The following is a 111,332-nucleotide window of genomic DNA, read 5'->3' on the forward strand; positions in this document are numbered from 1 at the left end:
AGCCTCGGGCCTGCGGCCACGTGGTCGAACCTGAACCCCCGGCCCCGGCGGGACGACGTCCCCCGCCACCTCGCTGACGATCAGCGCCCTCGTACGGCTGGTCGCGCCGTGGCTGCGGACCGTCGACGGCCGCTCGCCCGATGGCACCGGCGCCGTCGGACCGCCGCGCGTGCCTCGACGCGGGTCCCGTCGTGCTCCCGGCCGCTGTCGGGCCTTCCATGGTGGGAAGGGGACCGCCGACGTACCGTGAGGAACAGAGGCGAGCGCGGTGGAGAGGAGCGAGATGGGCGGGTCCACCACCGGTGACGCGGGCTCGACGATCCCGCTCACGGCTGTCGCGACGGTTCTGCTGGACGCCCATGGCACGGTCGTGCGCTGGTCGGCCGCCGCCGCCGCGCTGCTCGGCCGGACCGCCGACGAGGTCTGCGGCAGGCGGTTCCGTGTGCTCCAGGACGCCCCCGGCGAGGACGAGCTCCCGGCGACGGGCACCTGCCGGCTGCGGCACCGGACCGGCGGCCGGGTCGACGTCACCCTGCGGACGGTGCCGCAGGAGCCCTCCACCGACGTCCTCGTGCTGCTCGCCCCGCTGAGTGCGACGGCGGACGGGGACGCGCACGTCCCGCACACCTTCCCGGCCGTCACCAGCGCCCAGCGCCGCGCCCGCCGCGAGCGGGACCTGCTGCACGCGGCGGCCACCCGGATCGGCGGCTCCCTGGACGCGGCGCGCACCTCCCAGGACCTCGTCAACGTGCTCGTCCCGGCCCTGGGCGACCTCGCCAGCGTCGACCTCGGCGACGGCGTCCTGGAGGGCATCGAACCGCCGATGATCGCCGGCGCCGGGGAACTGCATCTGCGCCGTACCGCGGCGGCCGCGGCGGGCGGGATCTGGCCCGCCCACCTCACCCAGCCGGGGCAGCTCATCCCCCCGGCGCTCTCCACGAGCGAACCGCGCGACGTCGAGAACGGCCGGGCCGTCGTGTTCTCGGCGAAGAAGGTGGCCGCCCTGTTCGACACACCCGAACAGCACCGGCTCGCCATCCCCGAACGCGGCCACTCCGCCCTCTGGGTGCCGCTCCTCGCCCGCGGCCTGATCCTCGGCACCGTCTCCGTCTGGCGCACCGACCAGCTCGACGCCTTCGACGACAGGGACGCCGACCTGCTGACGGAGATCGCCACCCGGGCCGCGCTCAGCATCGACAACGGCCGCCGCTACACCCGTGAACACCGTTCGGTGCTCGCCCTCCAGCAGAGGCTGCTGCCCGAGCCGACCACCGACGCGCCCGCGGCCGAGACGCACGGCCTGTACCTGCCCACCCGCAGCGGGGCCGGGATCAGCGGCGACTGGTACGACGTCATCCCGCTGCCCTCGCTGCGTGTCGCCCTGGTCGTCGGGGACGTCGCGGGCCACGGCCTGTACGCCACCGCCACCATGGGCCGGCTGCGCACCGCCGTACGCACCCTCGCCGACCTCGAACTCGACCCCACCGAGCTGCTCACCCACCTGGACGACCTGGTGCAGCAGTTCGGCAAGGAGGCCGACCCGGCGGGCCCGTTCGTCGCCACCTGCCTGTACGCCGTCTACGACCCGGTCACCCGGCGCTGCTCGCTGGCCAGCGCCGGGCACCCGCCGCCGGTCGTGACCCGGCCCGACGGCAGCACCGAGCCGATCGAGGTGACGCCCGGACCGCCCCTCGGCGTGGGCGGCATGCCCTTCGAGACGACGGCCGTCGACCTCGCGCCCGACAGCGTCCTCGCCCTCTACACCGACGGCCTGATCGAACGTCATGACAGCGACGGCGAGGGCGGGTTGCGCTGGTTGATGGACACCCTCGCCGGTTCCTGCCGGCCCGGCCGTCCCCTGGACGACGCGGGCCAGGCGCTGCTCGCCGACCTGGACGGGGCGCCGCCCCGTGACGACATCGCCGTGCTGCTGGCCCGTACCCGCAGCGTCGCGGCGGAGCACATGGCGAGCTGGGAGTTCCCGGCCGAGCCGAGCGTGGTGTCCACCGCCCGCCGGGTCGCCGCCGAGCAGCTGGCCGCCTGGGGCCTGGAGGACATGACCTTCACCACGGAGCTGATCATCAGCGAGCTGGTCACCAACGCGGTCCGCTACGCGGGCGGCCCCGTGGGCCTGCGGCTCATCCGGGAGAACGCGCTGATCTGCGAGGTCACCGATCCGAGCAACACCCAGCCGAGGCTGCGCCGGGCCCGCTGGAGCGACGAGGGCGGCCGCGGCCTGTTCCTCATCGCCCAGCTCAGCCGCCGCTGGGGGAGCCGCTACGGCCGCCACGGCAAGACCATCTGGTCCGAACAGTCCCTGGCACCGGCGGAGTTCGACCTCATGACCCTGCTGTGAGGACCGGCCGGCGGGGGAGCGGGGCCCGGTAGGCGGCGGACGTCGGGCGAGACCCGTGCCCCCGCTCCCCGACCCGCGCACGGGCACCTCGCCGTCCGTGGCCCGTCCGCGTTGCCCCCCTGACACCTAGGTACCGAGGCCCTGATGTCCGGCGCTCAGTACCATTGCGTGGGGCAGGTAGTCCCGGTCCGTGAGATCAAGAGAGGATGGGCGGTCATGAGCAAGCCACCCGCACGGATCCGCCTGGCCGACGCCGCCCTGGCGCTCTTCGACGAGCGCGGCTACGAGCAGACCACCGTCGACGACATCGCCGAGCGCGCCGGAGTCGGACGTACGACCTTCTTCCGGCACTACGGGTCCAAGGAAGCGGTGATCTTCCCCGACCACGACCGGCTGCTCGACCTCATCCGCGACCGGCTGGCCACCTCCAGCCACAGCACCGCGCTGGTCGCCGTCTCCGACGCGGTCCGGCTGGTGCTGCTGCACTACATCGACGAGGGTGATCTCGCCCGCCGCCGCTACGCGCTGACCAGCAAGGTCGCCGTGCTGCGCGACCGGGAGATCGCCAGTGTGGCGCGCTACCAGCGGCTGTTCAGGGAGTTCATCGCCGAGTGGATGGGCGACCCGACCGCCCGTGCCTCGCTGCGCGCGGAGCTGATGGCCGCCTCCGTCGTCGCGGCGCACAACCATGTGCTGCGGCGGTGGCTGCGCGGTGAGTCCGCCGACCCGGTCACCGAGCTCGACGAGGCGATGCGCGAGGTGCTCGACCTGTTCCCGGCGCCCTCGACGGGCGTGGGCGCCCTCGACGGCGGCACCACCGTGATCGCGTTCCGCTCCGGGCAGCACCTGGAGGCGCTGCTGCCGTCGTTGAGACGTGTCATGGAGAGCCCGCCCGGCCGCTGACCCCGCCACGGCGCGGGAACAGCGGAATCACAGACTCACAGACTCGACGAGTGGTCCGGGACGTAGGTCTGGAGATCGCGCGGCGGGCGCTCGTACCCGGTGGACGGCGGCCGCTTCGGCAGCTCCAGCACGGGCGGCGGGACGTCCTCGTACGGCACCGAGTCCAGCAGATGGGCGATCATGTTGAGGCGGGCCCGCCGCTTGTCGTCGCTCTCCACCAGGTACCAGGGGGCCTCGCTGATGTCGGTGTGGACCATCATCTCGTCCTTGGCGCGGGAGTAGGCCTCCCAGCGGGTGATCGACTCCAGGTCCATGGGGGAGAGCTTCCAGCGGCGCAGCGGATCCTCCAGCCGGCGCCGGAAACGGTCCTGCTGCTCCGCGTCGCTGACCGAGAACCAGTACTTGCGCAGCAGGATGCCGTCCTCCACGAGCATCCGCTCGAAGATCGGGCACTGGCGCAGGAAGCGCTGGTGCTCCTCCTTGGTGCAGAAGCCCATCACATGCTCGACACCGGCCCGGTTGTACCAGGACCGGTCGAACAGCACGATCTCGCCCGCGGCCGGGAGATGCTCGACGTAACGCTGGAAGTACCACTGGCCGCGCTGCCGTTCGGTCGGCTTGGGCAGGGCGGCGATCCGGGCGACGCGCGGGTTGAGATGCTCGGTGACCCGCTTGATGGTGCCGCCCTTGCCGGCCGCGTCCCGGCCCTCGAAGACCACGACCAGCCGCGCCCCCTCGGTCCGCACCCACTCCTGGAGTTTCACCAACTCGGTCTGCAGGCGCAGCAGTTCGTCGTCGTACGTCTTACGGCTCACCTTCGCCGTCCCGTTCGCCGTCTTCTTGTCGCCCATGTGCCGCTCCACTGCCGGTCGTTCCCCTGGCCGCCACCGTACGTCACGCCGAACTGGGATGCCGTACGGCGCTGTCGGGCCGGGTGAGGTGCGAGGTGAACCAGTCGCGGGCCAGGGAGGACACCGCGGCGAGGGTGCCGGACTCGGTGAACAGGTGGGTCGCGCCGGGGACCACGGCGAGCCGGTGCTCGCAGTGCAGCCGGTCAGCGGCGAGCCGGTTGAGGCTGAGCACCTCGGTGTCCAGGCTCCCGACCACCAGCAGCGTCGGCGCCCGGACCCGCGCCAGGACGGCGGTGGAGGCGAGGTCGGGCCGGCCGCCGCGGGAGACGATCGCCAGGATGCCGTCGTCGTCGGCCGCGGCCTCCAGGCACGCCGCCGCTCCGGTGCTGGCGCCGAAATAGGACACGGGCAGCCCGGTCTCCTGGCGCAGCCAGTCCGCGGCGGCCCGCAGCCGGCGGGCCAGCAGCACGGTGTCGAAGACATTGCCCCGGTCGTTCTCCTCGCCCTCGGTGAGCAGGTCCAGCAGCAGGGTGCCGAGGCCCGCGCGGTTGAGCTCGGCCGCGACGTACTGGTTGCGCGGGCTGTGCCTGCTGCTGCCGCTGCCGTGCGCGAACGCCACCACGGCCGGGGCGCCGCTCGGCAGCGCGAACCGCGCGGCGAGCCGCACCCTGTCGGCGGGCACCTCCACCTCGGGGTCGGGCGGCAGGTCACCGGCGTCCGGCGCTGGCCGGATGGCGCGGGCGAGCAGCGCGCCGACCTCGGCGTCGTCGGTCTGCTCGAAGTCGCGGTACCAGGCGCCGACCGAGCCGAACCCGCTCGGCGTCTCCAGGCACACCACCTCGTCGGCGACCTCGCTCAGCCGTGCCGGGATGCGGTCGGGGGCCACCGGGACGGCCAGCACGATCCGGGCCGCGCCCTGCCCGCGCACCACCTGGCAGGCGGCCGTCGCGGTGGCCCCGGTGGCCAGGCCGTCGTCCACGACCACGACCGTGCGGCCGTCGAGCGGGGCGGGCGGGCGTCCGGCGCGGTAGGCCGAGACCCGCCGGACGAGTTCGGCGCGTTCGCGCTGTTCGACCTCGGCCTGTTCCTGCGGGGTCACCCCGGTGGCGGCCACGACGTCGTCGTTGAGTACGTGGACGCCGCCCTCGCCGATCGCGCCGAAGGCGAGCTCCGGCTGCCAGGGCACCCCGAGCTTGCGGACGACGAGGACGTCGAGCGGGGCGTGCAGACAGCGGGCCACCTGGTAGGCGACCGGGATGCCCCCGCGGGGCAGGCCGAGCACGACCACGTCCGTGCCGCGCAGGCCCTCCAGGGCGTCCGCGAGCCGAAGTCCGGCGTCGACCCGGTTCTCGAAGCGCATGCGGCCCCCATCCTCGTCGTGTCGTCAGCCCGTCATGTCCTCTGGGTCGTGTCGTCAGCCCGTCATGTGGCCGCCCCAGCGCGGGCCGACCAGTTCCCACTCGCGGTCCCAGCGGTCCATGCGCCGCTTGTCCATCCGCCACCGCGTGAGGGCGGCGCCGGCGAGCGCCGTGCCGGCGAAGGCGACGGCCGCGGCCGTGCCGAGCAGTCCGGCCTCGACCGAGGCCTCGGCCCCGGTGGGCGGCGCGGCGGCGAGCGTGCCCTGCGCGTCCTGCCACACCACGACCTTCGAGCCGGTCGGGTGCCCGGCGTCCACGAGGGCGATCCCGGTACGTGCGGTGCCGTCCGGGGCGGTCCACCTGACCTTCACCCTGACCTGGTCGGAGACGGCGCCCGCGCGCGGGGTGTCGGACGGCGCGCCGCCGGTCACGACGGCCTGGACGGCGGTGCGCTCGGCGCGTTGCCGGGCGAACGCGGCGTCCGCGGCGTGGGCCGTGACGACCCCGGCGACGATCCCGCCGACGAGGGCGACCAGCCACACGGCGAGCAGGATCCAGGCCTCGACTACGTCGTCGTGCCGCCGCAGCGGGTTGTTCCGCCACCGCCACAGCCACTGAGCTGACTTCCTGCTGTCGCGCATCGGTTCGCACCTCCCTAACAGGGTCACACCGCGGGAGCGGCGGGGCCACCTCTGGGTGACGGAGCTGTCGCGGGTACCCAGCCCGGGCCGGGGCGGGGTACCCGCCCGTCACGTGCTGATCGGTCCGGAGAGCTCGACGATGTCGTCCGCGGCCACGTCGTGCAGCCGGATGGCGAGGTCCTCCAGGGCCCGGCTCGCGGCGAGTTCGTCGCCGATCTCGGGGACGGGCCGGTCGAGCGGACTGCGCCGGGCCGTGCCCCGGCCGGTGACGGTGTCGGTCTCGTCGGTGCCGCCCATGTCGCCGGTGGTCAGGACGGCTCGCGCCCGTGTGTCGTCGCCGTCCTCGGTGATGTAGATCTGCACATTCCACTGCTTGTCCGGCATCGCGATCACTCCCGTGCACTCCCGTGCGGAATACGCCCCTGCGTACAGACTGCGCCCCGTTCGCGGCCCCGAGCCACCCGAACGGAGGACTTGCGGACCCGGCGCCCTCGATGCCTAGACTATTCGTACAGAGGTTGGACTGTCCGTCCAGATGGTGGGAGAGGTCGCGACGTGACGGAGGCAGTGGGAAGGGGAGTGGGCGCATGACGGCCGAAGAGGACGTGGGACGCGAGGAGAGGCTGCGGGGCGGCAGGGGCCAGGACCGCGATGAGAATCCGCGGGGCGAAGAGGTCCTGGACCGCTACGGGGATCCGCGGGGCGGGAAGGATCTGGGGTGCGACGAGGATCCGCAGGGCGCGGAGGATCTGGAGCGCGAGCGGGACGCGATCATCGCCGCGTTCACCCCGGCCGTGGCGGGGATCGCCGCGACCTTCGGCCCCGTCTGCGAAGCGGTGCTGCACGACTACCGGCGGCCTGAGGAGTCCGTGGTCGCCGTGGCCGGCTCGGTGACCGGGCGCGCGGTCGGCGGCGCGATGAGCGAGATCGGCCTGCGCGCCCTGGCCCGCGGCGACGAGGCGGCCGACGAGCTCAACTACCTCACACGCACCCGCGACGGACAGCTGGTGAAGTCGTCCACCGTGCTGCTGCGCGACTCCACCGGCGCGGTCTTCGGCGCCCTCTGTCTCAACCTGGACACCGGCGCGGTCTCCCAGGCCCACGCCCTGCTCGGCGCGCTCGCCGGCCTCGGCGGCACCCCGTCGGCGGGCCTGCCCGTCACCACGTTCGGCAACGACATCGACTCGGTGGTAGACGCCATGGTCGACACCCGCCAGCTCCACCGGCACCAGAACTGGGCCGGGCTGGACCGCGCCGGACGCCTCGAGCTGTTCCGCGGCCTGGACGAGCAGGGCGTCTTCGCCGTCCGCCGGTCCGTCGAGCAGGTCGCCGCCCGCCTCGGCATCTCCCGTGCCTCCGCCTACCACTACCTGGCCCAGGCCAGAGCCTCGGACCCGGACGGCACCGGACCCGGCCCGACCCCGAAGGGAGCCCACCCGTGACGGCCACCACCCCCGTCGTGACGCTCGAGGACGTCCGTGCCGCCGCCGCCCGCATCGAGGGCGTCGCCCACCGCACGCCCGTGCTGCGCTCACGCACCCTCGACGCCCTGGTGGGCGGCGAGGTCTTCCTGAAGTGCGAGAACTTCCAGCGGGTGGGCGCGTTCAAGTTCCGCGGCGCCTACCACGCGGCCTCCCGGCTCACCCCCCAGCAGCTCGCCCGGGGCATCGCCGCCTACTCCTCCGGCAACCACGCCCAGGCCGTGGCGCTCGCCGCCCGCGAGCTGGGCACCACCGCGGTGATCGTCATGCCCGAGGACGCACCCCGCTCCAAGCGGGCGGCGACCGAGGGCTACGGCGCCGAGATCGTCACCTACGACCGCTACACCGGCGACCGGGTCGCCCTCGCCGAGGCGCTCGCGGCGGAGCGCGGCCTGACCCTGATCCCGCCCTACGAGCACCCGGACATCATCGCCGGACAGGGCACGGCGGCACTGGAACTGCTGTCCGAGACAGGTGAGCTGGACACCCTGGTGGTACCGGTCGGCGGCGGCGGGCTGATCGCCGGCAGCGCCACCGCGGCCAAGGGGCTGCACCCCGGCATCCGGGTGGTCGGCGTGGAGCCGGAGGAAGGCGACGACACCAAGCGGTCCCTGGCGGCGGGTCATCGCGTCAGCATCCCGGTGCCGCACACCATCGCCGACGGACAGGCCCTGCACACCCCCGGAGAGCTGACCTTCTCCGTCAACCGGCGGCTGGTCGACGACATCGCGCTGGTCGGCGACGACGAGATCAGGGCGGCGATGCGGTTCGCCTTCGAGCGGCTGAAGATCGTGCTGGAGCCGAGCGGCGCGACCCCGCTGGCCGCCCTGCTGGCCGGTCGCACCGCCGGACCGTCCGGCCGCACCGGCGTCATCCTCTCCGGGGGCAACATCGACGCCGACCGCTTCGCCGAGCTGTGTGCCGGGAGGTCCGGCGGGGAGTGAGCCACTCCGGGACGGGAGGTCCGGCGGGGAGTGAGCCACTCCGGGACGGGAGATCCGGCGGGGAGTGAGCCATTCCGGGACGGGAGATCCGGCGGGGAGTGAGCCACTCCGGGACGGGAGATCCGGCGGGGAGCGAGCCACCCCGGGACGGGAGATCCGGCCGGGGGTGAGTCACCCGATTGGCGGCCCCCGCCTCGACGGGCGGACGATGAGAGGGAGGGGCCCGGCCCGTACCGGAGTCCGCTCCCGGCCCGGGAGCGGCAGGCGGGGCCGGACCCGGCCGTCCGGGACGGCCGGAAAGGAGGAGCGTCATGCTGGAAGTGAAGGCGCTCGACAAACCGGACGAGCAGCGTGAGTTCCCCCGTGGCCACCTCGAAGCGGTCCACCTCCCCGGGTGCGACTTCTCCGTGGCCACCTTCGAGCCGGGCTGGCGCTGGTCCGAGTCCGTCGGACCGATCGCGGGCACCGAGACCTGCCAGATGAACCACAACGGCTATGTCGTCCAGGGCCGCATCCACATCCTCATGGACGACGGCAGCGAGACCGAGGCCGGTCCGGGCGATGTGTTCGTGTGCTCGCCGGGGCACGACGCCTGGGTCGTCGGCGACGAGGCGTGTGTCGCCTTCGACTTCGAGGGCCAGACGGCCAAGGAGTTCGCCAAGGGGCAGGGGAGCTGACGGCACAGGAGAGCCGGAGGCGCCGGGGTGCCCGGAAGCCGGAGCGGCACGGCACCCGGGGCACAGCCTGACCCCGCGCGTGCCGTCGGCCCGCCCCGACGCACCTCACCTTGCACCGTGGAAACCGATCGGTTTACTCTGACGGCGTCGGTAAACCGATCGGTTTCCGTCGTGTCCGTGCCCTCGCGCGCCCTCGGGCCCGCTCCCACCCCGGAGAGACTCATGACGACGATCGCAGGCGCCACCGCCGTGGTCACCGGCGGCAGTCGCGGCATCGGCCGCGCCATGGTGGCCGCCCTGTACGAGCGCGGCGCGAGGAAGGTGTACGCCACCGCCCGCGACCCGCGCACCGTCACCCATCCCGACGCCGTGCCACTGGCCCTGGAGGTGAGCGACCCCGCGTCCGTGGCGGCCGCGGCCGCACAGGCCCAGGACGTCACGATCCTGATCAACAACGCGGGCGCGGCGGTGAACGCCTCCTACCTGGACGGTGCCGTGGACGACGTGCGCCGCGAGTTCGAGACCAACTTCTTCGGTCCGCTGCTGGTCACCCGGGCCTTCGTGCCCGTCATCGAGCGCAACGGCGGCGGCCATCTGCTCAACGTCCACTCCGTGCTGTCCTGGCTGGCTCTCGGCGGCTCCTACAGCGCGTCCAAGGCCGCTCTGTGGTCGCAGACCAACTCCCTGCGCCTGGATCTCAAGCCGCGCGGCATCGAGGTCACCGGCCTGCACGTCGGGTACGTCGACACCGACATGGCGGCCGGCGTCGACGCGCCCAAGTCCACCCCCGGGAGCGTGGCCGCCCAGGCGCTGGACGGCATAGCGGCGAACGCCCCCGAGGTACTGGCCGACGAGCTGACCCGGCAGGTCAAGGCGGGACTCTCGGCCGACCTCACCGCGCTGTACCCGCAGCTCGCCGCCTGACCGGCCCCCGGCCGCGGGCCCGCTGCTCGGCCGGGCGGCGGCGTGTCCACGGTCTCGCGCCCCGGCCTCAGATCGGCAGCAGCCTGCCGACGATCTCGCCCAACTGCCGGGCGTTGCGGCACTCGTGCATCTCCACCAGCTCCGCGTACTCGGGCGCGGCCGAGTCGCCCGTGCCCCACTGCCGGCGCGGCTCGGGATTGAGCCAGTACACCCGCCGGGCCTGCCGCGCGATGCGCCGTACGGCGGGCAGGTTGGGGTCGCTCAGATTCGTCCGGGCGTCGCCGAGCACGAACACGGTGGTGCGCGGGCCGACCGCGTCGCCGTAACGCTCGGCGAACTCGCCCAGCGCCACGCCGTAGTCGCTGCTGCCGTGCCAGCCGGTGAGCCTGGCCTCGGCGCCGATGCGGGCCCCGAGGCCCTCGGGGTCGGCGTGGCCGTGCACCAGCATCCCGGTCACCTCGTCGACCTGGTTGACGAAGGCGAACACCCGCACCTTGCTGAACTGGTCGTGCAGCGCCTGCACCAGCAGCATCGTGAAGTCGGAGAAGCCGGACACCGAGCCCGACACGTCGCACAGCAGCACCAGTTCGGGCCGGGCGGGGCGGCGCCGGCGCAGCACGGGACGCATCGGCACCCCGCCCGTCGACAGCGAGCCGCGCAGCGTACGCCGCAGGTCGATGGTGCCGCGCGCGGCCCGGCGGCGGCGCGCGGCCAGCCGGGTCGCGAGCTTGCGCGCCAACGGGTGCACCGTGCGCCGCAGTTCGGCGAGCCGGTCCTTGCCCGCGTACAGGAAGTCGACCCGGTCGGCGGTCGTGGCGACCGCCCGCCGGGCGATCTCCTCGCGGCCGCGGCGCTCGGCGACCCGGCGCCGTGCCTCGTCGGACACCTGCCGCCGGAAGGACTCGATGCGCCGCCGGATCTCGTCCTCCAGCAGCCGGCCGGCGAACCCGCTCTGCCCGCCGCGGGCCCGGACGTCGTCGCGGACGCGGGCCAGCAGGGTCTGCGGGCGGATGCGTTCCAGTGCCTGGTAGGAGGACCAGCCGTCCGAGCCGGAGGTGCCGCCGTAACCGCCGAACCCGTCGACCGCCTCCACCGCGAGCCGGGCCAGCGCCGCCCGGTCGTCGTCGGCCAGCGCCGCCGCCAGCCGCTCGCGGAGCTCTTCGCGGCCCGCCGAGCGCTCCTGGGGACCGCCGACCGCGCGCGGGAAGTACAGGTCGAAGACGGGGTCGAACACCTGCCGCTGGGCATGGGTGTGCAGCAGGGTCGCGGCGAGGCCCTCGCGCAGCAGCTCGCGGTCGGCGAAGCCGAGTTCGGCCGCCGCCCGTGCCGCGTCCAGGGTCTCGCCGGTGCCGATGCGCACCCCGTGCGTCCGCAGCGCGTCCACCAGGCCGGTCAGCCGGGCGGTGACGTCCGACGCGGCCGTCACACGGCGTCCAGGTCGAGCTTGGCGGCCGCCTTCAGCACGTCGTCCTGGTGCTTGAGGACCACGCCCAGGGTGTCCCTTACGACGGTCTCGTCCAGGGTGCCGGCACCCAGCGCGAGCAGGGTGCGCGCCCAGTCGATGGTCTCGGCGACCGACGGCACCTTCCTGAGGTCCATGGCCCGCAGCGCGCCCGCCACCCGCACCACGGACGCGGCCAGCGCCTCGTCCAGCTCGGGCACCTTCAGCCGTACGATCCGCCGCTCCAGCTCCTCCTCGGGGAAGCCGATGTGCAGGAACAGACAGCGGCGGCGCAGGGCCTCGGACAGCTCGCGGCTGGCGTTGGAGGTGAGCACGACGAACGGGCGGCGGGTCGCGGTGACCGTGCCCAGCTCGGGAACGGTCACCTGGAAGTCGCTGAGCACCTCGAGGAGCAGGCCCTCCACCTCGACGTCGGCCTTGTCGGTCTCGTCGATCAGCAGGACCTTGCGGTCGTCGCCGCGGATCGCGGTCAGCAGGGGCCGGGGGAGCAGGAACTCCTCGCTGAAGATGTCCGTGCGGGTCTCGTCCCAGGACTCGTCGCGGCCGGCGCTGATCCGCAGCAGCTGCTTGGCGTGGTTCCACTCGTACAGCGCGCGGGACTCGTCCACGCCCTCGTAGCACTGGAGCCGGACCAGCCTGGCGTCCGCGACCGCCGCCACGGCCTTGGCGAGCTCGGTCTTGCCGGTGCCCGCCGGACCCTCGACCAGCAGCGGCTTGCCGAGCCGGTCGGCGAGGAACACGGACGTGGCCACGGAGGGGGAGGCGAGGTACCCCACCTCGGCGAGGCGGGCGGAGACGTCGTCGACGGAAGTGAACAACCGGGCCTCCGGCGGTCATGGGCGTACAGGGTTCTGACCCTCCTATCTAAGCGCTTGTTCAGTGCTTGTGTCACCCACTTGCCCGGCGGCCCGCCGTGGCAGGGATGTGCGGGCGCGGGGGAGTCCGGCCGTGTCGGAGGTCGCGGGGGGCCGGTGTCCGGCTCCGCGACGGGCGCGGGCGGCCTGTGCGAAGGGCGTGGGACGGCCTGTGCAAAAGGTGTGTGCGGCGTCCGTACACCGATCGGTTTCCGTCTCGTTCCGCCGCGCGGTAGCCTCGCCGTATGACCACGGACAAGGCCGCCGCGACCACGGACAAGGCCTCCCCCCGGGACCGGCTGCTGGACGCCGCGGGCGCGCTCTTCTACCGGGAGGGCGTCTCCGTCGGCGTGGAGGCGCTGTGCCGGGAGGCCGGCGTCTCCAAGCGGTCGATGTACCAGCTGTTCGGCGGCAAGGACGAGGTCCTCGCCGCCAGTCTGGAGCGGCGCCTGCCCGGCTACGAGCAGCGGCTGCGGCCCCCCGTGGAGGAGGCCGGCACACCGCGCGAGCGCATCCTGTACGTCTTCGGGCAGCTGGCGGAGGCTTCCGCCGAGCCCGACTACCACGGCTGCCCCTACCTCGCCGCCCTGGTGGAGCTGAAGGACCCCGGCCATCCGGCCGGCCGGGTCGCCCGCTCGGCGAAGGAGCGGCTGCTCGCAGCGTTCCGCGCCGAGGCCGAGCGCGGTGGTGCCCGCGACGCCGGGCTGCTCGCCCGTCAACTGGTCCTGGTCTTCGACGGCGCGAGTGCCCGCGCCGGGGCCGGCGTGGAGAACCTCCAGGACGGCCTGGCCGCCGTGACGGCCGCGGCCCTGCTGGACGCGGCCGGGGTCGGCTGACGACCGCCACCCGGATCGGGCCGCCCGCGGCCCCTCCGTAAGGTCCCCTAGTCGCCCGCCCCGTCGCGGTCCAGGGCCGTGCACACGCACACCCGGTTGCCGTCCGGGTCGGCCAGGACCGTGTACGAGGGGGCGTTGGAGGCGTCCACGACCGTGCCGCCCGCCGCGACGGCCGCCTCGACGCGGGCGTCGGCCACCTCGGGGGCGAGCCACACGTCGAGGTGCCAGCGCTGCCGGGGCGGCTCGTGCGGGTCCGTGGACTGGAACCACATCGGGGGCACCCGGTCGGTGGGGTCGAGGACCTCGTCGCCCCGCGCGTTGCCGCTGTCCCCGGTGAGCAGTGCCGACCAGAACGGCGACAGCGCCGAGTGGTCGGCGGTGTCGAGCGCGAGCTCGACCTGGGTGACCTCGCCGGGTACGGCGGTGAGCCCGTGCTCCCGGGCCAGGTCGCTGATCGCCCCGGCCAGCTCCAGATCCGCCGCGGTGACACCGCGCCTGCCGGTGGCCCCGTCCGCCGTGCACAGCGTCACGTCGACGCCGCCGCGCCCCCAGCGGATGTCCGGCTCCAGCCCCGCGTCCCCCGCCGCCTTCGCCACGGCGGCCACGAACACGGCCCCCATCACACGGTCGACGGGCCGGAAGCGCGCGGCCAGCGGCTGGGCCAGCTTCCGCCAGTCACCGAGGCCGGTGCCGATCGCCTGGACGATGTCGCGATTGCCGAGAGTCTCCATGAGGTCATGCTCGCAGCGCGCACCGCCCACGGCCCGGCGCGACGCAGGAAACCCTCACCGGAACGCCGGGGCGTTGCGCCGCGCCCACTCCTCGTACGACCCCGCCGGCCGGCCGAGCACCCGCTCCACATCGGCGCCGACCCGCCGCTCCGCCGCGTTCGGCTCGCCCAGGATCGACAGCGTCGTCTCGGCGACGGGCTCCGGCATGAACCGCGTCAGCACGGCCAGCGCCTGCGCGCGCGACTGCTCCACGAACCGCACCGGCTCCCCGAGGGCGGAGCCGATCGCCGCGGCCTGCTGCCGGGGCGTGACCAGGGCCGGACCGGTCAACTCGTAGATCCGGCCGCCGTGTTCGCCCGCGCGGAGCGCCACCGCGGCCACGTCGGCGATGTCGTCCGGGTCGACCACGGGCAGCCCCGTGTCGCCGAAGGGCGCGGCGACCGTCCTCGCCGTGCGCACCGACTCCGCCCAGGCGTAGGAGTTGGACGCGAAGCCGCCCGGCCGCAGGATCGTCCACTCCAGCCCGGACGCCCGTACGGCCTCCTCGACGGCCCGCGCCACCCCGCCGTGCGAGACGGAGTCCGGCCGGGTCGCCACACCCTGCGAGGACAGCAGCACCACCCGCTTCACACCCCCGGCCGCGGCCGCCTCCAACAGCGCGGCCGTGGGCAGCAGACGGGCGCTCGGCCCGCCGCTCTGGAGGAACAGTGCGTCGGCGCCGTCGAACACCGGACGCAGCCCGGCGACGTCCGTCAGATCCGCCCGGCGCGCCAGGACACCGGCCGGGACATCGCCCTGCGCGACACCGCGCGAGGTGGCGGTCACCCGCTCCCCGGCCGCCGCCAGCGTCCGCACCAGCGCCCGTCCCACGTTCCCCGTCGCTCCCGTCACCACGATCATGTGCAACTCCCCTGTATCAAAAGGTGATTGAGGCGTCCCACCGGGTGCGAACCCGCCCCCCGCGCCGCCGGGACGACGCTAACAGCGCCGATATAGTAGGTACCTAGAGGAAAGTGACTACCTCGAAGGGATGCGCATGGCCGCCGACCCGATGCCGATCGCCCCCGCCGGCGCCGATCCACAGCTCGCCTGCCCGATCGGCCCGGTCGTGGACATCGTGTTCAGTCGCTGGACCACCCCGATCCTGTGGGTGCTGCACACCTACGGCGTCCAGCGCTTCGTCCAGATCGAGCGCCGGATCACCGGCATCACCCCGAAGGTGCTCACCCAGCGGCTGCGCCGGCTGGAGCGCGACGGACTCGTCGTGCGCACCTACCACCCGGAGGTCCCGCCCCGCGTCGAGTACGAGATCAGCGAACTCGGCCGCAGCCTCGGTCCGTTGTTCGCGCACCTCGCCGACTGGACCACGGAGAACCTGCCGGCGGTCGAGCGGGCCCGCGAGGCGTACGACCGCGCCGACTAGGCCCTGTCGTCGAACTCCCGCCTGCCCCGCGACGCCACGCACGCTCCCCACTTCGTGGGAGGCGCCCCCACTCGCCGCACCGGGCACCAGCCCGAGTACGTCCGGTACGAGGGCTTGCACCCGGCACTCCCCCAGAGCACGCACCTGACGCCGCGGGGCCGCCCTCCGGGCGACGGGAGTCCGACGACAGGATTTAGTGCGTGCGTCGAAAGTCCCGTCCGCCCCGCGGCGGGGCTTTCGAAACACGCCCTATTCCCCAGCCAGCACGACTTCCAGCGTGCGCGGGCCGTGTACGCCCTCCACCCGGTCCAGTTCGATGTCGCTCGTCGCGGACGACCCGGAGATCCAGGTCAACGGCCGCAGGGATCGAGCCGTTCGAGCGCCTGCGGCACGGACGCGACGACCTGCCCGGGGACCCGGACGACACAGATGTGGTGGTCGGGGGTCAGGGAGATCCGGCGCCGCCCCTGGTCGGGCGAGCCGTCGAGGACGATCGTGCCGGTCTCGGCGACCATGAAGTTGGCGCCGGAGATGCCCACCTTGGCCCGCAGCGTCGGACGGTTGCAGGTTAGTGGGCGGCGGACCCGGGCGGGCTCGCGCGGCGGGTGCCGCTTCCGCGAGCGCCCGCGCGGCCGACACCTCTTGCCGCTCCAGCCCGTCAACCCGCTGAGCGGCGGTTCAGTAGAGCCTCATGATCCCCGGGGTCGGCAAGCGCGTTCCCATGTGCTGAACTGGGACGCGACCCGGGGACCGCCCGGGGGCCCGACCCGCACTCCGACCGCACCGGGAGCACCGTTGACCGTCAGCTACCGCCAGCCCGGCGTCGTCCTCACCGACCGCCGCTTCACCGTGCCGCTCGACCACGCCGACCCGGCGGGGGAGACGATCGAGCTGTACGCCCGTGAGGTCGTGGCGAGCGACAAGGAGCGGCAGGACCTGCCGTGGCTGGTCTACCTCCAGGGCGGCCCCGGCTTCGGCGCGAACCGTTTCATCGGCCGCCCGGCCTGGCTCGGCCGCGCCCTGAAGGAGTACCGAGTCCTCCTGCTGGACCAGCGCGGCACCGGCCACTCCACGCCCGCGAGCCGTCAGACGCTGCCGCTGCGCGGCGGCCCCGCCGAGCAGGCCGACTACCTCACCCACTTCCGCGCCGACTCGATCGTGCGCGACTGCGAGGTCGTCCGGCCGCAGGTGACCGGCGGCGCCCGGTGGACCGTCCTCGGCCAGAGCTTCGGCGGCTTCTGCACGGTGAACTACCTGTCGACCGCCCCCGAGGGCCTGACCGCCGCCCTCGTCGCCGGCGGCCTGCCCTCCCTGCACGCCCACGCCGACGACGTCTACCGCGCCGCCTACCCGCGCATCGAACGCAAGGTCGCCGCGCACTACGCCCGCTACCCGCAGGACGCCGAGCGCGCCCGCCGTATCGCCGACCACCTCCTCCAGCACGAGGTGCGCCTGCCGAACGGCTATCTGCTCACCGTCGAGGCCTTCCAGTCCCTCGGCATCCTCCTCGGCGGCGGCGACGGCAGCCACCGGCTCCACTTCCTGCTGGAGCACGCCTTCGTGCCCACCCCGCAGGGCCCTGCCCTCTCCGACGCCTTCCAGGAGGAGGTCCAGGGCCTGCTGTCGTTCGCCGGCCACCCGCTGTACGCGCTCGTCCACGAGGCCATCTACGGCCAGGACGCCCGCCCCACCGCCTGGTCGGCCGAACGTGTGCGGGCCGAGTTCCCGCAGTTCGACGCCGCCAAGACACTGACCGGCGACGGCCCCCTGCTGTTCACCGGCGAGACCATCCACCCCTGGATGTTCGACTGCGACCCGGCCCTGCGCCCCCTGCGCGAGACGGCCGCGCTCCTCGCCGCGCGCACCGACTGGAAGCCGCTGTACGACCCGTCCCGGCTGGCCGCCAACGAGGTGTCCGTCGCCGCCGCGGTCTACCACGACGACATGTACGTCGACACGGCCCACTCCCTGGAGACGGCCCGCGCGATCCGCGGCCTGCGCACCTGGGTGACGGACGAGTTCGAGCACGACGGGGTCCGGGCGGGCGGCCCGCGCGTCCTGGACCGGCTGCTGGCGCTGGTACGGGACGAGGCGTGACCCCGGGCGCGTGTTCCACCCGCGCCGCGGCGCGGGACACGCCCCTTCCCCGCCCGTCCGGGGGAACCCCGCGGCACGCCGCCGCGAACCGGCCGACGGAACGCGGCAGTTCACCCGCCCGGCTACGCCGCCGGTCATGACAGAGATCGCCCAGCTCCGGCCCCTGCCCGAGGACCGGCAGCGCGCTCTGGCGGTGGTGGCCCACCCCGACGACCTCTAGTACGGCTGCTCGGCGGCCATGGCCCAGTGGACCGCCGCCGGTCGCGAGGTCGCCTATGTGCTCGCCACGCGCGGCGAGGCTGGCATCGACGGTCTGGACCCGGAGAAGTGCGCCCCGCTGCGCGAGCGGGAGCAGCGGGCCGGTGCGGAGGCGGTCGGTGTCCGGAGGGGGCGAGTTCCTGGCCCACAAGCACGGTGTGATCGAGTACGGCACGGCGCTGCGCCGGGACATCGCCGCCGCGATCCGCCGCCACCGGCCGGAACCGGTGATCACCCTCAACCACCGGGACACCTGGGGCGGCGTCGCCCGGAGCACGCCCGACCACGTGGCCGTGGGCCGGGCCGTGCTGGACGCCGCGGCCGACGCGGGCAACCGCTGGATCTTCCCCGAACTGGCCGCCGAGGGCCTGAAACCCTGGAACGGCGTCCGCTGGGGGCCGTCGCGGGCTCCAGCACGCCCCCCCCACGCGGTGGAGGCCACCACCCCCGAGGGCCTGGAGCACGCGACGCGCTCGCTGCCGGCCCGTCGCAGCTACATCGAGGCCCTGACGAGCGAGGCCCGGAGACCTTTGTGCGGGGCCTCCTCACCGGCAACGCCCGGGCCGCCGCCGAGCGGAACCGGGGCTGGCCGAGGGCGTCTCAGGCGGCCGCGGCCATCGCCCCGGGAGCGCGGTGCGGGTCCACCACGCGTCCGTCCGGCAGGAGTTCACCGGTGTCGTCGAAGACGATCGTCCCGTTGCACAGCAGGCTCCAGCCCTGCTCGGGACGGGCCGTGACGACGGCCGCGCCGTCATGACGAGGGCTGTCGGCGGTGGGGCACTGCGGCTGGTGGCTGCACATGACGTCTCTCCTCGACCCGTGGGCTTCCCGCGTCGGCTCGGCTGCCGGGGCCCGTCGGACGGGCCCTCCCCACAGTCCTAGCCGACGTTGTTTTCGTCCGGATGAGGAGACCCCCACAAGGCCGGGGACTCAGCGGTGAGTTCGCGCTCCGGCGGGCCTGCGTCCGGCCGCCGGGGCCCCGCGCCGCCGCAGTCGCATCCGCAGCCCCTCCGGCATCAGGGTGAGCCGCTCGGCCACCCGCAGCCGGTACTCCGGGTCGGACTCCAACTCGTAGCGGCGCAGCAGTAGTCCGAGCACCAGCGTGGCCTCGTGCAGCGCGAACTGCCGCCCGATGCAGGCCCGCGCGCCAGTGCCGAACGGTTTGAAGGCGTGCGGCGGCCGGGCCCGTACGGCGGCCGCGTCGAAGCGGTCCGGGTCGAAGCGCTCGGGCTCCGGACCCCACACCTCGGGGTCGCGGTGCAGCGAGGCGATCAGGACCAGCGCCCAGGCGCCCCGCCGCATCGGATGCGTCCCGGCGAGGACGGTGTCCTCCCGTGCCTCGCGGGCGAACGCGGGCGCCGTCGGCCACAGCCGCAGCGACTCGTCCAGCACCCGTCGCACATAACGGAGTTTGGCCACCTGCTCGTATCCCGGGGTGTCCGCGTCGCCCCACACCCGGTCGACCTCGGCACGGGCGCGGGCGGCGGCCTCGGGATGCAGGGCCAGATAGTGCAGGGCGAAGGAGAGCGCGCCGGAGGTGGTCTCGTGGCCCGCCACCAGGAAGGTGATCACCTGGCGGCGGACGTTCTCCGCGGACAGCTTCTCCCCGGTCTCGGGGTGGGCGGTGCGCAGCATCAGGTCCAGCAGATCGCCGCCGCCGGTCTCGCCCGAGGCGCGCCGCTCCGCGACGAGCCGGTCGACCGTGCGCTCCATGTAGGAGATGTCGGCCGTGTTCCGCCGCGAGGCCCGGCGCAGCAGCAGTGCCGAGGGGACGGTGTTGAGCCGCTGGGCGTAGCTGAGCGTGCCGACCATGGCGTTGACGAAGGGATGCGGGCGGTCGCGCTCGAAGGAGCCGAAGTCATGGCCGAAGCCGGTGCGGGCGATCGTCTCCAGTGTCAGCTTGGTCATGTCCCCGGGCACGTCCACGGACCGTCCCGCGCCGGCGGCGGTGTCCCAGTGGTCGGTCAGCCGCCGGGCCACGTCCAGCATCATCGGGTGGTAGCCCGCCATCGCCTCCCGGCTGAAGCCGGGTGCCAGCACGTCGTGCGCCAACTGCCAGTTGGGCTCGTGGTTGTACGCGGTGAACAGCCCGTCCCCGGCGACCGGCCGCAGATTGGCGATGCCGAGGCCCACGTGCTTGGCGAACCGTGACTCGTCCGCCAGGTCGGCGACCAGGTCCGCGCCCCACACGAACACGAACTCCCGGCCGAAGATCCGCCGCCGGAAGACCGGTCCCAGCTCACGGGCGTAGCGCAGCGAGTCCTGGACCGGGGTGTGCCGGCTGGCGCCGATCACATCGCCCAGCAGCGGCAGCCGGCGCGGCGGGTGCGGGATGCGGTGCAGCTGCGGCCAGCCGTGCTCGGCGCTGCGGAATCCGCTCGGCAGCCCGTCCGGTGTCGTCTCCGCCATGACGTGATCTCCCTTGACCCACCGGCGCGTTGGGCCAGTGTTGTACGTGGGTTCAACAACGGCCACAGTCTCGGTCCCTTGTTGAATCCGCGTCAAGTAGAGTGCGCGCATGGCCGCGAACCAGGGTGGGCGCACACGCCGCCGGCTCAGCACCGAGGAGCGCCGTGAGCAGCTGCTGTCGGTCGGTGCGAAGCTGTTCTCGGAGAGTCCGTTCGACGAGGTGTGGATCGAGCAGGTCGCCGAGATCGCCGGTGTCTCCCGGGGCTTGCTGTACCACTACTTCCCGACCAAACGGGACTTCTTCGCAGCCGTCGTGGAGCGCGAGAGCGAACGCATGCTCCGGATGACCGAGGCGGTGCCCGGTGTCCCCGTGCGCGGGCAGCTGAACGCGGGGCTGGACGTCCTGCTGGAGTACGTGGAGACCCATGCCCACGGCTTTCGCGCCTTCCATCGCGCGGAGGCGGCCGGCGACCAGGCCGTACGCCGTGTCCACCGCCGAGCCCTCGCCGCGCAGGAGAGGCAGATCCTCGCGGCCCTGGCCGCCGACCCCGAGTTCGGGCCCGGTTTCGCCGGCCGCCCCGACCTGCCGCTCGCGGTGCGCGGCTGGCTCGCCTTCCTCACGGCCGTCTGTCTGGAGTGGCTGCGCGGCTCGGAGCTGACCCGGGAACAGGTGCGCGACCTGTGCGCGCGGGCGCTGCTGGGTGTCGTGGGCGACTGAGCCGCGGCGGTGAGTTCGCCCGGACGGCGGTCCGCCGGGTGGCGCGGCCTGCCGCAGCTGCTGTCGGCGGCGGTTTCGCAGCGGGAGTGGGTGCGGGTGCGGGTTGTGGTGGGCTGGTCGCGCGGTTCCCCGCGCCCCCGGGAGGGGGCGGCGCCCACTGCCCCGTGTGATCCCTGCTTGGCGGCGGACGTGAACTCCGATAGGTTAGGTGAGCCTTACCTAATAAGGAGGATGTACGGATGGGTGACAGCCACACCTGGACGGCCGTGCCCGGCGCGGCGGAGCAGGCCCGGTCGGTGCTCGCCGCGGCCTGGTCCTGCGCGGTGACCGCGGACGGCGGCCGTGAGGAGCTCGTCGGCGCGCACACCGTCGGTGAGGACGGCCGGGTACACCTCCGGGTCCCCGAGGACAGCGCGCTGCTCAGGGCCGCGATCTTCGCCCCTCGAGGCGAGCCGTCCGCCGTGCTGGAGTTCGCCGACGTGGCCCCCGTCCCGCTGCGCAGCCGCATCCGGGCCCGGCTCTGGGTCGCCGGCTGGTTCTCCGCCGAGGGCGAGGGCCTCGCGCTGCGGCCCACTCGCGTGGTGCTGCGCCGCACGTCCGGGGCGGAACTGGTCGATCTCGACGAGTTCACCGCCGCCGCGCCCGACCCGCTGGCCGCCGCCGAGGCGCAGCTGCTCACCCACCTCGCCGACGCCCACCCCGACGCCGTCGAGCGGCTCACCCGGCTCGTGGAACCCGACAGCCTGCACGGCGCCGTCCGGGTCCGCCCCCTCGCCGTCGACCGGCACGGCCTCACCCTGCGCATCGAACGCGCCCGCGCCCACGGCGACGTACGCCTGCCCTTCCACGCTCCCGCCGACACCGTCGCCCAGCTCACCGAGCGGGTGCATGTGCTGCTCGGGCAGGCCGCTGCCGCCGCCTGCCCCCGCGCCCTACAGCGGCAGCGCGCAGACCGCGACCGGTGACGCGAACGGCCGCCCCGCGAGCCGCAGTCCGCCGCTCGACGCGTCCACCCGGAACACGCTCACCGTCGACGACCGCTGGTTCGCCGTGAACAGCAGCCGCCCGTCCGGCGACAGGGCGAGATGCCGCGGGAAGTCCCCGTCCACCGGCACCGTGTCCAGCAGCCTGAGCCGGGCCCCCGCCTCCTCCACGGCGTAGCGGGTCACGCTGTTGTGGCCGCGGTTGGCGAGATAGGCGAAGGCGCCGTCCGCCGTGACCGCGAACTGCGCCGGATAGCTCGTGCCCGCTCCCGTCCCCGTGGGCTGCGGATCGCCCACGGTCAGCCGCCCGTTCGCCCCGTCCCAGGCGCAGACGGCCACGGTGTTGTCGGTCTCGTTGGCCAGATAGGCGTACGCGCCGCCGGGATGGAACGTCAGATGACGCGGCCCGGCTCCGGCCCTGGTGCGCGCCCGGCCGGTCTCCTCCAGGGTGCCCCCGCGCGGATCGAGGCGGTAGCTGTAGACCGTGTCCGTGCCGAGGTCCACGGCCAGGACCGTCGACGGGTCGGGCCCGGTCACGAACTGGTGCGCGTGCGGGCCCTGCTGCCCGGGGCCGGGCGCGGGACGGGAGTGCGTGACGACGTCCGTACGCTCACCGATCGCACCCGAGGCCTCGATCGGATGCACGGCCACACTGCCCGACGCGTAGTTCGCGCTCAGCAGCCAGCGCCCGTCCGGATGCACCGACACCTGGCAGGGCCCCGCCCCACCCGTGCCGCGGCTGCCCAGCACCTTGCGGTCGGCGAGCCGTACGGCCGTCACGGCACCCTCCTCGCGCTCGCTGACCGCGTACAGCGTCCGCCCGTCCGGATGCACGGCGAGATACGACGGGTCGGCGACCTCCGCGAGCAGGCCGACCGGACCGACCCGGCCGGTCCTCGGGTCGTACGAGGCCAGGCCGACGCCCCGGCCGCCGCCCTCCGCAGAGGTGTACGTGCCGAGGTACAGCGGGCGGGGGCCGGACGCCCCGGACTCCCGCGACGACGGACGGGGCGAGGGCGTACGGCTCCCCGGCGAGTCGGCCGGGGGCGGGCTCGCGGACGGTGCGCTCCCCGGCGGCGACCCGGTTCCGCATGCGGTCAGCGGCAGGGCCGCCGCGGCGGCCGCCACGAAACGCCGCCTGCTCCAGCTCCCGGCCCTGCCGCTGCCCATGCCCGCACCTCGCCCGTCTCAGAAGGTGACAGCCACCTTGGCCTGCCGGGGGCCCCGGGGCAAAACCGGGTCCGTCACCAGTCGCCGTCCCGCACCGGCTGCCCGGGGGCGTCGCCCAATTGCTTCACCTGGTGCGGGGCGGGCGGCTGCCAGGGTTCGTGGTCCTCGCCCAGCCAGTCCCCGACCGGCTTGACGGCGGCGAGGGTGTCGGTGGGCGCCAGGTCGTCGGCCTCGTCGTCGTAGTAGTCGAACCAGGGCAGCCCCGCGCGCGTGTAGGCGGCCCGGTCCACGGGGGAGGGCGGCGGCTGCTCGCCGGTGATGCGGCGCCACTCCGGAGGCGTGACCAGATGCACGAAGACCCGGCCCGAGGCCTCGGCGTCCCAGTCCGTCGCCGGACGGTCGTCCCGGTAGACCTCCTGCCGCATCGACCCGCCCACGCCGAGGCCCATCGCCGTGCTCCGCGGCCGGGCCCCCGCGGGGGCGGGCGCCGCGCCCGGGGCGGGCGGCGGGGCGAAACCGGCGGCGCCGTACGCGGGCGGGGCGAGCGGAGGCCGCTGCGCGAGGAGCCGCTGCTGTTCCCGCCAGGCGGCCGCCGCCTCCTCGGTCAGCGGGAACGACCGCAGCTGCACCCCGCCCCACGACTCCTCGCCGGTGACCTGCCCCTCCACGGTCGCCCCCAGCCCCAGCGGTACGGCGACGAACTGGCGGACCGTGCCCTTGCCGGAGTTGATGCCGTCCAGCCAGGGCTGGCGCGGCAGCACGAGGTAGTTCTGCGGGTCCCGCCGCAGCCGGTCGCTCCACGGCTTGCCGGAGACCGCGCAGACCTTGCCCACCCCGACCTGGAGCGCGGCCGGCCCGGTGGTCCCGGCGAAGCTCAGCCACATCGCCTCGCGCAGATACACCGGCAGCATCACACCGCCGCGCGCGAGCCACTCGGCGGGCGCGGTGTCCGGGTAGTCGGTGACACGGCGCAGCGGGAACTCGCCGATCCCCGGGGGCAACGGATGCGTGCCCTTCTCGGGCAGCCGCAGGGTACGGAAGAACCGCACCGCCACTCCGCCCGGCAGTCGCAGCGTGTTCCCGTCGATCCGCACGCTCATGTACGCCCCCTCCTGTGCCGGAACCCCGGCTCGCGAGCCCGGTCCGCGGCCCGGACCGCCAGCCCGGTTCGTTGGCCCGGTCCGTCCGCGCGACGGCCGGGCACGTTCCTCAGGAAGAACGCCTGCCGCCCGTCGCCCGGTTCCGCCGCAGCCTGCCCAGCCACTTCCGCCGCAGCAGCCGCCTGCGCTCGCGCAGCGAGGCCAGCCAGGGCATCCGCTCCCGCTGCTCGGTCGCGCAGCGGTCGAGTTCCTCCAGCAGCCGGCGCGAACGGTGCTCGGTGTCCATCTCGTCGAGGATGCGGTTGACCTCGGTCAGCACGGCCCCGCGCAGCTGCCACTGCTCGGCGTCCTCGCGCACGTCCTCCAGCAGCAGCGCCGCCAGCTTGTCGCGGGTGGTGCCGGCCTGGCGCAGTTCGGCGGTGAGCCGGGCCTCGGCGGACTCGGCGCTCACGCTCACATGGGTGGTGACCAGCACCGCGAAGCTGACCACCGCGTCGGCGATCTCGGACAGCAGCTGCTCCAGGACGGCTCCGGTCTCCTCCCGGAACAGCGGCTCGGGCTCGCGCTCCTTGGCGAGGTCGGTGAGCGTGCGGGCCAGCACCCGCAGCACGACCGTGCAGATTTCCAGTGTGTCCAACCCGGTGCGCAGCACGATGCGGTACAGCAGTCCCTCGCGCACGCGCGGGTTCAGCCGCAGGCTGTCCTCGGCCTGCCGCAGGGCCGCGTCCACCCCGACGATGTCGTGGTCCAGCCGCCGCGCCTCGTGCAGCCGGGCCGCCGCGCGGGCGTGCGGGGTGCGGCCGGAGGCCTCCTCGCCGATGCGCAGCATCAGCTGCCGCACACGGCGGGCCAGGTCCTCGATGGACTCGCCCGCCTCGCCCACCCACACCGGTGGCGGCAGCAGCACGTTGACGGCCATCCCCACCACCGCGCCGATCAGGGTCTCCAGGACCCGCGCCCAGGCGGTGTCCCCGACCGCGGTGACGCCCAGCACCAGCATGGCGCTGATCGCCACCTCCGGGACGTACTCGTCGACCCGCACCAGATGGCCCACGGCCAGCGAGGCCACGATCAGCAGCGCCAGGCTCCACCAGGTCAGCCCCACCAGGAGGCTGAACGCGATGGCCACCAGCACGCCCGCGACCACGGAGTTCACCCGGCGGATGCCGTTGGTGAGGGTGGCGTAGAGGGTGACCTGGACGACCAGGAGCGCGGTGAGGGGCGCGGTGAGCGGGGGCGCGTCCTCGGGGCTCAGATGCAGGGCGATGACGTAGGCGATCGTGGCCGCGGCGGTCGACCGCACCGCCTGCACGACCAAGGGTTCATTGTGCCGCCTCGCCATGCGCACGAGGGGCTCGGGCAACTCACGTACCACGCGCATCCTTGTGGCTGTTCCCCGTCGGGCCGCCTCATGAACGCCCCTCAGGTGTACAGCTTGTCCAAGAAAGCGGAGAGATGTCCGGCGGTACGGGCGATCTGCTCCTCCACCGTCAGGCTCTCCTGGAAGCGGCCGCCGGGCTGGGACGCCTTCTTGCCCCGGACGTACAGCGAGCACGCGAGATCGGTGCACATGTACAGCCCGACCGAGTTGCCCTCGCGGCCCGCCGTGCCCGCCTTGCGCGCGGTCATCAGGGACACGCCGCCGCCCGGGTGGGTGGTCAGGCACAGCGAGCACATGCTGCGGTGCAGGAATCCGTGCCGGGAGGGCGGGTAGCGCAGCGCGACGCCGGCCGGTCGTCCCTCGCGCTCGGTCACCAGATAGCTCCGGTCCGGCGCCCCCGGGTCCCGCCAGCCGAGGAAGTCCAGGTCGTCCCAGGGGCGCTCGTCGAGGTCGCGCGGCACCGCGAGTCGCTTCGCCTCGCCCTTGGAGCAGTTGACGAACGAGTCGCGGATGTCGTGCTCGGTGAGTGCCCTCATGGTGGCCGCCTCCAGAAACCTAAAGCTTTTAGGAACACTCCTAGGGTAGGCAGCCGGAGTGGCCTGGTCCAACCGAATTCGCCGTGGTCCCCCCGGTCCGGGTCCGGGCCGTCCGTGCGAGCCCCGCCCGCCGGTGCGCGATACCCTCGCCCGGTTCGTGGCGCCCATGGGTGCGCGGACGGCGCGAGCCGGCGTCCCGGGGTTCGGAGCGCGCTTCGCTCAGTACGTGAATTAAGGGCCGGTGGATATCGCGTCCAGCCCGGTCACAGAGGTATGTTGCAGGTCGGGCAGGGGGCGAAGGGAGCCACATGGCGGGGCGGAACGGGCGTACGGTACGCGATCTGAGGCGGGCCAACCGCACGGCCGTACTGCAACGGCTCTACTTCGACGGACCGCTCAGCCGCTTCGAGCTCGGCCCGGCCACCGGACTGAGCTCCGGCTCGGTGAGCAACGTCGTCGCCGACCTGGTGGCCGACGGACTGGTCGAGGAGGCCGGCAGCGTCGACTCCGACGGCGGCCGCCCGCGAACCCTGCTGCGCGTGGCCCCCGGCAGCGGCCACATGATCGGCGTGGACGTCGGCGAGACCCGGGTGCGCGTCGAGCTGTTCGACCTCACCCTCACCGAACTGGCCCGCACCGAGCGCCCGCTGGTTCCCCAGCACTACGACGCCGCCGTGGTCGCCGGGCACATCCGCGACGGCATCGACGAGGTCCTCACCGCCGCCGGCATCGCCGCCGACAGGCTCCTCGGCGTCGGCATCGGCGTCCCCGGCATCGTCGAGCACACGTCCGCGCGGGGCGCCGTCGTGCACGGCCAGACCATCGGCTGGAACGCCGTCCCCCTGGAGGCGCTGCTGCGCGAGGGCCGGCGCCTGCCCGACCCCGTCCCGTTCTTCATCGACAACGGCGCCCGCACCCTCGGCCAGGCCGAGATGTGGTTCGGCGGCGGCCGCGGCGCCCGCAACGCCGTCGTGGTCCTCTTCGGCTCGGGCGTCGGTGCCTGCATCGTCACCCCCGAGGTGGAGCACGGCCGGGCCGTCGAATGGGGGCATCTGACGGTGCGGGTCCGCGGCCGCCGCTGCCGCTGCGGCGCGCTCGGCTGCCTGGAGGCCTACGCCGGCGCCGAGTCGCTCCTCGAACGCTGGCGCGAGGCGGGCGGGCAGCCGCCCGAGGGCACCGACGAGGAGACCGCCCTCACCGCCATGCTCGCCGTCGGCTACCCCGAGGCCGGCGCCGAGCCCGACCCGGTCGCCCTCGCCGTGCTGGAGGAGACCGCCGAGTACCTCGGCGCCGGACTGTCCGACCTGATCAACCTCTTCCAGCCCGAGCGCATCCTCATCGGCGGCTGGGCGGGCCTCCAGCTCGGCCCGCACATCCTGCCCGCGGTACGCCGGCACGCCGTCTCCTACGCCCTGCGCCACCCGGCCGAGAAGGTCACCGTCGACCTCGGCCGCCTCGGCCCGGACGCGGTCACCGTCGGCGCCGCGATCCTGCCCCTGGCCGACTTCTTCGCCCGTGGCGGCCGCCGCCAGGAGCCCACCCCCGAGGAGCCCGCACCGGCCTGGCGCGCGGCCCTGGAGGAGCGCGCCCTGCACTAGGGCCCTTCTGACGGATCTCCGCGGCGTCGCGACGCCCGGCACGCACTCTCCCCTGCCCCAAGGGCGCGGGAGCTGCCCCCAGCCGCACGGCGCGAAGGGACAGGTGGCGGCTTCGCCACATGACCCTCCGCACCGCACACCGATCGCCCGCACCGGACGCCGCTCCTTCTCCCACGGAGATCCAGCAGAAGGGCCCTTGAGCCGCCCCGGAGTTTCGCCCGGCGCGCGTCGCGGTACCCGCGAGAACGTGTCGGGGAACACACACTCCGGGCGCACTCCGGGCGAAAGGAGCAGGTCATGGACGATCACCGGGACCAGACGCCGGGCGGCGACGGCACGCCCACGCCCCGGGACATGCCGGACCAGGAGGCAGGGCACCGGGACCGCTGGGACGCTCCCGCCGATCCCGACGACCCGGGCGCCGACGAGGACGTGCCCGACACGGACGAGGCCGGCACGGGCCGCCGCGGCGGCGCGCACAGCGCGGGCACCCACCCGGACCAGCCGGTCCCCGACGAGCCGTCGGGGTAGCGGCCGCCGGTCCCGGGACCAGCGGCCCGGCCGGGCCCTCACCCCACCTTGCGCCCCCGCAACGGCTCCGTGTCCGCCCCCGCCCCCTGCCGCAGCCCCTCGAGGAACTCCTCGACCGCCTCGGTGGCCGAGCGACTCGGCTCCCAGCCCAGCTCGGTACGCGCGCGCGTGCAGTCCATCAGCGGCAGCCGCAGCACCGCGTCGAACAGATGCGGCGAGGCGGGCAGCAGCCGGATGCCCCAGGCCGCCGCCATCGCCGTGCGTACGGCCGTCGGCGACATCCGCACCGTGCGGGTGCCGGTCATCTCGCCCAGCAGTGCCGCGTCCACGGCCGGCTCCGCCGCCAGGTTGAACGCCCCGCGCACATCGAGGTGCACCGCCAGCCGGTAGGCCTCGGCCGCGTCGTCGGTGTGCAGCGCCTGGACCCGCAGCCCGGGGATGTCGGGCAGGAACGGCAGCAGACCCGGGCGGGCCAGCGGCCCCGGCAGCAGCCGCCCGCCGAAGATGCGCCGCTGCTCGCTCGCCGCCTCCCGCTTGAACAGGAAGGCCGGCCGCATCCGCACGACCCGCACCTCGGGACGCTCCCGCTCGAACGCGTCCAGCGCCCGCTCCAGATACGCCTTCTCCCGGCAGTACGCGGCGCCCGGCCACCCGTGCGTCGGCCACGACTCGTCGACCACGAGGTTCTCCGCCCCCGGCGAGTACGCGCCGACCGACGAGGCGTGCACCAGCACCGGCACCCGCGCCGCCGCCACCGCGTCGAACACCCGGATCGACCCCAGGACGTTGGTCCGCCAGGTGGCCGCCGGGTCGTGCGTCGGCTGGAACGCCCAGGCCAGATGGATCACCGCGGAGGCGCCCGCGAACTCCCCGGCCAGATCCGCCCCCTCGTCCGCGACGTCCACCGCCGACCACTCGGTCTTCGCGGGCGACCAGGCGGGACGCCGCCGGGCGAGCCCGCGGACCGACCCGACGCGCGGATCCTCCGAGAGCAGTCGCACCACGCTCGTACCGGCGTTTCCGGTCGCTCCGGTGACGACGATCCTGCCGCCCGCTGTGCCGCTCACTGTCGGCTCCTCTCGGCCGTTCACTCTGGACAGGCCGACCGAGTACCCGGCGGCGGCGCCGTGAACGCGCCAGTGGGTAGGGTGCGTGGCGTGGCACGGAACTTGGGAGCACGGGTGAGGACGTCGGTGGCCGCGCCGGCCCGGACGAGGCGCCCGGCGCGGGTGGTGACCCGATGACCGGCTTCGACGCGATCGACGCCCTGCTGGCCAACGCCCGCCAGGAGGTACCGCTGCCCCCGGCCGGTGAACGCCGTCCGCTGCGCGAGGGCCTGAACGTCTCCCGCGCCCAGCTGGCCGAGGCCCTCGGCGTCAGCCCGTCCACGGTCGCCGGCTGGGAGACGGGACGTGACCCGGGCGGGGAGGTGCGCGAGAAGTACGCGTACTTCCTGGAGGGGGCCCGTACGAAACTCGCGGAGCGGTCCCGCGCGGCCACGGCGGCGCCGACGGCCGAGGACACCGGCGAGTCCGACGCCGACGCCGACCCGTCCGAGGCCGGGCCGGCCGGGCGAGGCCGGGCGCCCGCGACGCCCCGGGACGCCGGGGGCCCGGACGACGGCGACGACGACGTGGAGGCTCTCTCCACCCCCCGCCCCTGTGTGCTGTGCGGCGCCCCCGCCCGCCACCAGGTCGCCGGGTTCCCGCAGCACCTCGACCCCGCCGACTGCGGTACGGCCCCGGCGCCGCCCCAGCCCGCCCAGGAGCAGGCACCCGCCGCACCGGCCGCCCCGAAGCCGGACCCCGTCGCCCCGCGGCACCCCCGGGCGTCCGGCCGGGCGCAGCCGAAGTCCGTCCGGCTCGTGCCGGTCGGCCGCCGGATGCGCACCGCGGCAAACGACGGGCCCGACCTCGTGGGCGAGGCCGTGACCGCGGCACTGGCCAAGCACGGCGGCGACCTGGAGGCGGCGACGGCGGCCCTGGTCAAGCGGGCCATCCCGGACGCGATGGCGCTGCTGGACGAGACCCGCAAGGGCGGCCGCTACGACGTGGTGGCCCACCCCTGGATCCCGGAGATCCTGCGCAAGCAGACCACGCGCGGCGCGGACCAGATCTGGGAGGCCCGCCCCAAGTGGGCCCGCCCGGCGCTCCCGCCCGGGGCGCACGAGGTGACGGCGCTCGACGTCAACGGCGCCTATCTGTCGGCGCTGAAGACACATCTGCCGATCGGCCAGCTGGAGCACTCCACCGGCTTCGAGCACGACCGCCGCCGGGCGGGCGTCCACCTGATCACGCCGCCCGCCTGGGACCACGGCGAGGATCTGCCGAACCCCATCGGCAACCGTGACGAGCCGGGCCCGCTGTGGGTCACCGAGCCCACCCTGAGGCTGTTGCTGCGGTTGTCCGGGCCGAAGTACGGGCTGTGCGACCCGCCGGAGATCCACGAGTCGTTCACCTCGGGCGCCACCGAGAACCTCCTGGAGAAGTTCCGGGTCGCCCTGAAGGACGCCCGTGACAGGGCCATCGCCGAGGGCGACGAGGTGACGCTGGAGTACGTCAAGGCGATGTACTCGAAGTTCGTCTCGACCATGGGCGAGTCCCACTACAACCGGGAGCTGTACCGCCCGGACTGGATGCACATCGTCCGTTCCCAGGCCTTCGCCAACCTCTGGATGAAGGCCTACAAGGCGCACGAGGAGGGCCTGCTCGTGGTCCGCGCGATGGGCACCGACGAGCTGCACCTGGTCGGCGACTGGCGGCGGGTCTTCCCGGAGGGCCGGGGGGTGTCCGAGGTGAAGATCAAGGACGTCTACACCGTCGGCGAGGACGTCGATCCCGCGGCGGCGGGCGATCCGGAGAGCTGACCGACGGCTCCGGCCGCCAGGGGCATGGAAGAGCGGATGGTAAAGAGCCCCGGCCGCGACGGGGGAATCACGGCCGGGGCGGCTCTGTCGTGGGCACGGACGGCGGTCGCCTCTCGGCGAGGGCTCCACAGGGCTTCAGCCGAACGATCTTCCCTGCGGGCTGTGAAGGTGAGGCCCGGGGACACTGTCCCGCCCGCACCCACGGTCAGTTCAACGGGCAACCACCCCGGAGTGTTCCGCCGAATGTCACCGTTTGGCGTGAGGTGCGTCACCTCGTGTCCATGTGAGAAGTCTATCCGCTGACCAGGTGGTGACCACCCGCTCGGCGGGAACCCCGCACTCCGCGGCCCGCGCGCAGCCGAAGATCTGCCAGTCCAGCTGGCCCGGCGCGTGCGCGTCGGTGTCGACCGAGAACAGCGTGCCCGCCGCCACGGCCCGGCGCAGCAGCCGGCGCGGCGGGTCCAGCCGCTCGGGCCTGCTGTTGATCTCCACGGCCGTGCCGGACTCGGCGCAGGCGGCGAACACCTCGTCCGCGTCGAAATGCGACTCCGGGCGGCCCCGCTCGGTGATCAGCCGCCCGGTGCAGTGCCCGAGGACGTCCGCGTGCGGATTCCGTACGGCCCGCACCATGCGGCGGGTCATCGCGCGGGCGTCCATGCGCAGCTTGGAGTGCACCGAGACGACGACCACGCCGAGCCGGGCCAGCAGCTCCGGGTCCTGGTCGAGGGAGCCGTCGTCGAGGATGTCGCACTCGATGCCGGTGAGCAGCCGGAAGGGCGCCCAGGTCTCGTTCAGCGCGGCCACCGTGTCCAGTTGCTCGCGCAGCCGCTCGGCGGACAGGCCGCGGGCCACCGCGAGCCGGGGCGAGTGGTCGGTGAGCACGGCCCACTCGTGGCCGAGCGCGGCCGCGGCCCGGCCCATCTCCTCGATCGGGCTGCCGCCGTCCGACCAGTCGGAGTGCAGATGGCAGTCCCCGCGCAGGAGGGCCCGCAGTTCCTCGCCGCCCTCGCCGGGTGCCGCGGGGGCGACCTCCGACTCCAGCTTCGTCAGGTACTCGGGCACCTGTCCGGCCAGTGCCTCCCGTACCACCTGGGCGGTCTTGGGGCCGATGCCCTTGAGCGACTCCAGGGTGCCCGCCTCGGTCCGCCGCCGGACCTCCGGCGGACCCAGCTCGCGCAGGGTCCGCGTGGCGGTGCGGAAGGCGCGGGCCCGGTAGGCGGGCGCGAGCGAGCGCTCCAGCAGCAGGGCGATCTGCTCCAGTGCCTGGACGGGTTCCATGTCCACCTCCCCCTCCAGGGTTGCCCGCCGCCCGGCACCCCGCACGATGGGCCGCCGGAACGCGGCGTCCGCGGCACCGGACCGCCGTCGACCCCGGCTCCGCCGGAGCGTGGCGTCCGCGGCACGGACCGCCGTTGATCCGGGCTCCGCCGACGCGCTGATCCCGGCTCCGTCGGAGCGTCGGTCCCGGCCCTCGCACACCCGATCCAGTCATACCCGCCGATTCCGCTCTACGCTCTATGGCATGACCGAAATCGCGAGCCCGCACATCTCCCGTCCGCGGATCATGGTGCTCGGCGTACAGCCGGGTACCCCTCCGTTCCGGATCGTGGAGATCGACGGAGAGGTCGTCGGTGAGGCGAAGGCCGTCACCGACGTGCTGCAGGCGGCCGCCGCCTTCGGCATCACGGTCCACGACCTGGACGACCCGGACGTGGTCCGCTGGGTGGGCGGCGACAAGTTCACCTGGAGGCTCCACTAGGGCGGGCGTCCCCGGACGCCTTGGCGGCGGAGCCCGGCCGCGGGTCCGGTGTCCGGTGCCGTCGCGCGTGCACGGCCCGGCCCAGCCGGCGCCCGAGCAGCACATGGCCGAGCAGCGCGCCCGCGGTGTTCAGCAGGACGTCGTCGATGTCGAAGACCCGCCCGGTGACCAGGGCGCCCTGCGTCAGCTCGACCAGCAGCATGACCGTCGCGGTGAGCAGGAGCACACGCAGCATCCGGTGCCGGCGGGGCTCGAGCACCGGCACGAGGATCCCGAACGGGACCCCGAGCAGCAGGTTCCCGCCGATCTGCCGGACCGCGTCCACCGGGTCCGGGCCGTCGAGGTAGGCACGCACTGAACTGCCCGGCCGGACGTTGGCGTGGGTCAGCGCCTCCGAGGCGGGTGAGGGGTCCAGCGTGAGCCGGGCCAGGACCACCGCGAAGGCCACCATGCAGGCGAAGGCGAGCAGCATGGCCAGCAGCCGGACCGGGAGCGGCAGGCCCGCACGGGCGGCGGGGCGGGGACGGGCCCGAGAGCGTGCGGGCGGCAGGACACGGACCATGGATTCCTCCACTCTCGACTGCGGTGCGGTGCGGGGCTGTTGTGCGCCGGGCCGTCCGGCGGGTCAGCTTCCGGCCTTCGATGTGCCGTACGTGACGCGGACCTCGGTGAAGCCGAGCGAGCGCAGCAGGCCCGAGAGCATGTCGGTGGTGTTCCGCTCGGCCCGCGTGGTCAGTTCGCTCTCCTTCGCCGCGTCCGCGATGTGCCGTACGGCGAGCTGCTGCACGGCCTGTTCGCCGTTGGGGTTGTCGGAGAACAGATCGCCCAGCCGGTCCAGCAGGCCCCGCTGCTTGGAGACCGCGTAGGAGCGGTCGGGGTCGAGCGCGGGCGTGCCGAGGGCGGCGTGGGGCAGCCGCAGGGTGGCCGAGGTGCGGTCCTCGTTCACCGTGATGTCGTCCTCGCCGACCATGCCGAGGTCGACGTACGCGTCGACGCTGCCCGCCCCCACGTACAGGGTGCGGGTGCCGCGGACCGCGTCGGGCAGGTACTTCGCGTCCTTCTCCAGGTCGACCACCACCTGGAAGGAGCCGGAGGCGGCGTCGTAACGGCTGATGTCCTTGATCGACTCCAGCAGGGCGGGACCGGAGCGGTCGCGGGTCTCGGTGCCGAAGACGTCCTTCAGGCCGGGCAGCGCGCTCAGGGCGAGCCCGGCGGCCAGCAGCATCAGTACCAGGAGCACGGCGGCGGCCGCCCAGACCCCGCCGGACAGGCGGCGGGGCAGGCGTGCGCGAGTCGTCGTCACGGGGTCCTCCTTCTTCCGGTGCAGTCCGTCTGCCCGTCAACGGGCTTTCCAGACCGACCAGTTGAAGCAGAAAGGAGGCGTGCTCCGTGCGCCCCCGCGGGCGCCGCCGGCACGGCCGCACCGGGGGCGGGGCCTCGGTCGGGGCCACGGGCTCAAGTGGCGTGCACGGCAAGGCTGTAGGAGGTCTCACACCGGTCGCGCGGTACGGCTCACCATGAACCCGTCGCGGTCTCGGGCTGTTCCAGGACCGTGTCCAGGGTCGCCTTCGGCGGCAGCAGCAGGCTCATCCCCGTGACCCGCAGGACGCGCAGGGTCAGCGGATGCGTGCAGACCAGATGCACCTGCCCGCCGCCCTCCAGTACGCGGGATCTCGCACGGGCGAGCAGCCGCAGCCCGGAGCAGTCGAAGAACTCCACCCGCCCGAGGTCGAGTACGACCCGTGCGCCGGGCCGCGCCGTGGCGGCGTCCAGATGCGGCAGGATCTCCGCCGCCGCGGCGATGTCGATCTCGCCGCGGAACTCCAGGACCGTGTGTCCGCGGTCCGACCGGAGGCGAAGATGCCGGGTGAGCGGCGGGGGATCGTGCTGCACGACGACTTCGCCTCCAACGCGGACCGGGCCCAATTCCGTTCTCTGTTCTGCAAGTTACCCTCGAACGCTCGATCTGCAGCATGTTCGGTTGACATATGTCGTCGAATCGCGACCGAGATCGTCCCCGACGTCCGTCCGTGGTGCGGCGTCCGTGCGGCCGTGACGGGAACGTGATCGAACGGTTCGGGCCGCTGCCACGTCGTAGGAGGGACACGACGGCGTCGGACAGAGGGGAGCGCCATGCGCCGGGGGATTCTGATGGCGGGTGCGGCACTCGCGGCCACGGTGACGGTGACGGGCTGCAACGATGCCGGGGGCGAGGACCTGGTGATCACCGGCACCGCACCGGCCACGCCCTACCGCGGCCCGCTGCACGTACCGGCGCAGGGCGTGGACGAGGACGAGCACGGACCCGAGGCGGCCCGGATCCGGTCGGGGGCGGCCGGGCGCGCCCTGGAGTGCACGGGGGAGATCTACTCCGGAGACGGCGGGGGTTCGTGGAGCGAGGGCGACGGCGGGGAGACACCGGAGCAGGGCCTGGAGACGTTCTTCGACATCGAACAGCCGGACCTTCCGCGCACCGGCTACCGCGTGGAGCGCGAGGAGCGGGACCGGGTGCTGTTCTCCCTGGACGTCGACGGCCGCACCAAGGTCGCCGTCGTGGTCGCCGAGGACCGCGCGGGCGCCCCCGGCTGGGGCCCCGAGGCCAGCGCGTCCTGCGACCCCTCGGAACTGCCCGACAGCTTCGTGGCCGACCAGCCCTACGACCTGTGGACCGACGCGACCGGCGACCGGCTGCCCTACACGCGCGTCCACAGCTACCGCGGCGCGGAGCACTGCGACTGGCAGGACGCCGACTTCATCGCCCTCGGCGACGCCTCCTACGGCCGCGACCCGGAGGGCGTGCTGCCCGAGGGCGCGCTGACCTCCGAGTACGACGGCGACGCCCGGCTGCCCGAGGGCGCCCGCGACACCGGGTACCGCCAGGGGGACCGCGCCCTGTGGCGCGCGCCGGACGACCCGTCCCGCGTCTACGTCCGTGACGGCGGCCGGGTCCAGGCCTGGCCGCGCGTCAAGGACGACTTCGGCTGCAAGTGACGGACCAGGCGGTCCCCGGCCCGTCCGGGCCTCAGGCCCGCCCCTCCTTGTCGGCGGCGGGCCAGGTGCCCGTAGAGCGTTCGATGGCCTTCGCGCCGCCGCGGTCCACGGCGCTGCGGACCGCGGCGAAGATGGCGCCCTGGAGCGCGGCCGCGAAGAGGATCTCGCCCCAGCCGCGGTCGCGGTCGAGCGCGTCGGGGGCGTCGTCCTCGTGCCGCAGCGCTCGCCAGGTCCGGCGGAAGGCCAGGCCGGACAGGGCACCGCCCGCCCAGCCGAGGGCGAAGCCGATCGGCTTGTACACGAGCGGCAGCTTCTGCTTCTTCTTCCTGGCCACGGAGGACTCCTTCGGAATGGTCGGGAAAGGGGATGGTGGGGCAGCCGGGCGGCCGGCGATCCGGCTCAGGGCCGGCCGGCGGCCGGCACCGCCTCCGCGGACGGGACCGGGCCGGGCGGTGTGCCGTCGCCGAAGGGGCGTCCTCCCAGGATCTCGCGGTGGTGCGGGGCCGACCAGCCGGAGCTGTCCGGGCCGAGGGGGACGACCTGGGTCGGGTTGATGCCGGTGTGGACCTGGTAGTAGTGGCGTTTGATGTGGTCGAAGTCGACGGTGTCGCCGAAACCGGGGGTCTGGAAGAGGTCGCGGGCGTACGCCCACAGCACCGGGTTCTCCGTCAGCTTCCAGCGGTTGCACTTGAAGTGGCCGTGGTAGGCGGCGTCGAACCGGACCAGGGTGGTGAACAGCCGGATGTCGGCCTCGGTGAGGGTGCCGCCCACGAGGTAGCGCTGCCCCTCCAGCCGTGCCGCGAGCAGTTCGAGGCGCCGGAAGACACCGGCGCACGCCGCCTCGTACTTCTCCTGCTCGGTGGCGAAACCGGCCTTGTACACACCGTTGTTGACGTCCTCGTAGACGCCCGCCATCACCTCGTCGATCTCCTCCCGTCGCCGCTCGGGATACAGGTCGGGGGCGCCGTCCCGGTGCAGGGCCGTCCACTCCGTGGCGAGGTCCAGGGTGATGCGCTGGAAGTCGTTGGTCACCAGCCGCCCGCTGGGCACGTCCACGATCGCCGGAACACTCACCCCGCCCGGGTGGCCGGGCTCCCGCCGGTCGTACGCCTCGCTCAGATAGCGGATGCCGAGCACCGGATCACGGCCGTCCGGGTCCAGGGTGAAACGCCAGCTGCGGTCGTCCTGGAGCGGATCGGCGACCGCCAGCGACAGCGCGTGCTCCAGGCCCAGCAGCCGCCGCGAGATCAGGGCGCGGCTCGCCCACGGGCACGCACGGCTCACCACCAGCCGGTACCGCCCGGCCTCCACCGGCCAGCCGTCCCGGCCGTCCGCCGTGATCCGGTCCGTGAAATGGCTCCTCGACCGCTGGAACGGCTTCCTGCCGTACCCGCTGTTGCCGCTGTCGTTCATGCCGGCCAACCTCCCCACCGCGCGGCTTCCACGTCCGGGTACCCCGATTCCGGCGACGGAACGGATCTTCCTCGAAGCGACCGAGGCGTGACCGGCCGGGGGCCGGCAGGCCCGGGAGGCACGGGGAAGCCCCGCCGCGACGGGGGAGCGCGGCGGGGCCTGAAGGTCGTCTGCCCGGGTCGCGCGTGTTCATGCGCCCGGGGTGCCGGATTTCCGCGAGGTCGGCGCGATCCCAGCGGTGATCCGGCGTGATCAGTGGTGTCCGGCGACCGGTTCCAGCACGAAGACGGGGATCTCGCGGTCCGTCTTCAGCTGGTAGGAGGCGTACGGCGGGAACGCCGCGACCGCGCGCTCCCACCACTCGGCCTTCTCCGAGCCGAACACCTCGCGGGCCTTCATGTCCTGCTGGACGGGACCGTCCCGGAGCACGACGCGGGGGTCGGCCTTGACGTTGAAGTACCAGACGGGGTGTTTGGGCGCGCCGCCGAGGGAGGCGACGGCGGCGTAACGGCCCTCGTGCTCGACCCGCATGAGCGGCGTCTTGCGGATCCTGCCGCTGCGGGCGCCGAGGCTGGTGAGGAGGACGACCGGGCGCCGGGTGCCCCGCAGGGTCGTGCCCTCGGTGCCGCCCGAACTCTCGTACAACTCCACCTGATCGCGGACCCACTTGGTCGGGCTGGGCTCGTACTCGCCCTCGAGAGGCATGGCAACTCCGTCCGGTCGTCGCGTGCGAGTGTCCTGCCGCGAGTGGCCTGCCGCGCCGCACTCGCACCGTGCTGCAACAGCGGCACGCGCCGGATTCATCCCGAGCGCCGTGCCGCGACAGCGGCCCGTGCGCGTTTCGTCCCGCCGAGCGCGCCCGTCCCGGCAGCCGGATCCGGCCACCGCCGTAGGCCCGCGGGGCGTGGCCGGGCGGCGTGAATGCCCCACGCCTGATCGCGCCCGAACGGCCCGTCGGGCACAGTCGTGATCACCGCGTGCGAGACCTGCCCAAGGAGAGCGAACGCCCATGAGCGCCACCCCCGGCCCGACGACCCGCTCCGTCGTCGAGGAACTGCTGCGCCGCATCGGCCAGGGCGACCCGGACCGTATCGCCGAGCTGTACGCCGACCGCGTGGACTGGCGCCTGAACTGGCCCGAGGACGAGCACGGCCGGGCCACGACGCCCTGGATCAGGCCCCGTTCGACGCGCACCGACGCGGGCGCACACTACCGGGAGCTGACCGAGCACCATGTCGCGGAGCGGGCGGCCACACGCGTCGAGCGCATCCTCGTGGACGGCGCCGACGCGGTGGTCGTGGGCGAGATCAGGCAGACCGCCAAGGCCACGGGACGTTCCTATCGCGCCAGATTCGCCCTGCACCTGACCGTCGAGAACGGCCTGGTCGTACGCCATCACGTCTACGAGGACTCCCTCGCCGTGCTGCGGGCCTTCGCCGTCACCGGCGCCGAGTAGACGGCGGGCTCATTCCGGCGCGAGCACCATCCGGACCGCCAGCGCCGTCATCACCGCGCTCGACACCAGTGCCGTGATCAGCCGCCCCCGGGGTCCGGTCAGGGCCCGGCCGAGCAGGGCGCCGCCGCCCGCGAGCAGGAGCTGCCAGCTCGCGGACGCGGCGAAGGCGGCGAGCACGAAGGCGGTGCGCTCCACGGTCCCCGTCCCCCCGGTGCCGCCCGCGCCCAGCACCAGGGCTGCGAAGTAGATCACCGTGGTGGGGTTGAGCAGGGTGACGCCCAGGAGTCCCAGGTACGCCCGCCCCGGGCTCGGCGGGGGTGGCTCGGAACGGGTCGCCGCGCGGTGGCCCCGGTGGCGGCGCAGGGCCGCGATCGCGCCCAGCGCGGCGAGGGCGAGCAGGACCAGGACCGAGAGCCAGCGCAGGGGTTCCAGGAACGGGCGCAGCAGGGCGGCCAGCGCGGAGCCGCCGAGTACGGCGGTGAACGCGTACAGGCCGTCGGCCGAGGCGACGCCGAGAGCGGCGGCGGCGCCGGTGCGCAGGGTGGTGCGGGCGGTGAGGGAGACGAGGTAGGTGCCCACCGCGCCGACCGGGATCGCGATGCCGTAGCCCGCGACGAGGCCGGCCACCAGCGCGGTGGTCATGAGCGGGGCGGGGTCGGTCCCTCCGGGTGGCCGCCCCGCTGTCGGGTCCGCGGGGTGTGGGCGGTGGCGTGCGGCGCGGGCGGCAGGTGGGGTGTGGTGGTCATGGCGGGATCCTGCGGTGCGGGGCGGGGTGGGAGCAAGGGGTTATCGCGGGTGCGGGTGCGGAATGCCGGTCCGATCGCGGCCGACCGTGCGTCGTGGCCGTTCGCGCCCGCGCGGCGGTGGCCGCACATCGAGCACAGCCCCGCGCGTCTACCCCCGCGCGTCTGAGGAACCTAGAGCGTTGCCCGTAGCAGGGCTCGCGCCGCTTCCCGGGCCTCGCGGGCCGGGGCCGGCCGGTGATGTCGGCGGTGACCATGGCGCCCTCCGCGGTCCGCGTCCCGCGGCCGAGCGCGGCGTGTCCTTCCCGCCCAAGTGACCCGTCCGGCCTGCCAGTAGGGTGCCCGGATGACCGAACAGGCCGCAGATCCCTTCCTGTACGTCGTCGTGTGCGCCGCCGGAGTCGCGTCCGGGGTAGGTGAACTCGTCGCCGCGGCACGGCACAGGGGCTGGGAGGTCGGTGTCCTCGCCACCCCCGTCGCCATGAACGGCTTCTTCGACACGGCCGCCCTGGAGAGGCTCACCGGCCGTCCCGTCCGCTCGGCCTGGCGGACACCCGGCGAGCCGCGCCCGTTCCCTGCGCCGGACGCGGTCGTCGTGGCACCGGCCACCTTCAACACCGTCAACAAGTGGGCGGCCGGCATATCCGACACCCTCGTCCTCGGCACCCTCAACGAGGCCTGCGGACTGGGCGTGCCGATCGCGGTCCTGCCGTGCGTGGCCGACGCACTGGCCGCGCATCCCGCGTACCGGGAGAGCCTGACGCGCCTGCGCGGCATGGGAGTCCGCTTCGGCGGGTCCCGGTCCGGGGAGTCCGCCGTCGGGCCCGGCTTCGGCTGGGAGCGGGCGCTGGACCTCCTCGACGCGGTGCCTTGACAGCCAGGGGGTCCTACGGCGTGATGCCCGGGACGGCGTCCTCGTCCAGCACGCCGAGTTCCGCCCAGATCGTCTTGCCGTCGGCCGTGTGCCGGCTGCCCCAGCGCTGGGTGAGCTGGGCGACGAGCAGCAGGCCCCGGCCGCCCTCGTCCCAGGTCTTGGCCCGTCGCAGATGCGGCGCGGTGTGGCTGGTGTCGGAGACCTCGCAGATGAGGGTGCCCGTGTCGTGGATCAGCCGCAGCCGGATCGGCCGGGCGCCGTAGCGGATGGCGTTGGTGACGAGTTCGCTGACCACCAGTTCTGCGGTGAACGACACCTCCTCCAGCCGCCAGGTCGCCAGCTGCTCGCCGACCTGCCTGCGGATCGGGGCGACCAGCGCGGGGTCGGCCGGGATGTCCCAGGTGGCGACGCGGCCCGCGGGCAGCCCCCGGGTGCCCGCCAGCAGCAGGGCGACGTCGTCGGCGATGCCGTCCGGCGGCAGCAGCGCGGCGAGGGCCCGGTCGCAGGTCGCGTCCAGGGACCCGGTGTGCCCGTCGAGCGCCTCGCGCAGCAGACGTCTGCCGACCTCGGCGTCCCGGTCGCGGGACCAGATCAGGCCGTTGGTGTAGAAGGCGAGCAGCGTGCCCTCGGGCAGATACAGCTCGGTGGACTCGAACGGCAGCCCGCCCACCCCGAGCGGCGGTCCCGCGGGCAGCTCCACCTCGTGCGCCGCGCCGCCGGGGTGGAGCATCACGGGCGCGGGATGCCCGGCCCGCGCCAGCGTGCACTTGCGCGACACCGGGTCGTACACCGCGTACACACAGGTGGCGCCCACCTCGCCGGGCCTGCCCGCCTCGCCGCCGCCGTCCTCCGAGAGCCGGACGACGAGATCGTCGAGATGGGTGAGCAGCTCGTCGGGGGCGAGGTCGATGTCGGCCAGCGTACGGACCGCGGTGCGCAGCCGCCCCATCGTGGCCGAGGCCTGCACCCCGTGCCCCACGACGTCGCCGACGACCATCGCCACCCGCATGCCCGACAGCGGGATGACGTCGAACCAGTCGCCGCCCACCCCGGCCCGCGCGGCCGGGAGATAGCGGGAGGCCGCGTCGACGGCGGCCGTGCGCGGCAGCCGGCGGGGGAGCAGGCTGCGCTGCAGCGCGAGGGCCGTCTCCCGCTCCCGCGAGAAGCGGCGGGCGTTGTCGATGCACACCGCCGCGCGTGCCGTGACCTCCTCGGCCAGCAGCACGTCGTCGGGGGTGAACGGGTCGGGCCGTCGGAAACGGGTGAGGACCGCGACGCCCAGCGTGGTGCCCCGGGCCTGGATGGGCACGGACATCGTGGAGTGGATGCCGTACTCCTGGACGCGTTCGCGGCGCGCCCGGGAGCGGGCCAGCCACTGGTCCAGGTTGCCGCCCGCCACCGAGGCGACGGTGGTGCGGCCCGCGACGAGCGAGTCGGCCTGCGGCGAGGAGGCCGGGTAGGTGTCGAACTCCCCGGGTTCGACGACGGCCTCGGGGCTGCCCGGGTTCACCGACTGATGGGCGATCCGGCGCAGCCCGACGGGCACGGTCACCCGGGTCGGCGGGTCGCCGCTCTGCTCGTCGGCGTCCAGCAGGTCGACACTGACGAAGTCGGCCAGCGCGGGTACGCACACATCGGCCAGTTCCTGGGCCGTGCGGGCCACGTCGAGGGTGCTGCCGATCCGCACGCTCGCCTCGTTGACCAGCTGGAGCCGCTCACGGGCGAGGTAGCTGTCGGTGAAGTCGTGGGCCGCCATGCACACCCCGCGCACCCGGCCCGTGCCGTCCATGACCGGGGTCATCCGGGCCAGCCAGGCGTGCGCCTCCTCCTCGCCGCCGGTGCGCAGATACGTCTGCACATCGCGGGGCAGGCCGCTGGAGAGCACCTCCAGCGCGTTCCTCTCCAGCTCCTCGCTCTGCGGTTTCCCGCCGATCTCGGACAGCCTGAGCCCCCGGATCTCCTCCTGGGGCAGACCGAGGGTGCGGGCCATGGCGTCGTTGACCGAGTGCAGCCGCAGATGCTCGTCGTAGACGGCCAGCGCGCACGGGGTCTGGGCCAGCACCGACACCTCCAGCGGGTCGCCGGGCGGTCCCGCGGTGGGGCGTTCCAGCGGGGAGACGACGAGCCAGTGCGCCGGCCCGCTCTTCGGATGCCACTGATGGTGCACGAGCAGCCACACCACGACCGTACGGCCGTCGCGGTGGCGCAGGGGGACGGAGCCGTACCAGCGGTCGCTGCGGATCTGGGGGGCCGCGTCGGCGACGAGGTCCCGGGCGGGCTTGCCCAGGATCTCGGCCTCGGTCCAGCCGAGCAGCCGTCGGGCTCCCTCGTTCCACGAGGCCAGCGTGCCGTCCTCGGCGATGACGACCCGGGCCGTCGCGGCCTCGTCGAACGGGTAGACCAGGCTCATCGTCGCGGCTCCATCGCGCCCACTCTTGGTCAACGGGTGCGTCTCCTCCGTTCCAGCCTAGTGGTTCCGGCCGTTCCGGCGAACGGGGGCAGGGCGCGGCCGGGCCGGGTGGAGGGCGCGTGCCGGGCCGGAGCGGTACGCGCGGCCGGCACGACTCGTAGCGTGCCTCAGCCGACCGGGCCCGCGCCAGGGCCGAGACCGAGTCCGGCCAGCGCGGACCGCCCCGCGGCCGGATGCGTGCCCCCGGCGAGCAGCAGGGTGCGGGCCGCCTGGTAGGGGCTGCCGGCCGCCTCCAGCGCGGCCCCGGCGGCGAGCAGCCGGGGCAGGTCGCCGGTCAGCAGCGCCTCGGCCCGGTCGACCTGGGCGGTGACGACCGGGTTGCCCGCGACCGTGCCGCGCGCCGCGTCGATCCGGGCCCGCGCCGCGGGGTGTCCGGCCAGTACGGCGGCCTCCGCGCGCACGGCCACATACCAGTGCAGCCACACCCAGGACACCCACTTCCACACCTCCTCCGGCTCCGGGGCGACCCGCTCCAGGGCGGCGTCCGTGTCGCCCTCGTGCAGCAGGACGACGGCGTCGAGGACCGCGCCGTAGCCGTGCCGGTGCTCGGGGGCGTTGCCCGCGCGGCCGACGACGGCGAGCCAGGAGGAACGGGCGTCGTGGTCGCCGCGCAGACCGTGCACCGCCGCGACGGCCGCGGCGGCGGGCCCGAGGGAGAAGGACCGCGGCCGGCCGCTGCGCTCCCAGGCGTCCAGGAACCGCGCCCCGCCGGTGAGCACCTCCTCGCCGTGTCCGGCGAACGCGTCCGCGACCAGCAGCCACGACGTGGCGTGATGCCCCACCTCGGCGAGCAGCGGATGCTCCGCGAGCCGCCGTCCCCAGCGCCGGGCCTCGGGCAGCCGGCCCGTGCCCACGGCGGTCCCGGCGGCCATGGCGAGGGCGTCCATCAGCTCGTGCGCGGCGGCCGGGCCCGGCGGGGCCGAGGCCAGCACGTCGAGGCGCTGCCGCGCGGCGGACGCGGCGCCGAACGGGTCGCCGTCCCAGCTCCGGGCGCCGGACAGCGCGTCCAGCGCGGCCGACTCGGCCACCGGGTCGCCCGTGCGGCGGGCGAGCCGGACCGCCAGCCCGGCCTGCTCGACCGTCTCGCTCACGGTGTTGTCGGTGTCGCCCTGGACCGAACCGAACGCGTCCGTCACCACCGCGGCCACGGCCAGCTCCACGGCCGCCTCCGCCTCCGGATCGGCGCCGGACAGCTCACGCGCCCGCGTCAGCAGGGCCGTCACCTCGTCCCGCGGCGGGACCCGGGCGAACGTGCTGGAGAAGCGGTACGCGACGGTGGCGGCCGCCGCCAGATCGCGGCCCGCCCCCGCGGTGTCCCCGGCCGCCCGGGCTGCCTCGGCGGCGGCGCGCAGCAGCCGCAGCATGTCGTCGCCGAGCCTGCGGCACCCGGCGACCGCGGCGGCCTGCCGCAGCGCCTCGGCCCGCTCCCGTGCGCCGCCCGCGGTCCCCGCCTCGTCGCCGGTCAGCCCGGCCGCCTGCTCGTACCGTTCCTGCGCCTCGCCGAGCAGGGTCCGGGTGAAGGCGAGCCCGGCCAGGGAGAGGGCGAGGCGACGGGCCCCGGCGCGGTGCTCCGGGCGCGTGGCGGCCCAGGCGAGCGCGGAGCGCAGATCGTCCGCCACGGCGTCGAAGCGGGCCCGCCAGTCCGGTCCCTCGTCCTCCCCGAGCGCGGTCGCGGCGGCCAGGCACCAGGCCGTGTGCCGGGACCGGACCCCGTCGCGCTCCCCGGCCTCGTCGAGCCGGTGCCCGCCGTACTGCCGGATGGTCTCCAGCGCCTGGTAGCGGGTGCCGTCCCCGGCCGGCGTCACCACGAGCAGGCTCTGCTCGGCGAGCCGGGCCAGTCCTTCGGCGACCCGGGCCCGCTCCAGCGGGGCGAAGCCGGCCACCTCCGCCGCCGCGTCCGCCGTGAACGGCACCACGAACACCGACACCCGGCGCAGCAGCGCCCGGTCCTCGGGCGCCAGCAGCTCGTGACTCCAGTCCAGCACCGCCCGCACCGACCGGTGCCGGTCGTCGGCCCGGGAACCGCCGGACAGGACGCGCAACTGGTCCGAGAGACCGGCCGTGAGCCCGTCGAGACCGAGCGAGGGCAGCCGGGCCGCCGCCAGCTCGATGGCCAGTGCCATGCCGCCGAGCCGGTCGCACAGGGCCACGACCCGCTCCTGTTGCGCCGGGTCGGGCGACAGACCGACCGCCGCCGCCCGCTCCAGGAACAGCGCGACCGCGTCCGACCCGCCGCCGTCCCGGGACAGCGGCGGCACCGGGAAGACCCGCTCGAACGGCACCGTCAGCCGGGCCCGCGAGGTCAGCAGCACCCGCAGCCGCGGACAGGCCGCCAGCAGCCGTTCCACGAAGGGCGCCACGCCCTCGCGCACCTGCTCGCAGTTGTCCAGCACGAGCAGTGCCCGCCGGTCCTCGAGCGCCGCCGCGGCCGCCTCGTCGATGCCGCGTCCGGGCTGCTCGCCCACGCCGAGGGCGGCTGCGACGGCCGCGCCCACCCGGGCGGGATCGGTCACCGGGACCAGGTCGACGAACCACACCCCGTCCGCGAACTCGCCGCCCAGGTCCGCCGCCACCGCCAGCGCCAGCCGTGTCTTGCCCACCCCGCCCGGACCCACGGCGGTCACCTGGCGGTGCGCCCTCAGCGCCGCGGCCAACTCCGCGCGCTCGCGCGTCCGTCCGACGAACGCGGTCAGCGGCGCGGGCAGGGCGGGCGCCGTGAGCGACCGCCGCTCACCCGCCCGACGGGACAGCGCCCTGCGGTCCGGCAGCTCCAACTTCCGCAGCAGCGAGGAGACATGGGACTCGACGGTACGCACGGAGATGAACAGCCGCGCGGCGATCTCGGCGTTGCTCAGATGTTCCCCGAGCAGCGTGAGGACTTCGGCTTCCCGGGCGGAGACGGCAGGCGTGGACATTCGATCATTATCCGTTGCGTCTTTCCGTGGTCGCCACGGAGGCGACAACGCCCCTTGCGAGGACAGGCTTTGAGCACGAGCCCGGCCCGAGGAGGACCCATGAGCGACACCGCACCCCGCCCCCGTGACCAGCGCCGCCGCGACACCGAGCACCGCCTCGCCCACGACGTCGACGTCTGGGTGGCGACCGCCTCCGCGGACGGAGTGCCGCACCTGGTCCCGCTGTCCTTCGACTGGGACGGCGAGGCGCTGCTGCTCGCCACCCCGGCCGACAGCCCCACCGGCACCAACCTGGCCACCGCAGGGATCGCCCGGCTGAGCCTGGGTCACACCCGCGACGTGTCCATGATCGAGGGAGAGGCCGAGGTGCTGCCCCTCGACGCCCTGCCGTCCGAGCGGGGCGACCGCTTCGCCGCCCGGACCGGCTTCGACCCCCGCACCCTGACCACGCCGTACCGCTGGTTCCGGGTCACCCCGCGCCGGGTGCAGGCCTGGCGGGAGGTCGAGGAGATGACCGGCCGTGAGCTGATGCGCGACGGCCGCTGGCTGGTCTGAGCGGCGGGAGGCCGGGGCGGCGAGGTTCCGGGACGGCGGGGCGCCGTCCGGGCGCCGGGGCGGCGGACGCGATGACGCGTCGTCCCCCGGCCCGGGCGGGGCAGTACCGACGCCTCGTCGTGTCCGCACGGTTGACGGGGTGTCATGCCAGCCACAAGCATGTGCCCGACCGTACTTTTGGGAGCGCTCCCATCGCTGCCGAGCCCCACCGCACCTCCTCGACGTGACTCAAGGAGCCGAGCCGTGATCCGACGCAGAACAGCCCTGTTGCCCCTCACCGCGCTGCTGGCCACCGCCCTCACCGCCCTGCCCGCGCCGTCCGCCGCGGCCGAGGAGGCCGAACAGCTCAGGAACGGCACCTTCGACACCGCGACCGAGCCCTGGTGGGCCTCGGCCGGCGTGGCTGCGGGACTGTCGGACGGACGCCTGTGCGCCGACGTGCCCGGCGGCACCGCCAACCCCTGGGACGCGGCCGTCGGCCAGAACGACGTGACCCTGGTGAAGGGCGAGACCTACCGGTTCTCCTTCAGCGCCACCGGCACCCCCGAGGGCCATGCCGTGCGCGCGATCGTGGGACGGTCGACCGCGCCGTACGACACCTGGTTCGAGGTGACGCCGCAGCTGAGCGTCTCCGGGAACTCCTACGCGTACACCTTCACCTCGCCCGTGGACACCCCGCAGGCGCAGGTCGCCTTCCAGGTCGGCGGCGGCGCGGAGCCCTGGCGGTTCTGCATGGACGACGTCTCGCTGCTGGGCGGCGTACCGCCGGAGGTGTACGAGCCGGACACCGGGCCGCGGGTGCGGGTGAACCAGGCCGGCTATCTGCCGGCCGGGCCCAAGAACGCCACGCTCGTCACCGGCGCGACCACGCGGCTGCCCTGGGAGCTCAAGGACGCCGCAGGAGCGGTCGTGGCGCGCGGCTGGACCGTGCCGCGCGGGACGGACGCCTCCTCCGGGCAGAACGTCCACTCGATCGACTTCGGCGCCTACCGCAGGGCGGGCAGCGACCTCACCCTCGTCGCCGACGGCGAGGCCAGCCGCCCCTTCGGCCTGGGCACGGCCGCCTACCGCCGGCTGCGGACGGACGCGCTGAAGTACTACTACACCCAGCGCAGCGGCATCGAGATCCGCGACGACCTGCGCCCCGGCTACGCCCGCCCGGCCGGACACGTCGGCATCGCACCGAACCAGGGCGACACCGCCGTGCCCTGCCAGCCCGGCGTGTGCGACTACACCCTCGACGTCACGGGCGGCTGGTACGACGCCGGCGACCACGGCAAGTACGTCGTCAACGGCGGCATCTCCACCTGGGAGCTGCTGAGCACCTACGAACGCGCCGGGCTGGCCCGCACCGGCGAGCGGGCACCCCTCGGCGACGGCTCGCTCACCGTCCCCGAGAGCGGCAACAAGGTTCCCGACATCCTCGACGAGGCGCGCTGGGAACTGGAGTTCCTGCTGAAGATGCAGGTGCCGGACGGGCAGCCGCTGGCCGGCATGGCCCACCACAAGATCCACGACGAGCAGTGGACGGGCCTGCCGCTGATGCCGCACGCCGACCCGCAGAAGCGCGAACTGCACCCGCCCTCCACCGCCGCGACCCTCAACCTCGCCGCGACCGCTGCCCAGGCGGCGCGCCTGTACAAGCCCTACGACGCGCGCTTCGCGGCCGAGGCCCTGTCGGCCGCGCGCAAGGCCTGGGCCGCCGCGCTCGCGCACCCCGACCGCTACGCCTCCGAGAGCGACGGCGTCGGCGGCGGCACCTACGCCGACCCGAACGTCACCGACGAGTTCTACTGGGCGGCGGCGGAGCTCTATCTCAGCACCGGCGAGAAGCAGTTCGCCGACCACGTCCTCGCCTCGCCCGTGCACACCGCCGACCTGTTCGGCCCGCTCGGCTTCGACTGGGCCCGCACCGGGGCGGCCGGCCGCCTGGACCTGGCGCTCGTGCCGAGCGGGCTGCCCGGCCGCGACAAGGTGCGCCAGTCGGTGGTGCGGGGCGCCGACCGCTATCTGGCCACCCTCCGGGCACATCCGTACGGCATGCCGTACGCCCCGGACGGCAACGCCTACGACTGGGGCTCCAACCACCAGGTCCTCAACAACGCGGTCGTACTGGCCACCGCGTACGACCTCACCGGCGCGGCCAGGTACCGTGACGGCGCGCTCCAGGCCATGGACTACGTCCTCGGCCGCAACGCGCTGAACCTGTCGTACGTGACCGGCTACGGCGAGGTCAGCTCCCACAACCAGCACGCCCGTTGGTACGCCCGGCAGCTCGACGCGAGCCAGCCGAGTCCGCCGCGCGGCACCCTCGCGGGCGGGCCCAACTCCAGCATCCAGGACCCGTTCGCGCAGAGCAGGCTCCAGGGCTGCGTCGGCCAGTTCTGCTACATCGACGACATCCAGTCGTGGTCGACGAACGAGCACACCGTCAACTGGAACGCGGCCCTGGCCCGGATGGCGTCCTTCGTCGCCGACCAGACCTGACCGGACAGCCCCTGCCGCACACCCCGCACGGTACCGTCTCGGAACGCTTCTGACCTGGTTCTATTTACGGTCGAGTACCCGAGCGGTACCGTGTCGTCATGCCAGCCCTCAATGTGGAGTTCAGCGAGCGCGAGCTGGAGGACCTGCGGCAGATCGCCAAGGAGCGCGGTACGTCGATGAAGGCCCTCGTCCGTGAGGCCGCCGCGGCCGACATCGCCCGGCACCGCGCGCTCAAGGAGGGGGCGGAGGCGTTCCGCCGCTTCTTCTCCTCCCACGCCGACGAGTTCGCCGCGGCCTTCCCCGAGGACGAGGTGCCCGCCGGGGGCGCGCGGCGGGGCGTCTGAGTCATGACGCCCGTCGTCCACATCGACGTGCCCTGGCTGCTCCAGCGCCACGAGGAAGTGCTGCCCGAGCAGCCCACGATCAACGACTTCTCCGCGCTGGTCGCCGCCGTCGCCCGGCACCGGGTGGACCCGCCCCGACTGGGCGTCGACTCCGACCCCGCCTGGCGCGCCGCCGCCCTGCTGCACACCATCGCCCTGCTCAAGCCGCTGCCGGCGGCCAACGCGCGCTTCGCCTGCGCGACCGCGGTCGCCTACATGTTCGTCAGCGGCGTCGGCATCGACCCGCCGTACGGGACGCTGGTCGACCTCGCCCGCGATCTGATCGACGGCAAGACGGACGTCTACGGCGCCGCCGACCGGCTGCGTTCGTGGCAGATATGAGGAGCCGGGCGCCTTCTGCGGCGGTGGACCGCCGGTCCCGTGGAGGCCACCGCTCCCGGCCGGTCGCTCGGGGCCGCAGGCCGAGGGCGGGAGAAACGGGGCCGGCGGCCGTTTCGCGCGGGAGAGCCGCCGTCCCGCGCGGGGCCTGCCGAGCAGGCCGGTACCCAGTCCACCCCCCGGCCCCGGGGGCCGGGAGCGTGCGCGGCCGGCCGGCGTGTGCGTGCCTTTCACACGGGGCGCTCGGAATGGCGAAAAGCAGTGCGATTCGGTGAGCGTATGCCGTACGTAAGTCCTGGGGAAAACGCGTCCTGACTTCCTTTCAGTGATACGGATGTTCCCCAAGTGCCTTGTTGGCCCTGAGTTCGCTGTGCAAGGGTGAAGCGCCCGGTGTCCGGGCTCTTTTTCAGTCGGCCGAACTCCTCGTGCGTCGCATACGCGTGGGAAGGAATCCGTTTCAGTGCCACCCACCCCCCACCCTCCCCGTCCGCCCTACCCGCCGCCCGGCGCGTTTCCCGGAGAATCCGACGAGTCGCTCGCCGGACGTCTGCGGGGCAGCCCGGACGACGACGTCTCCCGTTCCACCGCCCTGCTGATCGCGCGACACTGGCGACCCGCGTACGAGTACGCGGCCATCTGTCTCGCGGACTCGGGGCCGGCCGCCGCCATGGTCACCGGCGCGGCCGTCCATCAGCTCCTCGACCGTCTGACGCTCGGCGAACCCGGTGTCGTCCTGCGCCCCCGGCTGCTCGTCGCCGTACGGGACACCGTGCGGCTGTGGGCCACCGAGGAACGGATATCCGCCGTTCTGCCGGGGCTTCGCAAACCCGCCGGAGGCCGCGGCATGCGCACGGCCTCGCCGGGGCCGCCGGAAAACCGCCGGCTCACCGAACGCGCATTCTTGTCCCTGCCGCCGGTCGACCAGTGCCTGCTGTGGCACACCGAGGTCGAGGCGGAAGCCGTCGGCGTTCCCGCGGCGCTGCTCGGCATGGACGCCGAAGCCGCCGCGACCGCCGTCGAACAGGCGCGTGAAAAACTCCGGGAGGGATTGGTCCGTACCCATCGTGAACTCTCCCCGACAAACGAATGCCGTTTCCACAACCGTCTTCTGGACATCCCGATCCGGCGCGGCGGGTCGTTGCTCCCGGATGTGCGCAGGCATCTCGCGGAGTGCCGCTACTGCCGTGCGGCGGCGGAGCAGCTGAGCCATTTCGAGGGCGGCCTGGGCGTTCTGCTCGCCGAGGCCGTGCTCGGCTGGGGCGCCCACCGCTACGTCGAGTCCCGCCCGGGGCGCGGCCGTCAGGTGCCCCGGCGGCGCGACGCCACCCGGCACGGCGCCGGCCGGACCCGCTCCGGGGCCGCCCGGCACCGGGTGCTGTCCCGCGCGCAGGGCCCAGGCGGCCGCCGCGCGGCTCCCGGTGACGGGCGCTCACCGCGCGCCCTGCTCACCGGGGTCGGGCTCGCGTCCGCGGGCATCCTGGCGATCCTGCTCGGGGCCGGGCTGTGGGGGAGCGGCGGCGGCACCGAGCCGATGGCCTCCACCGGCGCGAGCGGCAGCGATCCGTCGGGCGACGGTTCCCCGGACCCGTCGGGCGCGCCCACCTCGCCCGACAGCGCGGGTCTCTCCGCGCCCGGCCGCTCCGGTCTGCTCAACGCGGGCGCGGGGCTCTGCCTCGACATCGAGGGAGAGGCGCGGGCGGGCGCCGGGGTCGGGCTGGCGGACTGCTCCACCGCCAGCACCCAGCTGTGGTCCTACGCCGCGGACGGGCTGCTGCGCAGTGTGGCGGAGCCGGGGCTGTGCCTGGACTCGCACATGGACGCGGGCGTGGCCATCCTCGCGGTCTGCGCCGACCGCGGCTCTCTGCGCGGGGACGACGTCCGTTACGAGCTCACCGACGCGGGTGAGTTCGTGCCGCTCTGGGACAAGCGGCTGGCGTTGGCCGCGACGACCGGTGACGCGGGTGCCGACATCGTCGTCAAGGTCCGTGACGGCTCGCCGGCCCAGCGGTGGCTTCCGGCTCCTCGTCAGGCTCCCGCCACGGCGTCGGTCCGCTCGGCGGGGATGGCGCGCTGACGCACGGTCCTGCGGGGCGCGGGGTTTGTGCGTGCCCGGCGTCGGGCCTGGTGTTCGTGGCCTGGTGCCGGGCCGGTGCGTGGCTGGTCGCGCAGTTCCCCGCGCCCCTTGGGGCGGTGGTGTTGACGGCGTCTTCGGGGTGCGGGGTTGCATGTTCTGCTCGCGGCGGGTCGTTGTGCGGGGTTTGGTGTTCGTGGCCTGGTGTTCGTGGCCTGGTGCCGGGTTCGTGGGTGGCTGGTCGCGCAGTTCCCCGCGCCCCTTGGGGCGGTGGTGTTGACGGCGTCTTCGGGGTCCGGTTCCCCAGGCCCCTGACCGTGGTGGCGGTGCTGGCGTCTTCTCGGTGAGGTTCCCCGCGCTCCTGGGGTGGCGTCTCAGGGGGTGTCCGGGCCTCGGTCGCGGACTTGCTGGACGTGTTCCAGGGAGTCGCGGAGTTCTGTGAGCCAGTCGTCGGTGTGGCGGCGGACCAGGCGTACGCACCAGGCGAGGGCGTCGCTGCGGCTGCGGGCCACGCCAGCGGCTACCAGCGTGTCGAGCACCTGACGTTCGCTCTGCCGCAGGCGTGTCATCACCGGTACGGCGAGGTGCGTGAACAGCACCCGCTCCTCCCCACACTCCACACCCCAGGCCACCTTCCGGCGGAACCGGTGCTCCGCCTCCCGGGCGACCGCCATCCGGTCCTCCCTGGTGCGCTCCCGGAACTCCTCGATACGGCCCTGGACGGCGGCCTCCCGCTCCGCGGGCGAGGCGTCCTCGCCCAGCCGGGGTTCCGGGACCCGCCCGATGACGGTGATCTCCTCGCGGTCGACCGATACCTCGGTCAGCTCCTCGAAGAGGCCGTCGGGCAGACGGCCGGCGAACCAGCCGCGCAGTTCCTCGTGCTGCTTCGTAATCATGTAATGACGATTACTCGCGACTTCCATGAACACAAGGGGTCCCGGAGGAGTCTTTCGGGGATGGATCCGGAATGTTTCCAGCCGATTACCTAGAGTGAAAAAGCCGGTCATTCGGCCACTCCAGATGATCATCGAGCGGACGAATCGGGGTTTGGAACGGTCGATTCCGTGACTTCGCGCCACTGTTTCAACACGCAAGGTTACCGAAACCCATGGGGTCGATGTGTCATCCGGCCGCGTCCCCGGCAGAGTGGCGACCGCCGGTTCGAGCCCGAACCCGGGACCCGTCCGGCATCTCCGAATCGAGCGGAAGGATGCACACAATGCGGAACACCGCGCGCTGGGCAGCAGTCCTCGGCCTCACCGCCGGCGCCCTCGCCGGACCCCTGACCGGGGCCGGCCAAGCCTCCCCCGGCAGCGCACCTGCGTCGCTGTACGCCCCGTCGGCCCTCGTGCTGACGGTGGGCCACGGCGAGACGGCGCTCGGCGTCACCCCGGAAAGGGCCGTCACGCTCACCTGCGCCCCGACGGCTTCCGGCACCCATCCGGCGGCCGCCCCGGCCTGCTCCGACCTGCGCGCGGCAGGTGGCGACCTCAGCGCGCTGCGGAGCATCGAGGGCGTGATGTGTACCCGGCAATGGGACCCGGTGGTGATCACCGTGGACGGCGTCTGGCAAGGAAAGCGCGTCTCCTACGAGCGCACCTTCGCCAACGACTGCGTGAAGGCCTCCTACGGCTCGGGAGTCTTCGCGTTCTAGACCGGGGACCGCACGGAACGCGTGACACGCGACCGGACCCGCGGATGGGGAGTGCGGGCACGGGAGCGGGATTCCTTGCGGTACCCGCACCGGGGACCGGCCGGGCGGAGTGGGGCCGCCCGGCCGGACCCCGGCTTTCGTCGTTCCACGACAGCCGCACCCCCCGCCCGGACGGGCGGGGGGTGTAGGCATGCCGCCTTCGCGGGAGGTATGGGGGCACAGCACGGCTCCTAAGGAGTGATCCAGCATGCCCGCCGATCTCACCGGAAGCTTCCTCGCCCTGGACGACGGCCGCCCGGCCGTCGTCCTCGGCCGCGTCTACGCCCGTCCCGCCGACCGCGTCTGGTCCCTGCTGACCGACCCCGGCGAGCTCGCCCGGTGGTTCCCCTCCCGGGCCGAGTTCGAGCTGCGGCCCGGCGGCACGGCCCGGTTCGTCGGCGACCCGGACCAGCCCGACTCCACCGGCCTCGTCCTGGCCGCCGACCCGCCCCGCCGGCTGGCCTTCGAATGGGGCGGCGACGAGATCCGCCTCGACCTCGAGGAACAGGACGACGGCCGCACCCGGCTCACCCTCACGGACGTACTCGCCGATCCGGAGGCAGCTGCGCGCAACGCGGCGGGCTGGGAGGTCTGCCTGACCGCGCTGGACGCCCTCGCCCGCGACGAGACCCCCGCCGGCCCGCCCGCCGGAACGGGCGCCGTGTGGCGCGAGGCCTACGACGGCTACATCGAGGCCGGGTTCCCCTCCGGCGCCCCCGTTCCCGGACTGGACTGACCCGTCCGGACCAGTGGCGGCGGCCCCGTCAGGCCAGCTGCCGCCGCACCAGCTCGTGCAGCCGCCCGCCCGGGTCCGCGAGCAGCAGCGCGGGCGGCCCCTGCTGGACGACCCTGCCGTTCTCCATCACGATCACCCGGTCCGCGTCCAGCACCGTCGACAGCCGGTGCGCGATCACCACACGGGTGGCGTCGAGCGCTTTGGTCGACTCCATCACCCGCCGCTGGGTCTCGTTGTCGAGCGCGCTGGTGGCCTCGTCGAAGAAGAGGATGCGCGGGCGGCGGATCAGCGCCTGGGCGATCATCAGCCGCTGGCGCTGGCCGCCCGACACCGAACCCCCCGCCGACACGATCGTGTGCAGGCCCATCGGCATCCTCCGGATGTCCTCCGCCAGACCCGCCAGCTCGGCCGCCGCCATCGCCTCCTCCGGCGTATACGGCTCGGTGCCGCAGATGACGTCCAGGACCGAGCCGGTGAACGGCTGCGCGTGCTGGAGCACCACCCCGCACTGGCGCCGCACCGCCGACGTGTCCAGCGCCGCCAGGTCCTGGCCGTCGTACAGCACACCGCCCGAGACCGGACGGTCGAAGCCGATCAGCAGCCGCAGCAGCGTCGACTTGCCGCAGCCGCTGGGGCCGACCACCGCCACGAACTCGCCCGGCCGCACCTCGAAGGACACGTCGTCCAGGACCAGCGGCCCGTCGTCGGAGTAGCGGAACGACAGCCGCCGTGCCTCCAGCGCCCCGGACAGCCGGCCCGGCCGGGTGCTCGCCGTCCGCACCTCGGGCGCGGCGGCCAGCACCGGCTCGATCTCCTCGAACAGCGGCAGCGCCGCCACCACCGACACGAACGCGCCCGTCAGCTGGGTCACCGAGGTCAGCAGCATGGTCACCGCGGTGTGGAACGCGAGGAAGTCGGCCGCCGGCATGGCCCCGCGCGCCGGCCCCGCCAGCAGCATGAACATCAGCAGCGAGCAGAGCGGCAGATACACCGCGCCCAGCACCGCCGAGAGGTTCCTGATCCGCCCCACCCGCTGCTGAAGCTCCCGCCCGCGCGCGAACTCGCCCGCCCAGGCGGCGTACGCGTAGTTCTCCGCGGCCGCCACCCGCAGCTTCGGCAGCCCGCGCAGGGTCTGGAAGGCCTGGTTGTTCAGCCGGTTGGTGAGCTTCACCAGCCGCCGCTGCCAGCGCACCTGCCACAGCCCGAGGCCGAGGAAGACGGCGGCCACCGACACCAGTATCCCGACCGCGGCCAGAGCCATCGGCACGCTGTAGTACAGCAGCAGCGCCAGGTTCATCGCGCCGACCGCGGCCGACTGCGCGACCGTCGGCCCGACGCCCGCCAGCAGCCGGCGGATCGCGCTCACACCCATCGCCGCACTGGCCAGCTCGCCGGTGGAGCGCCCCGCGAAGAACTCCGTCGGCAGCCGCAGCAGCCGGTCCCACACGGCGGGCTGGAGCGTGGCCTCGACCCGCCCCTCCAGCCGCAGGATCGTCAGGTTCTGCACCAGCGTGAACGCGGCCGCGACCACACTGCTCACCATCACCGCGAGGCACACCTGGCCGATCAGCCCGGCCTGCGCCCTCGGCACGTACTCGCCCAGCACCTTGCCCGTCGCCACCGGCACAAGGGCGCCGATCGCCACCGTCACCAGACCGGCCAGCACCAGCCCCGCCACATCGCCCCGCGTGCCGCGCAGGACGAACCGGGCCAGCCCGAGCGGGCCGAGCCGGCGCTCGGGCAGCGGACGGTAGAGCATCACCGCGCGCGGCTCGAACCCGGCCGCGTTGGCCTTCTCCACCGGAGTCTCGCGCCCGGTGGCCGGCTGCACCGCGACATAGCCGCCGCGCCGCCACAGCAACGCCACCGGCGCCCCCGACAGGGCACGCCGGCCCACCAGCGGGCCCACGTCGTCACGCCACCAGCGCCCTTGCAGCCGTACCGCCCGGACACGCACCCGCGAGGCCAGGGCGATGCGCTCGACCGGGTCCAGGCGCTCGCTCTCGGTGCCGCCGTGAGCGGGCTCCGCCAGCGCGATCCCGGCCGCGTCCGCGACCAGCTTGCAGGCGGCGTACGTCGCGTCGGCGTCGGCGGCCGTCCGGCGGTGCGCCGAGCCCTTGCCGATGGCCGCCAGCAGCGTGCGGTCGGCCTGCGCGCGCACCGCCTCACCGGCCCTGATCCCGGCGGCCGTCCGGGTCTCGTGCGTGTGCTCCAACTGCTCGATCCAGCGGTCCAGCGTGGTCAGCAGCCGGTACTGCTGCTCGACCATGCTCTGCCACAGCGCCGGATCCACCAGCAGATCCGCCGCCGCCTCCGCGCCGTACAGCGAGCCGTACCGCACACCGCCCGGCGGCACCGGCATCCAGAACACGTCGTCGTCGGTCGTGGCCGCCGCCGGATCCGCGGCCATGGGCGCCTGGAACAGCACGGACAGCCCCCGTCCCACGCCGAGCGCGAGCGCGTGCTCCAGCGGACTCGCCGCCGGCGGCACATACCGAGGGTTGCCCCACTCGTCGTACGTCCAGCCGTCGGTGGGGGCCGGCTCGTACAGCTCCCGCAGCGCGATCCGGTGCACCGCGCAGTCGCGCGACGGCCGTGCGACCAGGGTGTGCCGGGCGCCCGTCACGGGGCCGAGCAGCAGCGCGCCCGGCTCCAGCCGGCCCACATGGTGCCAGTGGCCCTGGTGCGCGGCGTCCACCGCGAACAGGTCCAGCGCGCCGGACGCGACCAGCCACAGCACCTGCGGGCCTTCCAGGTCCAGGGTGCCGTGGCCCGCGCGGTCGAGCCGGGTCCCCGTCCCGCCCAGCGCGGTCAGCACCAGATCGCCCTCGTGTACGGCCGTCATCTCACCGCTCCCCGACCAGCGCGGCGTACGCCCCGCCGCGCGACACCAGTTCCTCGTGCCGGCCGCGTTCGACGACCGCCCCGTGCTGGAGGACGACGATCTCGTCGCTGTCCCGCACGGTGCTCAGCCGGTGCGCGATCACCACGCACGCGCAGCCGCGCCGCCGCAGGTTGTCCATCACCACCTGCTCGGTCTCCGCGTCCAGCGCGCTGGTCACCTCGTCCAGCACGAGGATGCTCGGCCGACGCACCAACGCCCGCGCGATCTCCAGGCGTTGACGCTGGCCGCCGGAGAAGTTCCGGCCGTCCTGGCCGACCCGGCCGTGGATGCCCCCGGGCCGGCGCGCCACCACGTCGTACAGCGCCGCGTCCTTCAGCGCCTCCACCACCGCCTCGTCCGGGATCGACGGGTCCCACAGCGCCACGTTGTCCCGCACACTGCCCTCGAACAGGAACACCTCCTGGTCGACGAAGGACACCGAGGCCGCCAGCGCCCCGCGCGGAATGTCCTCCAGGCGCCGCCCGTCGATCCGGATCACGCCGTCCCACGGCGTGTACAGCCCCGCGATCAGCCGCGACACCGTCGACTTCCCGCTGCCCGAGCCGCCCACCAGCGCCACCTGCCGCCCCGGGCCCACCGTCAGGTCGAACCCGGTCAGCAGCGGCTTGTCCAGCGGGCTGTAGCCGAACGTGATGTTCTCCAGCTCCACATGCCCCTGGAGCCGCCGCGTCGACTCACCGCCGCCGCGCGTGTACAGCGGGTCGGCGCGGAAGTTCTCCACGTCCTTCAGCCGCGCCACGTCCGCCGCGAAGTCCTGGATGCGCCCGACCACGCCGTTGAGCCGGGACAGCGGAGCGGTGAAGCGGGTCACCAGTGCCTGGAACGCCACCACCAGCCCCACGGACATGTGCCCCTCCACGGCCCGCAGTCCGCCGATCCACAGGATCAGCGCGCTGTTGACCGTCGCCAGCGCCGGAGCCACCACACCCAGCCACGCCCCCGGCACCCCGAGCCGCTGCTGCTCCTCCAGCGTGGTGGCGTGCTGCCCCGCCCACTTGCGGAAGTAGCCGTCCTCCCCGCCGGTGGCCTTCATCGTCTCGATCAACTGGAGCCCGGTGTAAGCGGTGTTGGTCAGCCGTGCGCTGTCCGCCCGCAGCTTCGCGGTCCGCGTCGCGCGCAGCCGTACGGTGATCCGCAGCGCGAGGACGTTCAGCAGGGCCACACCGATGCCGACGAACGTCAGCTGGGGGTCGTAGGTGTAGAGGAGAAGCGCGTACAGCACCACGACCACCGCGTCCACACCGGCCGCCGCCAGGTCACGGGCCAGGGTCTCGGCGACCGCGTCGTTGGACTGCAGACGCTGCACCAGGTCGGCCGGGCTGCGCTGGGCGAAGAAGGTGACCGGCAGCCGCAGCAGATGCCGCAGGAAGCGGGCGCTGGACAGGGTCGAGGAGATGATGCGGCCGTGATGGAGGTTCGCCTGCTGGAGCCAGGTCAGCACGACCGTGAGCAGCACACAGGCGCCCATCGCGGCGAACAGCACGCCCAGCAGCGAGGTCTGACCACCAATCAGGAACGTGTCGATGTAGGTACGGCTGAGCGCGGGCACCGCCGCGCCGACCAGCACCAGCAGCAGGCTCGCCAGCACGGCGGCGGGCAGGGTGCCCGCGGTGCCGCGCAGCCGGGCGGGCATCGCGCCCCACACACCCGGCCGGCGCCCGCCGCGGGTGAAGTCCTCCCCGGGCTCCATCACCAGCACGACACCGGTGAAGCTGCCGTCGAACTCCTCGACCGGCACGAAACGGCGTCCCTTGCCGGGGTCGTTGACGAACACACCGCGGCGGCCGAAGCGGCGGCCCATGCCGTCGTAGACGACGTAGTGGTTGAACTCCCAGAACAGGATCGCCGGCCCCCGCACGCCCGCGAGCGCGGCCAGGTCCATCTGCATGCCCCTGGCGGTCAGGCCGTAACCACGGGCCGCCTTCAGCAGGTTGGAGGCGCGCGAGCCGTCGCGGGAGACACCGCAGGCGATGCGCAGCTCCTCCAGCGGGACGTGCCGGCCGTGATGGCCCAGGACCATCGCCAGGGCGGCGGCTCCGCACTCGACGGCCTCCATCTGGAGCACGGTCGGGGTGCGCACGGCCTTCACCCGGGTCCTGGGAACGGTGGTGGCGGCGCGGCGCCGGGTGGCGGTCACGGCAGCAGCCAGTCGACGGGGCGCTGATCGGCCAGGTGGATGGAGCCGTCCGCCAGGGTCATGGACACCAGGGGGTGCGGCGGGCCGTCGGAGGTGGACCAGCGGTAGCCGCTGCGGGTGTCCGGCGCCCGGTCCAGGCGCACCAGGACCGCCACCGGGCGTCCGTCGCGGGTGAGTTGCCCACCGAGCTGGGAGTCCCCGAGGAACGCGCCGATCTGCCGCGCCGACTGCGGGGTGGCGTCCACCGACTGCACATGGCCGCGCAGCACGCCGTAGCTCTGCGCCGGGACCGTCTGCACGGTCAGGTCCACGACGGCGTCCACGGGGATCGACGCGGCGTTCCTCGCGGGCACGTAGACCGTCGCGTACAGCGGTGCGCCGGCGTCCGTGACCTTCTCCACCGCGGCGAGGTCGGCGCCGGTCGCGACGATCTGTCCGACGGAGGCGGCGAGCGCGGTCACCCGGCCCGCGGAGACGGCCCGCACGACGCTCTCGCCCTCGGCGGTACGGACCCGCAGAACCGGTGCGTCGGCGGGAAGTTGCTCGCCCTGCTCGGCGAGGACCGCGGTGACCTGGCCGGCGACCGGGCTCTGGAGGACGTAGCTGCCCCGGCCGTGGGTGAGCACGGCGGGCGCGCTCACGGTGGTGGACACCGAGCCCGTCACCGTCCACACGGACGCGGCCGCCATCGCGACCAGTGTCACGGACAGCACGAGCCAGCCCTGCGGGCGGGCCAGCCGCACCGGAAGGTCCAGCTCCTCCGGTGACTGGAGCTTGGCGAGGGCCTGTTGGCGGAACTGCACGGATCTTCCTCACCCGGGGATGCGCGTCGGGACGGTCGTTCGGACAGCACGGAGTCCCGGGGCCGGTCGCCCGGCCCCGGGACTCGGGAGCACTGTCAGGTGTGCTCGGACGCGGTCAGAGACCGGCGACCAGGCCCGTGATCGGGGCGGTGTTCAGGCCGGTGGCACCCTCGACGGTGCCGACGGCGGTGTTGACCAGGCCGGAGACCGGGGCGATGCCGTCCACCAGGCCGGTGACGGTGCCGAGCGAGTTCACGTGCAGGCCGCCGGAGACGTTGTCGAGGTCGGCGTCGGCGATCTCGACGGTCTCGACCCGGGGGGTGGAGTTCATGATGGAACATCCCTTCATATGGATACGTCACAAGGGGGAGAGCGGCCCCCTCTGTGCAACAGACGAGCGGCCGCGGTGCGATGGATAAAAGCACGCTCCCGCCTCGCCGTTCCAATCACCCAACCCCCTCACCTGGGCAAATGAACCCGGGGAGCGCCTCATTGGTGCAGGCGCGCGCACGGCTTGGTGCCGAGTTCTTCACAATGCGCGCGGCATCGGGGAGCGGGGTCCGGAATCCGGGTCCGGTGAATTCCGGCACTCCCGCCGTAAAAGGCGAAACCGGCCCCCGGCGCTTGTGTGGATCCACTGTGCGCCGTGGGCCGGTTGGGCATTCGGTGTGCAGATTCCCTGAAGCCGGGATTCCGCCCGGTGTGGTGACTGTGCGTCTCGGCGTGTTCGCCGTGCGTGCCCTGGGTGCCGTGGGTCGGCCGGGCGGGGGGTGGAGCAGCGCCGCGGGTCAGCCCAGCAGGGCGTAGACCGTGCTCGCCTTCGCGGCCAGCTCTCCGCTCGCCGCGTCCGTCATCGCGATCTCGGCGAACGCCGTCCGGCGGCCCAGCTTGGTCAGCACCGCCTCGACCAGGACGTCCGATCCGGTCACCGCGCGCTGGAAGGACGTCGACTGCTGGACCGTCGTCATCGGCACGAACCCGCCGCGCGCCGCCGACACCGCGATCACCGTCGCCGTGTCCGCCGCCGCCATCAGCGCCTGCCCGGACAGCGCCCCGCCCTCCCGGGCCAGGGTCGAGGACCAGGGCAGCCGGAGCACGGCGCGCTGGTCGCCCAATGCCTCGACGGTGAGGCCGAGTTCCAGCACCCAGGAAGCGAAGTTGGCGGAGAGGATCTTGTCGGCATCGGCCGTGGTCATCGTCATAACGGGGATTGTGACCGGCCCCCGCCCGTCCGGCGAGAGGCATGGCCGGATCGGCGTGGCGGACCCCCTTGCCCCGAAACGGAATTGAACGGCCCACGCGCCTCCTGCGTACAAGTGACCATCCAGGCGCCCCAGACCCGGTCGCCGGCCGGCGACCCACCAGACCCCGTCCCCCAGGAGGTCGAGAAGTTTGAGTCACAAGCGAATGCCGAAGCGCAAGGCCGCGATCGCGGCGGGCAGCGTGGTGGCGCTCGGAGCGGCGGCACTGCTGCTGCCCCACGCCAACGCCTCCCAGGACGGCGCGGCAGACGCGGCGGCGCCCAGGACCCTGAAGGCGTCGGACGCCTCCTCGCTCTCGGAACAGCTCGCCGCCGCACTCGGCGACGCCTTCGCCGGTTCCTACTACGACGCCGACCGGCAGCAGCTCGTCGTCAACGTCGTCGGCGACAACAACCAGCTCATCGTGCAGGCCAAGCAGGCCGGTGCCGCCGTGCGCCAGGTCGACAACAGCACCGCCGAACTGGAGGCGGCCGCGGGGACCCTGAAGGCCGACGCGACCATCCCCGGCACCGCCTGGGCCGTCGACCCGCGCACCAACAAGATCCTCGTCACCGCCGACCGCACGGTCACCGGTGACAAGTGGGACACCCTGGAGTCGACCGTGGAGGGTCTCGGCTCCGGCATGGCGACCATCCGCAAGTCCAGCGGGACGTTCAAGCCGCTCGTCTCCGGCGGCGACGCCATCTTCGGCGGCGGCTCACGCTGTTCCCTCGGCTTCAACGTCACCGCGGGCGACGGCAGCCCGGCCTTCCTGACGGCCGGTCACTGCGGTGTCGCGGTCGAGCAGTGGTCCGACTCCCAGAACGGCGCCCCGATCGGCACCGTCGACCAGGCCGTGTTCCCCGGTGAGGGCGACTTCGCGCTCGTCAAGTACGACGACCCGGCGACCCAGGCGCCCAGCGACGTCAACATAGGCAACGGCCAGACCGTCGCCATCAACCAGGCCGCCGAGGCCGCGGTGGGCCAGCAGGTCTTCCGCATGGGCAGCACGACCGGCCTGAACGACGGCCAGGTCACCGGCCTCAACGCCACGGTGAACTACCCGGAGGGCACCGTCACCGGGCTCATCCAGACGAACGTCTGCGCCGAACCCGGTGACAGCGGCGGCGCCCTGTTCACCCAGGACGGCAACGCGATCGGCCTCACCTCGGGAGGCAGCGGCGACTGCACCTCCGGCGGCGAGACCTTCTTCCAGCCGGTCACCACGGCGCTGGAGGCGGTCGGCGCGACGCTCGGCGCGGGCGACGGCGCGGGCGCGGACGGCGAAGCCGGAGCCGGCGGCGAGGCGGGCGCCGGCGATGAGGCGGGCGCCGGCGGCGAGGCCGGAGCGGGCGCCGAAGCAGGTGCCGGCGGTGAGGCCGGTGTCGGCGAGGAAGCCGGTGCCGGCGAGGAAGCCGGTGGCGAGCAGGCCGGAGCGGGGGACGGCGCCGGTGACGCCATGAACCCCGGCGACGGTGCCGGTGCCGGCCAGGAGGAGGAGCCCGGCCTGGAGGGCGGTCACTGACCCCACGCTCCGAGCTCGTTCTCGGCACACCCGAGCCCCACCGGCCGTACCCACCAGCGGTCGGTGGCCGCGGCCCGGTCCTTCGGCGGGAGGACCGGGCCGCCTCGCGTTCCCACCGGTTCTCCCGCACTCGCACCGGGCCCTTCCCACCATCCCACCGGTCAGACCCTCGCCCCCGCCGGGCAGACCCCGGCTCCCGCCCGCCCTGCCCCCCTCTCCCGGCGATCGCCCTCACCGCTGCGCCCGCAGCAACAGCAGCGCCACGTCGTCCAACCGCTCCTCCGCCGCGGCCAGATGCCCGACCAGGACGTCCGCCAGCCGGTCCAACGGCCGCTCCCCGGCGCCCGCGAGACGCTCACCGAGCGCCGCCAGGGCGTCCTCGATGTCGACGCCCGGGGATTCGATGAGCCCGTCGGTGTACAGCACCAGGACGGAGCCGGGCGGCAGCGGGACCTCGGTCGTCGGATAGACCGCCGAGGCGTCGATGCCCAGCAACGGCCCGCCCGCCAGGTCCAGCACCCGCACCCGCCCGTCGGGCCGCAGCAGCAGCGGCGGCGGATGCCCGGCCCGCGCCATCACGGCCCGGCCGTGCGCCGGGTCCAGCCGCAGATACAGACAGCTCGCGAACAGATCCGAGCCGAGGTCGATCAGCAGCCGGTTGGTGCTGCCCATCACCTGCTCCGGGGCCTGGCCGACGGTCGTGTAGGCCCGTACGGCCGTGCGGAGCTGGCCCATCAGCCCGGCCGCCGTCACGTTGTGCCCCTGGACGTCCCCGATGACCGCGGCCGCACCCTCCGGCGTCGGGACCAGGTCGTAGAAGTCACCGCCGATGTCCATGCCCCGGGTGCCCGCCAGATACCGCGCCGCCGCCTTCACCCCGGGCAGCGGAGGCAGCGTGTGCGGCAGCAGCGCCGCCTGGAGCCCGTGCGCGAGCTGGTGCTTGGCGTCGTAGAGCAGTGCCCGCTCCAGGGCAAGCGCGATCAGACCGCTCAGGCTGGTGAGCACGGCGCGTTCCTCGGTGGGGAACATGTGCGCCTCGGTGTACGCGATCACACAGGTGCCCACCGGCCGCCCGGAGGCGATCAGCGGCAGATACGCCCAGGCGGCGAAGCCGTCCGGGGTGCTGTGCCGGGCCGGGTACAGCCGCTCCAGATGCTCGCGCGACTCGAAGAACGCCGGTACCCCGCTGCCGAGCGCGTGCACCCCCGGGGTCTGCGCGGTCAGCGGGGTGCCGTCGAAGCGTTCCACGATGTGCGGGTCCGGATAGCCGCGGTGCCCCAGCACACGCAGCCGGCCCGAGCGCGAGGCGAACACGACGACCGCGTGGCCGCCGACCGCCGGCACGATCTCGTCCGCGACCAGCTGCACCACGTCCTGCACCCCCACCGCCTCGGTCAGCGCGCCCGCCAGATTCAGCACCTGGGAGATGGTCACCAGCCGGGGCGGCGGGTCGGCTGCGTCCCCCGGGCGCGCCCCGGGCCGCCCCAGCCGCGCCACCGCCCGCGCGCGCGTGATCCGCACGCTGAGCCCGGTCGTGCTCGGATAGAGCCGGAACGACAGCCAGTCGCCGGGCGGGCGCAGCGCCACGAACGAGGTGACCTGCTGACTGAACAGCGCACCCCGGTAGCGGTCCTCGTACACCGGGTCGTTCAGCCAGGACACCGACGCCCACGGCTGGGTGCCCAGCAGCCGGTTGACCGGCACGCCGAGCAGCTCGGCCGCCGCCGCGTTGGCGAAGACCACCCGGCCGTGCAGATCGAGCGAGCACAGCCCGTACGGCAGCCGGGCCGCCATCCGCGCCGCCTCGACCGTCCCCAGGGTCGCCGAGACTCCGCCGACGGGCGGGGAACCGACCAGATCCGGCTCGGGGGCGAGCGGCACGCTGTGCTCGGCGGCGCGCTCCAGCCGCACCGCGAGCCGGTGGCAGGCGGCCGTCAGGTGGTCGCGCTCGTGGTCGGACATCTCCGGCGGATGCGAGCCCGGCCAGGTCACGAAGACCGCGCCGTAGACCGTGCCGTCGGTCGCCACCGGCAGCGCGGCGAGCGCGAACGGATACGGCAGGACGACGGCGATCCGCGGATACAGCCGGGCCATCTCCTCCTCGCCGCCGACCCACACCAGCCGCCGTTCGTTGACCGCGTCGGCCACGGGGATGTGCGCGCTCAGCCCGACGCGTTCCCAGGGCGCGGCGAACGACCGCGGCAGCCCGGCCATCACCGCCATCTCCAGCAGCGGCTGGTCGGGCGAGAGCAGATAGACCGCACCGGAGTGCGCGTGCACCTCGTCCATCATCGCCGCGAGCGACAGTGACAGCAGCGGCCGGCCGGCCGGCGCGTGGTGGGCCGCCGGTGCCTGCCCGTCGGACACGCCGACCACCTCCTCGCCCGGCCGTGCGCGGGTTCCCCGCGTGCACCGCGCGAGGGTCCCGGCCTTCAAATCTGCCCCCACCGGGCCCTCGGCGCACGGCGAGGCACCGGCGAGCCCGGTCCGGCCGGCCCCGCTCCGCCCGCCGCGCACGGGCACAGGGCCCGGTGGAAACCCGCGTCCCGCCGCCGTCTCCGGGCGGCCCGAGGAACGCGCCCTCCGCGCGGAACGTACGAGTCAGGATCTGTTCGGCGGTTTTCGAGCCGCTGCCCGCGGCGGGCTCCCCGGAACGCCCGCAGGGGCTGCGCGGGCGCGCCATCCGCGCTGTAATACGGACGTGGTCAGTGCGGGCACCGAGGGACGGGGAGGCGGGGCTCTGCGTGCCGATGTCGCGCTCAAGGCCCTGACCGTCGAGCCGGATTCACCCGAACGGCTCCGCCGTGTGCTCGAACAGGCGCTCGTCTTCACCACCGCCACGTTCGCCGCCGTCTACGCCACCTCCGCGGACCTGCTGCGGCTCGTCGACTCGGTCGGCGTCCCGCGCGCGCTCTACGGCCTGCGCGACAGCTATCCGCTGGCCGGCCACTCCCCGGCGGCGGACGCCCACCGCATCGCCCGACCGGTGTGGTGCGGCCCCGTGGGCCCCGACGGCGGCGGTACGGCCCTCAGCGCCCCCGAGGGCGGCTTCTGGATGGCCGCGCTGCCCACCGACCGGGACCGCGAGGGCGGCTGCCTGGTCGCGGTCACCGAGCGTCCCGGCGGCTTCGGAACCGAGGAGCGCACCTGCCTGGAGCTGATCGCCGACGCCGTGGCCTGCCCCGTCCCCGCCGAGGCCGTCGAGGCCGCGACCCCCGGTCCCGCCGGGTTCGTCCTCGCCGTGGACACCGGGCGGGTCGAGGTCGGCGACGAACTCCTCGACCTGTTCGGTCTCGGCCGCGAGCAGTTCGACGGCAACGTCGAGACACTGCTGCGCCTCACCGTCCCCGAGGACCTCCCGGCGCTGATGAGCGTCACCGAGGCGGACCACATCTCCACGGGCGAGCGCGAACTGGAGTTCCGGGTGCTCCAGCCCACCGGCTCGCCCCGCTGGCTGCGGCTGCGCGGCCGGCTGCAGCCCGGCGCGCAGGACCGCCCCGCCCGGCTCGTCGGCACCGTCGCCGACGCCTCCACCCTGCGGGCCGACGTCACCGACGTCGCCCGCGTCCAGCGGCTGGCCGCCGCCCTCGCCACCGCGGGCACCGTCCGTGACGTCGGCCAGGCCGTCGTCACCGCGCTGCGCGCACCCCTGCGCGCCGACCGCCTCGCCCTCGCCGAGCTGGAGGGCGACCGGCTCGTGGTCACCGTCCTCGACCCGCCCGACCCGGAGTCCTGGCCCGAGCTGTGGCGCCTGGAGTGGCGTACGGAGTGGCCCGACGCGCCCGTCCGGGCCATGCCCAGCCTCGCCGCCGCCCTCGACGAGGGCAGGGCCCGCATCTGGCCGGCCGGCACCGACCTGGAACCGGCCCTCGCCGAGGTCGGCCCCGGCGGCCTGGCCGTGCTCCCGCTGCCCGCGGGCAACCGCATGGCCGGCGCCTGCCTGATCGGCTGGGACACCCCCCACGAGTTCGGCCCCGACGAACGCGCCCTGCTCACCGCCTCGGCCGGTCTCGCCGGGCAGGCCCTGATGCGCGCCCGCGCCTTCGACGCGGAGCACGAACTCGTCGGCATGCTCCAGCGTCAGCTGCTGCCCCGCCGGCTGCCCAAACTGCCCGGCGCCGAGGCGGTCGCCCGCTATCTGCCCACCACCGCCGGACTGGAGGTCGGCGGCGACTGGTACGACGTGATCCCGCTGCCCGACAACCATGTCGCCCTCGTCATCGGCGACGTCCAGGGCCACAGCGCCGCCGCCGCCACCCTGATGGGCCAGATGCGCACCGCCCTGCGCGCCTACGCCGCCGAGGGGCACCCGCCCGACGTCGTCGTCTCGCACGCCAACCGGCTCCTCGTCGACCTGGAGACCGAGCTCTTCGTCACCTGCTGCTACGTCGACGTCGACATGGAGGAAGGCTCCGCCTGGAGCGTGCGCGCCGGACATCTGCCACCGGTGCTGCGTCACCCGGACGGCCGAACCGAGATCGCCGAGGCGGAGGGCGGCCTCCCGCTCGGCGTGGAACGCCAGGCCGACTTCCCCATGAGCCCGCTGCGCCTCCAGCCCGGCACCGTGCTCGCCCTCACCACCGACGGCCTGGTGGAGTCCGCCGACTCCGACATCGACACCGGCATGGCCCGGTTCGCCGCCGACCTCGGCGCGGGCGACCCCGCCCACCTCGGCCTGGTCGCCGACGCCCTGCTCGGCAGCGCCCAGCGCAGCGACGACGTGGCCCTGCTGCTGATGCGCTACGACGGCATGGCCGTCCGGCCGCGCCGCGAGAGCTGGACGGTGTGGCGGGTGCCCGAGGCGGTCCGGCACGCACGCCGCTTCACCCGGCGCACCCTGCGCGCCTGGGACGTCACCGAGGAGATCGACGCCGTCCTGCTGATCGTCTCCGAGCTGGTCACCAACGCACTCGTCCACACCGACGGCCGGGTCCGCCTCGACCTCACCCTCGTCAACAGCCGGCTGCGCATCGCCGTCAACGACTCCTCGCCGCGCACACCGGTGAAGCCGACCAGCATCGGCTGGGAGGCCACCGGCGGACGGGGACTGCTGCTGGTCGAGGCCTCCTCGGCGACTTGGGGGACCCTGCCGGTCAGCGGCGGGAAGCAGGTCTGGAGCGAGATCAACCTCCACCGGTGACCGGCACGCGTTGCCTTCGCACCGCGGGAGTGCCAGCTCGGCGGGGGTTTCCCGGACGTCCCGCGGGTGGGCGACAGGCAACCCGCCGACCTCGCCCGGCCGGCCTCGCCGCGCACCAGCGCTCCGCCGCCAACGGCACCGTGCACCTGTGGGACCCGCGCCGATCCCGCCTCGCGGCAACCCTCACCGGGTACGCCGGATCGGTCCGGGGCGTGGCCTTCGCGCCGGACGGCGGCACGCTCGCCGGCAGTGGCAGCGGCAGCGGTGGCACGGTCCGGCTATGGGACGTCACCGCCCGGCGGCCGTGGGCCACCCTCACCGGACACACGGGCACGGTGTGGGGCATCGAGTCCGTGCCCGGGGGCCGGACGCCGGCCAGCGTCGGCAACGACGGCACCGTACGGCTGGGGACCTCGAGCCGGCCGCCAGGCTCGCCCGGATCTGCCCGCTGCGCGGGACGCTCGGCGAGGACGCCCGCGGACCGCTCCTGCCGGAGGTCCCGGCCGACCCGCGCCACTCCTGCGTCCGGCCTCCTCACCCGTCACATCACTCTCCCGGGTGAGGGTTTCCCGGCCGCTCCCCGTTGCCTCTTTCGAGTGGGCCGCGTGCCGGGCGGGACGACACCGGGGAGGGGTCGGCAGGCCGGCCGCCGACCCGGGCCGACCGGCGTCCGGGTCCGCTGCCAGAGGCACGCCGAGCGCGTCACCTCCGACGGCTGCACCAACGACGTCCGGTCCTGCCTGCCCGACCACCGCGCCGGGATGACCAACACCTATCTGCTGGACGGTGTCCCCGCCTGTCCGTGACAGGTGGGGACACCGAGAGGCGAACAAACGGGTAGACGGGGGAGTACGGAGGAAGTACGGCAAGCGACCGCCGGTCCGCAAGATCCCCGCTATGGTGAAGCAGATGAAGGCACTCGTGCTGTCCGGAGGCGCCGGAACACGGTTGAGGCCGATCACCCACACCTCGGCCAAGCAACTCGTTCCGGTCGCGAACAAAGCCGTGCTGTTCTACGGCCTGGAGTCGATCGCCGCGGCGGGGATCACCGAAGTCGGAGTCGTCGTGGGCGACACCGCCGAGGAGATCCAGGAGGCGGTGGGCGACGGCTCGAAGTTCGGCCTCGACATCACCTACATCCCCCAGGAACGCCCCCTCGGGCTCGCCCACGCGGTGCTCATCGCCCGGGACTACCTCGGCGACGACGACTTCGTGATGTACCTCGGCGACAACTTCATCGTCGGCGGCATCACGGGCCTCGTCGAGGAGTTCCGGCGCAGCCGGCCCGACGCGCAGATCCTGCTCACCCACGTCCCCGACCCGCGCGCCTTCGGTGTGGCCGAGCTCGGCGCCGACGGGCAGGTCGTCGGCCTCGAGGAGAAGCCGGAGAACCCCAAGAGCGATCTCGCCCTGGTCGGCGTGTACCTGTTCACCCCGGCCATCCACGACGCCGTGCGCGCCATCGGCCCGTCCTGGCGCGGCGAGTTGGAGATCACCCACGCCATCCAGCACCTGCTCGACGACGGCGCCGACGTCCGCTCCACCGTGATCCACGGCTACTGGAAGGACACCGGCAACGTCGTCGACATGCTGGAGGTCAACCGCACTGTCCTGGAGGGCCTTGAGCGGCGGATCGACGGCGAGGTCGACGACACCTCCGAGACCGTCGGCCGGGTCGTGATCGAGAGGGGCGCCCGCGTGGTCGGCTCCCGCATCGTCGGCCCCGTCGTGATCGGCGCCGGCACGGTCGTCACCGCCTCCTACGTCGGCCCGTTCACCTCCGTCGCCGAGAACTGCCGCATCACGGACAGCGAGCTGGAGTTCTCGATCGTGCTGCGCGACTCCTCGATCGACGGCGTCGGCCGGATCGAGAACTCGCTGATCGGGCGCCATGTCGAGGTCACCCCGGCGCCCAGCGTGCCCAGCGCCCACCGGCTCGTCCTGGGCGACCACAGCAAGGTCCAGATCCATACCTGAGCAGGTGCGCGACCCCGTACCGAGCAAGGTGCCAGCTTGAGCAAGGTGCAGATCACTTAATGAACCTCCTCGTCACCGGCGCCGCCGGATTCATCGGCTCGACATACGTCCGCACCCTGCTGGCGGACGACGGCCCGGACGCCCCGCACATCACCGTGCTGGACAAACTCACCTACGCGGGCACCCTCACCAACCTGCCGGACGAACACCCCCGGCTGAGGTTCGTGCGCGGCGACATCTGCGACGCCGCGCTCGTCGACAAGCTGACCGGCGAGAGCGACCAGGTCGTGCACTTCGCGGCCGAGTCCCATGTGGACCGCTCCATCGAGGGCGCCGCCGAGTTCGTGCGCACCAATGTGCTGGGTACCCAGACCCTGCTGGACGCGGCCCTGCGGCACGGCGTCGGCCCGTTCGTGCACGTCTCCACCGACGAGGTGTACGGCTCGATCGACACCGGCTCCTGGCCCGAGACCCACCCGCTGAGCCCCAACTCCCCCTACTCCGCCTCCAAGGCCTCCTCCGACCTGCTCGCCCTGGCCTACCACCGCACCCACGGCCTCGACGTGCGCGTGACCCGCTGCTCCAACAACTACGGCCCGCACCAGTTCCCCGAGAAGGTCGTACCGCTGTTCGTCACCAACCTGCTCGACGGCCTGAAGGTGCCGCTGTACGGCGAGGGCCTCAACGTGCGCGACTGGCTGCACGTCGAGGACCACTGCCTCGGCGTGGACCTGGTGCGCACGGCGGGCCGGCCCGGCGAGGTCTACAACATCGGCGGCGGCACCGAGCTCACCAACAAGGAGCTCACCGGACTGCTCCTGGACGCCTGCGGGGCCGGCTGGGACATGGTCGAGCACGTGCCCGACCGCAAGGGCCACGACCTGCGCTACAGCGTCGACTGGACCAAGGCCCGCACCGAACTCGGCTACCGGCCCCGCCACGACTTCACGAGCGGCCTCGCCGCCACCGTCGACTGGTACCGCGACCACCGCGGCTGGTGGGAGCCGCTCAAGGAGCGCCGATGAACTGGCTGGTCACCGGCGCCGGCGGCATGCTCGGCCGGGACACCGTCGCCGCCCTCACCCGGCGCGGCGAGCAGGTCACCGGCCTCGACCGCACCGCCCTCGACATCACCCTCCCCGCGTCGGTCGAGGAGGCGTTCGCCGCGCACCGCCCCGACCTGGTGGTCAACTGCGCCGCCTACACCGCCGTCGACGACGCCGAGAGCCACGAGGCACAGGCCCTGCGCGTCAACGGCGACGGCCCCCGCAACCTGGCCCGCGCCTGCGCCGCCACCGGCGCCCGCCTGCTGCACGTCTCCACCGACTACGTCTTCTCCGGCGAGACCCGCACGGCGCCCTACCCGGAGGACCACGCGCCCGCCCCGCGCACCGCGTACGGCCGCAGCAAGCTCGCGGGCGAGCAGGCGGTCCTCGCCGAACTGCCCGAAGGCTCCGCCGTCGTGCGCACCGCCTGGCTCTACGGCGTCCACGGCCGCAGCTTCGTGCGCACGATGCTCGGCCTCGAGGCCTCCCGCGACACCGTCGACGTCGTCGACGACCAGCGCGGCCAGCCCACCTGGAGCGCCGACGTGGCCGAGTGCCTCGCCGCGCTCGGCCCCCTGATCGGCCCCGGCCTGCACGGCGTCTTCCACGCCACCTCGGCCGGCGAGGCCACCTGGTACGACCTGGCCCGCGCGGTCTTCGGCGGCGTCGGCGCCGACCCCGACCGGGTGCGCCCCACCAGCAGCGCGGCCTACCCCCGGCCCGCGCCCCGCCCCGCGTACAGCGTCCTCGCGCACGACCGATGGCAGGAGGCCGGCCTGCCCCCGCCGCGCGCCTGGCGCGACGCCCTGCACGAGGCACTACCCCTCATCCGCAAGGAGTCCCCTTCGTGAAACGCCATGAGTTCCTGCGCGACCTGCACAAGGTCACCGCGAACCGCAACTACCTGGAGATCGGCGTCAACGACGGCCGCAGTCTGAAGCTGTCGCGCGTGCCCAGCATCGCGATCGACCCCGCCTTCAAGGTCGTCACGGAAATCAAGTGCGACGTCCACCTGGTGAAGGCCACCAGCGACGACTTCTTCGCCCGTGAGAACCCCCTCGCGCACCTCAGGGGCGGCCGCCATCCGCTGCGCAACCTCGCCAGGGGCCGCAGCCCGGTCGGCTACTGGAAGCGCACCACGCTCGACCTGTCCTTCATCGACGGCATGCACCTGTTCGAGTACGCCCTGCGCGACTTCATCAACGTCGAGAAGCACTCGGACTGGGCGAGCGTCATCGTCTTCGACGACATGCTGCCCCGCAGCGTCGACGAGGCCGCCCGCGACCGGCACACCAACGCCTGGACCGGGGACGTCTACAAGCTGGTCGAGATCCTGAACCGGCACCGGCCCGACCTGGTGACCGTCCTGGTCGACACCGAGCCCACCGGGCAGCTGGTGGTCTTCGGGGCGGACCCGTCGAACACCGTCCTGAAGGACAAGTACGACGAGATCATCGCCGAGTTCGAGGTGCCCGACCCGCAGAAGGTGCCCGAGACCATCCTGGAGCGGGTGCCGGCGGTACGGCCCGAGACGCTGCTGTCGGCCGGGTTCTGGCGCCCGCTGGTGCGCGCCCGCAACATCGGCGCGGGACGCTCGCGGGGCCTGCCGCCGCTGCGCCGCGCGCTCGCGGAGTACGCGGTCGGCGGCTGAGACGCACACGAGGAACGGGCCGTCGGCCTTCGGGGCTGACGGCCCGTTCCTTTGCCTGGCGGGTCAGTCGTCCAGTGGCCGGCCGCCCGCGCGCAGCCGCTCGTAGTGGGCACGGCAGGCCTCGTAGCCGGGGAGGAGCCCGGCCTCCCGCGCCTCGGCCAGGGACGGTGCCTCGGCGTCCTTCGGCGACAGCACCGGCTCGATGCCCCGCGGCCACTCGATGCCCAGGCCGGCGTCCAGCGGGTGCACGCCGTGCTCGCGCTCCGGGGCGTAGCCCGTCGAGCACAGGTAGATGACCGTCGCGTCGTCGGTGAGCGCCATGAAGGCGTGTCCGAGGCCCTCGGAGACGTACACCGCGTGCCGGGTGTCCTCGTCCAGGCGGACCGCCTCCCACTGCCCGAACGTGGGCGAGCCGACCCGCAGATCGACGACCACGTCCAGCACCGCGCCCCGCACACAGGTGACGTACTTGGCCTGGCCGGGCGGCGTGTCGGCGAAGTGCACCCCGCGCAGCACGCCCCGCCGCGAGACCGAGCAGTTGGCCTGGGCGAGGGACAGGTCATGGCCGGCCGCCTCGGCGAACTCGCTGCCCCGGAACCACTCGTGGAAGCTGCCCCGGTCGTCCGGGAACACCTTGGGCTCCAGGATCCAGGCGCCCTCGATGCCGAGAGAACGCATCGCTACCTCCCCGCCCCGAACAGTCCTCGTACCTTGCGTGCCACCCGTCCGGCGAGACCCGGCCCGGCGGCGCGCACCAGGTCGACGCGCCCCGACCGGGACCGCAGTTCGATCGGCAGCCCGTGCCGGGCCGGTGCGCCCGGCACCGGGACGAACGCGGCCCGCCAGACACCGTCGGCCAGCAGGCCCGCGGAGAGCGCGGCCGTCAGCAGGGAGCCGCCGCCGGACGGGTCGGGCGCCAGGGTGCCGGGCACCTCGACCGGGGTCGGCGACGCCGGGGACGTCAGCCGCACCGCCACCTCGGTGGCCGCGGGCACATAGAGCGGCAGCGGCGCGCTCAGCCGGCCGTCCACCACGGTGACCTGGTCCTTCGCGATCCTGGCGAGCCCGAGCCGCTTGGCGGCCTTGTCCACGTCCAGCGAGAGGTTCCGGTGCGGCTCGGTCCAGTACGGCAGCACCACATGGCCCGCGGCCACCCCGGCGGGCGGCAGGGAGCGCTCGCCCTTCGGCGCGGGGCCGAGCCGCACCTCCTTGGTCCAGCCGGCCAGCTTCAGCCGCGCGACCGCGTCCCACAGCCCGGCCGTGAGCGGGGTGTCCCCGGCCGCGGTCGCGGGGTCGACGACCGCCGTCGAGCGCAGCACCAGGCGCACCCGACCGTCGCCCGCGGGGACGGTCTCGTGGTCGACCCGGACGGGCTGGAAGTGCGGGGCGGCGCTGGAGCGTTCCTTGAACACCAGGTCCAGCGAGCTCTTGCCGAACCGGGTCACCGCCTCCGCGCCCAGCCAGTCGATCGCGTCCCGCACGCTCTCCGGCGGCTCGGCCCCCGGAGTCCCGGCACCGGCCGGGAAGGTCATGGGCTCGCCGTGCAGGGCGAGCTGCGCGGAGAACACGATTCGCAGGGCCCCGTCCTGCCACTCGACCCGCTCGGGGACCGACTTCACCCCGATGGCCGCCTCCCACTCGGCGAAGGCCAGCGTGTCGCCGTACCGGCCCTGCTCCGCCAGCTTGGCGACGTACCGCTGGGTGGCCGGGAGTCCGGCCGCGACCTCGGGGCCGAACCGTTCGACGACGACCTTGTGGATCTCCTGGAAGAGGTCCTTGCGGAAGTCCTCGGGCGCCGTCAGGAGCCGCTTGCCGCGCAGCCGTTCGACCATCTCGTTGCGCAGCCAGCGCCGGTACAGCCGGTCGCGCAGCGGGCCCGGCTCGGTGTACCGCTCGACCACGTCGAGCGCCTCGCGCAGATTGCCGAAGTAGCCGGCCGGGTCGAAGCGCTGGAAGCCCGCGTTGGAGGCGTCGTCACGGCGTACGTGGTAGTAGCAGACGTAGTCGCTGAGCACCGAGACGTTCTCCGCGCGCAGATACGCCTCGGTGACGAAGACATGGTCCTCCAGGCGGCGCCGGCCCTCCGGGAAGCGCAGGTTCGTGCGGTCCAGGAAGGCCTTGCGGAGCATCTTGTGCGGGGTGAGGCTGTCGATCAGCGGGGCGTTCGCGACGGTGGCGCGCGGGTGGTTGCGGCGGAACAGCTCCACCGGCACCCCGCGGTTCTTGCCGGCCATCTTGCCGACCACCACGTCCGCCGCGTTGGCGACGCCGTACTCGTACATCCGCTCCAGCGCCTGGTCGCCGAGGTAGTCGTCGTTGTCGACGAACATCACGTACTCGCCCTTGGCGGCGTCGATCCCGACGTTGCGCGGCTTGCCCGACCAGCCGGAGTTCTCCTGGTGGAAGACGTGCACATGGGGGTGCTCGGCGGCGAGCGCGTCGAGCCGGGCCGGCGTGTCGTCGGTGGAGCCGTCGTCGACGAAGATCACTTCGTATTCGTCGTCGGGGAGCGACTGGCGCAGAAGAGAGCCGACGCAGTCTTCGATGTAGCGTCCGGGGTTGTAGACCGGAACGATGACACTGACCTTCACCGGCATGGCCTCCTGGCCCCCTGGGTCGTCTGCCGTTCGCGTCGAGGATTGCCACGCGTTGCCCGATCTTATCCCGCTCGTCGCTCCGGCGATCGCCGCGCGCCTACGCTGACCGCATGCGTCTGCTTCTGATGTCGGACACCCACATCCCGCTCCGGGCAAGGGAGTTGCCCGAACAGTTGCTCGCCGAACTGCCGCTCGCGGACGTCGTGCTGCACGCCGGCGACTGGGTGGACACGGCCACGCTCGACCTGCTGGAGCACCGCGGCCGCCGCCTGGTCGGCGTCTACGGAAACAACGACGGGGACGCCCTCAGGGCGCGGCTGCCCGAGATCGCGTACGCCGAGCTCGGCGGTCTGCGCTTCGGTGTGGTCCACGAGACGGGTCCGGCGCGGGGCAGGGAGGCGCGCTGCGCGGCCCGGTTCCCCGGGCTGGACGTGCTGGTCTTCGGACACAGTCACATCCCCTGGGACAGCACCGCGGCCACCGGCCTGCGGCTGCTCAACCCGGGCTCGCCCACGGACCGGCGCAGGCAGCCGCACTGCACCTACCTGACCGCGTCGGCCGCCGACGGGGTGCTCACGGACGTGGTGCTGCACCGGCTGCCGCCGCGCTGAGCGGGGACGGCGGGGGCGCCATGGGAGGGCGGGCCGTCCCGGTCTGCCGGGAACGGCCCGCGCGCTGCGAGTGTGGGCTGTCTGTCACAGACCTCCTTCCCGCTGGGTCGCACCGGGGACACGTTCATCCCCGTGGACCGGCGACTACCCGATTTGTCCTGGTTTACGCCTTCGGGGAGGAAGAATCTTCGAAGGGTGACGGAGGGTGTACGGCCCCCTCCGTCCCGGTCAGCGGACCGCCGCTGCCGCCCCATCTCAGGGCCACGATCTCCGCGGCCACGGACACCGCCACCTCCTCTGGCGTACGGGCGCCCAGGTCGAGCCCGATCGGAGAGCGCAGCCGGGCCAGCTCGGCCCCGTCGAGCCCCGCCTCGACCAGGCGCGCCCGGCGTTCGTCGTGGGTGCGGCGGCTGCCCATCGCCCCGATGTAGGCGGCGGGCCGGCGCAGTGCCTCCCGGAGCAGCGGCACGTCGAACTTGGGGTCGTGGGTGAGCACGCAGATCACCGTGCGCCCGTCCGTCTCGGCGCCGCGCAAATAGCGGTGCGGCCAGTCCACGACGACCTCCGTGCCCGGCGGGAAGCGGCGGGGCGTCGCGAAGACCGGGCGGGCGTCGCACACGGTCACCCGGTAGCCGAGGAAGTCACCGATTCGGGCGACCGCAGCCGCGTAGTCGATGGCCCCGAACACCAGCATCCGCGGCGGCGGCGCGTAGGAGTGCAGGAACACCGACACGGCGTCCTCGCGGCGCTCTCCGTGCGGGCCGTAGTGCCGTACCCCCGTGGCGCCGAGGGCGAGTTCGCCGCGCGCGTCGGCGGTGACGGCGGCGTCCAGGCCGGGCGCGCCGAGGGTGCCCCGGACCTCGTCCGGCCACACCGCGAGCACCGCCCCGCGCGCCGCGGGGCCGTCGGTCACCGTGGCCGTGGTGACCGGCCGGCCCGCCGCCACCGACTCGGCGACCGCGCCGAAGGCCGGGTCCCGTTCGGGCGTCACGGGCCGCACCAGCACGGTGATCTCACCTCCGCAGGTCAGACCGACGGCGAAGGCGTCCTCGTCGCTGTAGCCGAAGGTCTCCAGCCGGGCCCGCCCGTCGGCCAGGGACTCCTGGGCCAGTTCGTGGACCGCGCCCTCCACGCAGCCGCCCGACACGCTGCCGAGCACCTCGCCGTCCGGGCCGACCGCCATCGCGGCGCCCGGATCGCGGGGAGCGCTGCGGCTGACCGCCACCACCGTGGCCAGCCCGAACGGGCTGCCGGCCGACCACCAGCCGTTCAGCGCCGGGAGAATCTCACGCACCGAGGGGCTCCTTCGATCCGGCGCCGTGGCCCCGGAAGGAACGGTTCCCTCCCCCGGGTCGCTCCGTCGAGGACATGACGCTCCGGGCACACGTTCCATCTTGGCACCCCCGCCCGCACCGACTCCCCAGGCGCGTTGCGCGGGGGCCGGGCCGGACCCCCGCCGGTCCCGCCCGGCGGGCGCCGATCAACGCGTTCGGCCGCGGGGGCCGCCTGACTTAAACCTGACTTAAACTCGCCTCGGCCGAATTGGATCATCAGTGTGAATCCCAGGGGGAACGACATGTCACTCAAGCGCATCGCCACGGTCGCGGCCGCGGCTCTCGCGGTACTCGGCGGGAATCTCGTGACGGCGAACGGCGCGGCGGCGTCGCCGCTGGCGACCGTGAACAGGGACGGCTGGTGCGACAAGGAGGAGGTGTGCCTGTACTACAACTCCAACCTCTACGGCGCCATGTTCGACGTCAGCGGCGACCTGCTCAGCTATGCCGGTGAGAGCTTCATCTGTTCCAAGGACGGCAGCGGCGGCCTGAACATCTGCAACGGTAGCGGCAGTGAGGTGTGGAACAACGCGGCCTCCGTGCGCAACAAGACCCGTTGCGATGTGTGGATCTACTACAACACCGGCCAGCGGGGCGCCCGGCAGTTCATCCCGCGCTACAGCTGGGCGAATCTGAACGCCACGTTGAAGAACGAGAACGCGTCCCACGAGTTCGTCGGCTGCTGACGTAAGGAAGCCGTCCGCCCAGGGCGTGTCGCGAACACGCCCTGGGCACGGCCTCAGCCCTTTCGTGTGCCGGTCCAGTCGGCCCGTACGTGTGCGAGGCGGACGCGTTGCGGATGGTCGCCGACCGGTACCGAGACCGTCTTGCGGCCGGTGGCGAAGTCGATGGCGGTGACCTGGTCGGCGCCGCTCTCGGAGACCACGCACGACCGGCCGTCGCCGCTGACCGTGGCCCAGTAGGGCTTGGACGCGGTGATCAGCGGGCCCTCCTGGAGGGTGGCGCGGTCGACGACCGTGGCGTAGTCGTCCATCGTGCCCGCGACACAGAGCTTGGAGCCGTCGGGGCTCACCGAAAGGCCGTGGTGGCGCGAGTCGTTGACCCAGGTGGTGCGGTCCTCGCTGGTCGCGGGGTTCTTCGGCAGGACCTTGGTCCGGGTGATCCGGTCGCTCGCCACGTCGTACTCGAAGAAGCCGTTGAAGAACGACACCTGGAAGTACAGCCTGGACTCGTCGGGGCTGAACGCGGCCGGCCGCACCGCGTCGGAGTACTCGCCGAGCCCGGCCGCGTCCAGGCGCTGGCGCATGTCGATCACCCTGACCTGGCGGAAGGTCGTGGTGTCGACGACGGTGATACGGCGGTCGCCCTTCGTCCAGTCCAGCCAGGGGGCGTCCAGGGCGGTGTTCACGTCGCCGATGGACATGTTCCAGAGGTGCCGGCCGTCCCGGCTGAAGACGTTCTCGTGCGGCTTGTCGCCGGTGCCGAAGGAGCCGAGCTGCGCGCCGGTGACGACGTCCAGGACGTGGACGGTGTCGGAGGTCGAGGCGGACACCGCGACCCGAGTGCCGTCGGGGGAGACCGCCATGTGGTCGGCGCGGTAACCCGACACCGCGAAGCGCCAGTTGACGACGCCGGTGGCCAGGTCGATGGAGACCACGTCGGCGAAGCTGGGCCGGGAGACCACCATCGAGCGGCCGTCCGGGGTGGCGTACATGTCGTCGACGAACTGGTCGTGGCCCTCGCCGACTCCGTTGCGGATGGCCATGAAGTAGATCCACTTGATCGGATCGGCGTTGATCTCCGCCATGCGCCGGTCCTTGTCCGGCACGACGTTCACCCGGCCGATCCTCGCGAAGTCGCCGGAGGAGCCGATGACATCGGCGGTGCCGTCCCAGTTGTTGCCGACGAACATCACCTCGCGCAGCGCGTCGTCGGGGGAGTCGGCGGACGCCGAGGCGGCGGGGAGACAGGCCGCCAGGGCGAGGGCGGCGGCGACGGTGCACAGGTGCCGGGAGCGGAAGGCAGACATGGCTGCACTCTCCTCGGGGGTGGGGGCAGTCTGAATACAGCGTCGTTCAGAGTGACTTACTGGAAAGTAAGGAAGGGGTGCCCTTCTCCACAAGACTCCGTGCACGACAAAATCGGGGTTCGGCGCGGGCGGACCACGGGGAGGCACGGTGACGGGCAGGCTCAGAGGGCCGACCGGGCGCTACGGCGGCAGGTCCGCCCAGGAACGCCAGGCCGAGCGGCGCCGGCGTTTCCTGGACGCGGCGCTCCAGCTGTTCGGCGACACCCCGGGCTACCGCGCCACGACCGTCGCCGCGCTCAGCGAGGCCGCGGGACTCTCGACCCGCCAGTTCTACGAGGAGTTCCGCACCCTCGAGGACGTCCTCGCCGACCTGCATCTCCAGGTCAACGGCTGGGCGGAGGAGGCCGTGCTGGCGGCGGCCACGGCGACGGAGGGCAGGCCGCTCGGCGAACGCGCCGACGCGATCTTCCGGGCCTACGCCGGGAACGTCACCGCCGACCCGCGCCGCATCCGCATCACCTTCGTCGAGATCATCGGGGTCAGCCCGCGCCTGGAGGAACAGCGGCTCGCCCGCCGCTCGCGCTGGGTCGACCTCATCTGCGACGAGGCGGCCGCAGCCGTCACCCGGGGCGAGGCCACCCGCAGCGACCACCGCCTCGCCGCCGCCGCGTTCATCGGCAGCGTGAACGGGCTTCTCCACGACTGGAGCGCGGGCTGGGTGGACGCGACGCTCGACGAGGTGGTCGACGAACTCGTCCGCCAACTGCTTTCCATACTGCGGCCGTTGGAGGGGGACTCCTGAGCCGGGCGCGCGCTCAGCCGCCGAGCCGGTCCAGCGCCGCCACCACCGGCGCCACCCCGTCCTCCTCGCGCAGCCGCGCCCCGAGCGCCGCCGCCCGGGTGCGGTACGCCGGGAGCGACACGGCACGGCCGAGCGCGGCGGCGAGCGCGCCCTCCGTCACCCGGCGCAGGGGCAGCGCGCACGGGGCCACGCCCAGGGCGACCAGCCGGGCCGCCCAGAAGGACTCGTCGAACTGCACCGGCACCGGCACGGCCGGCACCCCGGCCCGCAGCCCGGCCGCGGTGGTGCCCGCGCCCGCGTGATGCACGACGGCCGCCATGTGCGGGAAGAGCAGGGAGTGCGCTGCCTCCCCGACGGTCAGCATGTCGTCCCCGTCCGCCGCGAGCCCGCCCCAGCCCCGCTGGATCACCCCGCGCAGCCCCGCCCGGCGCAGCGCCCGCACGATCAGCGCGCTCAGCCCGTCCGGGTCGGGCACCGTCGCGCTGCCCAGCCCGACGAACACCGGCGGCGGCCCGGCGGCGAGGAACTCCCGCACCGCGCCGGGGAGTCGGGACCGGCCGTCGTACGGCCACCAGTATCCGGCGATGTCCAGGCCGGGCCGCCAGTCGCGCGGGCGGGGCACCACCAGCGGGCTGTAGCCGTGCTGCACCGGCCAGCCCCGCCGCTCCCGCTCCCGGCGCAGGGCACCGGCGCGGACGGCGGACAGTCCCAGCCCGGCCCGTACGCCGGGCACGACGGTCGCGAAGACCTGCTCCACGGCGGCGTTCACGCCGTGCCCGGCGACCCGGTTGGCGACACCGCCGAGGGAACGGTCGCCCAGCAGCGGCGGCCCGAACTCCCGGGTGGGGGCCATCGGCTGGAGGTTCAGGCCCAGACTCGGCAGCGCGAGGCCCTCGGCCACGGCCACGCCCAGCGGGGCGACCGGCGCGGCCAGCAACAGCACGTCGGCGGCGCGCGCGGCGGCCACCAGGTCCTCCGTCATCCGGCCCATCACGGCCCGGGCCATCGACGCCATCCGCAGCAGCTTCCCCGCGCCCGTCGTACTGCGGTGCAGTCTCCGTCCGCGGGGGGACTCCAGTTCGTCCTTCGGATCGACCGGCAGCCCGTGGAAGCGCACCCCGGACCCGGCCACCAGCGGCTCGAACCTCGCGTGGGTCACCAGGGTCACCTCGTGACCGGCGCGCACCAGACCGTGCCCGAGACCGGTGAACGGGGCCACGTCGCCCCGGGAACCCGCTGTCATGATCGCGACTCGCACGGGGGGAGTATGCCCACCTCGCGGCCCGCCCAACGGCAGCCCGGCCCGGACGCGCCGGATCCGGCTACCTGGCCACGCCGAGCTGCCGGGCGGCCGCGTCCACCGTCTGCTCCAGCAGCGTGGCGATGGTCATCGGACCGACGCCGCCGGGCACGGGCGTGATCAGCGCGGCCCGCTCGACGGCCGAGTCGAAGTCGACGTCACCGACGTTGCCCGCGTTGTAGCCCGCGTCGATCACGACCGCGCCGGGCTTGATGTCCTGGCCCTTGATCAGCCGTGCCCGGCCCACCGCGGCGACCACGATGTCCGCCTCGCTCACGGCAGCGGACAGATCCCGGGTCCGGGAGTGGCAGTAGGTCACCGTCGCGTCCCGGGCGAGCAGCAGCATGCCGGCCGGCTTGCCGAGGATGGCGCTGCGGCCCACCACCACGGCGCGCTTGCCGGACGGGTCGACGTCGTACGCGTCGAGCAGCCGCATGATGCCGCCGGGCGTGCAGGACACGAAGCCGGGCAGGCCGAAGCTCATCGTGGCGAAGGAGGCGAAGGTGACGCCGTCGACGTCCTTCTCCGGCGCGATGGCCTCGAACGCGGCCCGCTCGTCGATGTGTTCGCCCATCGGGTGCTGGAGCAGGATGCCGTGCACGGCCGGATCGGCGGACAGTTCCCGCAGCGTGGCGACCAGTTCCCCGGTGGTGGTCGTCGCGGGCAGCTCGACGTGCCGCGAGGCGATCCCCGCCGTGCGGCAGCGGTTCTGCTTCATCCGGACGTAGGTGACGGAGGCCGGGTCGGCGCCGACGAGCACCGTCGCCAGACACGGTGCGGTGCCGGTGCGGGCGGTGAGGTCCGCGGCGCGTCTGCCGGTCTCCTCGACGAGGGTGCGGGCGAGCGCGGTGCCGTCCATGAGGCGTGCCTGAGCCATGATCCACTCCTGGGTCGATCGATCTCGTCGCCCAGGCGCACGGCATGTCAGTGGATGAGGGCCGCTCCCCGGTGGTGCTCCACCTCAGCGCCAGTCACGGTCCACGGCCAGCCTAACCGAGGCCTCCGCCGCTCGCGGCGCCGGCCCCGGTGACCTCGGCCGACCGGTGACCTCGGCCCACCCGGTCACCTCGGCCGGCCCCGGCGCAGGGGCCGGGCCGAGGGGAGCGGACGGGGCGCGCGGGAGGACCGGACGGCGGCGAGCGGGTGCGGCCGGGCGCGGCGCAGCAGGGTCCGCAGCGCGGCCACGGCCATCTGCCGCCGCGCCACGGCGGCCGGCCCGGAGCGGCGGGCCCGGCGCGCGGGGGCCGGTGCCAGCCCCGCGCGCGCCGAGAAGCTCCAGCTCATCCGGGTGCTGAACCGGATGAGCGGCAGGCGGGGCGCTATTCGTCCCATGCCTGGATCATGGTCTGCTCGACGATCTTGCCGTCCCGCAGCCGGATCATCGACTCGGAGAGCACCCGGACACCGTCCGGGTACAGACACGACTCGCTGTAGGCGGCCCGGTCGCCCTGGACGATGCACTCCTCCATCTTGTGCGTCATGTCCCGGCTGTAGACGTCGTTGAGCATGGCTTCGATCTCGTCGCGGCCGTGCATGACCATGGGATGGCTGGGCTGGGTGTTGCGGTCGACGACCCGTAGTTCCGCGTCGTCGGCGTAGAGCGACATCAGGCCGTCCGCCGACTGGCCTTCCAGACCCCGGCGCAGTGTGTCGGCGCTGAAGGCGGGGCTCGTGCTGGTGCCCATGATGACCTCCTTCGAGGCGCGCGCGATCCGGCTGGCGACGGGCGCCGCGGCCTCAGTAAGAGCGTCCTCCGGTCCACGGGGACCGGCAAGCGCGGCGGGATCCGTACCGTACGGAGGCGGGATCCGTACCGTACGGCGGCGGGATGCGCACCGCACGGGTGAACGAGGGCACCGGGGCCGGTCTCCGCCTGACGGGTGAGTGGCGGCCGCGGACCGTGTCCGGCGCGGGCGACGGGCGTTGCTGAGGGCATGATCTCTCCTCGTCGTATTCTCGCCGCCGCGTGCCTCGCCGCCGGGGTCACCGCCATCGCCGCGCCCGCGGCGAGCGCGGCGGACGCGGTCGCCCAGCCCGACGGCAAGCTGAGCCCGCTCAGCACCCTGGACTCGCTCGCCGTCAGCGACATCCCCGAGCAGCACCAGGAGACGCTCCCGCGGCCGTCCGACCAGGTGCGGCAGCTGAGCCGGCTGAACGACCTCAGCCAGCTCCAGCAGGTCACCGACCTGGCCGCCCCGGTCACCGGGCTGCTGCCCGGCCTCGAGTACTGATCCCGGCACCGCACACCGAGCCTCCCGCCCGCCCGGCCGCGTCCCGACGCGGCCGGGCGTGTTGTGTCCGCCGTCCGCTTCCGCAGTGGCGATTCGCGCGTAGGGTCGGGCGCAGGGACACAGCGTCCGCAGACGGAAGGGGACCCAGCAGCCATGGCGCAGGAAGTACGCGGCGTGATCGCACCCGGCAAGGACGAGCCGGTCCGAGTGGAGACGATCGTCGTGCCCGACCCGGGCCCCGGCGAGGCCGTGGTGCGGATCCAGGCCTGCGGCGTCTGTCACACGGACCTGCACTACAAACAGGGTGGAATCAGCGACGAGTTCCCCTTCCTGCTCGGCCACGAGGCCGCGGGCGTCGTGGAGTCGGTGGGCGACGGCGTCGAGGACGTGGCGCCCGGCGACTTCGTGATCCTCAACTGGCGTGCGGTGTGCGGACGTTGCCGGGCCTGTCTGCGCGGCCGTCCCTGGTACTGCTTCGACACCCACAACGCGAAGCAGCGCATGACCCTCACCGACGGCCGGGAACTCTCCCCGGCGCTCGGCATCGGCGCGTTCGCCGAGAAGACCCTGGTCCACGCGGGCCAGTGCACCAAGGTCGACCCGGACGTCTCCCCGGCCGTCGCCGGCCTGCTGGGCTGCGGGGTCATGGCGGGCATCGGCGCCGCGCTCAACACCGGCCACGTCGGCCGGGGCGACACGGTCGCCGTGATCGGCTGCGGCGGCGTCGGCTGCGCCGCCGTCGCGGGCGCGAACCTGGCCGGAGCGGCGAAGGTCATCGCCGTCGACATCGACGGCCGCAAGCTCGACAAGGCGCGCTCGCTGGGCGCCACCCACACCGTCAACTCCAAGGACACCGACGCCGTCGAGGCGATCCGGGAGCTGACCGGCGGGTTCGGCGCCGACGTCGTCATCGAGGCGGTCGGCCGCCCCGAGACCTACCGCCAGGCCTTCTACGCCCGCGACCTGGCCGGCACCGTCGTCCTGGTCGGCGTACCCACGCCGGAGATGAAGCTCGAACTGCCCCTGCTGGACGTCTTCGGACGCGGCGGGTCCCTCAAGTCCTCCTGGTACGGCGACTGTCTGCCCTCGCGCGACTTCCCCATGCTGATCGATCTGCACCGCCAGGGCCGCCTGGACCTGGGCGCGTTCGTCACCGAGACCATCGGACTCGACGAGGTGGAGAAGGCGTTCGAGCGGATGCACCAGGGCGACGTGCTGCGCTCGGTGGTGGTGCTGTGACCGCCCCGCGCATCGAACGCCTGGTGACCTCGGGCCAGTTCACGCTGGACGGCGGCACCTGGGATGTCGACAACAACGTCTGGCTGGTCGGCGACGACCACGAGGTCGTCGTCGTCGACGCCGCCCACGACGTCGACGCCATCGCCGCGGCCGTCGGCTCCCGCAGGCTGACGGCCATCGTGTGCACCCACGCCCACAACGACCACATCGGCGCCGCGCCCGCCCTCGCCGAGCGCACCGGCGCCACGATCTGGCTGCACGCCGACGACCTGCCGCTGTGGCGCCAGACCCACCCGGAGCGCGAGCCGGACGCCTGGCTGCGCGACGGCCAGGTCATCGAGGCCGCGGGCGCCGACCTCAGGGTGCTGCACACCCCGGGCCACGCACCCGGCGCGGTGTGCCTGTACGACCCCGGCCTCGGCGCGGTGTTCACCGGGGACACCCTCTTCCAGGGCGGACCGGGCGCGACCGGGCGCTCCTGGTCGCACTTCCCGACGATCATCGACTCCATCCGCGACCGGCTGCTGACCCTGCCGCCCGAGACGAAGGTGCTCACCGGCCACGGCGACGCCACGACCATCGGAGCCGAGGCCCCGCACCTGAAGGAGTGGATCGACCGCGGCCACTGACGACCGCGGCATCCAGGTGAACCCGACGTAAAAGGCGACAGGAGGTGTCCGGATGAACGGGCAGTCTCGAAGCACGTGAGAGCACGAGCGAGAGGCCGCCGAAGGACATGGACAAGCCGTTGCAGGGCAAGGTGGCGCTCGTCGCCGGGGCGACCCGGGGCGCGGGCCGGGGGATCGCCGTCGAACTGGGAGCGGCGGGCGCCACCGTGTACGTCACCGGGCGCACCACCCGCGAACGCCGCTCCGAGTACGACCGTCCCGAGACCATCGAGGACACCGCGGACCTGGTCACCGAGGCGGGCGGCGAGGGCGTCGCCGTGCCCACCGACCACCTGGAGGCCGACCGGGTGCGCGCCCTGGTCGAGCGCATCGACACCGAGCGCGGGCGCCTGGACGTCCTGGTGAACGACATCTGGGGCGGCGAGAACCTCTTCGAGTGGGAGTCGCCGGTCTGGGAGCACGACCTCGACAACGGACTGCGGATGCTCAGGCTGGCCGTCGACACGCACGCGATCACCAGCCACCACGCCCTCCCGCTGCTGCTGCGCCACCCCGGCGGTCTGGTCGTGGAGATGACCGACGGCACGGCCGAGTACAACGGCAGGAACTACCGCAACTCCTTCTTCTACGACCTGGCGAAGACGGCCGTGCTGCGCATGGGCTTCGCCCTCGGCGAGGAGCTCGGCCCGCGCGGGGCGACCGCCGTCGCGCTCACCCCGGGCTGGCTGCGCTCGGAGATGATGCTGGAGCATTTCGGCGTCCGCGAGGACAACTGGCGCGACGCGCTGGAGCGGGTGCCCCACTTCGCCATCTCCGAGACCCCGCGCTACGTCGGCCGGGCGGTCGTCGCGCTCGCCGCCGACCCGGCGGTCGCCCGCTTCAACGGCCGGTCCCTCTCCAGCGGCGGTCTCGCCCAGGTCTACGGCTTCACCGACCTCGACGGCACCCGCCCGGACGCCTGGCGATACCTGGTCGAGGTCTCCGACCCGGGCAAGCCGGCGGACACGACGGGCTACCGCTGACCGACACGACACGGCTCGCCCTGGCGCGTCCGTGACTTCCGTACGCTCTTCACCGCCACCACGCTCAGCCGACTCGGCACGAACGTCGGCCATGCGGCCGTCCCGCTGGTGGCCGTGGCCGCGCTCGACGCGGGCCCCGGCGAGGTAGGTGCGCTCGCCGCGCGGACGGGCCCCGGCTGTGGGCCGCCGGGGCGGGCCGGGTGCCGGCGATGGCCAGGACCGGCACGGAGAACATCCTCTCGGTGAGCCTGCGCCGGCGGATGACGCCGGACGAACTGCCCGGCCGGATGAACGCCACCTTCCGGTCCGTGCTCACCGGCGCGCTCGCCGCCGGGGCCGCACTGCCGGGGCTGCTCGGCGAGATGGCGGGGGTGCGCGTGACGCTGTGGGCGGGCGCCGTGGGGGCCTCGCCCGTGCTCCTGTCCCCGCTGCGCGTCCCCGTCGCGCCGGGGGTGGCCCATGTCACCGTTTCGTTGCGAAACGCCCGGGGATGCAACCCCGGGCCGGCGGAGCCGGTCTAGGGCACAGAGTCGCACGGCACACGTGCGCCGTACCGGGAAGGTCGGAACCACCCATGGGGGACATACGCAGACGAGGAGCCGCCGTCGTCGGGGCGGGTGCGCTGATGGCGCCGCTCGCCCTCGGTCTCGGCGCCGCTCCCGCGCAGGCCGCGAGCTGCACCACGCAGACCGGGCCCTACCAGAAGAAGGTCGAGAAGTTCCTCGGACTTCCGGTCGACGGCGTGCAGTCGCCCGCCGACTGCACGAAGATCAAGGCCTTCCAGGACAAGCACGGCATCAAGCCGAACATCGGCTACGCGGGCCCCGTCACCTGGGGCGTGATGGACCTCATGCTCAAGCAGCGGGCCGTGGGGAACAACCCCAACAAGGACGGCAGGTGCCCGACGAACAAGGGCCGTATCGCCTGTGTGAACCTCACGCTGCAGATCAGCTGGATCCAGGACGGCAGCCGGCTCGTGTACGGCCCGGTGCCGGTGCGCACCGGCCGCAACGGCTACGAGACCCGGACCGGACTGAAGAAGATCTACTGGCGTGACATCGACCATGTCTCGTCGATCTACGACGTCCCCATGCCCTACAGCCAGTTCTTCGACGGCGGCCAGGCCTTCCACTCGGTGAAGGTGAGCATGTGGAACCCGCCGGGCTCGCACGGCTGCGTCAATATGACGACGACCACAGCCAAGAAGTACTGGGGCCTGCTGAAGAAGGGCGACGACGTCTTCGTGTACGGCCGCAAGCCGGGCACCTGAGCCGAAGCCGGGCAGGTCGGGGCCGTGAACCGCACGCGGGTCGGGCCCCGTCCACCCTCTGGACACTTGAATTCCGCTCGAAGTCCGGGCCGCTCGGACGTGATCAGCGACACGGTCCGATATGCCCGGCTTGTACATCCTTACTCACACGGCCTTCACCACTGGCGCCGTATGCTTCACAGCATGTCCACCAGTGTTGAAACCGTTTCCGAGCGATCGGCCGCGGAGGTCAACGAGGAGATCCGGGCGCTGTGGCGCCGGGCGGGCGGGACACTGACCATCGAGCAGCGCGAGGAATACCAGCGGCTCGTGATGGAGTGGGCCGCCGTGGCCCCGCAGCAGACGCGGGCGGCGTGAGCGCCGCTCACCCCCAGGTCGCCGAGTAGTACCTGCGATAGGCCTGGCGGTCCTGTTCCGCGCGGATGAACCGCGTGGCGGCGAGGGCCACCAGGCTTCCGGCGATGATCAGCAACCCCGGCCCCACGTTCCTGGGGTCGGCCAGCCTCGACAGCAGCGTCGACGCCTGAACCCCGTTCACCGGCGCCGACGCCCCCGGCGTGGTGCCACCGGGCGCGACCGCGCCCGTGCCCGCCGGGCCCGAACCGCCGTTCTGCGCGGGCGCGCCGCCGCCCTGCTGCTGTCCCGCGCCGATCAGCCGGACGTCCAGCACCTCCATGGCCTCGGTCACCGGCTGGAAGAACGTCGTACCGCCCACCGTGCAGTCGCCGCTGCCGCCCGAGGTGATGCCCAGCGCGATGCCCTCGGAGAACAACGGGCCGCCGCTGTCACCGGGTTCGGCGCACACGTCCGTCTCGATGAGGCCGCTCACGCTGCCCTCGGGGTAGTTGACGGTCACATCGAGGTTGCGGACCACCCCGTCGTCCAGGCCGCTGGTGCTGCCGCTGCGGAACACCCGCTGCCCGACCGAGGGTTCGGCCGTGCCCGTGATCCGCACCCCCTGGCCGCCGCCCACGTCCACCACGTCGGCGCCATCGCCCGCGCGGCCCCCGGCGTACGCCACCAGCGAGTAGTCGTCGCCGGGGAAGCTGTTGCGCACGGTCCGGCCGACCTCCTGGCTGCCCCGCGCGTCGGAGAACCACACCGAGCCGGTGGGCCCGCAGTGACCGGCCGTCAGGATGAAGTCCGAGCGGCCGTCCGTGACATTGAAGCCGGCCGAGCAGCGCCCCGCCGTGGACAGGATCGGCCGCGCCCCGTTCAGCCGGGTGGTGAAGACGCTGTCCGTGCGCTCCATGCGCACCGGGGCGCCGAGGTCGTCCGACAGGTCCTTCAGCTTGCCCCAGTCGGCTGCGGAGACCGTGGGGTCGGCCCGCAGCACCACCTCGTTGGCGCGGTAGTCCACCGCCCAGGCCGTGCCCGCCACCACCGGCATCGCGTTCAGGGCCGTGGTCGCCGACCTCAGCTCGCCGAGGCTGTGCGGGACGACCTTCGCCGTGGCACCCGCCTTCCGCACCTCGGCGGCGGCACGGGAGTCGGTGACCGCGACCACCGGCCGCCCGTCGGCGTCGATCCAGCTGCCCGCCGCCCGGGAGTCGCCGAGCCGGGCCACCAGGTCCGCCCCGGCGGCACCGGGCGCGGCCGTGACGGAGGCGTTCGGCGGGGCGGGCTCGCTCGCGACCGCCCTGCCGACCATGGTGCCTCCCAGAAGAAGGCCGCCGACGGCCGCCAGCCGTGTCACTCGCCGGACGATCCGTCGTCGTGCGTGCCCCATGCATGGCTCCAAAACCCCTCAAGGACGCGGCGTTCACACCGCGCGGGCGCTCCCGCAGTCGAGCGCCCACCCTCCATACGCACCGTGTCCCCGGGGTGTTCAGCCGGTCAGGCCTTGCGGGCCACCCCGCCGAACATCGCGACCTCCTCCGGCTCCGCGCCGTCCGTCCGCTCGGGCCGCCAGCGCGAGCAGGACACCACGCCCGGCTCCAGCAGGTCGAGCCCGTCGAAGAAGCGGGTCACGGCCTCGGGCGTGCGCTGGGTCAGCTTCGGGGTGCCGTGCTCGTTCCAGAACTTCACGGCCTCGTCCACGTCCGGCATCGACGGGCTGGTGATGGTGTGCGAGAGCACCAGGTGGCTGCCCGCGGGCAACGCGTCCGTGAGCCGCTTCACCAGGCCGTACGGGTCCTCGTCGTCGCCGATGAAGATGACCACGCCGAGCAGGATCAGCGCCACCGGCTTGCTGAAGTCCAGTGACCTGGAGGCGTGTTCGAGGATCGCGTCGACATTGCGCAGATCCTCGTCGAGGTAGTCGGTACGGCCCTCGTCGGTGCTGGTGAGCAGCGCGCGGGCGTGGGCCAGGACCAGCGGGTCGTTGTCGACGTAGACGATCCGCGACTCGGGGGCGGTCCGCTGGGCCACCTCATGGGTGTTGTCGGCGGTGGGCAGGCCCGTGCCGATGTCCAGGAACTGGCGGATGCCCCGGTCGGCGACCAGATGACGCACGGCCCGGCCCAGGAAGAGCCGGTCGGCGCGGGCGTACTCGCCGATTCCCGGGTGGAGTTGGCGGATCTGGTCACCGGCGGCGCGGTCGACCTCGTAGTTGTCCTTGCCGCCGAGCCAGTAGTTCCAGATCCGCGCGGTGTGCGGCTGCGAGGTGTTGATGCGGGCTCGCAGCTCCTCCATGGTGGGTTCTGCGGCCGCCGGGTTCTCGGTCACGGGATTCAGCTCCTGGGATGCCGGGTCGAAGCGGGGGGCAACGAGCAATCTAGACAGCTCAGTTGATCTCCGCCACATCCATGCCCGGTCGGGACCGGCTCGGTTCGTCGCCCCACACCGAATCGGTGCCGGCGGACGGCAGCAGCAGCGCGGTGAGCCGGGGGCCGCCGTGTCCGCCGAGCTGTGCGCCGTTCTCCCGGTCGGTCACACCACGGCTCCCTGTCCTGGGCCCTGGAGCCATGGTCCCGCACCAGCCGCCGGTCGGGACAGCGCCGGGACCCAGGGCGCTTCTGACGGATCTCCGCGGCGTCGCGACGCCCGGTACGCCCGCACCGGACGCCGCTCCTGCTCCCACGGAGATCCATCAGAAGGGACCTAGACTGCCGGGCATGGACACCACCACACTCGACCGGCTCGCCGCGGGGAAGTACCTCCTGGTCACCAGCTACCGCAAGAACGGCACGCCGGTCCCGACCCCGGTGTGGGTCGTGCGTGACGGCGACGCGCTGGGAGTCTGGACGGCCGCCGACTCCTGGAAGGTGAAGCGGATCCGCAACCGGGCCGACGTCCTGGTCGGCCCCTGCGACCTGCGCGGCAACCCGACCGGCGAGCAGGTCCCCGGTACGGCCGAGATCTGCGACGAGGCGGCGAGCGCCCGCTACCGCAAGCTCGTCGCCCGCAAGTACGGCATCCTCGGCCGGCTCACCCTGCTCGGCAGCCGGCTGCGCCGCGGGAGCAAGGGAACCCTCGGCATCCGGGTCGTGCTCACCTCCGGCTGACACCGGGGTCCGGTCAGGTCCAGGCGCGGTAGGGCTCGTCGACCAGCTGGAACACGGGCTCGCCGCGCACCGGGTCCTTGGCCGTGGAGAGCCGGACGCGGTCGCCGCTGTGGATGCCGATGGGCGGGCCCATCACCCGCCCGCGGATCACGAAGCCCTCGGCCATCTCGATCAGCGACACATTGCGCGCGGCGGGGGTGTTGCGGTGCACCACCGTGGAGTGGCGGACCGTGCCGGCGCCCTCGCTGCGCTCGGTGCGCAGGTCGCTGCCCTGACAGACCGGACACAGCAGCCGGTGGTACATCGCGGTGCCGCACCAGTTGCAGCGCTGGAAGTGGATCGTCTCGGGGGCGGCCTCCGCGGCGCGGCCGACGGGACGGTGGTCGAGAAGGCCCGCGGCGAAGCCGCCCGCCTGCTGAGCGACGCTTCCTGAGTGGTGGTACACGCTGGTCAACTCCCTGCGCTCGGCCGGAATCCCGCACGCGGCAGGCCGCGCACGACTGTGCGCGGTTGACCGTGCCACCGTGCACGGCCACAGCGTATGGCACTGAGTGCCAGGCGTAAAGGTACTCGGTCCCAGTATTTTAGGTACTGGGTTCCAGGCGTTCTCCGGGGCCTCAGCCGCGGGTCAGCGTGGTCTCCAGTTCCTGGACCACGCGCCACAGCGGAGCGTCCCGCCGGGCGACCGCGATCACGACGTCCTCGGCCTCCGCGGTCCGTACGGCAGGTGCCGCCGGGCCCGTGTCGAACGCGGAACGCACCAGGCCCAGCGCGTGGTCCACCGCCACCTCCGGGTCGCTCGCGCCGTCGGAACGCAGCCAGGAACGCAGGGCGTTGTTGTGCGCGGCGACCACCGCGGCCGCGATCACATCGGCCCGGAGGGTCCCGTCCGGTCGGTGCCGCAGCCGCCGGCGCAGATAGTCGCCGAGCGCCCGCTGGTAGCGCCACACGACCGACAGTTCGTACGCCCGCAGGCCGGGCACCTTCCTGGTGAGCCGGTAGCGCTGGGCCGAGAAGCCCGGGTTCTCGGCGTACATCAGCAGCACCAGCCGGGCCGCGTCGCACGCCCGGCGCACCGGGTTTTCGGTGCTGTCGCCCTCGGCCAGGAACGCCGTCATGTCGGCCAGGCAGCGCTCGTGGTCGGGGAAGACCACGTCCTCCTTGGACGGGAAGTACCGGAAGAACGAACGCCGTCCGACACCGGCCAGGGCCACGATGTCGTCCACGGTGGTCCGTTCGTACCCCCGTTCCGTGAACAGCCGGAACGCCGCCTCGACCAGGGCGTCCCGCATGGGGGGCTTCCTGGCCGCGCCGGACCTCTCGTCGCGCCGGGGCGCCGTGCTGCTGGAGCTCATGGACGGGAAACGTAGCAGTCGGGAGGGGCCGGATGGCACTCAGTGCAGGCAGAGCAGGGAACTGAGTGCCCTTGATCACCCGGAGGGTTCCCACCTGCGCGTATACCGCCGGGAGCGGCCGAGTAGCCTGACCGGGCCCGGTGACCGCCCCGGGCGCGCACCATCGAGGAGGCCCGCATGACCGGCGCCCGGCACCGTCTGCTGTACGTCACCGACCTCTCCTATCCGGCGCGCGGGCGGCGCTACTGCGACGAGGACATCCGGCTCACCGCCCGGCTGCGGGAGGACTTCAACCTCGCCCTGTGCCATCCGCGTGACGCGGCGGCGCTGATGCAGGCCTTCGACGCCGTGGTCGTGCGCAACAGCGGCCCCGTCCTCGGCCACCTCGACGCCCACGACGACTTCCGCGCCCGCGCCCTGCGCGACGGGGTGCGGGTCTACAACCCGCTCGACGGCAGGGCGGACATGGCGGGCAAGCAGTATCTGCCGGACCTGAGCGCGGCCGGGTACCCGGTGATCCCGACCGTCGACCGCGCGGCCGACCTGCACCGGCTGCCGTCGGCCGGGCGTTATGTGATCAAGCCCAAGCTCGGCGCCGACTCCATAGGCCTGCGGATCGTCACCGCCGTCGGACCGGACGACGTGACCGACGGCGAGGTCCTGGTCCAGCCGTACATCGACTTCGCCTACGAGGTCTCCTTCTACTTCGTCGACCACGACTTCCAGTACGCGCTCCACGCGCCCGACCCGGACCGGCGCTGGGAGCTGCGGCCGTACGAACCGACCGCCGAGGACCTGGAGTTCGCCCGGTCCTTCATCGACTGGAACGGTCTCGCGCACGGCATCCAGCGCGTCGACGCCTGCCGGGCGCCCGGCGGCGAGCTGCTGCTGGTGGAGCTGGAGGACCTCAACCCGTATCTGTCGCTCGACGCCCTGCCGCAGGAGCGCCAGGACGCCTTCGTCGCGGCGATGTCCGCGTCCCTGCGGCGCTTCCTGGCCGAGGCCTGACGGGGCGCCCGGCCCCGACGCCGGCACCGACGCGGGCAGCCGACAGGCCCGGGCCTCAAGGGGAGTCGGCCCGGGCGTCGGCCCGGCTGAGCCCGGACCTGTGGGATGGGGAGCAGGTCCGAGCGGGGACCCAGCCGGCGTACAGGGGTGCGGCCCGGGCGGTCGGCGCCCGGCGGAAGAAGGTCCGGCGCGGCCGGTTGGGCCGACCGGGGCGTCAGCGCCCCGCGGCCGTGCGGTCGGCCAGGGCCTCGCTCACCGCCCGCACACTGCGCGCGATGTGCTGCAACTGCATGACCTCGGCCGCGTACAGCTTGATGGTGTGCTCGATGACCGACTCCGGCATGCCGAGCCGCGGCAGGTCGGCGCGGGCGGTCTGGAGTGCCGTGCGGGCGACCCGGATCTCCTGCTGGACCTGGATCTGCGCGTGCCGGGCCAGCAGGACGGGATGACGCATCAGCGCGGGATAACTGGCGTAGCGCGCCGGCACGAGCTCGCGCAGCCACTTGGCGGCCGAGCGCTCCCAGTCGTAACTGCCGGGAGTCTTGACCTGGCACGGCCAGTCCGGGCCTGTGCGCATCGTCATCATGGTCATGATCATCGCTTCCGGGTCGTGCGGCGTCGTGGGGATCTCGACGGGGTCGTGGGCGGCCCCGGCCTAGGGGATGACCGGGGCCGTCCACGGGGGCTATCGCAAGCGATGCCCGACCGGACATCCGGCTGCCGACGCGGGTAGGTGACGGCGGGGCCGGGTGTCCGCGACAGTATTTATATATACCGCCGGGTATGCAATAAGCATGAAAAAATTCATGCGGCATTTGCGGTGAAGCGTGCCGAAGAGAGGCCCTCGACGACCTCAGTCCTTGAGGAAGAATTGATGTTGCTCGGAGATCTGCTCGTACTCCTCGAGCCGCGCGTGGGTGCGCTCGGGGTCCGCGTCGGTCATGGCCTGGAGCAGGGCGGAGGCCATCAGGCCGGGTGCCGCGTAGGAGTCGAACACCAGCCGGGACCCGGTTCCGGTGGCGAAGGTGACGTCGGCCTCGTCGGCCAGCGGGCCGAGCGCCAGGTCGGTGATCAGCGCCACCCGCAGCCCCGCCCCGCGCGCCACCCGCACAGCGGTGAGGGTCTCCTGCGCGTGCCGGGGCATGGAGAACGCCAGCACCCAGGTGCCGCCCGCCTCGTGCGACTGGAGCAGCGCGTCGTAGGCGACACTGCCGCCGCGCGTCACCAGGCGTACGTCCGGATGGATGCGGCGGGCCGCGTAGGCGAAGTACTCGGCCAGCGAGGCGGAGATTCGCAGGCCTAGGACGGTCAGCGGGGTCGACTGCGACAGTTTGCGGCCGATGTCGATCAGCTGGCCGGGGGCGGCGAAGTCGCGGCGCAGGTTCTCCAGGTTCTCGATCTCCGCGTCCACCGCGGCCTGGAGCTCGTTGCCGGTCTCCTCGGTGACCGACGGCCCGCCGATCGAGCCCAGCGCGATGGCCTGCAACTTCTCGCGCAGCGCCGGGTAGCCGCTGAAGCCGACCGCCGCCGCGAACCGGGTCACCGACGGCTGGCTCACCCCGACCCGGTCCGCGAGGTCGGTGATCGACAGGAACGCGGCCTCGGTGAGGTGGTCGATCAGGTACTGGGCGATGCGACGCTGGCCGGGGGAGAGCCGTGGCCTGTCGAAGAGCGTCCTGAGCTGTGAGGCCGGCGCGGCCTCCTCCTCGGCGGCAGCCTTGCCCGAGCTGATCGCCGACGCCTGTGCGCGTGCTTGCTGCTGCGATGGCACCGGTGTGCCTCCTTCATTGCCCACAGACGTTCAACATAGCTCACCGAACCCTCTGACCAGCGCGCTAGCGACCCATCAGACGACGTTCACCCCGTCGCGCAGACGCCGCCCGTCGGGGCGTTGGGGACCTTCTGATGGATTCCGTGGCGTCGGAGATCCGTCAGAAGGGCCCTACCGCCGGTACACCGTGATGGAGTGACCCACGTCCTCCACCGCCCGGCTGCTGTCCAGCAGCTCGGCGAGACGCCCCCGTGCCTTCGCCGCCGCCGAGTCGGAGACGACCAGCAGTCCGCGCACCCGGTTCACGGGGACGTGCCGGGGGTCGGCCGCCCTGATCCCGTAGTGGGAGGGCACACCGCTGCCCTTGTAGACGAGCCACACACGCTGTCCGGGCCAGCGCTCGCGCAGCCGCTCGGCGAGCCTGCCCAGGTCCTGGCCCCAGTCGACGTTGGAGTCGTGCAGCCGCAGCCGGGTGGCGGCCGGACCGCCGAACGCCTCGTTGGAGTACGGCAGATAGAAGGGGTACGCCCGCACCGAGCTGACCGCGACGAACAGCGCCAGCGTCGCCGCCACGCCCGCCACCCACCGCCGTCCGAGCGCGAGCACCCCGGCCGCCGCCACCGCGAGGAACATCGGCAGGAACACCGCGTACCGCGTCCCGAAGTCCCGCGAGCCCCACATCGCCGCCGCCAGCAGCACCGCGGCGGGCGCCAGCAGATAGGGCGCGGCCGGCCGCAGCCGCCGTACGGCGAGCAGCGACACCGAGCCGGCCGTCCAGAGGGCGAGCATGCCCAGCGGGGTCTTCACCAGCAGCGCGGCCGGCAGGTAGTACCAGAGCGAGCCGGTGTAGAGGCGGCCGAACAGGAACCCCTTCCAGGGCCGGTTCTCCAGGGCGAACTGGATGCGCATCCCGTCCCGGAACGGCTCCGGCAGCGGCAGCAGACCGACCAGCGTCCCGCGCAGCCCCCGTACGTCCGGCACCTGCTCCGGTGCCCACCGCAGCCGCGGATCCACCGTCAGATACACCGCCCAGACGGTCGCCAGGGCGGTCAGCGCCACAACTCCCGCGCCCCACAGGGACCTTGCCGGTGAGCTCGCCCGTGTACCCGGCCGTGCGCGCCGTACGGAGAGCGCGGCCACGGCCAGCAGCACCGGCACCGCGGCCAGCGCGTTCATCCGGGTGGCGACGGCCGCCCCCAGCGCGACCCCCGCGAGCGGCAGATACGGCCGTGGACGGCGACGGGCCCGCCACGCCAGCCACGCCGACGTCAGCAGGAACCCGGCCGCGGGCACGTCCAGCGTGGCCAGCGAGCCGTGGGCGATGACGTCGGGGGAGAAGGCGTACAGCGCGAGCGCCGCCAACCCGCCGGCGGGACCCGTCAGTTCGCGGGCGAAGGCGAAGACCACCAGGCCGAACAGCAGGGTGAGCGCGATCACCGGGAGCCGGGCGCAGAGCATCACCCGCCACGGGTCGTTGCCCGACTCGTACAACAGCCGCCGCCCCAGCAGCCCTTGGTCGGCGGGCAGCGGCTGCTCCAGCCGGGGCCCGGCGAACGCCGCGCCGGCGCCGATCAGCAGCTTGCCCAGCGGCGGGTGCTCGGGGTTGTGACGCAGACTGTGTTCGCGCCACTGGGCGACGGCCGCGCCCACGTACACCGGCTCGTCGATGGTGGGGGTCTGCCGCACGGCCGTGGTCATCATGGCGAGAGCCATCTGCCCGAGCAGCACCGCCACGGCCAGGCGGACCGCCCGGCGCGACCGCAGCACACGCCGGAGCCCCATGAGCAGTGAACGCCGCATTACCCCACCTTCGCACCGGTCGCCGCGAGAAGACCGGAACCGCCCTTTAAGTCGCCCCCCGGGCAGGGATACGGGCGGAAGGCGGCCGGACACTCAAGCGCGAGCGATCACCGCGCCCGGCGCCCCGCACTACGGCACCGGCACATCCGTGCCGGCCGCGCGCTACGGCACCGATACATCCGTGCCGGCCGCGCTGTGGCACGACGCCGCTGTGTCGGCCGCGCGCTACGGCACGACGCCGCCGGGCCGGCCGCGCGCTACGGCACCGGCGCCGCCGAGCCGCCCCCCCCGCTACGGCACGACACCGCCAGGCCGGCCCCCCGCTACGGCACGACACCGCCAGGCCGGCCCCGCGCTACGGCACGACACCGCCGTGCCGCCCCCCGCTACGGCACCGGCACGGCCGTCCCCGGCACCACCAGGTCCGCCCGGTGCCGGGTCGTCGCGATCAGGTCGGCGTTGCGCTGGTCGGTGCCCAGCACCCAGGCGACCGCCTCCTCGTGGGCCTTGCCGAACTCCTCGTGCCGGGCGACCAGCCGTCCGATCCGCTCGGTCTCCTCCAGCTCGCAGAACCACACCTCGTCCAGCTCCGCCCGCACCCGCGCCCAGGCACCCGTCTCCAGCAGCAGGTAGTTGCCCTCCGTGACCACCAGCCGCGCCGACGGCGGCACCGGCACCGCGCCCGCCAGCGGCTGTTCCAGGTCCCGTTCAAAACCCGGCGCGTACACCGTGTCCGGGCCGTCCGCCTCCACCCGCAGACGCCGCAGCAGAGCCGCGTACCCTGCCGCGTCGAAGGTGTCCGGGGCGCCCTTGCGGCCGCGTCGGCCCAGCCGGTCCAGCTCCACGTCGGCGAGATGGAACCCGTCCATCGGGACATGCGCCACCCACGGCTCGCCCTCCGCCTCCAGCGCGCGGACCAGCCCCTCGGCCAGCGTCGTCTTGCCCGAGCCCGGAGCGCCCGCGATGCCCAGCAGGGCACGTCCGCCGCCCGCGGCGAGGGCACGGGCACGGTCGAGAAGGTCGTCGAAGGTCACAGCCACACGAGGGAGTCTCGCAGCCGCACCCGCGGCCCGCCCGGGACGTCCTGAAGTACACCCGACCGCGGGCGAGTCGGTGACAGGGAGCCGCCGAGCGGGCAAAGGTGACCTCTGTGACGGATCTCGGTCTCCCCGAAGGAATCCAGGCCTGCCTGTTCGACCTCGACGGCGTGGTGACGCAGACGGCCGTGGTGCACGCGGCCGCCTGGAAGGAGATGTTCGACGCCTTCCTGCGCGAGCGCGACGGGCCCGGCTTCCGGCCGTTCGACGCGGTCGGGGAGTACGCCGAGCACGTGGACGGACGCCCCCGCGCCGACGGCGTGCGCACCTTCCTCGCGGCGCGCGGCATCACCCTGCCCGACGGCGGCCCGGACGACCCGCCGGCGGCGGACACCGTGCACGGCCTCGGCAACCGCAAGAACGCCCTGCTGCTGGAGAGGATCCGCACCGGCGGTGTCCAGGCGTACGACGGCACACTGCGCTACATCGACGCGGTGCGCGCCGCGGGGATGCGCACCGCCGTCGTCTCGGCCAGCGCCAACTGCCGCGACGTGCTGCGCGCGGTCCACGCCGAGGACCTGTTCGACGTACGGATCGACGGGGTCGTGGCCGCCGAACGAGGCCTGCCCGGCAAGCCCCGCCCCGACACCTTCCTCGCCGCCGCCCGCGACCTGGGCGTGGCGGCGGAACAAGCGGCGGTGTTCGAGGACGCGCTGGCCGGCATGGACGCCGGGCGCTCCGGCGGCTTCGGCTATGTCGTCGGCCTCGACCGCACCGGACAGGCCGAAGCGCTGTACGCGCACGGCGCCGACATCGTCGTGCGGGACCTCGCCGAACTGGGGGACACGGCGTGATCGACCACCACGCCCACCGGTCCCGGCGCCGGTGCCGCTCCCGCCGCCGCGACAGCCCGGGCACCGCCGCCCGGACAGCCGCCGACGGCACGGGCGGAGGTCCCGCGGACCCAGCCCCTCAGGGCCGCGGGACCTCGTCGGGTCCGACCCGGGTCATGCGGTCGGCCGTACGGCGGTCGGCGCGTGCCGGTGAAGTGGGTTAGTTTTTGCTTGTTTTCCCTGATACCAGCAGACCGTCCGGCGAGCCGTGCGAGCCGTGGGGGAGGGACAGGCGATGGCCGACACCGCGAGCGCCACCCGCGCCGGGACCCTGCGCCTGGCCCGCCCCGGCCCGACCGCGCTCGTCGCGGCCGGCTTCGTACTGGTCCAACTCCTGCTGGTCTCCCCGCGCATGGGCCTCGGCTGGGACGAGATCGTCTACGTCAGCCAGGTCGACGAGCACGCCCCCGCGGCCTTCTTCAGCGCACCCCGCGCCCGCGGGGTCACCCTGCTGGTGGCGCCGATCGCCTCCTGGTCGGACTCCGTCGCCCTGCTGCGCGTCTACCTCGCCGTCCTCGCCGGACTCGGTCTGTACCTGGCGCTGCGCGCCTGGCGCGGCCTGTTCCCCGAACGGGTCCTCGCCGCCGCGGGCGCCCTGTTCGCCACCCTGTGGGTGACCCTCTTCTACGGCCCGCAGGCCATGCCCAACCACTGGGTCGCGCTCGGCGCCCTGAGCTGCGCCGGCTGCCTGCTGCGGGCCCGCGCCGACCGTCACGACCGGGCGGCCCTGTGGGGCGTCGCCGCGAGCGCCGCCCTGATGGCGCTGATGCGGCCCGCCGACGCGGTCTGGGTGACCGTGCCGCTGCTCGTCCTCGCCCTCGCGGTACGGCGGTGGCGGCTGCTCGCCGCCCTCCTCGGGGGCCTCGCCGCCGGAGCGGCCGACTGGGTGATCGAGGCCCGCGTCAGCCACGGCGGCCTCGGCGAGCGGCTCGACGAGGCCTCCCGCATCCAGGGCGGCCTCGGCTGGAACGTCGCGGTCGGCGACCAGCTGCGCGGTCTCGCCGGCCGCACCCTGTGCCGGCCCTGCACCGGCGAACTGCCCCACCCGGTGATCACCCTGTGGTGGCTCGCGCTGCCCCTGCTGGCCGGGTTCGCCCTCTGGACCGCCGTCCGGGCCCGGCGCACCGAACGCACCCTCGTCCCGCTGGTCTGCGCCTGCACCGCCGCCTTCCCCTATCTGTTCATGATCGGCTACGCGGCACCGCGCTTCCTGCTGCCCGCCTACGCCCTGGTCGCGATCCCCGTCGCGGACGCGCTGTGGCATCTGGCGCGGGGCCCGCACGGCACCCCGCGGCCCCTCGTCACGGCCCTGGTCCTCGTCGCGGTCGCCGGGCACCTCGGCGTGCAGTTCCTCATAGCCCGGCACGTGGCCGAGCGCAGCGAGGGCGACCGCCGGGACTGGGCGCGCACGGCGGGCGAACTCCACCGGCTGGGCGTCCGCCCGCCCTGTCTGCTCACCGGCCACCAGGCCATCCCGCTCGCCCACTACACGGGCTGCGCCTCCGCCAACACCCACGGCCACAACGCCAACACCACCGACGCGGACGTCCTGCGCACCGCCCGCCGGATCCCGGTCGCCACGCTGAGCAGGCCCGGCGGACCACCGCCCGGCTACGCCCGCTCCTGGCCAGAGCACCGCTTCGGGGGGTTCGACGTGCGCGTGGCACCGGCGGTCCGGGAGGACACGGCCGGATGAGAACACCGCGCCGCTTGACGATCCGGGACGGCGGATCCGTATGAGGGGACAGCCGTGGAGGGTCGTCCCGGAGGGCAAAGCCGTATGACCTCGCAGCAGTACACCACCGTCGCCCCGACTCGCGGGCGCGCCTACTGGCGCACCGCGGGCTCGCTCGCCGTCGTGTCGGTCGCCGCGTTCCTCGCCCACCGGCACTGGCCGGTGCTGGAGAGTGGGGCGCTGCGGCTGGCCGTCGCCGACCAGGGGTGGCTGCTGGTGGGCGCGGCCGCGACACTGCTGACCTGGATGTTCTCGGCACTGGCCCAACAGGGCGCGATCGCGCGGCCGTTGCCGCCGAGGCGACTGGTGGCCACGCAGTTCGCCGCCTCGGCCGCCAACCATCTGCTGCCGGCGGGCCTCGGGGCGGGCGCGGTGAACCTGCGCTTCCTGACGCGCTGCGGAATCCCCTGCGCCCGTGCCATGACCGCGCTCGGGGTGAAGGCCGCCGCGGGTGCCCTGGTCCGCGGCGTCCTCATCGTCGTGCTGGCGCTCGCCTGCCCGGGTGTCCTCCAGGTGCCGCGTGTGCCGCCCGCGGTGGTGGCCGTCGTCCTCGCGGTGGCCGTCTCCCTGGCCCTGCTGTCGGCCGGCCCGCTCGCGCCCCGCTGCCGACGGGCGCTGGCGGGGGTGCGCGCGGACCTCCGGGAGGTGCACGGGCGCCCGTCGCGGGCGGCGGCTTTGTGGGGCGGCTCGCTGGCCTTCGCGCTGCTGCACGTGGCGATCCTGGTCGCCGTCACCGAGGCCGTCGCCCTGCCGCTGGGGCCCGCCCGGGTCGCCCTGCTCTACCTCGCGGCGAGCAGCGCGGCGGCCCTGCTGCCCTCGCCGGGCGGCCTCGGCTCGCTGGACGCGGTGCTCGCCCTGGCGCTGACGGCGGCCGGAGCCCCCGTCGACGCGGCCGCCTCCGCCGTCATGGGATACCGGCTGCTCACCGTCTGGCTGCCGCTGCTCCCCGGCCTGCTGGTGCTGGGACTGCTGCTGCGCCGCCGGGCGCTGTGACCCCCGCGGCCGCCCGCCGCGATGCGGGTCAGCGCCGCACCTGGCCGTGCCACCGGGCGAACTCCTTCCCCGGATCGCCCGTGCAGACCCACGGCGTGCGCGTGGCACGGCGGCCCAGCATCCCCAGCAGCGCGGCGGCGATGTCCAAAGCACCGGCGTAACAGGCCGCGTGCGCGAGATGGTTGAGGTCACGCAGCTCCCACGGCTCGACCGCCTCCCGCGACCGCCCGGGGATCCAGCGCTGCCAGGTGCGGCGTACGTCGCTGACGGCCACCTCGTGGCTCCAGTGCTGGCCGAGACGGACCCGGGCCTGATCGCCCCGGGCGGCGTCCAGGGCGTAGCGGTACTCCTCGGCACGGGCGTACTGCACCAGCACCGGCAGCGGGCAGCCGAACGGTGCCGCGCCCGCCGCGTCCCGGGCGAAGTCGTACATCTGGCCGTGCGTGCCGTGCCAGCGCGCCGAGTAGTAGTGCAGCACCTGGAGGTGGCCCTCGACGCTGTAGGGGTCGCGCCGGTGCAACTCGTCCCACCAGCGGGCCAGTTCGCGCCGCCGTGCGCCCGAGGCGTACAGCCGGGCGACGCTGATCAGCGAGATCCACGGCGTCGGGTCGGCCGGGTCCGCCTCCGCCGCCGTCAGACAGGCCCGCACCACGGTGTCGACGCGGTCCTGGTCGATGGGCACACCCCGGCCCGCCGCGATGGCCGTGTTGAAGGCACGGGCGGTCTCGGTGGCCGCCCGCAGCACCAGGGCGTCCGGGCTGTGCGGCTCGGCGGCCAGCCAGGACTCCACCATGGAGCGGCCCGCGCAGGCCTGTGCCAGCAGCCTCACGCGATGGCCGCGCGCGGCGAAGTGCGGGCCGGTCGCCCGCAGCAGTTCGCGCAGGCCCTGCCAGCGGCCGATGAGGATGTCCTGCCGGGCGGCGGTGAGCGCGGCGTCGCCGCAGTCGGGGTCGAAGTCGGGGGAGAAGCGGTCGCGTGCCATCGAGGGTCCCCTCAGAAGTCGGTGGGGAGGCCCTCGTGGACGCGGGCGGCCTCGGCCGCGCGGCGGTCGGGCACGTACTCCGTCGCGATGACCCGGGCGGCGTCCAGCCGGGCGGGCCGGTAGTAGTCGCTGCCCCGGTACCAGAACATCGGTACCAGCCCCAGCGCCAGTCCGCCCGCACCGATCGCGATCGAGGCGCCGCTCAGCTCGCCGAGCGACTCCACGAGAATCCAGAACATAAAGAGCGAGCCGAACAGCGGCCACACCCCGCCGAGCAGGAAACGCTTCGGCGAACTGAGCAGGACCCCTCGGTAGGCGACCACGACCGCGATCCCCGCCAGCCCGTAGTAGACGGCGATCTGCAGGCCCATAGCCCTGATCGCCTCGGTGAGGATGTCGCCGACCGAGCCCAGGGTGCCCGCGGCGAGGAACATCGCCAGCGCCACCGTGCCGACCACGGTGATCGCCACCCACGGGGTGTTCCACCGCCGGTGCACCCGGCCGAGCGCCGACGGCATGGTGCGGTCCCGGCCCATGGCGAACAGCGACCGGGTCACCTGGATCAGCGTGGTCTCCAGGGTCGCGACGGTGGACAGCATCACCGCCAGCATCAGCAGCCGGCCGCCCCAGCCCGGCCAGAGCTCCTCGCCCAGCACCGCCAGGACGTCCGCCCCGCTCTCCTGGATCTGCCGCGGGGTGAGGATCACGTTCACCGCGATCGTGAACGCCTCGTACAGCAGGAAGACGATCACGATCCCGATCAGTGCCGCCCGTCCCGTCGTGCGGCGGCTGTCGCGGGTCTCCTCGCTCAGATTGCCGGTGACGTCCCAGCCCCAGTAGCAGAACGCGGCGACCAGCGCGCCCGCGGCGAAGCCGGACACCCCGTCGAAGTGGCCGAAGCCGAGCCAGGACCAGTCGAAGGCTCGGGCGCCGCCGGAGTGGAACAGAGCGAGGCCCACGAACAGGACCAGGACGACCAGTTCCACGCCGGACATGAGGAGTTGGGCGCGCACGGTCAGCCGGGCGCCGCCGAGCACCACCGCCAGCATCACCAGGAACCACAGTGCGCCGACCGCCGTCGCGGCCCCCGTGCGGTGCGCGAGGTCCTCGTCGAACAGGGCCAGCGTCATCGCCCCGGCGGGCAGCGACCCGGCCACCATGAAGATCGTCGCCGACACCACCAGCGCCCAGCCGCTGATGAACCCCAGGAACGGGTGCAGCGTACGGCCCACCCAGGAGTAGCTGGCGCCCGCGTTCACGTCGATCCGGCCGAGGTGGCCGAACGCGAGCGCGATGCCCAGCATGGGTATCGCGCAGTACAGCAGCGCCGCGGGACTCGCCACACCCACCACCGAGACGAGCACGGCCGTGGTCGCCGCCAGCGAGTACGCCGGAGCGCTGCCCGCGACGGCCATCACCACCGTGTCGAACAGGCCCAGCACGCCGGCCTGGAGCCCTCGACCCCTGCTCTTGCTCATGGTGCGCTGCTTTCCGTCGTGCACGGCGCGAAGGGCGGCGGGCCCCGGCGGCGTTGTTGCTGTGGGGGTGAACCCGCCGTGGACCGGGGAGGGTTGGCCTCGCGGTCGCGGGCGGCGCGGGTGGCGGACACCGGCCGTCCCGTCCCGGCGACGGACGGTCACGGCCCTGTGTGCGTGTGATGATAGCCCCACCGGCCCGACCCCTGAGAAGGGCAACGGCCGTTGTCCCCCGCGCCGTTCCGGTTACGGCCCTCCCGGCCCCCGTGCCCGGTCGCCCACGGCCGTCGGCGGCAGCTCATGCCTGGGACCCGGGTGGCGCCCCTCGGCACGTCCCGGGTCCGTCAGTCGTACTGCCGCGCCCCTAGGGCAGCAGCTTGTCGAGGGCCGCGGGACCCTCTTGCGCCAGCTTCCGCTTGGCCCACTCCAGGGTGTTCGGAGTGAGGTCCTTGCCCGAGGCGAGGACGATGTCCTCCGGCGACACGTCTGCGCCGGTGCGGGTGTGGAGGAGGTTGTCCGGAGTGGCGCGGTCCGGATGCCAGTGCGCCTCGGGCGGGGAAGCTTCGGGCTGTGAGTTGGACATGATCGGTGCTCCTCCGGTGAGGGAGTGTGCTGGGGCCCCGCGGATGTCATCGGGTCCACTAACACCATTCAACGCCTCGGCCCGTCGTGCATCCGGAGGGCGGCGGTCCGGACTCGCGCGGCCCTTGATCGGCGGTGGGGCGCGGGCCCGGCCAGGGTCTGTCCGACCCCCTCCCGCCCGCGGGTCGCCACCCCGGCCTCATCCCAGCCGGGCGGCGATGCGGCGCGCGCACTCCATGGACTCCGTGCGGGCGGTGTCGATCTCCAGGTCGTAGGCCACGCCCCGGTGCACCGGCTCGGCCTGGGCCGCGGCCATGCCCACGACGCGGTCGCCGCGGGCCAGCTCGCGTCCCGCCGCGACGTCGGGTGCGCAGCGCACCCCGACCCACAGCACGTCCGTGCCGTCCAGGGCCCGCTGCCAGCGCTTCTGGGAGTCGGCACCGCCGAGGAAGACGTCGTCGAGTACGACCCGGGCGCCCGCGTGGACCATCGCGGCCACGCCCGCCATCCAGGCCGTCTCCAGTTCCCGGAAGCCCGCGCCGACCCCGATCGTGCCGTCCGCGGCGATGTCCAGACCCTCCTCGGAGTCCCGCAGCGCGGCGGGCAGCGCGTCTACGAAGGTGTCGACGCTCAGGGCGAGCCAGGGGTCTCGGAGCAGGGCCTGGAGGCATCGTGCGATGCCGGTCTTGCCGGAGCTGGAGCCGCCGTTGAGGAAGATCACCCGAATCGCCACCGCGCCACCCTAGGAGGCCGACAGCGGCGGGCCAACCCCACTTCTTCGGCTGCGGGTGCGTCGTGGCCGCTCGCGCAGTTCCCCGTGCCCCTAGGGGGCGGCTGGGCGTCGGCTGCGCTTTCGGGTTGCGGGTGCGTCGTGGTTGTTCGCGCAGTTCCCCGCGCCCCTTGGGGGGCCCGGTGGTTCCTCGGAGATGTGAGGCCCCAGAGATTGCGGAGAGCTGCGCGCGGCTTCTCTTGGGGGCGCGGGGAACTGCGCGAGCATCCACGGACGGCCTGCAGGTGAAGTCTCCAGGGCGCGGGTAACGGCGCGGTCGGTGGCGGGTCGGTTCGGGAGCGCCGTCGTTTGGGGCGCGGGGAACTGCGCGCTCGGCCACCGACGGCCCGCGGGCGAAGTCTCCAGGGACGCGGGGAACTGCGCGTTCGGCTGCCGGCGGCCCGCGGGCGAGAACACGGGGCGCGAAACCCCCGTCAGTCCTCGTTCGCGCCCAGCATCGCCTCCGCCTCCGCGAGAATCTCCGTCACCCGCAACCCGAACGCCGCGTCACACGGATGCGGCCGCCCCGAGCGCACGGCGGCGAGCAGCGCATCGCCCGCACGGGACAACGCCCGCACCGGCCCGTCGCCCCCGTGCGGCAGCCGCGCCACCCCCGCCGCGCCCCGCAGCTCCACATCCGTGCCCGCCGCCGCGACCGGAGCGGTGAGGCTGAGGATGAGCGAGCTGAACGCGCCCCCCTCGTGCTCGACCACGAGATGCGCCGTGTCCCCGGGGCCGTGCGCCACGGACGCCACCCGCACCGCGTCGCCGAGCACCGGCAGCAGCACGGACAGGGCGTGCGGACCGACGTCCCACAGCGCACCCTTCTCCCGCCGCCAGGGCGACTGGGCGAAGGGGCTGTCGCCGCCGCTGAACACCGCCCCGAGCCACTGCGCCCGCGCGGTGAACCAGCCCTCCTCGGCGGCCTGTTCGGCGATCCACAGCTCGGCCTCCGGCTGGAACCGCGTCGTGAAGAACACCACCGAGGCGACCTGCGCCTCCCGCACGGCCTCGGCCACGGCCCGCGCCTGCGCGACCGTCGGGGCCAGCGGTTTGTCCAGCAGCAGATGACGCCCCGCGCGGGCCGCCCGTACCGCCAGGTCGGCCTGCACACCGGGCGGCAGCGCCACCGTGACCGCGTCCACGTCCTCCAGCAGCGCGTCGACGTCGTCGTAGGCGCGCGTGCCGTGCAGGGACGCCAGTTCCTTGGCGGCGTCGGGGCGGCGCCCCCACACCCCCGCGAGATCCAGCTCCGGGTGGGCCTCCAGGGCGGGCGCGTGGGCCATCCGGGCCCACGGTCCCGTGCCGAGCAGTCCGATGCGCATACCGCCGCCTCTCCACGGTGCCGAACGTCGTGCCGACCGGCGGCCGGGCCACCGGTACGCAGGTGAGCGTGCCACACGCCCCGGGCCGCCGCGCAAGCCCCGTGCCGCGGGCGCCCTGGGGGCGCAACGACGCACGACCGGTGATTTCGCCGGTGGCCGGGGCTTGCGGCGCCCCCACAGTGGCACTCGCCCGCCGCTCCCCACGGCGGGCTCGCAACGGCATACGACCGAGAGGACGACTCGTCGTGCAGCAGCACCCCCACGCCCCCGTGACCCCCGAGGGCGCACGCCCGGCCCGCCGCGCCCACCGCGGCCGGCGTCTCGCCGGGACGATCGCCGCCCTGGCGGCCGTCGCCGGGCTCGGCACCCTGTCCGGCCCCGGCGCCCACGCGGCGGACAACCCCTACCAGCGCGGCCCCGCGCCGACCACCGCGAGCGTCGAGGCGGCCCGCGGCCCGTACGCGGTCTCCCAGACCTCGGTGTCCTCGCTCGTGGTCACCGGCTTCGGCGGGGGCACCGTCTACTACCCCACCAGCACCGCCGACGGCACCTTCGGCGCGGTCGCCGTCGCGCCCGGCTACACCGCCACCCAGTCCTCGATGGCCTGGCTCGGCCCCCGGCTGGCCTCCCAGGGCTTCGTGGTGTTCACCATCGACACCCTCACCACGCTGGACCAGCCCGACTCCCGCGGACGCCAGCTCCTCGCCGCGCTCGACTACCTCACCGAACGCAGCTCCGTGCGCTCCCGTATCGACAGCACCCGGCTCGGCGTGATGGGCCACTCGATGGGCGGCGGCGGCACCCTGGAGGCCGCGAAGTCCCGCCCCTCCCTCCAGGCGGCCATCCCGCTCACCCCGTGGAACCTCGACAAGACCTGGCCCGAGGTCACGACCCCCACCCTGATCGTCGGGGCCGACGGCGACACGGTCGCCCCGGTCGCCTCGCACGCGGAGCCGTTCTACGGCAGCCTGCCGTCCGGCACGGACCGCGCCTACCTGGAACTGAACAACGCCACCCACTTCACGCCCAACACGTCCAGCACCACGATCGCGAAGTACAGCGTGTCCTGGCTGAAGCGGTTCATCGACAACGACACCCGCTACGAGCAGTTCCTCTGCCCGCTGCCCTCGCCGAGCCTGACCATCGAGGAGTACCGGGGCAACTGCCCGCACGGCTCCTGACCGCCGCTGTGCCGGTGCACGGGCGCGGTCCGGCCGCGCTGGGCACCGGCACAGAGCCCGCCCCGGGGCCGCCGGAAACGGCAGGTCGCGCGGGTGAGCGGCCCGGCCGGGGCGGACGTACGCCTTCCGGCCGGGGTTACCCGTACGTAACGTGCCGGGAATGACCGGACGGACGAGCAGGACGACGACGGCCCCACGCCTGCACGGGCGGGGGCCGCAGCTGCGTGCCCTGGCCGCGCTGTCGGACCGGCTGCCGGAGCGGGCCGGAGTGCTCGTCGTGACCGGCGAACCGGGGATCGGCCGCACCGCCCTCCTCGACCACGCCGCCCACTCCTTCCCGGCCGGGCCGGTGCACCGCCCGCACGCCGATCCCGCCCCGGGGCGGCGCCCGTACGGCGGACTGCGCGCCGTCCTGCGAGCCCTCGACCCGGGCGGCCCGCGGGGGCCCGCCGACCCCGAGGCGGGTGCCGGAGTGCTGCTCGCGGCGCTGCGCGCGGCGGCGGGCGGTGAGCCGCTGCTGCTGTGCGTGGACGACGTACATCTGTGGGACGGCCCGTCCCTCGCGGTGCTGGGCCGGGCCGCGCGGCGGCTGACGGAGGCCGGCCCGGTCGTCCTGCTGACCGCCGCCGCCGGGTACGCGCCCCGGGAGCTCGCCGGACTGCCGACGACGCATCTGCTGCCGCTGTCCCCGTCGGCCGCCGCCGCCGTCCTGGACGACGCGACCGGCACGGGCGCCGACCAGGCCGTACGGGACGCGCTGCTGGAGGAGGCCGACGGGAACCCGGCCCTGCTGCTGGCCCTGGCCGGACGGCTGTCCTGCGCCGACCCGGCCGGATCGCGTCCCCTGCCCGCCCCGCCCGCCGACCCCGGCACCCTCACCGCCGTGGCGGGCCCGTTCCTGCGCGGCCTCCCACCGGACGCGGACGGCCTGCTCCTGGTCACGGCGGCGGCGCTGCGAGGGGCGGAAGGGGACGGCGGGGACGGCGGGGACGTCGACGCGGGGGTCGTCGGCGCGGCGCTCTCCGGCCGGGGCCTCCTTCTGGACCCGCTCGCCGACGCGTCCCCCGCCCTGCTCCTCGCCGACGGCCGGCTCCGTTTCGCCGGCGCCGTGCTGCGCCGGGCCGTGTACGCCGGGGCCGCGCCGGACCGGCGACGGGCCGCGCACCTGGCCCTCGCGCGGGTGCTGGAGGGCGACGGCGACCGGCTGCGCGCCCTGTTGCACCGGGCCTGGGCGGCGACCGGAGCGGACCCGGAGCTGGCCGCCGAGCTGACCGCGGCCGCGAGCGACCCCCGCTGCCCCGCCCCGCACCGGCTGCGCTCCCTGGCCCACGCCCGCGCCGCCGAGCTGACGACCGACGAGGCGGCCCGCGGCCGCTGCCGTACGGCCGCCGCAGGTCAGGCCCTGCACGCGGGACTGCCCCGTCGCGCGCTGGAACTGCTCGACACCACCGCGCACCCGAGCCTCCCGGACGCCGTGCGCGGCCGGGCCGAGCTGCTGCGGGGCAGCGTGCAGCTCCTCGACGGGCCCACCGCCACCGCCCGCGAGTCCCTGCTGACCGCCGCGGCCCTGCTCGCCGTCCCCGCGCCGGAACTCTCGGCCGTCGCAGGGACCCGCGCCATGGACGCGGCCTGGGCGGCGGGCGACCTGCCCGGCTGTCTGGAGGCCCTGTCCCGCGCGCCACGTCGGGACGACGGGCCCGACGACTACCACCGGGGGCTGCGGTCCGCGCTGGAAGGGCGGCTCGAGGACGCCGTGGCACCACTGGAGCGGGTCGTCGCCAGTGCCCGCGACCATGCCCGGGCGGCCGAGCTGGCACGGGCTGCCGGGGCCGCGCTGGTCCTGGGCGACCTGCCCACGGCCTCGCGCGCGGCGGCGCGGGCGGTCGCCCTGGCCAGGGCGGACGGCGACCGGCTCGTCGTACCGCGGGCGCTGGAGTACCTCGCGTACGCCGAGCTGCGCAGCGGACGGCATCCGCAGGCCCGCACCCACGCCGAGGAGGGGCTGCGGGCGGCACGGGCCGCGGGCCAGCGCAACACCGCGGCAGGGCACCGGGCGGTACTCGCCCTGGTCGCCTCGATCGAGGGCGTGCCCGCCGAGGTCGCCGGGCACGCGGGCGAGGCGCTGGACACGGCCCGCCGGCACGGGCTGGCGCAGACGGCGACGCTCGCCCAGTGGGCGCTGGGCCGCGCGGACCTGGGCCGCGGCCGCCCGCTGGAGGCCGCCGACCGGCTCGGCCCCCTCGTACGGCCCGGACCCCGGCGCGGCCACTTCGCGGTGTGGATGCTCGCCGTGCCCTGCTTCGTCGAGGTGGCCGTGCTCGCGGGGCGCGAGAGCGAGGCCCGGCACGCGCTGGAGGACCTCGCGGCCTGGTCGGCCTTCGGCGCCGACCCGCAGGCCCCCGCCCAGCTGCTGCGCTGCCGCGCCCTGCTCGCCCCGCCCGACCTCGCCGACGAGCTGTACACCCGGGCCCTGGACCTGCACGAGCGCGCGACCGGCGACTTCGAACGGGCCAGGACGGCGCTGCTGTACGGCAAGTGGCTGCGGAGACGCCGTCGGCTGCGCGAGGCCCGCGACCTGCTCGGCGCCGCCCTGGTCGGCTTCGAGAGCTGCGGCGCCCGGGTCTGGGCCGACCAGGCACGCGGCGAGCTGCGGGCGCACCGGGCCGCCGCCCCGGGCACCCCGCGCGCCGGGGCGCTGGACCGGCTGACGCCCCAGCAGTGCCGTATCGCCCGCCATGTCGCCGACGGCGCGACGAACCGGGAGGTCGCCCGCATCCTCTCGGTGAGCACCCGTACCGTCGACTACCACCTGCGCAAGGTCTTCGCGGCGCTGGGAGTACGGTCCCGCGTCGAACTCGTACGTCTCGTCGAACAGGCCGAGCGGCCCGAGGGGGAGAGGCGGGGCGCGTAGCGACACCCGGCCCGGATCGCCGGCGGCGTCCGGCCACGCCTCGACGGGACTGCCGTCGGCGCCCGGCGACGCCCCGGCCGGATCGCCGACGGCACGCCTCGACGGGCCGGGCCCGGATCACCGACTGCGCGTGGCGGCGCCCGGACCAGGTCGCCGACACCGTCCGGCCACGCCTCGACGGGACTGCCGTCGGCCACCGAAGACGCCCCGATGGGACTGTCGGCGGCACGTGGCGACCCCCGGACCGGGGGACCGGCGGAGGGCGGCGACGGGCCGGGACCGGTCACCGACGGTGCGTCGCGACGCCCAGGCCGGATCGCCGTCGCCGTACGGCTACGCCTCGATGGGACTGCCGACGGCACGCGGCAGCCCTTGGACCGGACGACCGGCGGAGCGCGGAGGCAGGCCGGGACCGAGTCACCGACGGTGCGTCGCGACGCCCGGACCGGGGTCGCCGACGGCATGCTGCGACGGGCCGGGCCCGGATTGCCGACTGCTTATAGCGGCGCCCGGACCAGGTCGCCGACACCGTCCGGCGGCGCCCCGATACGACTGCCTTCGGCACCCCACGACACCCCCGATCGAACCAGCTACCGCGCGTCGCGGCGCGGGTGCGAGATGTCCCGCCGCGCGTAGTGACGCCGGA

Annotated in this window: 103 protein-coding genes, 3 pseudogenes and 1 riboswitch; of the genes and pseudogenes, 51 read left to right on the forward strand and 55 right to left on the reverse strand. The window is 73.9% G+C overall.

Annotated elements, in window-relative coordinates; translation table 11 throughout:
• The first annotated feature begins 283 nt into the window (after positions 1-283).
• Entirely contained in the window at positions 284-2,356 is a 2,073-nt protein-coding gene (locus ACFYR0_RS08240; RefSeq protein ID WP_389323199.1) for a SpoIIE family protein phosphatase, read from the forward strand.
• Positions 2,357-2,572: 216 nt separating this feature from the next.
• Entirely contained in the window at positions 2,573-3,259 is a 687-nt protein-coding gene (locus ACFYR0_RS08245) for a TetR/AcrR family transcriptional regulator (protein WP_389323202.1), read from the forward strand.
• A 35-nt stretch (positions 3,260-3,294) separates the two neighbouring features.
• Here the strand turns inward: ACFYR0_RS08245 and ppk2 are convergent, their stop codons facing one another.
• The 4 genes from ppk2 to ACFYR0_RS08265 all read right to left on the reverse strand — a co-directional run bounded on the left by ppk2 (position 3,295) and on the right by ACFYR0_RS08265 (position 6,493).
• A complete protein-coding gene (gene ppk2 / locus ACFYR0_RS08250) occupies positions 3,295-4,110 on the reverse strand; it encodes a polyphosphate kinase 2 (RefSeq protein ID WP_389323205.1) in 816 nt (271 codons plus the stop codon).
• Positions 4,111-4,153: 43 nt separating this feature from the next.
• Complete coding sequence (locus tag ACFYR0_RS08255; protein WP_389323208.1) at positions 4,154-5,470, reverse strand: phosphoribosyltransferase family protein; 1,317 nt, start codon at positions 5,468-5,470, stop codon at positions 4,154-4,156.
• Between the two features lie 54 nt (positions 5,471-5,524).
• A complete protein-coding gene (locus ACFYR0_RS08260; RefSeq protein ID WP_389323211.1) occupies positions 5,525-6,109 on the reverse strand; it encodes a hypothetical protein in 585 nt (194 codons plus the stop codon).
• A gap of 108 nt (positions 6,110-6,217) precedes the next feature.
• On the reverse strand, positions 6,218-6,493 hold the full coding sequence (locus tag ACFYR0_RS08265) for a DUF1876 domain-containing protein (protein ID WP_389323214.1): 276 nt from the start codon (positions 6,491-6,493) through the stop codon (positions 6,218-6,220).
• Between the two features lie 365 nt (positions 6,494-6,858).
• Between ACFYR0_RS08265 and ACFYR0_RS08270 the strand changes: the two genes are divergently transcribed.
• The 4 genes from ACFYR0_RS08270 to ACFYR0_RS08285 all read left to right on the forward strand — a co-directional run bounded on the left by ACFYR0_RS08270 (position 6,859) and on the right by ACFYR0_RS08285 (position 10,135).
• Positions 6,859-7,551, forward strand: a complete 693-nt coding sequence (locus ACFYR0_RS08270; protein ID WP_389323765.1) for a transcriptional regulator — start codon at positions 6,859-6,861, stop codon at positions 7,549-7,551.
• Entirely contained in the window at positions 7,548-8,534 is a 987-nt protein-coding gene (locus ACFYR0_RS08275) for a pyridoxal-phosphate dependent enzyme (RefSeq protein WP_389323217.1), read from the forward strand. Before ACFYR0_RS08270 ends, ACFYR0_RS08275 begins: the two co-directional genes overlap by 4 nt.
• 311 nt (positions 8,535-8,845) lie before the next feature.
• On the forward strand, positions 8,846-9,211 hold the full coding sequence (locus ACFYR0_RS08280) for a cupin domain-containing protein (protein WP_386384172.1): 366 nt from the start codon (positions 8,846-8,848) through the stop codon (positions 9,209-9,211).
• A gap of 222 nt (positions 9,212-9,433) precedes the next feature.
• Complete coding sequence (locus tag ACFYR0_RS08285; RefSeq protein ID WP_389323221.1) at positions 9,434-10,135, forward strand: SDR family oxidoreductase; 702 nt, start codon at positions 9,434-9,436, stop codon at positions 10,133-10,135.
• Between the two features lie 67 nt (positions 10,136-10,202).
• On the opposite strand, the gene ACFYR0_RS08290 is transcribed toward ACFYR0_RS08285, so the two are convergent.
• A complete protein-coding gene (locus ACFYR0_RS08290) occupies positions 10,203-11,561 on the reverse strand; it encodes a VWA domain-containing protein (RefSeq protein ID WP_389323224.1) in 1,359 nt (452 codons plus the stop codon).
• Positions 11,558-12,415 (reverse strand): AAA family ATPase, encoded by an 858-nt coding sequence (locus tag ACFYR0_RS08295; protein WP_389323227.1) that lies wholly within the window; start codon positions 12,413-12,415, stop codon positions 11,558-11,560. The genes ACFYR0_RS08290 and ACFYR0_RS08295 overlap by 4 nt, the downstream gene beginning before the upstream one ends.
• 281 nt (positions 12,416-12,696) lie before the next feature.
• Between ACFYR0_RS08295 and ACFYR0_RS08300 the strand changes: the two genes are divergently transcribed.
• The gene (locus ACFYR0_RS08300; protein WP_389323230.1) at positions 12,697-13,287 is read left to right on the forward strand and encodes a TetR/AcrR family transcriptional regulator; all 591 of its coding nucleotides are present in this window, start codon (positions 12,697-12,699) and stop codon (positions 13,285-13,287) included.
• 47 nt (positions 13,288-13,334) lie between these two features.
• On the opposite strand, the gene ACFYR0_RS08305 is transcribed toward ACFYR0_RS08300, so the two are convergent.
• Positions 13,335-14,018, reverse strand: coding sequence for a VOC family protein (locus ACFYR0_RS08305; protein WP_389323233.1), 684 nt, complete (start codon positions 14,016-14,018; stop codon positions 13,335-13,337).
• 54 nt (positions 14,019-14,072) lie between these two features.
• The gene (locus tag ACFYR0_RS08310) at positions 14,073-14,918 is read right to left on the reverse strand and encodes an NAD(P)H-binding protein (RefSeq protein WP_389323236.1); all 846 of its coding nucleotides are present in this window, start codon (positions 14,916-14,918) and stop codon (positions 14,073-14,075) included.
• Between the two features lie 136 nt (positions 14,919-15,054).
• Between ACFYR0_RS08310 and ACFYR0_RS08315 the strand changes: the two genes are divergently transcribed.
• Positions 15,055-15,441 (forward strand): winged helix-turn-helix transcriptional regulator, encoded by a 387-nt coding sequence (locus tag ACFYR0_RS08315; protein ID WP_389323239.1) that lies wholly within the window; start codon positions 15,055-15,057, stop codon positions 15,439-15,441.
• Between the two features lie 249 nt (positions 15,442-15,690).
• On the opposite strand, the pseudogene ACFYR0_RS08320 reads toward ACFYR0_RS08315, so the two are convergent.
• A pseudogene (locus tag ACFYR0_RS08320) lies at positions 15,691-15,953 on the reverse strand (lactate utilization protein C); the annotation flags it as partial.
• Positions 15,954-16,236: 283 nt separating this feature from the next.
• On the opposite strand from ACFYR0_RS08320, the gene ACFYR0_RS08325 reads away from it, so the two are divergent.
• Together ACFYR0_RS08325 and ACFYR0_RS08330 are read left to right on the forward strand one after the other, a co-directional pair.
• Entirely contained in the window at positions 16,237-17,538 is a 1,302-nt protein-coding gene (locus ACFYR0_RS08325; RefSeq protein WP_389323242.1) for an alpha/beta fold hydrolase, read from the forward strand.
• A 136-nt stretch (positions 17,539-17,674) separates the two neighbouring features.
• Positions 17,675-18,388 (forward strand): annotated as a pseudogene (locus ACFYR0_RS08330) (PIG-L deacetylase family protein); the annotation flags it as partial.
• Between the two features lie 8 nt (positions 18,389-18,396).
• Here the strand turns inward: ACFYR0_RS08330 and ACFYR0_RS08335 are convergent.
• Both ACFYR0_RS08335 and ACFYR0_RS08340 read right to left on the reverse strand, forming a co-directional pair.
• On the reverse strand, positions 18,397-18,597 hold the full coding sequence (locus ACFYR0_RS08335) for a DUF5999 family protein (protein ID WP_386380035.1): 201 nt from the start codon (positions 18,595-18,597) through the stop codon (positions 18,397-18,399).
• A 129-nt stretch (positions 18,598-18,726) separates the two neighbouring features.
• Positions 18,727-20,205, reverse strand: a complete 1,479-nt coding sequence (locus ACFYR0_RS08340) for a cytochrome P450 (RefSeq protein WP_389323246.1) — start codon at positions 20,203-20,205, stop codon at positions 18,727-18,729.
• Positions 20,206-20,314: 109 nt separating this feature from the next.
• On the opposite strand from ACFYR0_RS08340, the gene ACFYR0_RS08345 reads away from it, so the two are divergent.
• On the forward strand, positions 20,315-20,923 hold the full coding sequence (locus tag ACFYR0_RS08345; protein ID WP_389323249.1) for a TetR/AcrR family transcriptional regulator: 609 nt from the start codon (positions 20,315-20,317) through the stop codon (positions 20,921-20,923).
• A 239-nt stretch (positions 20,924-21,162) separates the two neighbouring features.
• The gene (locus ACFYR0_RS08350) at positions 21,163-21,888 is read left to right on the forward strand and encodes a DUF2470 domain-containing protein (RefSeq protein ID WP_389323252.1); all 726 of its coding nucleotides are present in this window, start codon (positions 21,163-21,165) and stop codon (positions 21,886-21,888) included.
• On the opposite strand, the gene ACFYR0_RS08355 is transcribed toward ACFYR0_RS08350, so the two are convergent.
• The 4 genes from ACFYR0_RS08355 to ACFYR0_RS08370 all read right to left on the reverse strand — a co-directional run bounded on the left by ACFYR0_RS08355 (position 21,856) and on the right by ACFYR0_RS08370 (position 26,093).
• On the reverse strand, positions 21,856-23,076 hold the full coding sequence (locus ACFYR0_RS08355; protein ID WP_389323255.1) for a lactonase family protein: 1,221 nt from the start codon (positions 23,074-23,076) through the stop codon (positions 21,856-21,858). The genes ACFYR0_RS08350 and ACFYR0_RS08355 overlap by 33 nt on opposite strands.
• Before the next feature lie 74 nt (positions 23,077-23,150).
• Positions 23,151-24,176: a hypothetical protein gene (locus tag ACFYR0_RS08360; RefSeq protein ID WP_389323258.1), complete on the reverse strand. Its 1,026-nt coding sequence runs from the start codon at positions 24,174-24,176 to the stop codon at positions 23,151-23,153.
• A 109-nt stretch (positions 24,177-24,285) separates the two neighbouring features.
• Complete coding sequence (locus ACFYR0_RS08365; protein WP_389323261.1) at positions 24,286-25,557, reverse strand: aromatic acid exporter family protein; 1,272 nt, start codon at positions 25,555-25,557, stop codon at positions 24,286-24,288.
• A 41-nt stretch (positions 25,558-25,598) separates the two neighbouring features.
• Positions 25,599-26,093 (reverse strand): FBP domain-containing protein, encoded by a 495-nt coding sequence (locus ACFYR0_RS08370; protein WP_389323264.1) that lies wholly within the window; start codon positions 26,091-26,093, stop codon positions 25,599-25,601.
• Positions 26,094-26,401: 308 nt separating this feature from the next.
• Here ACFYR0_RS08370 and ACFYR0_RS08375 point away from each other — a divergent pair, with 308 nt between their 5' ends.
• Positions 26,402-27,691 (forward strand): ROK family protein, encoded by a 1,290-nt coding sequence (locus tag ACFYR0_RS08375; protein WP_389323266.1) that lies wholly within the window; start codon positions 26,402-26,404, stop codon positions 27,689-27,691.
• Positions 27,692-27,988: 297 nt separating this feature from the next.
• Positions 27,989-28,222, forward strand: a complete 234-nt coding sequence (locus ACFYR0_RS08380) for a hypothetical protein (RefSeq protein WP_389323269.1) — start codon at positions 27,989-27,991, stop codon at positions 28,220-28,222.
• 38 nt (positions 28,223-28,260) lie between these two features.
• Here ACFYR0_RS08380 and ACFYR0_RS08385 read toward each other — a convergent pair whose 3' ends face one another.
• Positions 28,261-29,289 carry an SDR family oxidoreductase gene (locus ACFYR0_RS08385; RefSeq protein WP_389323272.1) on the reverse strand — a complete coding sequence of 343 codons (1,029 nt, stop codon included), beginning with the start codon at positions 29,287-29,289 and terminating at the stop codon, positions 28,261-28,263.
• 173 nt (positions 29,290-29,462) lie between these two features.
• Between ACFYR0_RS08385 and ACFYR0_RS08390 the strand changes: the two genes are divergently transcribed.
• On the forward strand, positions 29,463-31,088 hold the full coding sequence (locus ACFYR0_RS08390) for a helix-turn-helix domain-containing protein (protein ID WP_389323275.1): 1,626 nt from the start codon (positions 29,463-29,465) through the stop codon (positions 31,086-31,088).
• A 246-nt stretch (positions 31,089-31,334) separates the two neighbouring features.
• Here ACFYR0_RS08390 and ACFYR0_RS08395 read toward each other — a convergent pair whose 3' ends face one another.
• Positions 31,335-32,366, reverse strand: coding sequence for a PHP domain-containing protein (locus ACFYR0_RS08395; RefSeq protein ID WP_389323278.1), 1,032 nt, complete (start codon positions 32,364-32,366; stop codon positions 31,335-31,337).
• Between the two features lie 244 nt (positions 32,367-32,610).
• Between ACFYR0_RS08395 and ACFYR0_RS08400 the strand changes: the two genes are divergently transcribed.
• Positions 32,611-32,847 (forward strand): hypothetical protein, encoded by a 237-nt coding sequence (locus tag ACFYR0_RS08400; RefSeq protein ID WP_389323281.1) that lies wholly within the window; start codon positions 32,611-32,613, stop codon positions 32,845-32,847.
• On the opposite strand, the gene ACFYR0_RS08405 is transcribed toward ACFYR0_RS08400, so the two are convergent.
• The 3 genes from ACFYR0_RS08405 to ACFYR0_RS08415 all read right to left on the reverse strand — a co-directional run bounded on the left by ACFYR0_RS08405 (position 32,828) and on the right by ACFYR0_RS08415 (position 34,740).
• On the reverse strand, positions 32,828-33,409 hold the full coding sequence (locus ACFYR0_RS08405) for a VanZ family protein (RefSeq protein ID WP_389323284.1): 582 nt from the start codon (positions 33,407-33,409) through the stop codon (positions 32,828-32,830). The two genes, ACFYR0_RS08400 and ACFYR0_RS08405, sit on opposite strands and share 20 nt — an antisense overlap.
• Positions 33,410-33,472: 63 nt before the next feature.
• The gene (locus tag ACFYR0_RS08410) at positions 33,473-34,150 is read right to left on the reverse strand and encodes a DUF4230 domain-containing protein (protein ID WP_389323287.1); all 678 of its coding nucleotides are present in this window, start codon (positions 34,148-34,150) and stop codon (positions 33,473-33,475) included.
• Positions 34,151-34,359: 209 nt separating this feature from the next.
• Positions 34,360-34,740 carry an anti-sigma factor antagonist gene (locus ACFYR0_RS08415; RefSeq protein WP_389323290.1) on the reverse strand — a complete coding sequence of 127 codons (381 nt, stop codon included), beginning with the start codon at positions 34,738-34,740 and terminating at the stop codon, positions 34,360-34,362.
• Positions 34,741-34,980: 240 nt separating this feature from the next.
• Between ACFYR0_RS08415 and ACFYR0_RS08420 the strand changes: the two genes are divergently transcribed.
• On the forward strand, positions 34,981-35,838 hold the full coding sequence (locus ACFYR0_RS08420) for a hypothetical protein (protein ID WP_389323293.1): 858 nt from the start codon (positions 34,981-34,983) through the stop codon (positions 35,836-35,838).
• A gap of 31 nt (positions 35,839-35,869) precedes the next feature.
• Here the strand turns inward: ACFYR0_RS08420 and ACFYR0_RS08425 are convergent, their stop codons facing one another.
• The 3 genes from ACFYR0_RS08425 to ACFYR0_RS08435 all read right to left on the reverse strand — a co-directional run bounded on the left by ACFYR0_RS08425 (position 35,870) and on the right by ACFYR0_RS08435 (position 37,956).
• On the reverse strand, positions 35,870-36,172 hold the full coding sequence (locus ACFYR0_RS08425; protein ID WP_389323296.1) for a DUF4235 domain-containing protein: 303 nt from the start codon (positions 36,170-36,172) through the stop codon (positions 35,870-35,872).
• Positions 36,173-36,237: 65 nt separating this feature from the next.
• Positions 36,238-37,251, reverse strand: coding sequence for a glutathione S-transferase family protein (locus tag ACFYR0_RS08430; RefSeq protein WP_389323299.1), 1,014 nt, complete (start codon positions 37,249-37,251; stop codon positions 36,238-36,240).
• A gap of 252 nt (positions 37,252-37,503) precedes the next feature.
• Positions 37,504-37,956 carry a nitroreductase family deazaflavin-dependent oxidoreductase gene (locus ACFYR0_RS08435; RefSeq protein WP_389323302.1) on the reverse strand — a complete coding sequence of 151 codons (453 nt, stop codon included), beginning with the start codon at positions 37,954-37,956 and terminating at the stop codon, positions 37,504-37,506.
• A gap of 304 nt (positions 37,957-38,260) precedes the next feature.
• Between ACFYR0_RS08435 and ACFYR0_RS08440 the strand changes: the two genes are divergently transcribed.
• Positions 38,261-38,707, forward strand: coding sequence for a nuclear transport factor 2 family protein (locus tag ACFYR0_RS08440; protein WP_389323305.1), 447 nt, complete (start codon positions 38,261-38,263; stop codon positions 38,705-38,707).
• A 9-nt stretch (positions 38,708-38,716) separates the two neighbouring features.
• Here the strand turns inward: ACFYR0_RS08440 and ACFYR0_RS08445 are convergent, their stop codons facing one another.
• Positions 38,717-39,349, reverse strand: coding sequence for a LysE family transporter (locus tag ACFYR0_RS08445; RefSeq protein ID WP_389323308.1), 633 nt, complete (start codon positions 39,347-39,349; stop codon positions 38,717-38,719).
• Positions 39,350-39,796: 447 nt separating this feature from the next.
• On the opposite strand from ACFYR0_RS08445, the gene ACFYR0_RS08450 reads away from it, so the two are divergent.
• A complete protein-coding gene (locus tag ACFYR0_RS08450) occupies positions 39,797-40,324 on the forward strand; it encodes a flavoprotein (protein ID WP_389323311.1) in 528 nt (175 codons plus the stop codon).
• 13 nt (positions 40,325-40,337) lie between these two features.
• Here the strand turns inward: ACFYR0_RS08450 and ACFYR0_RS08455 are convergent, their stop codons facing one another.
• Positions 40,338-42,734, reverse strand: coding sequence for a SpoIIE family protein phosphatase (locus ACFYR0_RS08455; RefSeq protein ID WP_389323314.1), 2,397 nt, complete (start codon positions 42,732-42,734; stop codon positions 40,338-40,340).
• A gap of 167 nt (positions 42,735-42,901) precedes the next feature.
• Positions 42,902-45,709: an ATP-binding protein gene (locus ACFYR0_RS08460; RefSeq protein WP_389323317.1), complete on the reverse strand. Its 2,808-nt coding sequence runs from the start codon at positions 45,707-45,709 to the stop codon at positions 42,902-42,904.
• A 99-nt stretch (positions 45,710-45,808) separates the two neighbouring features.
• Between ACFYR0_RS08460 and ACFYR0_RS08465 the strand changes: the two genes are divergently transcribed.
• From ACFYR0_RS08465 to ACFYR0_RS08485, 5 genes are all read left to right on the forward strand, one after another.
• On the forward strand, positions 45,809-46,264 hold the full coding sequence (locus ACFYR0_RS08465) for a pyridoxamine 5'-phosphate oxidase family protein (protein ID WP_389323320.1): 456 nt from the start codon (positions 45,809-45,811) through the stop codon (positions 46,262-46,264).
• A 243-nt stretch (positions 46,265-46,507) separates the two neighbouring features.
• Entirely contained in the window at positions 46,508-48,751 is a 2,244-nt protein-coding gene (locus ACFYR0_RS08470) for a glycoside hydrolase family 9 protein (RefSeq protein ID WP_389323323.1), read from the forward strand.
• 98 nt (positions 48,752-48,849) lie between these two features.
• Complete coding sequence (locus tag ACFYR0_RS08475; RefSeq protein ID WP_386380065.1) at positions 48,850-49,095, forward strand: hypothetical protein; 246 nt, start codon at positions 48,850-48,852, stop codon at positions 49,093-49,095.
• A 3-nt stretch (positions 49,096-49,098) separates the two neighbouring features.
• Positions 49,099-49,476, forward strand: coding sequence for a toxin Doc (locus ACFYR0_RS08480; protein ID WP_386380066.1), 378 nt, complete (start codon positions 49,099-49,101; stop codon positions 49,474-49,476).
• 457 nt (positions 49,477-49,933) lie between these two features.
• Complete coding sequence (locus tag ACFYR0_RS08485) at positions 49,934-51,547, forward strand: RICIN domain-containing protein (protein ID WP_389323327.1); 1,614 nt, start codon at positions 49,934-49,936, stop codon at positions 51,545-51,547.
• Between the two features lie 371 nt (positions 51,548-51,918).
• Here the strand turns inward: ACFYR0_RS08485 and ACFYR0_RS08490 are convergent, their stop codons facing one another.
• On the reverse strand, positions 51,919-52,440 hold the full coding sequence (locus ACFYR0_RS08490; protein ID WP_389323330.1) for a hypothetical protein: 522 nt from the start codon (positions 52,438-52,440) through the stop codon (positions 51,919-51,921).
• 323 nt (positions 52,441-52,763) lie between these two features.
• Here ACFYR0_RS08490 and ACFYR0_RS08495 point away from each other — a divergent pair, with 323 nt between their 5' ends.
• Together ACFYR0_RS08495 and ACFYR0_RS08500 are read left to right on the forward strand one after the other, a co-directional pair.
• Positions 52,764-53,198 carry a subtilase-type protease inhibitor gene (locus tag ACFYR0_RS08495; RefSeq protein ID WP_389323333.1) on the forward strand — a complete coding sequence of 145 codons (435 nt, stop codon included), beginning with the start codon at positions 52,764-52,766 and terminating at the stop codon, positions 53,196-53,198.
• A gap of 247 nt (positions 53,199-53,445) precedes the next feature.
• Positions 53,446-53,973 carry an SRPBCC family protein gene (locus ACFYR0_RS08500; protein ID WP_389323336.1) on the forward strand — a complete coding sequence of 176 codons (528 nt, stop codon included), beginning with the start codon at positions 53,446-53,448 and terminating at the stop codon, positions 53,971-53,973.
• Between the two features lie 28 nt (positions 53,974-54,001).
• Here ACFYR0_RS08500 and ACFYR0_RS08505 read toward each other — a convergent pair whose 3' ends face one another.
• From ACFYR0_RS08505 to ACFYR0_RS08525, 5 genes are all read right to left on the reverse strand, one after another.
• Positions 54,002-56,818 (reverse strand): NHLP bacteriocin export ABC transporter permease/ATPase subunit, encoded by a 2,817-nt coding sequence (locus ACFYR0_RS08505; RefSeq protein WP_389323339.1) that lies wholly within the window; start codon positions 56,816-56,818, stop codon positions 54,002-54,004.
• Position 56,819: 1 nt separating this feature from the next.
• Positions 56,820-59,015 (reverse strand): NHLP family bacteriocin export ABC transporter peptidase/permease/ATPase subunit, encoded by a 2,196-nt coding sequence (locus ACFYR0_RS08510; protein ID WP_389323342.1) that lies wholly within the window; start codon positions 59,013-59,015, stop codon positions 56,820-56,822.
• Complete coding sequence (locus ACFYR0_RS08515) at positions 59,012-59,818, reverse strand: HlyD family efflux transporter periplasmic adaptor subunit (protein WP_389323345.1); 807 nt, start codon at positions 59,816-59,818, stop codon at positions 59,012-59,014. Before ACFYR0_RS08515 ends, ACFYR0_RS08510 begins: the two co-directional genes overlap by 4 nt.
• A gap of 115 nt (positions 59,819-59,933) precedes the next feature.
• The gene (locus tag ACFYR0_RS08520; RefSeq protein WP_389323348.1) at positions 59,934-60,149 is read right to left on the reverse strand and encodes a type A2 lantipeptide; all 216 of its coding nucleotides are present in this window, start codon (positions 60,147-60,149) and stop codon (positions 59,934-59,936) included.
• 457 nt (positions 60,150-60,606) lie between these two features.
• Positions 60,607-61,020, reverse strand: coding sequence for a PaaI family thioesterase (locus ACFYR0_RS08525; protein WP_389323351.1), 414 nt, complete (start codon positions 61,018-61,020; stop codon positions 60,607-60,609).
• A 190-nt stretch (positions 61,021-61,210) separates the two neighbouring features.
• Here ACFYR0_RS08525 and ACFYR0_RS08530 point away from each other — a divergent pair, with 190 nt between their 5' ends.
• On the forward strand, positions 61,211-62,584 hold the full coding sequence (locus tag ACFYR0_RS08530; protein ID WP_389323354.1) for a S1 family peptidase: 1,374 nt from the start codon (positions 61,211-61,213) through the stop codon (positions 62,582-62,584).
• Between the two features lie 231 nt (positions 62,585-62,815).
• Here the strand turns inward: ACFYR0_RS08530 and ACFYR0_RS08535 are convergent, their stop codons facing one another.
• The gene (locus tag ACFYR0_RS08535) at positions 62,816-64,960 is read right to left on the reverse strand and encodes a SpoIIE family protein phosphatase (RefSeq protein ID WP_389323357.1); all 2,145 of its coding nucleotides are present in this window, start codon (positions 64,958-64,960) and stop codon (positions 62,816-62,818) included.
• Positions 64,961-65,285: 325 nt separating this feature from the next.
• Here ACFYR0_RS08535 and ACFYR0_RS08540 point away from each other — a divergent pair, with 325 nt between their 5' ends.
• The 7 genes and pseudogenes from ACFYR0_RS08540 (at position 65,286) to ACFYR0_RS08570 (ending at position 72,398) form a co-directional block, all read left to right on the forward strand.
• Positions 65,286-67,724 carry a SpoIIE family protein phosphatase gene (locus tag ACFYR0_RS08540; RefSeq protein WP_389323360.1) on the forward strand — a complete coding sequence of 813 codons (2,439 nt, stop codon included), beginning with the start codon at positions 65,286-65,288 and terminating at the stop codon, positions 67,722-67,724.
• A gap of 140 nt (positions 67,725-67,864) precedes the next feature.
• Positions 67,865-67,999: pseudogene (locus ACFYR0_RS08545) on the forward strand (hypothetical protein); the annotation flags it as partial.
• Positions 68,000-68,329: 330 nt separating this feature from the next.
• Positions 68,330-68,530: a hypothetical protein gene (locus ACFYR0_RS08550; RefSeq protein ID WP_389323788.1), complete on the forward strand. Its 201-nt coding sequence runs from the start codon at positions 68,330-68,332 to the stop codon at positions 68,528-68,530.
• Between the two features lie 103 nt (positions 68,531-68,633).
• A complete protein-coding gene (locus tag ACFYR0_RS08555) occupies positions 68,634-69,701 on the forward strand; it encodes a glucose-1-phosphate thymidylyltransferase (protein WP_389323768.1) in 1,068 nt (355 codons plus the stop codon).
• Between the two features lie 59 nt (positions 69,702-69,760).
• On the forward strand, positions 69,761-70,726 hold the full coding sequence (gene rfbB / locus ACFYR0_RS08560; RefSeq protein WP_389323363.1) for a dTDP-glucose 4,6-dehydratase: 966 nt from the start codon (positions 69,761-69,763) through the stop codon (positions 70,724-70,726).
• Positions 70,723-71,598: a dTDP-4-dehydrorhamnose reductase gene (rfbD, locus tag ACFYR0_RS08565; protein WP_389323366.1), complete on the forward strand. Its 876-nt coding sequence runs from the start codon at positions 70,723-70,725 to the stop codon at positions 71,596-71,598. The genes rfbB and rfbD overlap by 4 nt, the downstream gene beginning before the upstream one ends.
• A complete protein-coding gene (locus ACFYR0_RS08570) occupies positions 71,595-72,398 on the forward strand; it encodes a class I SAM-dependent methyltransferase (protein WP_389323369.1) in 804 nt (267 codons plus the stop codon). The genes rfbD and ACFYR0_RS08570 overlap by 4 nt, the downstream gene beginning before the upstream one ends.
• A gap of 63 nt (positions 72,399-72,461) precedes the next feature.
• Here the strand turns inward: ACFYR0_RS08570 and rfbC are convergent, their stop codons facing one another.
• Together rfbC and ACFYR0_RS08580 are read right to left on the reverse strand one after the other, a co-directional pair.
• A complete protein-coding gene (gene rfbC / locus ACFYR0_RS08575; protein WP_389323372.1) occupies positions 72,462-73,076 on the reverse strand; it encodes a dTDP-4-dehydrorhamnose 3,5-epimerase in 615 nt (204 codons plus the stop codon).
• Positions 73,077-73,078: 2 nt separating this feature from the next.
• Positions 73,079-74,995 (reverse strand): glycosyltransferase family 2 protein, encoded by a 1,917-nt coding sequence (locus ACFYR0_RS08580; protein ID WP_389323375.1) that lies wholly within the window; start codon positions 74,993-74,995, stop codon positions 73,079-73,081.
• A gap of 110 nt (positions 74,996-75,105) precedes the next feature.
• Between ACFYR0_RS08580 and ACFYR0_RS08585 the strand changes: the two genes are divergently transcribed.
• A complete protein-coding gene (locus ACFYR0_RS08585; protein ID WP_389323378.1) occupies positions 75,106-75,606 on the forward strand; it encodes a metallophosphoesterase family protein in 501 nt (166 codons plus the stop codon).
• A 163-nt stretch (positions 75,607-75,769) separates the two neighbouring features.
• On the opposite strand, the gene ACFYR0_RS08590 is transcribed toward ACFYR0_RS08585, so the two are convergent.
• The gene (locus ACFYR0_RS08590; protein WP_389323381.1) at positions 75,770-76,900 is read right to left on the reverse strand and encodes an XdhC family protein; all 1,131 of its coding nucleotides are present in this window, start codon (positions 76,898-76,900) and stop codon (positions 75,770-75,772) included.
• A gap of 282 nt (positions 76,901-77,182) precedes the next feature.
• On the opposite strand from ACFYR0_RS08590, the gene ACFYR0_RS08595 reads away from it, so the two are divergent.
• Positions 77,183-77,626 (forward strand): peptidase inhibitor family I36 protein, encoded by a 444-nt coding sequence (locus tag ACFYR0_RS08595; RefSeq protein ID WP_389323384.1) that lies wholly within the window; start codon positions 77,183-77,185, stop codon positions 77,624-77,626.
• A gap of 53 nt (positions 77,627-77,679) precedes the next feature.
• On the opposite strand, the gene ACFYR0_RS08600 is transcribed toward ACFYR0_RS08595, so the two are convergent.
• On the reverse strand, positions 77,680-78,930 hold the full coding sequence (locus ACFYR0_RS08600) for a YncE family protein (RefSeq protein ID WP_389323387.1): 1,251 nt from the start codon (positions 78,928-78,930) through the stop codon (positions 77,680-77,682).
• A gap of 148 nt (positions 78,931-79,078) precedes the next feature.
• Between ACFYR0_RS08600 and ACFYR0_RS08605 the strand changes: the two genes are divergently transcribed.
• On the forward strand, positions 79,079-79,732 hold the full coding sequence (locus ACFYR0_RS08605; RefSeq protein ID WP_389323390.1) for a TetR/AcrR family transcriptional regulator: 654 nt from the start codon (positions 79,079-79,081) through the stop codon (positions 79,730-79,732).
• A gap of 13 nt (positions 79,733-79,745) precedes the next feature.
• On the opposite strand, the gene ACFYR0_RS08610 is transcribed toward ACFYR0_RS08605, so the two are convergent.
• The 4 genes from ACFYR0_RS08610 to ACFYR0_RS08625 form a co-directional block, all read right to left on the reverse strand.
• Entirely contained in the window at positions 79,746-80,975 is a 1,230-nt protein-coding gene (locus ACFYR0_RS08610) for a glycosyltransferase (protein ID WP_389323770.1), read from the reverse strand.
• 79 nt (positions 80,976-81,054) lie between these two features.
• Positions 81,055-81,909 carry a bifunctional 5,10-methylenetetrahydrofolate dehydrogenase/5,10-methenyltetrahydrofolate cyclohydrolase gene (locus tag ACFYR0_RS08615; protein WP_389323393.1) on the reverse strand — a complete coding sequence of 285 codons (855 nt, stop codon included), beginning with the start codon at positions 81,907-81,909 and terminating at the stop codon, positions 81,055-81,057.
• A 22-nt stretch (positions 81,910-81,931) separates the two neighbouring features.
• A riboswitch (ZMP/ZTP riboswitch) is annotated at positions 81,932-82,017 on the reverse strand.
• Between the two features lie 77 nt (positions 82,018-82,094).
• Positions 82,095-82,364, reverse strand: coding sequence for a hypothetical protein (locus ACFYR0_RS08620; RefSeq protein ID WP_389323396.1), 270 nt, complete (start codon positions 82,362-82,364; stop codon positions 82,095-82,097).
• A complete protein-coding gene (locus ACFYR0_RS08625) occupies positions 82,352-82,717 on the reverse strand; it encodes a nuclear transport factor 2 family protein (protein WP_389323399.1) in 366 nt (121 codons plus the stop codon). Before ACFYR0_RS08625 ends, ACFYR0_RS08620 begins: the two co-directional genes overlap by 13 nt.
• Positions 82,718-82,966: 249 nt before the next feature.
• Here ACFYR0_RS08625 and ACFYR0_RS08630 point away from each other — a divergent pair, with 249 nt between their 5' ends.
• The 7 genes from ACFYR0_RS08630 (at position 82,967) to ACFYR0_RS08660 (ending at position 87,780) form a co-directional block, all read left to right on the forward strand.
• Positions 82,967-83,263 carry a hypothetical protein gene (locus ACFYR0_RS08630; protein ID WP_389323403.1) on the forward strand — a complete coding sequence of 99 codons (297 nt, stop codon included), beginning with the start codon at positions 82,967-82,969 and terminating at the stop codon, positions 83,261-83,263.
• A 153-nt stretch (positions 83,264-83,416) separates the two neighbouring features.
• On the forward strand, positions 83,417-84,502 hold the full coding sequence (locus tag ACFYR0_RS08635; protein WP_389323406.1) for an S-(hydroxymethyl)mycothiol dehydrogenase: 1,086 nt from the start codon (positions 83,417-83,419) through the stop codon (positions 84,500-84,502).
• Complete coding sequence (locus ACFYR0_RS08640; RefSeq protein WP_389323409.1) at positions 84,499-85,131, forward strand: MBL fold metallo-hydrolase; 633 nt, start codon at positions 84,499-84,501, stop codon at positions 85,129-85,131. Before ACFYR0_RS08635 ends, ACFYR0_RS08640 begins: the two co-directional genes overlap by 4 nt.
• A gap of 107 nt (positions 85,132-85,238) precedes the next feature.
• Positions 85,239-86,153, forward strand: a complete 915-nt coding sequence (locus tag ACFYR0_RS08645; protein ID WP_389323412.1) for an SDR family oxidoreductase — start codon at positions 85,239-85,241, stop codon at positions 86,151-86,153.
• Between the two features lie 209 nt (positions 86,154-86,362).
• A complete protein-coding gene (locus ACFYR0_RS08650) occupies positions 86,363-86,674 on the forward strand; it encodes a hypothetical protein (protein ID WP_389323415.1) in 312 nt (103 codons plus the stop codon).
• A 53-nt stretch (positions 86,675-86,727) separates the two neighbouring features.
• A complete protein-coding gene (locus ACFYR0_RS08655) occupies positions 86,728-87,423 on the forward strand; it encodes a L,D-transpeptidase family protein (RefSeq protein ID WP_389323418.1) in 696 nt (231 codons plus the stop codon).
• A gap of 171 nt (positions 87,424-87,594) precedes the next feature.
• Complete coding sequence (locus ACFYR0_RS08660; RefSeq protein ID WP_389323421.1) at positions 87,595-87,780, forward strand: hypothetical protein; 186 nt, start codon at positions 87,595-87,597, stop codon at positions 87,778-87,780.
• 7 nt (positions 87,781-87,787) lie between these two features.
• On the opposite strand, the gene ACFYR0_RS08665 is transcribed toward ACFYR0_RS08660, so the two are convergent.
• The 3 genes from ACFYR0_RS08665 to ACFYR0_RS08675 all read right to left on the reverse strand — a co-directional run bounded on the left by ACFYR0_RS08665 (position 87,788) and on the right by ACFYR0_RS08675 (position 90,298).
• Positions 87,788-89,152: a S1 family peptidase gene (locus tag ACFYR0_RS08665; RefSeq protein ID WP_389323424.1), complete on the reverse strand. Its 1,365-nt coding sequence runs from the start codon at positions 89,150-89,152 to the stop codon at positions 87,788-87,790.
• Positions 89,153-89,259: 107 nt separating this feature from the next.
• Positions 89,260-90,090 (reverse strand): SAM-dependent methyltransferase, encoded by an 831-nt coding sequence (locus ACFYR0_RS08670; RefSeq protein WP_389323427.1) that lies wholly within the window; start codon positions 90,088-90,090, stop codon positions 89,260-89,262.
• A 58-nt stretch (positions 90,091-90,148) separates the two neighbouring features.
• Positions 90,149-90,298 (reverse strand): hypothetical protein, encoded by a 150-nt coding sequence (locus ACFYR0_RS08675; RefSeq protein WP_389323430.1) that lies wholly within the window; start codon positions 90,296-90,298, stop codon positions 90,149-90,151.
• Between the two features lie 181 nt (positions 90,299-90,479).
• Between ACFYR0_RS08675 and ACFYR0_RS08680 the strand changes: the two genes are divergently transcribed.
• A complete protein-coding gene (locus ACFYR0_RS08680; RefSeq protein ID WP_389323433.1) occupies positions 90,480-90,869 on the forward strand; it encodes a PPOX class F420-dependent oxidoreductase in 390 nt (129 codons plus the stop codon).
• 13 nt (positions 90,870-90,882) lie between these two features.
• On the opposite strand, the gene ACFYR0_RS08685 is transcribed toward ACFYR0_RS08680, so the two are convergent.
• Both ACFYR0_RS08685 and ACFYR0_RS08690 read right to left on the reverse strand, forming a co-directional pair.
• Entirely contained in the window at positions 90,883-91,314 is a 432-nt protein-coding gene (locus ACFYR0_RS08685; RefSeq protein WP_389323436.1) for a Zn-ribbon domain-containing OB-fold protein, read from the reverse strand.
• A gap of 172 nt (positions 91,315-91,486) precedes the next feature.
• On the reverse strand, positions 91,487-92,224 hold the full coding sequence (locus ACFYR0_RS08690) for a TetR family transcriptional regulator (protein ID WP_389323439.1): 738 nt from the start codon (positions 92,222-92,224) through the stop codon (positions 91,487-91,489).
• A gap of 177 nt (positions 92,225-92,401) precedes the next feature.
• Here ACFYR0_RS08690 and ACFYR0_RS08695 point away from each other — a divergent pair, with 177 nt between their 5' ends.
• Positions 92,402-93,232: a hypothetical protein gene (locus ACFYR0_RS08695; RefSeq protein WP_389323442.1), complete on the forward strand. Its 831-nt coding sequence runs from the start codon at positions 92,402-92,404 to the stop codon at positions 93,230-93,232.
• 214 nt (positions 93,233-93,446) lie between these two features.
• Here ACFYR0_RS08695 and ACFYR0_RS08700 read toward each other — a convergent pair whose 3' ends face one another.
• The 4 genes from ACFYR0_RS08700 to ACFYR0_RS08715 form a co-directional block, all read right to left on the reverse strand.
• Positions 93,447-93,830 carry a hypothetical protein gene (locus tag ACFYR0_RS08700; protein WP_389323445.1) on the reverse strand — a complete coding sequence of 128 codons (384 nt, stop codon included), beginning with the start codon at positions 93,828-93,830 and terminating at the stop codon, positions 93,447-93,449.
• 255 nt (positions 93,831-94,085) lie between these two features.
• Positions 94,086-95,003 carry a MurR/RpiR family transcriptional regulator gene (locus ACFYR0_RS08705; RefSeq protein WP_386380104.1) on the reverse strand — a complete coding sequence of 306 codons (918 nt, stop codon included), beginning with the start codon at positions 95,001-95,003 and terminating at the stop codon, positions 94,086-94,088.
• 171 nt (positions 95,004-95,174) lie between these two features.
• Positions 95,175-96,803 carry a glycosyltransferase family 39 protein gene (locus ACFYR0_RS08710; protein WP_389323450.1) on the reverse strand — a complete coding sequence of 543 codons (1,629 nt, stop codon included), beginning with the start codon at positions 96,801-96,803 and terminating at the stop codon, positions 95,175-95,177.
• 386 nt (positions 96,804-97,189) lie between these two features.
• Entirely contained in the window at positions 97,190-97,843 is a 654-nt protein-coding gene (locus ACFYR0_RS08715) for a nucleoside/nucleotide kinase family protein (RefSeq protein ID WP_389323453.1), read from the reverse strand.
• 110 nt (positions 97,844-97,953) lie between these two features.
• On the opposite strand from ACFYR0_RS08715, the gene ACFYR0_RS08720 reads away from it, so the two are divergent.
• The 3 genes from ACFYR0_RS08720 (at position 97,954) to ACFYR0_RS08730 (ending at position 101,461) form a co-directional block, all read left to right on the forward strand.
• Positions 97,954-98,694, forward strand: coding sequence for an HAD family hydrolase (locus ACFYR0_RS08720; RefSeq protein WP_389323456.1), 741 nt, complete (start codon positions 97,954-97,956; stop codon positions 98,692-98,694).
• A gap of 274 nt (positions 98,695-98,968) precedes the next feature.
• A complete protein-coding gene (locus ACFYR0_RS08725) occupies positions 98,969-100,429 on the forward strand; it encodes a hypothetical protein (protein WP_389323459.1) in 1,461 nt (486 codons plus the stop codon).
• Positions 100,430-100,513: 84 nt separating this feature from the next.
• The gene (locus tag ACFYR0_RS08730) at positions 100,514-101,461 is read left to right on the forward strand and encodes a YbhN family protein (protein WP_389323462.1); all 948 of its coding nucleotides are present in this window, start codon (positions 100,514-100,516) and stop codon (positions 101,459-101,461) included.
• Positions 101,462-101,489: 28 nt separating this feature from the next.
• Here ACFYR0_RS08730 and ACFYR0_RS08735 read toward each other — a convergent pair whose 3' ends face one another.
• The 5 genes from ACFYR0_RS08735 to ACFYR0_RS08755 form a co-directional block, all read right to left on the reverse strand.
• Positions 101,490-102,443, reverse strand: a complete 954-nt coding sequence (locus ACFYR0_RS08735) for a hypothetical protein (protein WP_389323465.1) — start codon at positions 102,441-102,443, stop codon at positions 101,490-101,492.
• An 11-nt stretch (positions 102,444-102,454) separates the two neighbouring features.
• On the reverse strand, positions 102,455-103,921 hold the full coding sequence (locus ACFYR0_RS08740; RefSeq protein ID WP_389323468.1) for an APC family permease: 1,467 nt from the start codon (positions 103,919-103,921) through the stop codon (positions 102,455-102,457).
• A gap of 361 nt (positions 103,922-104,282) precedes the next feature.
• On the reverse strand, positions 104,283-104,501 hold the full coding sequence (locus tag ACFYR0_RS08745; protein ID WP_389323471.1) for a hypothetical protein: 219 nt from the start codon (positions 104,499-104,501) through the stop codon (positions 104,283-104,285).
• A 198-nt stretch (positions 104,502-104,699) separates the two neighbouring features.
• Positions 104,700-105,221, reverse strand: coding sequence for a chloramphenicol phosphotransferase CPT (cpt, locus tag ACFYR0_RS08750; RefSeq protein WP_389323773.1), 522 nt, complete (start codon positions 105,219-105,221; stop codon positions 104,700-104,702).
• Between the two features lie 482 nt (positions 105,222-105,703).
• A complete protein-coding gene (locus tag ACFYR0_RS08755; protein WP_389323474.1) occupies positions 105,704-106,594 on the reverse strand; it encodes a Gfo/Idh/MocA family protein in 891 nt (296 codons plus the stop codon).
• A 245-nt stretch (positions 106,595-106,839) separates the two neighbouring features.
• Here ACFYR0_RS08755 and ACFYR0_RS08760 point away from each other — a divergent pair, with 245 nt between their 5' ends.
• Together ACFYR0_RS08760 and ACFYR0_RS08765 are read left to right on the forward strand one after the other, a co-directional pair.
• Positions 106,840-107,775 carry an alpha/beta hydrolase family protein gene (locus ACFYR0_RS08760; RefSeq protein WP_389323477.1) on the forward strand — a complete coding sequence of 312 codons (936 nt, stop codon included), beginning with the start codon at positions 106,840-106,842 and terminating at the stop codon, positions 107,773-107,775.
• A gap of 160 nt (positions 107,776-107,935) precedes the next feature.
• Positions 107,936-110,686, forward strand: coding sequence for a LuxR C-terminal-related transcriptional regulator (locus ACFYR0_RS08765; protein WP_389323480.1), 2,751 nt, complete (start codon positions 107,936-107,938; stop codon positions 110,684-110,686).
• Positions 110,687-111,332 lie beyond the last annotated feature (646 nt).

Origin of the sequence: Streptomyces sp. NPDC005017, assembly GCF_042873115.1 — a bacterium.
GTDB lineage: Bacteria > Actinomycetota > Actinomycetes > Streptomycetales > Streptomycetaceae > Streptomyces.

What these genes read in the sequence shown, in the direction of transcription:
- ACFYR0_RS08240 (WP_389323199.1), top strand. Translation starts at nt 284, where the DNA reads ATGGGCGGGTCCACCACCGGTGACGCGGGCTCGACGATCCCGCTCACG.
- ACFYR0_RS08245 (WP_389323202.1), top strand. Translation starts at nt 2,573, where the DNA reads ATGAGCAAGCCACCCGCACGGATCCGCCTGGCCGACGCCGCCCTGGCG.
- ppk2 (WP_389323205.1), bottom strand. Translation starts at nt 4,110, where the DNA reads ATGGGCGACAAGAAGACGGCGAACGGGACGGCGAAGGTGAGCCGTAAG.
- ACFYR0_RS08255 (WP_389323208.1), bottom strand. Translation starts at nt 5,470, where the DNA reads ATGCGCTTCGAGAACCGGGTCGACGCCGGACTTCGGCTCGCGGACGCC.
- ACFYR0_RS08260 (WP_389323211.1), bottom strand. Translation starts at nt 6,109, where the DNA reads ATGCGCGACAGCAGGAAGTCAGCTCAGTGGCTGTGGCGGTGGCGGAAC.
- ACFYR0_RS08265 (WP_389323214.1), bottom strand. Translation starts at nt 6,493, where the DNA reads ATGCCGGACAAGCAGTGGAATGTGCAGATCTACATCACCGAGGACGGC.
- ACFYR0_RS08280 (WP_386384172.1), top strand. Translation starts at nt 8,846, where the DNA reads ATGCTGGAAGTGAAGGCGCTCGACAAACCGGACGAGCAGCGTGAGTTC.
- ACFYR0_RS08285 (WP_389323221.1), top strand. Translation starts at nt 9,434, where the DNA reads ATGACGACGATCGCAGGCGCCACCGCCGTGGTCACCGGCGGCAGTCGC.
- ACFYR0_RS08300 (WP_389323230.1), top strand. Translation starts at nt 12,697, where the DNA reads ATGACCACGGACAAGGCCGCCGCGACCACGGACAAGGCCTCCCCCCGG.
- ACFYR0_RS08305 (WP_389323233.1), bottom strand. Translation starts at nt 14,018, where the DNA reads ATGGAGACTCTCGGCAATCGCGACATCGTCCAGGCGATCGGCACCGGC.
- ACFYR0_RS08310 (WP_389323236.1), bottom strand. Translation starts at nt 14,918, where the DNA reads ATGATCGTGGTGACGGGAGCGACGGGGAACGTGGGACGGGCGCTGGTG.
- ACFYR0_RS08315 (WP_389323239.1), top strand. Translation starts at nt 15,055, where the DNA reads ATGGCCGCCGACCCGATGCCGATCGCCCCCGCCGGCGCCGATCCACAG.
- ACFYR0_RS08335 (WP_386380035.1), bottom strand. Translation starts at nt 18,597, where the DNA reads ATGTGCAGCCACCAGCCGCAGTGCCCCACCGCCGACAGCCCTCGTCAT.
- ACFYR0_RS08340 (WP_389323246.1), bottom strand. Translation starts at nt 20,205, where the DNA reads ATGGCGGAGACGACACCGGACGGGCTGCCGAGCGGATTCCGCAGCGCC.
- ACFYR0_RS08345 (WP_389323249.1), top strand. Translation starts at nt 20,315, where the DNA reads ATGGCCGCGAACCAGGGTGGGCGCACACGCCGCCGGCTCAGCACCGAG.
- ACFYR0_RS08350 (WP_389323252.1), top strand. Translation starts at nt 21,163, where the DNA reads ATGGGTGACAGCCACACCTGGACGGCCGTGCCCGGCGCGGCGGAGCAG.
- ACFYR0_RS08355 (WP_389323255.1), bottom strand. Translation starts at nt 23,076, where the DNA reads ATGGGCAGCGGCAGGGCCGGGAGCTGGAGCAGGCGGCGTTTCGTGGCG.
- ACFYR0_RS08360 (WP_389323258.1), bottom strand. Translation starts at nt 24,176, where the DNA reads ATGAGCGTGCGGATCGACGGGAACACGCTGCGACTGCCGGGCGGAGTG.
- ACFYR0_RS08365 (WP_389323261.1), bottom strand. Translation starts at nt 25,557, where the DNA reads ATGCGCGTGGTACGTGAGTTGCCCGAGCCCCTCGTGCGCATGGCGAGG.
- ACFYR0_RS08370 (WP_389323264.1), bottom strand. Translation starts at nt 26,093, where the DNA reads ATGAGGGCACTCACCGAGCACGACATCCGCGACTCGTTCGTCAACTGC.
- ACFYR0_RS08375 (WP_389323266.1), top strand. Translation starts at nt 26,402, where the DNA reads ATGGCGGGGCGGAACGGGCGTACGGTACGCGATCTGAGGCGGGCCAAC.
- ACFYR0_RS08380 (WP_389323269.1), top strand. Translation starts at nt 27,989, where the DNA reads ATGGACGATCACCGGGACCAGACGCCGGGCGGCGACGGCACGCCCACG.
- ACFYR0_RS08390 (WP_389323275.1), top strand. Translation starts at nt 29,463, where the DNA reads ATGACCGGCTTCGACGCGATCGACGCCCTGCTGGCCAACGCCCGCCAG.
- ACFYR0_RS08395 (WP_389323278.1), bottom strand. Translation starts at nt 32,366, where the DNA reads ATGGAACCCGTCCAGGCACTGGAGCAGATCGCCCTGCTGCTGGAGCGC.
- ACFYR0_RS08400 (WP_389323281.1), top strand. Translation starts at nt 32,611, where the DNA reads ATGACCGAAATCGCGAGCCCGCACATCTCCCGTCCGCGGATCATGGTG.
- ACFYR0_RS08405 (WP_389323284.1), bottom strand. Translation starts at nt 33,409, where the DNA reads ATGGTCCGTGTCCTGCCGCCCGCACGCTCTCGGGCCCGTCCCCGCCCC.
- ACFYR0_RS08420 (WP_389323293.1), top strand. Translation starts at nt 34,981, where the DNA reads ATGCGCCGGGGGATTCTGATGGCGGGTGCGGCACTCGCGGCCACGGTG.
- ACFYR0_RS08430 (WP_389323299.1), bottom strand. Translation starts at nt 37,251, where the DNA reads ATGAACGACAGCGGCAACAGCGGGTACGGCAGGAAGCCGTTCCAGCGG.
- ACFYR0_RS08435 (WP_389323302.1), bottom strand. Translation starts at nt 37,956, where the DNA reads ATGCCTCTCGAGGGCGAGTACGAGCCCAGCCCGACCAAGTGGGTCCGC.
- ACFYR0_RS08440 (WP_389323305.1), top strand. Translation starts at nt 38,261, where the DNA reads ATGAGCGCCACCCCCGGCCCGACGACCCGCTCCGTCGTCGAGGAACTG.
- ACFYR0_RS08445 (WP_389323308.1), bottom strand. Translation starts at nt 39,349, where the DNA reads ATGACCACCGCGCTGGTGGCCGGCCTCGTCGCGGGCTACGGCATCGCG.
- ACFYR0_RS08450 (WP_389323311.1), top strand. Translation starts at nt 39,797, where the DNA reads ATGACCGAACAGGCCGCAGATCCCTTCCTGTACGTCGTCGTGTGCGCC.
- ACFYR0_RS08455 (WP_389323314.1), bottom strand. Translation starts at nt 42,734, where the DNA reads ATGAGCCTGGTCTACCCGTTCGACGAGGCCGCGACGGCCCGGGTCGTC.
- ACFYR0_RS08460 (WP_389323317.1), bottom strand. Translation starts at nt 45,709, where the DNA reads ATGTCCACGCCTGCCGTCTCCGCCCGGGAAGCCGAAGTCCTCACGCTG.
- ACFYR0_RS08465 (WP_389323320.1), top strand. Translation starts at nt 45,809, where the DNA reads ATGAGCGACACCGCACCCCGCCCCCGTGACCAGCGCCGCCGCGACACC.
- ACFYR0_RS08475 (WP_386380065.1), top strand. Translation starts at nt 48,850, where the DNA reads ATGCCAGCCCTCAATGTGGAGTTCAGCGAGCGCGAGCTGGAGGACCTG.
- ACFYR0_RS08480 (WP_386380066.1), top strand. Translation starts at nt 49,099, where the DNA reads ATGACGCCCGTCGTCCACATCGACGTGCCCTGGCTGCTCCAGCGCCAC.
- ACFYR0_RS08490 (WP_389323330.1), bottom strand. Translation starts at nt 52,440, where the DNA reads ATGATTACGAAGCAGCACGAGGAACTGCGCGGCTGGTTCGCCGGCCGT.
- ACFYR0_RS08495 (WP_389323333.1), top strand. Translation starts at nt 52,764, where the DNA reads ATGCGGAACACCGCGCGCTGGGCAGCAGTCCTCGGCCTCACCGCCGGC.
- ACFYR0_RS08500 (WP_389323336.1), top strand. Translation starts at nt 53,446, where the DNA reads ATGCCCGCCGATCTCACCGGAAGCTTCCTCGCCCTGGACGACGGCCGC.
- ACFYR0_RS08505 (WP_389323339.1), bottom strand. Translation starts at nt 56,818, where the DNA reads ATGACGGCCGTACACGAGGGCGATCTGGTGCTGACCGCGCTGGGCGGG.
- ACFYR0_RS08520 (WP_389323348.1), bottom strand. Translation starts at nt 60,149, where the DNA reads ATGAACTCCACCCCCCGGGTCGAGACCGTCGAGATCGCCGACGCCGAC.
- ACFYR0_RS08525 (WP_389323351.1), bottom strand. Translation starts at nt 61,020, where the DNA reads ATGACGATGACCACGGCCGATGCCGACAAGATCCTCTCCGCCAACTTC.
- ACFYR0_RS08555 (WP_389323768.1), top strand. Translation starts at nt 68,634, where the DNA reads ATGAAGGCACTCGTGCTGTCCGGAGGCGCCGGAACACGGTTGAGGCCG.
- rfbB (WP_389323363.1), top strand. Translation starts at nt 69,761, where the DNA reads ATGAACCTCCTCGTCACCGGCGCCGCCGGATTCATCGGCTCGACATAC.
- rfbD (WP_389323366.1), top strand. Translation starts at nt 70,723, where the DNA reads ATGAACTGGCTGGTCACCGGCGCCGGCGGCATGCTCGGCCGGGACACC.
- rfbC (WP_389323372.1), bottom strand. Translation starts at nt 73,076, where the DNA reads ATGCGTTCTCTCGGCATCGAGGGCGCCTGGATCCTGGAGCCCAAGGTG.
- ACFYR0_RS08580 (WP_389323375.1), bottom strand. Translation starts at nt 74,995, where the DNA reads ATGCCGGTGAAGGTCAGTGTCATCGTTCCGGTCTACAACCCCGGACGC.
- ACFYR0_RS08585 (WP_389323378.1), top strand. Translation starts at nt 75,106, where the DNA reads ATGCGTCTGCTTCTGATGTCGGACACCCACATCCCGCTCCGGGCAAGG.
- ACFYR0_RS08595 (WP_389323384.1), top strand. Translation starts at nt 77,183, where the DNA reads ATGTCACTCAAGCGCATCGCCACGGTCGCGGCCGCGGCTCTCGCGGTA.
- ACFYR0_RS08600 (WP_389323387.1), bottom strand. Translation starts at nt 78,930, where the DNA reads ATGTCTGCCTTCCGCTCCCGGCACCTGTGCACCGTCGCCGCCGCCCTC.
- ACFYR0_RS08610 (WP_389323770.1), bottom strand. Translation starts at nt 80,975, where the DNA reads ATGACAGCGGGTTCCCGGGGCGACGTGGCCCCGTTCACCGGTCTCGGG.
- ACFYR0_RS08615 (WP_389323393.1), bottom strand. Translation starts at nt 81,909, where the DNA reads ATGGCTCAGGCACGCCTCATGGACGGCACCGCGCTCGCCCGCACCCTC.
- ACFYR0_RS08620 (WP_389323396.1), bottom strand. Translation starts at nt 82,364, where the DNA reads ATGGGACGAATAGCGCCCCGCCTGCCGCTCATCCGGTTCAGCACCCGG.
- ACFYR0_RS08625 (WP_389323399.1), bottom strand. Translation starts at nt 82,717, where the DNA reads ATGGGCACCAGCACGAGCCCCGCCTTCAGCGCCGACACACTGCGCCGG.
- ACFYR0_RS08630 (WP_389323403.1), top strand. Translation starts at nt 82,967, where the DNA reads ATGATCTCTCCTCGTCGTATTCTCGCCGCCGCGTGCCTCGCCGCCGGG.
- ACFYR0_RS08635 (WP_389323406.1), top strand. Translation starts at nt 83,417, where the DNA reads ATGGCGCAGGAAGTACGCGGCGTGATCGCACCCGGCAAGGACGAGCCG.
- ACFYR0_RS08645 (WP_389323412.1), top strand. Translation starts at nt 85,239, where the DNA reads ATGGACAAGCCGTTGCAGGGCAAGGTGGCGCTCGTCGCCGGGGCGACC.
- ACFYR0_RS08650 (WP_389323415.1), top strand. Translation starts at nt 86,363, where the DNA reads ATGGCCAGGACCGGCACGGAGAACATCCTCTCGGTGAGCCTGCGCCGG.
- ACFYR0_RS08655 (WP_389323418.1), top strand. Translation starts at nt 86,728, where the DNA reads ATGGGGGACATACGCAGACGAGGAGCCGCCGTCGTCGGGGCGGGTGCG.
- ACFYR0_RS08660 (WP_389323421.1), top strand. Translation starts at nt 87,595, where the DNA reads ATGCTTCACAGCATGTCCACCAGTGTTGAAACCGTTTCCGAGCGATCG.
- ACFYR0_RS08665 (WP_389323424.1), bottom strand. Translation starts at nt 89,152, where the DNA reads ATGGGGCACGCACGACGACGGATCGTCCGGCGAGTGACACGGCTGGCG.
- ACFYR0_RS08680 (WP_389323433.1), top strand. Translation starts at nt 90,480, where the DNA reads ATGGACACCACCACACTCGACCGGCTCGCCGCGGGGAAGTACCTCCTG.
- ACFYR0_RS08690 (WP_389323439.1), bottom strand. Translation starts at nt 92,224, where the DNA reads ATGAGCTCCAGCAGCACGGCGCCCCGGCGCGACGAGAGGTCCGGCGCG.
- ACFYR0_RS08695 (WP_389323442.1), top strand. Translation starts at nt 92,402, where the DNA reads ATGACCGGCGCCCGGCACCGTCTGCTGTACGTCACCGACCTCTCCTAT.
- ACFYR0_RS08700 (WP_389323445.1), bottom strand. Translation starts at nt 93,830, where the DNA reads ATGATCATGACCATGATGACGATGCGCACAGGCCCGGACTGGCCGTGC.
- ACFYR0_RS08710 (WP_389323450.1), bottom strand. Translation starts at nt 96,803, where the DNA reads ATGCGGCGTTCACTGCTCATGGGGCTCCGGCGTGTGCTGCGGTCGCGC.
- ACFYR0_RS08725 (WP_389323459.1), top strand. Translation starts at nt 98,969, where the DNA reads ATGGCCGACACCGCGAGCGCCACCCGCGCCGGGACCCTGCGCCTGGCC.
- ACFYR0_RS08730 (WP_389323462.1), top strand. Translation starts at nt 100,514, where the DNA reads ATGACCTCGCAGCAGTACACCACCGTCGCCCCGACTCGCGGGCGCGCC.
- ACFYR0_RS08735 (WP_389323465.1), bottom strand. Translation starts at nt 102,443, where the DNA reads ATGGCACGCGACCGCTTCTCCCCCGACTTCGACCCCGACTGCGGCGAC.
- ACFYR0_RS08740 (WP_389323468.1), bottom strand. Translation starts at nt 103,921, where the DNA reads ATGAGCAAGAGCAGGGGTCGAGGGCTCCAGGCCGGCGTGCTGGGCCTG.
- ACFYR0_RS08745 (WP_389323471.1), bottom strand. Translation starts at nt 104,501, where the DNA reads ATGTCCAACTCACAGCCCGAAGCTTCCCCGCCCGAGGCGCACTGGCAT.
- ACFYR0_RS08755 (WP_389323474.1), bottom strand. Translation starts at nt 106,594, where the DNA reads ATGCGCATCGGACTGCTCGGCACGGGACCGTGGGCCCGGATGGCCCAC.
- ACFYR0_RS08765 (WP_389323480.1), top strand. Translation starts at nt 107,936, where the DNA reads ATGACCGGACGGACGAGCAGGACGACGACGGCCCCACGCCTGCACGGG.